Below are 107,530 nucleotides of genomic sequence, written 5' to 3' on the forward strand. Positions count from 1 at the left end.
AGCCCATGTGATTGGCCTGTCGATCCTGTCGGGCAGCCACCTGCCGCTGGTTCAAGAAGTGATGACACGCCTTCGAGAAGCAGGTCTGGGTGATATTCCAGTTGTCGTCGGAGGCATCATCCCGGACGAGGATGCGGATCGCCTCAGATCGATGGGTGTTGCCAAAGTCTATACGCCCAAGAATTTCGAGCTGAATGCCATTATGGGGGATATCGTTTTGCTGGCCGATCCAAAAACGCTGGCCGCGGAATAATCGCCCAGAATTAATTCCATTGCCCATTTCGTTTAAAGAATGGCCATTGATTGGGATTCTCCGTAACGTTGCCTGATGAGTAAAAAATGAATCAGGTGGGTACGGAGAACGACAATGGGCATAAATCTGGACAAGCTGTCGCGTAAGGAATTGCTTGAATTGCGCGATCAGGTCGATAAGGCGCTGGAAAACGCTGAGGCCAGAGAGCGTCAGGAAGCATTGATGGCCGCTGAAAAAGCAGCTGCCGCTTATGGGTTTTCCTTGTCCGACTTGGCATCTCAGCCCACTCGGTCCGGCAAGGGATCGAAAGCCAAAGCAAAATATCGCAATCCGGCCGATCCGGCGCAAACCTGGACGGGGCGTGGGCGTAAACCAAAATGGGTCCACGAAGCGCTGAAAGCCGGTGCAGATATTTCCGATCTGGAAATCTGAACGGGAAAAGTATCAAAATGACAATTCACATTGGCGCCGAAAAAGGTGAAATCGCCGAAACCGTGCTTTTGCCGGGTGATCCGTATCGTGCGAAATGGGCCGCCGAAACTTTTCTGAGCAATGTGCGGCAAGTCAACGATGTCCGCGGGATGCTGGGTTTCACCGGCGAATGGAAAGGAAACCCGGTCACCATTCAGGGCAGCGGAATGGGAATGCCGTCGCTGTCCATTTACGTAAATGAACTGATCCGGGACTACGGTGCAAAAACCCTGATCCGCATCGGGTCTTGCGGCGGCATGCAGGAAAACGTGAAGGTCCGGGATGTTATCCTGGCCATGACGTCAACGACGCTCAGCACCCCGTCCCGGGGCATCATGAAAGAGCTCAACTTTGCGCCTTGTGCAGATTGGGGCCTGCTGCAGGCTGCCGCCAAAGCAGCCGAGGCCAAGGGCACGGCAACCCATATCGGCGGCATCTACTCGTCTGACGTTTTCTATGACGAACGCCCTGACCTGAACGAACAGATGGTGCGTCACGGAATCCTGGGTGTCGAAATGGAGGCAGCCGAATTGTATATCCTGGCCGCGCGGCACAAATGCCGGGCCTTGGCGGTTCTGACCGTTTCCGATCACCTTCTGACCGGCGAGGCCCTGCCCTCGTCCGAGCGCCAGAGCAGCTTTGGTGACATGGTGGAAATTGCGCTGCAGGCCGCCTTCCCGAACGCCTGACACAAACCGGCCCGGGTCACCCCCGGGCCTCAGCGCCCATGCGTACGGTCATAGCCATTGGGCGCCGGACTTTGCCAGCCGCTCAGCGTGCCTTCGGCAGGTGCAAAAACCTCGACCAACAGCGGGTGACAGGCGGCCGTATCCGACGAGTGTTCGGACGAGCAATCCCCACCCGGACAGGCACTGAGGTCACCCAGAAGGTCGATTTCCGCGAAAAACTCCAAGTAGTCACCCGGTCGAACCGGTGAAGCCTTCATAAAATACTGCCCCGTATCGCGGGTAAAGCCGGTGCACATGAATACGTTCAACACGTCGTGCACCAAACGCTCGGCTACCGGAATCTCCAGACCAGTATGGTCAGCCAGCGCCCGGGTCAGGTTGGAGTGGCAGCAATGATGGTATTGAGTGCCCGACAGCAGGTTTCCGGTATAGGGATCGCAACGCGTTCCGATCACGTCATGCACCGACCCGCCGTATTGATCGATTCCATACCAGTCCAAGGTGTCCGCAACGATCGTGGCCATCGGGCGCAGAAAGGGAAAGCTGGACCATAGCCGCTTGCCGGTCGTGACATGGGTGCCATGCAATGCACGCGTCTTGCCCGAATAGAAACGTTCGTTCAGGTCGTGCAGGTTCCACAGGTTCAGGTCGCCGACCTGCGGGCCTTCGACCGAGGTGATCCGAAAGAAGTGTCCGGCCGGCGCCTCAAAGCAGCGGGCATCACGTGGCGGCACCAGAACTTCGGCTGTCTTTCGCGCGCTCTTTCGGGCGTCCAGCAGCAGGTCAAGGTCAACGCTGGGCAGGGTGTCATTTGGGTAGCAAATGACCGGAGCGATCCCGCGGCGGGCGGCGGCATCCGAAGGAGGATTTGGCATTCTGCATCTTTCCGCTGTTTTGCGCAGATTGACCCAGAATGACCTTTGGGAAAACCCCGTTTCCCTCAGGCAATAAGGCTTATTTCCGTTCGCACCGCGTGGGCTGCGTCTCGGAGACGGAAACCGCCCCGCAATACGCACAACTCCACGTGCCGGCATGCCTGTGCTGCCGCCACCGGCAGTCGCGGGTCAAAGAAGACGTGCGTGACCGCCAGACGAAATAGGCGAACACGCCGGCGCCGAGCAGAAGCAGAAGAACAGGCATTCCCCTGCTTCGCGCAATATGCGCCGGGACTCAAGACTTGGCGGCAAACTCAGGCCGCGTTGGCGTATTCAAACAGCTCCGGCTCTGCATCCTTTGCAGGCTTGACCGGCTCAGGCTCGTAGTAGGCCCAGGCTTGCTCAAGATATTCCAAGGCTTTGGCTGCGTTTGTTTTTTTGGATTCGTTCTTCATCGGAGTGATCCTGTTTCCAATCCGTCACTCCTCCCCGATACCGAACATAGCCTTGGCCAGGGCGGCCCACATCCAATGATTTCGCATGTGGGCCATGCACTTGCCGCAACGCGGCAAGCGCGTTGGTCGTCATCGGTCAAACTGCGCGTTCGACCATCATCTTCTTGATCTCGGCAATCGCCTTGGCCGGGTTTAGCCCCTTGGGGCAGGTCTTTGCACAGTTCATGATCGTATGGCACCGATACAGCTTGAACGGATCCTCAAGCTGATCCAGACGCTCGCCGGTGGCCTCGTCGCGGCTGTCGATGATCCAGCGATAGGCATGCAGCAGCGCGGCGGGGCCAAGGTACCGGTCGCCGTTCCACCAATAGCTGGGGCACGAGGTCGAGCAGCTGGCGCACATCACGCATTCATATAGGCCGTCCAGCTTTTTGCGGTCCTCGATCGACTGCCGCCACTCTTTAGCCGGCCGGTTGGTCTTGGTTTCCAGCCACGGCATGATCGAAGCGTGCTGCGCATAGAAATGGGTCAGATCCGGGATCAGGTCCTTGACCACCGGCATGTGCGGCAGTGGGTAGATCTTCACGTCGCCCTTGATCTCGTCCATGCCGTAGATGCAAGCCAACGTGTTGATCCCGTCGATGTTCATCGCGCAGGAGCCGCAGATCCCCTCGCGGCACGACCGGCGGAAGGTCAGGGTCGGGTCGACCTTGTTCTTGATGTAGATCAGCGCATCCAGAACCATCGGCCCGCAATCGTCCATGTCGACGAAGTAGGTGTCGACCCGAGGGTTCTGCCCGTCATCCGGATTCCAGCGATAGATCTGGAACTTACGCACGTTGCTCGCGCCTTCCGGCTTCGGCCAGGTCTTGCCCGTCGTAATCCGGGAATTCGTAGGGAGGGTCAGTTGGACCATGTGTTCCTCTCCTCAGAATGTCCGCGCCTTGGGCGCGATCTTTTCAAGGCTGATACCGCCTTCAGCCTCGGTGCTCAGCGGATCGACGATGACCGGGCGATAGCTGAGTTCGACCTTGTTCCCGTCAACCCGGGACACGGTGTGAACACGCCAGTTTTCGTCATCGCGCTCGGTGAAGTCTTCGTGTGCATGAGCGCCGCGGGATTCCTTCCGCGCTTCGGCGCCGACGATAGTGGCAAGCGCGTTGGGCATCAGGTTGGTCAGTTCCAGCGTCTCCATCAAGTCGCTGTTCCAGATCAGACTGCGATCCGTGACCTTGATATCCTCCATCTTGGCCGCGATTGCGGTCATCTTCTCGACCCCTTCGGCCAGGGTCTTGGCTGTCCGGAACACCGCAGCATCCGCCTGCATGGTTTTCTGCATCTCAAGCCGTAGATCGGCCGTCGGGATTGCACCGCTGGCATTGCGCACCGCATCGAACCGATCAAACGCCTTGTCGACCGAGGCCTGGTTCAGGACCGGGTTGGGCGTTTCGGGGTCGACGACCTTGCCCGCCCGGATCGCCGCGGCGCGGCCAAAGACCACGAGGTCGATCAACGAGTTCGACCCCAACCGGTTCGCTCCGTGAACCGACGCGCAACCAGCTTCGCCCACGGCCATCAGGCCGGGCACGACAGCGTTCGGATCGTCGGCGGTCGGGTTCAACACCTCGCCCCAATAGTTGGTCGGAATACCGCCCATGTTGTAGTGCACCGTCGGAAGAACCGGGATCGGTTCCTTGGTGACATCCACGCCGGCGAAGATCTTTGCGCTTTCCGAGATGCCCGGCAAACGCTCGTGCAGGGCTTCGGCCGGAAGATGGCTCAGGTTCAGGTGAATATGGTCGCCTTCGGGACCGACGCCGCGCCCTTCGCGGATTTCCATGGTCATCGAACGCGAGACATAGTCGCGCGGTGCGAGGTCCTTGTATTGGGGCGCGTAGCGCTCCATGAACCGTTCACCTTCCGAGTTGGTCAGATATCCGCCTTCGCCGCGGGCACCTTCGGTGATCAGGCAGCCCGAGCCGTAGATGCCGGTCGGGTGAAACTGCACGAACTCCATGTCCTGCAAGGCCAGGCCGGCACGGGCCACCATGCCGCCGCCGTCGCCGGTGCAGGTGTGGGCCGAGGTCGCGCTGAAATAGGCGCGGCCGTAACCACCAGTGGCCAACACCACCATCTTGGCATTAAAGACGTGCATGGTGCCGTCGTCCAGCTTCCAGCAGACAACGCCTTGGCACTGCCCGTCTTCGGACATGATCAGGTCGATGGCGAAATACTCGATGTAAAATTCCGCGTTGTTCTTCAGTGACTGCCCGTACAACGTGTGCAGGATCGCGTGACCGGTCCGGTCGGCAGCGGCACAGGTGCGCTGAACTGCGGGGCCCTCACCGAATTCGGTCGTGTGGCCACCAAAGGGACGTTGGTAGATCTTGCCTTCTTCGGTACGCGAAAACGGCACACCGTAATGCTCCAGCTCATAAACGGCCTTGGGTGCTTCGCGCGCAAGGTACTCCATCGCGTCTGTGTCACCCAGCCAGTCCGAGCCCTTGACGGTGTCATACATGTGCCACTGCCAATGGTCGGGGCCCATGTTCGACAGCGACGCCGCAATGCCACCCTGCGCCGCAACGGTGTGCGAGCGGGTCGGAAAAACCTTGGTTACGCAAGCGGTGCGCAGACCTTGTTCGGCCATGCCCAGCGTGGCACGCAGACCGGCCCCACCGGCGCCGACCACGACCACATCATATTCGTGCGTTTCGTATTCGTAAGCAGCCATTTCATTCAGCTCCGGGGTGTTAGAGGGCAATGCGGGCGACGGCGAAGATACCTGCCGCCGCGGCGCCATATGAGAGACACTTCACGAGAATGATCAGAACCTTTTCCATTGTGCCGTGCACATAGTCCTCGATCATCACCTGGGCACCATCAGCGAAATGCTTGAACCCGACGGCCAGCGTCAGAGCCGCCACGATCGCCGGGAATGGCCGCGAGTAATAGTCCAGCACCACGTCAAAGGGCTGTCCCAGCGTGGGGCCGAATGTGAAGACAAAAAGCGGGACAAGGATCAGCAGCGCAACCGAGCTGACCTTCATCGCCCAAAAGTGTTCGGTACCCGACTTGGCCGATCCCAGGCCTACGGCGCGTTTGCGGTCGGTAAGATAACGCATGTCAGCCTCCCTCAGGCAACGATCAACAGTGTCAGAAAAGTCAGCACGAAAGAGCCGATCACAACCGCCCAGCCCAGCTTGTAGGCTGTCGGGATATCCAGTCCGATCGCGTTGTCCCAGATTAGGTGCCGGATACCGGCCAGCGTGTGGTACCAAAGACCCCAAAGCGACAGTGCCATGACCAAGTCCCCGAGGAGCGACGTGATCACACCATTGGCGCGATCAAAGGCTTCGGGCGACGTGGCTGCGGCCAGGAACCACCAGACGATCAACAGCGCGGCCACCAACATGGCGTTGCCGGTGATCCGGGTCAGGATGGAAGTGACAGAGGTCAACTGCGGACGATAGATCGACAGATGCGGCGATAGCGGGCGGTTCCCCCGATTGACATCGGCCATGGCGGCTCCTTTTGAGGTTGGCTACCGAAGTTTTTACTCCATTTTGCGACCCTGTCACGCGCTGCGCGTGCAAAAAAGATCAAATCGCCCGCAATTCGGCCGATAATTCGGAAACGTGATCACACAAAATATTCTCGTGATCACAAAATGCATTCCAACCCTCCAATGTTAGCGTTTTCAAGGGTCAAGCAATGTGATCACGAATCTTTCTGCGTTCAGCGCAGATCGGCAGTCTGCCGCGTGACTTCACGCAGAAGTTTTTTCCGGATCCGTTCGGGATAGTCCTTGAAACCGGCAGCCGATACGACGAAGGCCCCTTCGCCGACTATGACGTTTTCAAAGAAATAGGCCGTCAGGTCTGGTTCGCTCTCCTCGATAGCAATTGCGTTCACCGTAATCCCCTGACGGCGCAAAAGGTCCCGGATCTCGGTGGGTTCAACCCCTTCGTTCGAGACGCCGTCTCCCGAGATGTCGATCAGATGACGCTTGCACTCGGGCACCTCGAGAAAGCTGTTCACGGTCATTTCCAGCGCCTCACCGATCGCGGTCGAGAAATTGCGCCAGACACGCGGATCGGCCGACACTTTTGCTGCAAACGCATCCAGTGCGTCGAACCCGTCAATTTTGGTCCAGGGGATGGTGATCCGCTGCCGCGAGGTCCCGGTCCATTGCACCAGCATCAACCGGGCCTGGCCGCGCACCAGCGCCTCGGACACGACCGGATCGCGCAGTCCGGCCGCCAGGCCATCCATCTGGATGCGGTATTCCGAACTGTCGACCGAGCCGGACACATCTACGGCCAGCGCCAGCGCCAGTTCGCAGGCCGACGCCGGGCGGGCAAGGCAGAGCGCGGCAGCAAGGATACGCAGACAAGACATGAGCCGAACCTAGCACGGTTCGGCCCGGTCGGGATCACAAGACTGTGGGGGCCAGCCCGCTCAGATCGGCATCAGCGCCCAATAGTCCAGATCCAGCAAGACGTCGGGGCTGTATTTTCCATCCGGGCCGCGCAGCGCAAAGGCCTCGCCGCCCTTGGTCGCCACCAGTCGCAACCGGATCGCACCCACGCCGGGCACGCCGGTTTCGGCCTTGTCCAGCACCTCGGACCACGCCTTGACGGTGTCTCCGGCGAAACAGGGGTTGGCATGGGCCCCGCCGTTCAAACCGGCGATCATCTGCGCATTGGCCAGCCCGTTGAACGACAGCGCGCGCGCCATCGAGATCACATGGCCGCCATAGATCAACCGCCCATCGGGGCGGAAGGTCAGGTCGAAATGCACCTTGGCAGTGTTCTGCCACAAGCGGGTGGCCAGCATGTGCTCGGCCTCTTCCACGGTCACGCCGTCGACATGGTCGATGGTCTCGCCGATCTGGTAGTCTCCCCAGCGGTGCGGTTCACCGGCCAGAGCAAAGTCGTATTTGCTCAAATCCAGCCCGCTCGGCACCACGAGGTCGCCGGGTTCCAGCGCTTTTTTCAGGTCCGGCAGCACGGTTTCGGGCGCCGGCACATCAAGGTTCGATTTCCGCACCATCACCCAGCGCACGTATTCGATGACCACCTCGTCGCGCTGGTTCAGCCCGCGCGTGCGCACCCAGACCACCCCGGTCTTGCCGTTCGAATTCTGCTTGAGGCCGATGACCTCGGATTCCGACCGCAAGGTGTCACCGGGATAGACCGGTTTCAGCCAGCGCCCCTCGGCATAGCCCAGGTTCGCAACCGCGTTCAGCGAGATGTCCGGCACCGTCTTGCCGAACACCACATGGAACGCCGCCAGATCGTCGATCGGGCTTTGCGGCAGGCCGCAGTTCCGGGCAAACTCGTCCGAGGAATAGAGCGCGTGGCGCGCGGGATAGAGCGCATGATAGAGCGCGCGCTCGCCCTCCGTCACGGTGCGGGGCACCGCGTGGTGCAGCACCTGCCCGATGGAGTAATCCTCGAAAAAGCGGCCCGGATTGGTTTTTGCCATTATTGCTGTCCCAGTTTCATGTCGGGGGAATAGTCGGCCGCGACCTCCTTGGTCACGGCCTGCGCACAGCGCATCTTGCTGGTGGACGGATCGAACGCATAGGCCGGAGAGCCGTGCAGCTCCCACCCTTTGGCCAGCGCCTCGGACACCTTGTGGCAGAAGTCCGAGGTGTCCTCTTCAGTCAGCAGTCGATAAAGTTTTGCCATCACATCACCTGCCTAGCCCGGGAACGGAGACGGGCCGACCAGCCCATGAATGTAGCCGATGATGCCCAGCAGCACGATCGAGGCCACGAAGAACATCGCATCCTTGCCCAGCGTTCCGGGCTCGCCCGGGGTCCAATCGGGCTCGGACTTGTTGATGACGATCACTTCGACCACGGCCCAGGCCAACAGGCCGCCGAACAGGATGATCGACGCCAGATCACCATTGACCAGCAGATGCGCAAAGGCCCAGAGCTTGAACCCGCCCAGCATCGGGTGACGCACCTTGTTCAGCAATCTGCCCTTGGTTCCGGCAGGGCTCATCATCCAGATCGCGATCAGCACCAGCAGGTTGTTGATGTGGATCATGAAGCTGGGCGGTGCCCAGACATGGATGAAATCGGTCATGCGATAGCCGAAGATCATCAGCAGGATCGACACGACCAGCGCACCCGCGACCGCGCCCTTTCCGGCGTCACCCATGGCCGCGCGGCGGGCGGGCATCAGACGTTTGAACAGATGTGCGGCCCACCAAAGCGCCACGCCGAGAATGAGAAGAACGAAGCCCATGCTGGCTTACCCCGCTTGCAAAGCTGATATCGCCTCTGCTTTTGCCAGAATTTCACGGGCAGTTACAACGTGCAGGTTTTCCACGATCTTGCCGTCGACCACGGCAACGCCCTGTCCTTTGGCCTCGACCTCTTCGAAAGCGACGATCTGGCGGCGGGCCAGGTCGATCTCGGCCTCGGAGGGGGCGAAGGCGGTATTGGCGGTCTCGACCTGCGCGGGGTGGATCAGGGTCTTGCCGTCAAAGCCCATGTCGCGGCCCTGCGCACATTCGACGGCCAGCCCCTCGGTATCCTTGAACGCGTTGTAGACGCCATCGACGATCACCAGCCCCTCGGCCTTGGCGGCCAGCAGGCACAGGCCCAGCGAGGTCATCAGCGGCAGGCGGTCGGGGCGGAAGCGGGTCTGCAGTTCTTTCGTTAGATCGTTGGTGCCCATGACAAAGCCCGCCATCAGCGGATGGGCCGCGATCGCGGCCGCGTTCAGCATGCCGCGCGGGGTTTCCATCATCGCCCAGATCGGCAGGTCGCCGGTGATCGCGGCCAGCGCATCCACGTCGGTGGCCGAATTCACCTTGGGCAGCAGCACCACGTCGGCATCCATCTCGCGCACGGCCTCGGCATCGGCGCGGCCCCACGGGGTGTCGAGGCCGTTGATTCGAACGATCTTGACGCGCGGGCCGTATCCGCCCGTCGTCAGCGCGGCCTTGAGCGTTTCGCGCGCATTGTCCTTTTCATCAGCGGCAACCGCGTCTTCCAGATCGAAGATAATGGCATCGACCGGCAGCGAGCGCGCCTTGTCGAGCGCCCGCTCCTTGGAGCCGGGGATATACAGAACAGAGCGGTAGGGGCGCTGGCGGGGGTCCATGGGAACCTCTCGTTGAAATAAAGTTGCGCAGAATGGGGCATTTTTTGCCGGAAACTTCAAGGCTAAAATCGCCGCATTGCAGCATGCGACGCAACGCGCGGTGGTTTTACCGCAATTGCAGAGGGTTCCGGCAGCTTTGGTCCAGTCAACAGGCGAAGGGGGCCGGAGATGAATCAGTGGTTGTTTCAGATGACGATGGGGCTGGGCATCATGGTGCTGGCGGCGCAGCAGGTGCAGGCGCAGTCGCCGAACTGTGCGCCCCGGCCGGACGTGCTGCAGCGGTTGGCCGAGACCTATGGCGAGACCCGGCGCGGCATCGGCATGGCGCGGCAGGGGGCGGTGATGGAAGTCTTTGCCTCGGACGAAACCGGCACATGGACCATCACCGTGACCTTGCCGGATGGCATGACCTGCCTGATCGCGGCAGGCGAGGCCTATGAGGTGATCGCCGAGGCGCTGCCGCCCGATGCCTGAGGGTCAGGTCAACGCGTCCCAGATCAGTTTCGTGCCGGTCAGGGTCAGCAGAACGTAGGCGATGCCGAAGAACAGGCGCTCGGACATCATCCAGTGGGCGCGCACGCCCAGCCAGGCACCGAGGATGGCAAAGGGGGTCAGCAGCAGGTCGGCCCAGGCGGTCTGCAGGGTGAACATGCCCAGATAGGCATAGGGGACAAACTTGGCGATGTTGATGACCCAAAAGACCAGCACGGTGGTGGCCTGGAACTCGGTTTTCGTCAGGCGCTGCGACAGCAGATAGACGGCAGCGGGCGGGCCGCCGGCGTGGCTCACGAAGCTGGTGAACCCGGCGACCATCCCCGCGAACAGCCCGGCCGGGGGCGGCAGGCGGTTGGCGAAGCCACGCACCCAGCCGCGGGTTTGGGCGACGTGCCAGATCACGAAGCCCACCGAAATGCCCCCGATCAGCAGGCGCAGCAGGTCTTCGTCGGTCGCCCGGTACAGCAGCGCGCCCAGCACCACGCCCGGCACCGCGCCCAGCATCAGCAAGCGGGCGTCGGGCCAGCTCCAGCGTTTCCAGTAGGGGCGCAGCGTTGCCAGATCAATCACCATCAGGATCGGCAACATCAGCGCCAGCGCCTGCCCCGGGTCAAGGATCAGCGCCAGAATCGATGAGGACGCAAAGGCCACGCCCGAGCCGAAGCCACCCTTGGAGATGCCCGCAAAGATCACGGCCGGGATCGCCACGGCAAAAAACATCAGGTTCAATTCGACCATGCGGCGGCCCCGAAACGGCTTGTCCTGCGGGTGGTTTAGCGCAACCGGCGGGGGGCAGGCAAACGGTATGCGGTCGCATGCCGCGCTGCAGAACCCTTGCGCAACGGCGTTTTAACGACTAGCAAACCGTCGATTTCAAAACCGACCGGAGATATTCCAAATGGCCAGACCCAAGATCGCGCTGATCGGCGCAGGTCAGATCGGGGGCACGCTTGCCCACCTCGCAGCAATGAAGGAACTGGGGGATGTCGTTCTGTTCGACATCGCCGAGGGCATCCCGGAAGGCAAGGCGCTGGACATCGCCGAATCCGGCCCGTCCGAGGGCTTTGACGCCAAGCTGAAGGGCACCCAGTCCTACGAGGACATCGCCGGTGCCGATGTCTGCATCGTGACCGCCGGTGTGCCGCGCAAACCGGGCATGAGCCGCGATGACCTGCTGGGCATCAACCTGAAGGTCATGAAGTCGGTCGGTGAAGGCATCGCCGCCAATGCACCCGACGCTTTCGTCATCTGCATCACCAACCCGCTGGACGCGATGGTCTGGGCGCTGCGCGAATTCTCGGGCCTGCCCCACAACAAGGTCTGCGGCATGGCCGGCGTGCTGGACTCGGCCCGTTTCCGCCACTTCCTGGCCGAAGAGTTCGACGTATCGATGAAAGACGTCACCGCCTTTGTTCTGGGCGGCCATGGCGACACGATGGTACCGTCGGTGCGTTATTCGACCGTTGCGGGCATCCCGCTGCCCGACCTGGTCAAGATGGGCTGGACCACGCAAGAGAAGCTGGACGCAATCGTGCAGCGCACCCGTGACGGCGGCGCCGAGATCGTCGGCCTGCTGAAGACCGGATCGGCCTACTACGCGCCTGCAACCTCGGCGATCGAGATGGCCGAAGCCTATCTGAAGGATCAGAAGCGCGTTCTGCCCTGCGCCGCCTATTGCGATGGCGAGTTGGGCGTTAAGGGCATGTATGTGGGCGTCCCGACCGTGATCGGCGCCGGCGGCATCGAAAAGGTCGTCAACATCCAGCTCAATGAAGAAGAGCAGGCCGGTTTCGACAATTCGGTCAACGCCGTGAAAGGTCTGATCGAGGCCTGCAAGGGCATCGACAGCTCATTGGCCTGATACATTGATCGGATCTTTGGACCCCACCAAAGATCCGGCCAAAGGCATGACACCCTGCCCCGCTGGCTCCAACCGGCGGGGCATTTCTTTTTTGGCCCTCGAGTTCTATCGGAACATCCCAAGCCACCTGGCTACTCCCAGAAGCATCCCGCCAAGTGCGACCAGCAAGGCGCAAACGACCCAGAACGCATTCGGACTTTCGGCGCCGGGAATGCCACCGACATTGATCCCCAGAACACCCGCCACCAGGCCCAGCGGCAGAAAGACCGCGCTGACCACTGACAGAACGAGCATACGGTTGTTCATACGTTCGGCCCGTTCATCCATCAGCTGATCGTGTATGATCTGAACCCGTTCCCGTACAGCCGCCAAATCCTCGCCGATCCGGTAGATGCGCTCCGAGGCTTCGCGCAACCGCGACCGGTCGTGAGCCTGCAGCCACGGCACGTCTTCAATCTCGAGCGTCGTCAGCGCGTCGCGCTGGGGTACCAGATACCGGCGCAGAACGATGGAGGACCTGCGGATCGCCGCCAGCTCGGCCCGAGAAATCTCGGCATTCGCCTCGAGAAGCGCCTCCTCGAGGTCATCCACACGTTCGTTCAGATCAGTGATCGAAGGTTCGGCCCTATCTGCCAGCCGCAAGGCCAAGCGCGCGACGAAGTCACCCGGCGATTTCGGTGCCTGCCCGCGGTCGATTGCCGCCAGCATGTCCGCAACCGCATCCAAGGGGCGGCGCCAGACACCGATGATCTTGTTCTCCGTCAACCACAGCCTGACCGAGATCATGTCTTCGGGCGGTTGCCCTTCTTGCAGGTTCACTCCGCGCAGGTTCAGGATTACGCCATCGCCATGGACGGTACAGCGGGGCCGGGTCTCGTCCGCCGTCAGAGCGTCGATCACGAACTCATCAAGCCCGCCGGCGCGCAGAAGCGGAACCGTGCCTGGTGCTTCCAGCCTCAGGTGTTGCCAAGCGAACTGCCCCTCCGGTCCGGCCGGTATCCAGCTGGCAAATTCATCGGCGTCCAGTGACACAGCTTTGCCGGATCCGTCGAAGATCCAGGTCATGACATCGGGGAAATCTGGGTTCGGCACTGTCATCTGCTCGGAGCTTGTTCATGTTTGACCTGCCCGACCCAACCGGACCCACACAGGCCCGGTCAGATTAGCCAGCCTGCGAGAATGCGCCAAGCCCCGAAAGCCTGACAGGTCCGGTCCCGCCACTTCGAACGCTATCGGAAATGTTGGCGCAAACGGGTTGCGAACACGGTCTTCGAATATGTTTTCAAAGCCTATTCTGACTCGCTCGAATCATTTTTTGGCACCGGTTTGTTTGTGATCACACCCCGAAAATGTGTGATCACAAATGCTGAAAATCTTCGGTAAATAACCCGATCCAGACAGAAAACCCTTTAATTTTTACCGCTAGACACCCCTATAACGATCTAATCGCAGTCAGACGGGACAGTTTCGATGAACATTCACGAATATCAGGCCAAGGCTCTTCTTCGCAGCTATGGCGCTCCGGTCTCCGACGGACGTGCAGTTCTGCGCGCCGAGGAAGCCAAAACAGCCGCCGGTGAACTGGACGGCCCCCTTTGGGTGGTCAAGGCACAGATCCACGCGGGCGGCCGCGGCAAAGGTCACTTCAAAGAGGCCGATGCCGGTGAAAAAGGCGGTGTCCGTCTGACCAAATCGGTGGAAGAAGCCGCCGAAGAAGCCAAGAAGATGCTGGGCCGCACGCTGGTCACCCACCAGACCGGCCCCGTAGGCAAGCAGGTCAACCGCGTTTACATCGAGGCCGGCTCGGGCATCGAGCGCGAGCTGTACCTGGCCCTGCTGGTGGACCGCCAGACCAGCCGCATCTCGTTCGTGTGCTCGACCGAAGGCGGTATGGACATCGAAGAAGTAGCCGCGGCGACACCCGAGAAAATCCTGTCCTTCTCGGTTGACCCGGCCACTGGGTACCAGCCGTATCACGGCCGGCGCATCGCCTTCTCGCTGGGTCTGGAAGGCGCGCAGGTCAAGCAATGCGTGCGTCTGATGGGCATCCTGTACAAGGCCTTCGTCGAGAAGGACATGGAGATGCTGGAGATCAACCCGCTGATCGTGGCCGAAGGCGGCGACCTCAAGGTGCTGGACGCCAAGCTGAGCTTTGACGGCAACGCGGTCTACCGCCACCCCGACATCGCCGAACTGCGCGACACCACCGAGGAAGACCCCAAGGAACTGGAAGCCAGCAAATACGACCTGAACTACATCGCGCTGGACGGCGAGATCGGCTGCATGGTCAACGGTGCGGGTCTGGCGATGGCGACGATGGACATCATCAAGCTGTACGGTGCGGAGCCTGCCAACTTCCTCGACGTCGGCGGCGGCGCCACCAAAGAGAAAGTGACCGAGGCGTTCAAGATCATCACGTCTGATCCCAACGTCAAAGGCATCCTCGTCAACATCTTCGGCGGCATCATGCGCTGTGACGTCATCGCCGAGGGCGTGGTCGCCGCGGTGAAAGAGGTCGGCCTGCAGGTTCCGCTGGTCGTGCGTCTGGAAGGCACGAATGTCGAAAAAGGCAAAGAGATCATCAACACCTCTGGCCTGGACGTGATCGCGGCGGACAACCTGAAAGACGGTGCCGAGAAGATCGTGAAGGCAGTCAAAGGCTGAACCCGATAAATCAGGGCGGGTCGCGGCCCGCCATTCCGATGAATGCTGGCGGGTCAGATCCCGCCGAAAACAGGAGAACGCCAAATGGCAGTCCTCATCGACGAAAATACCAAAGTGATCTGTCAGGGCTTTACCGGCTCGCAGGGCACATTCCACTCTGAACAGGCCATCGCCTATGGCACCAAGATGGTCGGCGGTGTGACCCCGGGCAAAGGCGGGATGGAGCATCTGGGCCTGCCCGTGTTCAACTCGGTCCACGAAGCCAAGCACGTGACCGAAGCCAACGCCACCGTGATCTATGTGCCGCCTCCGTTTGCCGCGGATTCGATCCTCGAAGCCATCGACGCCGAGATGGAAGTGATCGTCTGCATCACCGAAGGCATCCCGGTTCTGGACATGATGAAGGTGAAGCGCGCGCTGGAAGGCAGCAAATCGCGCCTGATCGGCCCGAACTGTCCCGGCGTCATCACGCCCGACGCCTGCAAAATCGGCATCATGCCCGGCCACATCCACAAGCGCGGTTCGGTCGGCGTCGTGTCGCGTTCCGGTACCCTGACCTATGAGGCGGTCAAGCAGACCACCGATGTGGGTCTGGGCCAGTCCACCTGCGTGGGCATCGGCGGCGACCCGATCAAAGGCACCGAGCATATCGACGTGCTGGAATGGTTCCTGGCCGATGACGAGACCGAGTCGATCATCATGATCGGCGAGATCGGCGGCTCGGCCGAGGAAGAAGCCGCGCAGTTCCTGGCGGATGAGGCCAAGAAGGGCCGCAAGAAGCCGGTTGCCGGTTTCATCGCCGGCCGCACGGCACCTCCGGGCCGCCGCATGGGCCACGCGGGCGCGATTGTTGCCGGCGGCAAAGGTGGTGCCGAGGACAAGATCGAAGCCATGCGCAGCGCCGGCATCGTCGTGGCCGAAAGCCCGGCGCAGCTGGGCGAGGCTGTGCTGGAAGCAATCGGCAAGTAAACCGCCGGCCCCTTGAGCGGGCTGGCCTCAGCGGAGCGAAACACATGACCTTCAACGAAGCCGTCAAAACGTGTTTCTCCAAATACTTCACATTCTCGGGGCGGGCCTCTCGCCCCGAGTATTGGTATTTTTTCCTATTCATTCTGGTCTGGAGCGCAATCGCCACGGTGATCGACTGGCATTTCTTCGGGCAGGTCACGACTGTGCAATCCGAAGGCTCGGTCGAGGTGACCGCCACATCCAGCCAGCCGGTGCAGAGCATCGTGTCCCTGATCGTGTTCTTTCCGCATCTGGCCGTGGCGTGGCGGCGCATGCATGACACCGGGCGCAACGGTCTCTATGCGCTGCTGCCGATCCTTTTGATCCTTGGGGCTTTTGCCGTTCTGGTCTTCGGCATCGGCCTCGCCTCAAGCTTCCAGCATGGCGGAAGCCTCGACATCCTGTTCACGCGCGCCACGCTGCTGATCGTCATTCCGACACTGCTTGTTCTTCTCGTGTCGCCCCTCCTGGTTCTGTGGTGGCTGTCCCGCCCCAGCCAGCCAGGCACCAACAAATACGGTCCCAACCCATATGAGGTAACCCAATGACCGAACACTCGCCCAATTCTGCCTTCCATGCCTCGAGCTTCATGCAGGGGCACAATGCCGAGTACCTGGAGCAGCTATACGCCCAGTACACAAAGGATCCCGGCGCGATCGATGCGGCCTGGGCCGAGTTTTTCCGGCAGATGGGAGACGCGGCACCGGACGTCCAGAAAGAGGCCGAAGGGCCTTCGTGGGCGCGCTCCGACTGGCCGCCGATGCCGAATGATGACCTGACCGGCGCCCTGACCGGTGAGTGGATTGAGGTCGACGCCAAGGCAGCGGGCAACAAGATCAAGGAAAAGGCCGCCAAGGCTGGGGTTGATGTCAGCGACGAACAGATCAAGCGCGCCGTTCTGGATTCGATCCGCGCGCTGATGCTGATCCGGGCCTATCGGATCCGGGGTCACCTGGCCGCTGATCTGGACCCGCTGGGCATGCGCGCCGCGACCAACCATCCCGAGTTGGACCCCAAGACCTATGGCTTTACCGATGCCGACATGGACCGGCCGATCTTCATCGACAACGTGCTGGGTCTGCAGATGGCCAGCATGCGCCAGATCGTCGAAATCGTGAAACGCACCTATTGCGGCACTTTCGCGCTGCAGTACATGCACATCTCGAACCCCGAGGAGGCCGCCTGGCTGAAAGAGCGGATCGAAGGTTATGGCAAGGAAATCTCGTTCACGCGGGAAGGCCGCAAGGCGATCCTGAACAAGATGGTCGAGGCCGAGGGCTTTGAGAAGTTCCTGCATGTGAAATACATGGGCACCAAGCGGTTCGGTCTGGACGGAGGCGAGGCGCTGATCCCGGCGATGGAGCAGATCATCAAGCGTGGCGGCGCCCTGGGCCTGAGCGATATCGTGATCGGCATGCCGCACCGCGGACGTCTGAACATCCTGGCCAACGTGATGGGCAAACCCTACCGCGCCATCTTCAACGAATTCCAGGGCGGCAGTTTCAAGCCCGAGGACGTGGATGGGTCGGGCGACGTGAAATATCACCTCGGTGCGTCCAGCGACCGTGAGTTTGACGGCAACACCGTGCACCTGTCGCTGACGGCGAACCCGTCCCACCTCGAAGCCGTGAACCCGGTCGTTCTTGGCAAGGTTCGGGCCAAGCAGGACCAGCTTGGTGACACCGACCGCAGCAAGGTCATGGGCATTCTTCTCCACGGCGACGCCGCCTTTGCCGGCCAGGGTGTCGTGGCCGAAGGCTTTGGCCTGTCCGGTCTGCGCGGTCACAAGACCGGCGGCACCATGCATATCGTCGTGAACAACCAGATCGGCTTTACCACCGCGCCGCATTTCTCGCGCTCCAGCCCGTATCCGACCGATATCGCGCTGATGGTCGAGGCGCCAATCTTCCACGTGAACGGCGACGACCCCGAGGCGGTGGTGCACGCGGCCAAGGTCGCGACCGAATTCCGCCAGAAGTTCCACAAGGACGTGGTCATCGACATCTTCTGCTATCGCCGGTTCGGTCACAACGAGGGCGATGAGCCCATGTTCACCAACCCGATCATGTACAAGAAGATCAAGACCCACAAAACCACGCTGTCGCTGTACACCGAGCGGCTGGTCAAGGACGGTCTGATCCCAGAGGGCGAGATCGAGGACATGAAGGCCGCCTTCCAGGCGCATCTGAACGACGAGTTCGAGGCCGGCAAGGACTACAAGCCCAACAAGGCCGACTGGCTGGATGGCCGGTGGTCGCATCTGGACAAGAACAAGGAAGAATATGTCCGCGGCGACACCGCAATCACGCCGGACACTCTGGCCGAGGTCGGCAAGGCGCTGGTGACGGTGCCCGAAGGCTTTGCCCTGCACAAGACGGTAGGTCGCCTTCTTGAACACAAGAAACAGATGTTCGAAACCGGTCAGGGCTTTGACTGGGCCACCGGCGAGGCGCTGGCCTTCGGGTCGCTGCTGACCGAGGGCTATCCGGTACGCCTGTCGGGGCAGGACGCCACCCGCGGCACATTCAGCCAACGCCATTCGGGTTTCATCAACCAGGAGACCGAGGAGCGCTACTATCCCCTGAACCACATCCGCGCCGGGCAGTCGCAGTACGAAGTGATCGACTCGATGCTGTCGGAATACGCGGTGCTGGGCTTCGAATACGGCTATTCGCTGGCCGAGCCCAACGCGCTGGTTCTGTGGGAGGCCCAGTTCGGCGATTTCGCCAACGGCGCGCAGATCATGTTCGACCAGTTCATCAGCTCGGGCGAAAGCAAGTGGCTGCGCATGTCCGGTCTGGTCTGCCTGCTGCCGCACGGGTTCGAGGGGCAGGGCCCCGAGCACTCATCGGCGCGACTGGAGCGGTTCCTGCAGATGTGCGGCCAGGACAACTGGATCGTGGCCAACTGCACCACGCCTGCGAACTATTTCCACATCTTGCGCCGTCAGTTGCACCGCACCTTCCGCAAGCCGCTGATCCTGATGACGCCCAAATCGTTGCTGCGCCACAAGCTGGCAATCAGCAATGCCGAGGACTTCACCACCGGGTCCAGTTTCCACCGGGTGCTGTGGGACGACGCGCAAAAAGGCAACTCGGACACCCAGCTGGTGCCCGACGACAAGATCAAGCGCGTAGTGATGTGTTCGGGCAAGGTGTACTACGACCTGCTTGAGGAGCGCGACGCGCGCGGGATCGACGACGTCTACCTGCTGCGGATCGAGCAATACTATCCGTTCCCGGCCCATTCGCTGATCAACGAGCTTGAGCGGTTCAAACAGGCCGAGATGGTCTGGTGCCAGGAAGAGCCCAAGAACCAGGGCGCCTGGGGATTCATCGAACCCAACATCGAATGGGTCCTGTCCCGCATCGGTGCCAAGCACACCCGGCCAATCTATGCCGGCCGCGCCACTTCGGCCTCGCCCGCAACGGGTCTGGCCAGCCAACACAAAGCCCAACAAGAAGCGCTGGTGAACGAAGCGCTGACCATTGAAGGATAATTAACGATGACGATTGAAGTTCGTGTTCCCACGCTGGGCGAGTCCGTCACCGAAGCCACGGTCGCAACCTGGTTCAAGAAACCCGGCGATGCCGTCGCCGTGGATGAGATGCTGTGCGAGCTTGAGACGGACAAGGTCACCGTCGAGGTTCCGTCGCCTGCAGCCGGCGTGATGGGCGAGATCGTAGCCGCCGAAGGTGAGACGGTCGGCGTTGATGCTCTGTTGGCAACGATCCAGGCCGGCGAAGGTGCGGCCCCCGCTCCAAAAGCTGAAGCCGCGCCGGCAGCGGCTCCTGCGGCCTCGGGTGGCAGCGTCGACGTGATGGTTCCGACACTGGGTGAGTCCGTCACCGAAGCGACCGTATCGACCTGGTTCAAGAAGGTCGGCGATACCGTCGCACAGGACGAAATGCTGTGCGAATTGGAGACCGACAAGGTCTCGGTTGAGGTCCCAGCTCCGGCTGCGGGTGTACTCGCGGAGATCGTGGCCCCCGAGGGCGCGACGGTCGACGCGACCGCCAAGCTTGCCGTGATTTCGGGCGCTGAAGCAGGCGCCGCACCGGCTGCGCCGGCCGCGGCAGCCCCTGCCCCCGCAGCAGCCGCCACCGGCAAGGACGTGGCCAATGCGCCATCGGCCGAAAAGGCCATGGCCGAGGCCGGCCTGTCGGCCGATCAGGTCACCGGCACCGGCCGCGATGGTCGCATCATGAAGGAAGACGTGGCCCGCGCCGTTGCAACCGCCGCTGCCCCTACCGCGGTCGCTCCGGCACCGGCAGCAGCCCCGCGCGCTCCCGTAGCCGCCGAGGACGCCGCCCGCGAGGAACGCGTGCGCATGACGCGCCTGCGCCAGACCATCGCCAAGCGTCTGAAGGACGCGCAGAACACTGCCGCGATCCTGACCACCTACAACGAGGTGGACATGACCGAGGTGATGGCCCTCCGCAATCAGTACAAGGACCAGTTCGAGAAGAAGCATGGCGTCCGCCTGGGCTTTATGTCCTTCTTCACCAAGGCCTGCTGCCACGCGCTGAAAGAGGTGCCCGAGGTCAATGCCGAGATCGACGGCAATGACATCGTGTACAAGAACTACGTCCACATGGGCGTCGCCGCCGGCACTCCGCAGGGCCTGGTGGTTCCGGTGATCCGCGATGCGGACCGCATGTCGTTCGCCGAGATCGAGAAAGCCATCGCCGAGAAGGGCAAACGCGCCCGTGACGGCAAGCTGAGCATGGCCGAAATGCAGGGCGGTACCTTCACCATCTCGAATGGAGGCGTCTATGGCTCGCTGATGTCCTCGCCGATCCTGAACCCCCCGCAGTCGGGCATTCTGGGCATGCACAAGATTCAGGAACGTCCGATGGTCATCAATGGCGAGATCAAGATCCGTCCGATGATGTATCTGGCGCTGTCCTATGACCACCGCATCGTCGACGGCAAGGGCGCGGTGACCTTCCTTGTGCGCGTGAAAGAGGCGCTGGAAGACCCGCGCCGTCTGCTGATGGATCTGTGATCATGGCGACGCACGTACTCTGGCAGGCCGACGTGGCCGATTTCGACGCCTGGCTGAAGGTGTTCCGCGAGGACAAGCCGATGCGCAAGGCGGCCGGGATTGTCGATCTGCACGTTTGGAAAGACCCCGAACAGCGCGATCATGCGGTTGCCCTGTTCGAGATTACCGATCTGGACCGGGCCCAGAGCTTCATCGAATCGGAAGAGCTGGCCATGCACCATGAACGTGGCGGCGTCGCGCATATTCAGGTGAAGGTTCTGACACCCGTCTGAACAGGCACCCAGGCGATCCACCCCGTGGGTCGCCTTTTCAAAAAAGAACACTCCGCGGATTTGGGAGAACAAAATGGCTAACTATGACGTCATCGTAATCGGCGCCGGTCCCGGCGGCTATGTCTGCGCCATCCGCTGCGCGCAGCTGGGCCTAAAAACCGCTGTCGTCGAAGGGCGCGAGACGCTGGGCGGCACCTGTCTGAACGTGGGCTGCATTCCGTCCAAGGCGCTGCTGCATGCCAGCCATCAGCTGCACGAGGCCGAGCACAACTTTGCCAAGATGGGCCTCAAGGGCAAAAGCCCCTCGGTCGACTGGAAGCAGATGCAGGCCTACAAGCAGGACGTGATCGACACCAACACCAAGGGCGTCGAGTTCCTGTTCAAGAAGAACAAGATCGACTGGCTCAAGGGCTGGGGCTCGATCCCGGCGGCGGGCAAGGTCAAGGTCGGTGACGAGGTGCACGAGGCCAAGAACATAATCATCGCCTCCGGCTCCGAGGCGGCCTCGCTGCCCGGCGTCGAGGTCGACGAGAAGGTCGTCGTGACCTCGACCGGCGCACTGGAGCTGAACAAGGTCCCGAAAAAGTTGGTGGTGATCGGCGCAGGCGTGATCGGGCTGGAACTGGGCTCGGTCTATCAGCGTCTGGGCGCCGAGGTAACGGTTATCGAATATCTCGACGTCATCACCCCGGGCATGGACCCCGAGGTGCAGAAGACCTTCCAGCGCATCCTGAAAAAACGGGGCATGAACTTCGTCATGGGCGCCGCCGTGCAAAAGACCGAGGCCACCAAGACCAAGGCCAAGGTGACCTACAAGCTGCGCAAGGATGACAGCGAGCACGTGATCGAGGCCGATACCGTTCTGGTCGCCACCGGGCGCAAGCCGTTCCATGACGGGCTGGGTCTGGATGCGCTGGGGGTCGAGCTGACTCCGCGCGGCCAGATCAAGGTCGGCAAGGACTGGCAGACCAACGTGCCGGGGATCTACGCCATCGGTGACGTGATCGAAGGCCCCATGTTGGCGCACAAGGCCGAGGACGAAGGCATGGCCGCCGCCGAAGTGGTCGCGGGCAAGCATGGGCACGTGAACTATGGCGTCATTCCGGGCGTGATCTACACCTGGCCCGAGGTTGCCAATGTCGGCGAGACCGAGGCCACGCTCAAAGAGCAGGGCCGCGCCTACAAGGTCGGCAAGTTCAGCTTTATGGGCAATGGCCGCGCCAAGGCGAACTTTGCCGCCGACGGGTTCGTCAAGATCCTGGCCGACAAGGAAACCGACCGCATCCTGGGCTGCCACATCATCGGTCCTGGCGCGGGCGACCTGATCCACGAGGTCTGCGTGGCGATGGAATTCGGCGCCTCGGCCGAGGATTTGGCTTTGACCTGCCACGCGCACCCGACCTATTCCGAGGCCGTGCGCGAGGCCGCGCTGGCCTGCGGCGATGGTCCGATCCACGCCTGATGAGTTCGTCTCCGGCGGTCAGGCCGCCGGAGACAGCCACGCCCGCAGATAGGTTTCCAGCCGGTCGGTGAATGTCGTCGCCGAATGCAGGGCGCAGAATTTCAGTGACATCGCCTGGATGGCAAAGGCCTGCACGCCCTCGGCCAGCAGTTCTGACGGCACGTCCTGCCGGACCTCGGCCTGATCCAGCCACATCATCACGATCCGGAAGTATTTCTCGAAGCAATAGGCGATCGGCCCGATTTCAGAGATCGCGGCGGCGCCGGAATAGCGGATCAGCAGGTCGAACACATAGCGTTCGGACATCATGAAATCATGCACCGGGGCCAGGGCCTCGATGACCTGGGGCACGGTTTTCGGCGGTTCCGCCGCCTGCGCCTGATCCAGACAAGCGTCCAGTTTTTCGCCGATCAGGATCTCCATCAGCGCGTCCTTGTCGTGGAAATGGGCAAAGAAGGTGCCCTTGGCCACGCCGGCAGCCTGCACCACCTCTTCCACGCGCAACGCCTGGTATCCGTTCCTCCGCACCACGTCCGCCGCCGCCTGCAGCAGCGTGGCGCGGGTTTTCAGGGTTCGTTTCTGAATCGTCTTCCGCATGAGGCTTGTTCGCATGTTTTTTGACCGTGGTCAAATTTAATATTGACCGTGGTCATTTTTTGATTCTATAAACTGACCGTGGTCAATTTTAGGAGAATCCCGATGCACCCTAAGAAAATTCTCATCCTCGACGGTCACCCCGCCGAAAGCAGCCTGTCGCGCACCTTTGCCGACACCTATGCCCAAGCCGCCCGTGCCAAGGGCCATGACGTGAAAACCGTTCACCTCAGCGAGCTGGAGTTCGATTTCGATTTCGGGCAGGGCAACTATCATGATTTCAAACCGCTGGAGCCGGTTCTGGAACAGGTTCTGCAGGACTTCGAGTGGAGCGATCACCTGGTTCTGACGACGCCCATGTGGTGGGGCGGCCTGCCCGCCAAGCTCAAGGGGCTGATCGACCGGATGTTCATCCCCGGCCGTACGTTCGACACCCGCAATCCCAACAAACTGGGATTCCCGGCGCCGATGCTCGACGGCCGATCGGCGCGCGTCATCATCACCTCGGACACGCCGGGCTGGTTCATGCGGCTGGTTTACCGCCGGGCATTGATTCACCAGATGCGCGGTCAGGTTCTGGGATTTGTCGGGTTCAAGCCGACGCGGTTCACCTGGTTTTCCGGTGCCAGCTACCCCAAGCAGGACAGCGTCCAGAAATGGATCGCACGGGTCACCCGGCTGGGCGCGACGGCAGCGTGATCACCACATCGTCTTTGCGGCGCGCGCGCCCCATTCGCGATCATAGCGTGCGCCGCCTTCCTCGCCCTGAGACACCTCGGCCAGAATCTCGCCCACCGTCGGCAACCCGGCGCTGTGATCGCCGCCGGTCCAGGTTTCAGCCCGCATCAGCGCGCGGGCGCATTGCGAGTAGATTTCCCAGATTTCGATAACGATCACCGTGGCCGGTTGCTTGCCCTTTTTCTCGAACCGGGCGCGCAGGTCGGCATCGGCCGTCAACCGGGCGGTACCGTTCACCCGCACCACGTTGTTCGAGCCGGGCACCATGAACATCAGCGCCACACGCGGATCGCGCACGATGTTGAGCAAGCTGTCCAGGCGGTTGTTGCCGCGCCAGTCGGGCAAGGCCAGGGTGCCGGGGTCCAGTTCCGTGACCACCGGGCCGTCATCGCCCCGGGGGCTGCCATCCACCCCTTCGGGCCCTACCGTGGACAGCACGCACAGCCGCGACGCCATGATCCATTTGCGGTAGAGCGGCGTCAGTTGCCGCGCAACCTTCCGCATCGAGGCCGCGCCGGGGGTGCCGTACAGCGCCTCGAGCGCGGTGATGTCATTGATGTACTGCATCCGGATCAAACCCCACTTCGCGCATCAGCGCGTTCGAACGCGTCTCGATCACCTCTTCCAGCCGGGCCAGGAACGAGTCGCGATCAACGCCCGGTTCGATCGGGTCGAGGAACTCGACGATCGCATGGCCGGGTTTGCGCAGAATCCCCGACCGAGGCCAGAAGACACCGACATTGGTGGCCGCCGGCACGCAGGGGAAGCCCAGCCCCTCGTACAGTACGGCGGTGCCGACCTTGTAGGGCTTGTAGACCCCCGGCGCCACGCGGGTGCCCTGCGGATAGATCACCAGTTGCCCGGGCTCGGTAAACTCTTTGGAAACGTCCTTGACCATCTTGGCCACTGCCGCGCCTCGCTTGCCGCGATTGACCGGGATACAGCCCAGACGACGGGCATACATGCCGATGATCGGGGTCCACAGCAGTTCGCGCTTCATGATGAACTTGCCATGGGGGATCGCGTCGAAGATCAGGATGATGTCGAAGAAAGATTGATGCTTGGCCGCGATCACCACCTCGCCCGTGGGCCCGTTGCCGCGCACCTCGCCGCGAATGCCCACCATCCAGCGCGCCAGCCATATGGTCGTGCGCGCATAGGTCTTGCAGGCGCGCAGGGCCCCGCGCTTGGAGAACAGCGCATAGGGCGCGAAGACCAGGCCCAGAACCGCCATCCATGCGTAGATCGTGACCATGAAGATCAGCGAGCGCACCCATTGGACCGCCATTGCCATCACGAAAGCTCCTTCAATTTGCGACGGGCCGCCGACCATGTCGCGGCAAAGGCCACGGCCGCGCCCAGAATGGGGATTACGGCGGGCAGCAGCCAGTCTGCACCCTGGAACCCAAGGCCGGTCAGGAAACCGCCCGCATCCGAGGCCTCGGGCAGCAGCAGCACCCCGGTCAGGCCCAGAACCGTCCCCACCACGGCACCGAAAAACGCGCGCCAGGTGAAGCGCCGCACGAAGGCACCGGCGATGAAACGGTCGCGTGCACCGACCTGACGCAGCACCTCGATGATCTGGGCGTTGGCCGCAAGCGAAGCATTGGCCGCAAGCGTGATCATCGCCGCCGTGGCCCCGCCGATCAGCAGGATCGAGATCCAGCCCAACCGCCGCAGCGAGGTGGCCGCATCGACCAGCGGCTCGCGCCAGCGGGAATGGTCATCCAGAACCGCACCTGGCACCTCGGCCGCCAGCCGCAGGCGCAGGCCCATCGTGTCCAACCCCGGCTCGCCCTCGATGATTTCGATGAGCTGCGGCACCGGCAGCGTGTCCAGCGGCAGGTCAGGTCCAAACCAGGGGGCCAGCAGCGCGGCCTGTTCTTCGGCGCTGAGCGCGCGGGCCGAGGCCACGCCCGAGGTCTGTTTCAGAACCTCCAGAGCGGCCTCCGTCTGCGCGGCACGCTGTTCAGCAGGCGCATTGATCCGCAGAGTGGCTGCTCCGGCCAGCTCCGAGGCCCAGCGATCGGCCAACCGGCCCGAGGCCAGCGACAGCGCAAGCGCGAATACTGTCAGAAAGGCCATCGCACCTGACACGAAAAGGGTCAGGTGCGCCGTAAATCCGGTTGGCGGCACGACGCGGTCAGCCCGGGCGTCCCGGCGCAGCAGGGCACGAATGTCATCGGCAATCATAGATCCGCCCCCGCCAGTTGCAGCCGCCGCTGCGAGATCCGAAGAACCCGGGCCTGCACCTGGCTTTTGGCCGCCCGGATCAAGCTCAGATCATGGGTGGCGATCACCACGGTCTTTCCCATGTGGTTCAGCTCGATCAGCAGACGCAGCAGACGCTGGGACATCTCCCAGTCGACGTTGCCGGTGGGTTCGTCGGCCAACACCACGTCCGGTGACAGGATGACCGCCCGCGCCAGTGCAGCCCGTTGCCGCTCGCCGCCCGAAAGCTCCGGCGGAAGTGCGTCCAGGCGGCCACCAAGACCGACCCAGGACAGGAGTTCGGTCAGATCTTCCTGCTCGGACTCGACAGAGCGTCCCGACACCATCAGTGGCAGGGCGACATTCTCAGCCAGAGTCATGTGGTCCAGAAACCGGCAGTCCTGATGAACGACACCGATGCGGCGGCGCAGCAGGGCCATCTGGTCCCGGTCCAGTCGGGCAATGTCCTGGTCAAAGGCGCTGATCCGCCCCGAACTGGCCAGCAACGCGCCATAGCAGAGTTTCAACAGGGTCGTTTTGCCCGCTCCGGACGGGCCGGTCAGAAAATGGAACGACCCCGGCTGCAACTGGACCGAGACATTGCTCAGCAGTTCACCGCCGCCATAGCTGTAGCTGACATTTTCAAGCTCGATCACGCCTGCCCTCAATATTGCTTGCGCCCTTCTTGCCCGAGCACGACCACGGTTTCAATGCCTGCACCGAGTCCATTTGGCGACACTTGATCCACCGGGCCGAAAACGCGCTTTGCTGTTTCGCCTTAACGGATTATCATTCTTGGAAAAACGACGACAGGCCGCCAGCGGCCGGGGAGGCAGTATGCGACTAACATGCCCGAACTGTAGTGCCCAGTACGAGGTTCCGGATGAGGTCATTCCGGAAGAAGGCCGAGACGTGCAATGCTCGAGCTGCGAGCAGACCTGGTTCCAACCCAAACACCCGGAGGCCGAGCCTGTCGCGGCCGAAACCGATGATGGTCCGGCCGAAAGCGCGCCTTCGGATGCGTCTGAGCAGCCAGCCGCCGAAGCTGCTGCGCCGGAACCAGAGCAGGCACAAGACGAACAGGTCGAAGCCGAACAGCCCGATCCCGAGGACGAAGCCCGGCCAGCCGCTCCGACCGGCAACGTCGATCCGGCCGTTGCGACAATCCTGCGAGAGGAAGCCGCGCGTGAGGCCGAACTGCGCGCCAAGGAAGGGTCCGGCCTGGAAAGTCAGCCGGATCTGGGCCTGGATCAGCAGCCGGAACCGGCCCCCAAGCCGACACCTCCTGCGGCGACCGAAACCGCCGCGGGAACCGGTCAGAAAGAGGCGCTGCCGGATGTGGACAGCATCAATTCGACTTTGCGCAGCGACGACGCACCCGCCGAGGCAGAGTCCGCCGAGGCCCCGCCGCGGAAATCGGGCGGGTTCCTGCGCGGCTTTGCGCTGATCCTGATCATCGGGGTCATCCTGTTCCTGATCTACGGCAACGCCCGCCAGATCAGCGAGGCGGTTCCCCAAGCCGAGCCCGTGTTGCAGTCGTATGTCTCGATGGTCGATCAGGCCCGGGTCTGGCTGGAATCGCAGGCTGGCTCCGCGACCGAGTAACTCTGCCGGTCAGAACCGCTCGAGCAACCTTTTGAGGTATTCCAGTTCGATCCTGGGCCTGTCGGTTTCGCCGGTACGGCGACGGATTTCATCCAGCAACTCGCGGGCACGGCGATACACATCATCCCCCTGCAGCAGGTTCTCCTCGGTCGAGATCGAGCCCGCAGCGCCCGGATTCCGACCCAGCGGATCGCGGTTGTTGGCCTGCATGTCGCCTTCCTGCGTACCCTGACCGGGCTGGTTCTGCTGGTTCTGGGCCATGGCCTCACCCAGCTCGCGCATCCCTTCGCGCAACGCTTCCATTGCTTCGGACTGGCGGTCGATCGCTTCGGCAAGGTCGTCGCTCCGCAGGGCATCTTCGGCCTCATCCATGGCACGACCTGCACGCCCCAGCGACTCGCGTGCGGCGTCGCCTTCGGGTGTTCCGGCGCCCGGCAGGTTCTGCTGCTGGCGATTCAGTTCATCGCGCAGCGCCTGTTGGCGGTCAGCCAGAGTCCCTTGCCCTTGCTGGCCTTCGCCCGCCTGATCCGATCCTTGGCCCTGGCCGCCCTGACCCTCATGGCTCTGGCCGCGCCCCTGACCGCCCGAGCGGCCTTCATTGCCCTGGCTTTCACCGGCCTGCGCGCCGGGATTGAATTGCTCCTGCAAGTCACGGAAGGCCTCGTCGCTCAGGCCCTGCTGCTCACGCAGGGTTTCGGCCAAACCTTCCATGGCCTGCTGGCCTTCGGATTGTTGCCCCTGTCCCTGGCCCTGGGTCACGCGCATGTTTTCCATCATCTGCTGGAACTCCTCCAGCGCCTGCTGGGCCTCGGCCATGCGGCCTTGCTCCATCAGTTCTTGGATCCGATCCATCATCCGCTGAAGGTCATCCTGCGTCATCTGCATGGATTCACCGGATTGGTTCTGCTGGCCCTGCTGGCCGTCCGGGTTCTCTTGCGCCAGTCGCTGCAGCTGACGAAGATACTCGTCGGTCGCTTCACGCAGTTCCTGCATCAACTCGGCGATTTCCTCGTCGCTGGCACCGTTCTGCATCGCTTCGGTCAGACGCTCCTGAGCGCGGCGCATCCGCTCCAGCGCATCGGCGAGCGTGCCTTCTTCGATCAGGATGGCCAAATCCCACAGGGCTTGCGCGATCTCGGTCTGCTGTTCGGAGTCCAGGCCGAATTCCGTAAAGGTTTCCAACCGGCGCAGAATGTAGCGCAGTCGCAGATATGCGGTTTCCGAACGGAAGACATCTTCGGGCCGGTGCGAAACCGCCCGCAACAGCTGAGCCACCCGTTTGGCGTTGTCGCGCGACCACAGCAGATCGCGACGCTGTTCAATCACCGCCGCAGCCAGCGGATCAAAGAACCGGCGGGCGGGAAGGTCGGTTCGGTAGACATCCGACTCGGAAACCTGATCAGCGGCATCGACGGCCGAAAGGGTGATCTTGACCGGCAGGTGCGCCCAAGGGTGTTCCGAAAAGTCCTCGATCAAGTCTTCCGTGAAATCGCTCCGGTCACCAGCGATCGGCATGGGCAGGTCGACGGTGACCGCATCGCGTGGTTCGGGTGCAACGGCCAGACCATGGCGACGATCGACCGCGGCCAGGTCCAGTTCGATCAACGCGGTGCCTGACAGGATCCCATAATCGTCACGTGCCGAGAACGGCAGTTTCATCTGGCCACCAGCCTCGGCCGTGGCAGGTTCAGCCACGGCGATTACCGGCGGCGCGTCCGCAATGACCTCGACACCCCAGTCACGCCCTGCAGGGCCTTCGATCGACAATCGGCCCGAACGCTCGACGACAAACTCCTGATCCGGATCGGTTGCTGTCGTGGTGGAAGCTAAGGAACTGGTTTCGGTCAAACTGTGCGCGCCGACCTCGCCATAGAAGCGCAAAGTGACGCGGCTGCCTTGTGGCACTGTCAGCGTCGGACCGGATTGATCGGCCAGATACAGCGTCGGCAGGCCGGTATAGCGAGGCGGCTCGACCCAGCCTTCCCAGCTGGGGCCCTGGCCGGCCACGGCCGTACCGGGTGTCATCTGCGCGACCGATCCAACTTTCCAGAACGATCCGAACAGCAATCCGACCACCAGCGCCAAAAGCGCCGCATAGCGCAGCGCGTAGGGGTCACGAGCGGCAAGGTTCAGGTCAGGCTTGACCGGTCCTGCCTGCGCGGCGCGGGCGGCCATGCGCGCCTGATGGGCCTGCCACAAAGCGCGCGAATCTTCGTCCATCGCCCCGATGGCCTGATCGTCCAGCAACGCCTGAATGGGACGGCCCGGCAGTGTCTCGTCCAGTCGGACAAGCGCCTGCGTGCGGGTGGGGAACCGAAACCTCCGCGTGCCCCAAATCAGTGCAGCCGCCAACGCCACAATGGCTGCGGCCCCGATGATCCAGACGGTTTCAACGCCGACCAGGTCGTGGAGACCCAGCAGCAAGGCCGCCATGATCAGGGCCGCAATCGACAGGAACGGCCAAAAGGCGCGCATCACCTGCTCGGCCAGCATCCCCGTGCGCGTCAGCAACAGGGACAGTCTGGGGATCGGCAGGTTGCGAGTGTCGGTCACGTCAGGCCTCCGGGTCGGGCCCGCGCGGTTATCGCGTCACAGCCACTCAGGTATGGTATCGCGGTTTATGATTTCGTCAAAGGTTGGCCGTTCACGAATAACCGCGAATTGATCGCCATGAACCAGAACTTCAGGGATCAGAGGCCGGGTGTTGTATTCACTGGACATAACCGCGCCATAGGCGCCGGCGCTGCGAAATGCGACCAGATCCCCCGGGTTCAGCGGTGGCATCGCCCTTTGTTTCGCAAAGGTATCCCCGGTCTCGCAAACCGGCCCGACAATGTCATAGCGGCGTTGTTCGACCCCCGGGGCGGGCTCGATGACGGGAACGATGTCGTGATAGGCGTCGTACATGGCCGGGCGGATCAGATCGTTCATCGCCCCGTCGAGGATCAGGAAATCGCGCCCTTCGCCCGACTTCACATAGATCACCTTCGACACCATCAGCCCCGCGTTGCCCGCGATCAGACGGCCCGGCTCGATCTCAATCTCGCACCCCAGATGGCCCAGTGTTTCCTTGATCATCGCACCGTATTCCAACGGCAGCGGCGGTGCTTCGTTCGAACGGGCATAGGGAATGCCCAGCCCGCCACCCAAGTCCAGACGGTGAATGTCGTGACCCTGTGCGCGCAGCTGTTCGGTCAGCTCGGCGACTTTGGAGTAGGCCAGGCGGAACGGCTCAAGATCGGTCAATTGCGAGCCGATATGCACGTCGATGCCCACCACCTTCAGGCCGGGCAGGCTGGCCGCATGGGCATAGACCTCGGGCGCACGGGCGATCGGGATGCCGAACTTGTTTTCGGATTTTCCCGTGGCGATCTTGGCGTGTGTCTTGGCGTCGACGTCCGGGTTCACCCGAACAGTGATCGGCGCGATCACGCCCAGTTCCTGCGCGACGGCGTTGATCACCTCCATCTCAGGCTCGGATTCGACGTTGAACTGGCGAATCCCGCCGGTCAGCGCGATGCGGATTTCCTCAGCCGTTTTGCCGACGCCCGAGAACACGATCTTTTCGCCCGGCACGCCCGCTGCCTTGGCCCGCAGGTACTCGCCGCCCGAAACCACGTCCATCCCCGCGCCCGCCTGCGCCAGCGTTTTCAGAATGGCCTGGTTGCTGGCGGCCTTCATCGCATAACAGACCACGTGGTCGGTACCTGCCAACGCCTCGTCGAACAGGTTGTAATGCCGCAGCAGCGTCGCCGTGGAATAGACATAGAACGGCGTGCCAACCGCAGCCGCGATCTCGGCAACCGGGACGTCCTCGGCGCACAACACGCCATCGCGGTAAAGAAAGTGATCCATATCTGCGCGCTTAGACCAAAACAGGCCTGTGGATCAACGGGATTTGCATCGCGGGCACGCAATCCGGTGCGAACCGCACAGAAGTCGGGCGCTACGGCTTATCCGCGCAGGCCGGCCTCAAGCAACGAAAGGGTCGCGTCGCGCCGCGCTTCAAAGTCGCTTTCATCGCCCCCGAAGATCGCCAGATGGATCACCAGCCCATCCAGCATCGCCGTCACCGCCTGCGCTGCGGCCTGCGCACTGAGATCGCCGCGGATTTCACCCGCGCGGATAAAGGGAGCGAACTGAGCCGCATAATGATCGGCGAGCCAGGCGAAGAATCCGCCAATGATCTCGGCCGCGCGCGGGTCCTGAAATCCGGGGCCCAGCACGTCAAAGAACAGCTGCGTTGCAGCTAGACGGTCGGCGGGCATGGACAGACGCAGCCCGGTCATGAACTGGTCCAGCGTCTGCGGGGCCGGGATGTCGCTGATGCGGGCGCGGATATCCTCGAAATACCGCTGCAGCAACGCCAGAAGCAAAGCCTCCTTGCTTTGGAAATACAGATACAACGTGCCCTTGGCCATCCCGGCCTGATGGGCCACGTCCTGCATCTTGGTAGCGTGATAGCCCTGATCCAGAAAGCAGGCCATGGCGGCATCCAATATCCGCCCCTGCATCTCTTCGCGATCGACGATCTTCGGCATCTTGCCCCTCGATTTTCTTCCGGCGCGCCTTTCTTGACGCAGATTGGACGCGGCGTCACGCAAATTCAATCTTTTAATGACTTGACGGTCAGTAACACCATCTCCATTTATGACCCGCCAGTCATTAAAAGGATTCTGTCATGGCGCATTCGTCACAAATCAAAGCCGGTCCAACGCGTCCTATGGCCTCCCAACTCACGGCAACAGCCGCCAAACTGATGCTTGTCCTCGTCGCCAGCTTTGTCACGCTCGTCCCCGGCGGACCGATCGAGACCCGGGACTTTTCCGGGCTGGGTGGAACGGTGTTCTGGGGTTTCAACGCCTTTCTGATCGCGCTTGCCCTGCTGGCCGTGGGGTCGGCGGTGGCTTTGCTGCGCGGCTCGGCAACGGCAAGCTGGGGCGCCATCGTGGCGGCCTGGGGGTACATCTTCGTGGTCCTGCTGGACCTGGGTCATGTCTTCCCCACATCACCCGACCCGATTCCGCTGATGCTGGGACTGGTCGAGATTCTGGATTTCATCCTGGCTTTCTACATCCTGGCATTGGCTCATCGTGGCTTGGGCCACCTCTGAACCCGCCCGGCGCGCACTCGTGTACGGCCCGAAGCCACAGCAACAGGAGGTGGCGCCGGGTCCCGCCGGAATACCTACAAAGAAAGACAACTCATGCTGTTCAAGGAACGTTTCACATTGACCGTCTTGCCGCTGGCCCTGGTCACAGCCGCATGCAGCGGCACCGGTGCCCAACACCAACCCGTCCTGTCTGCCGAGCCGGGCCCGGCTTACGCCGCTGATCTGGACCAGTGCCGCGCATTGGCCAAGTCTCAGGACCTGTGGAGCCCGGAAACCCGGACACAGGCCTTGATAGGCGCCGGGGTCGGCGCAATGGCAGGTATTTCGGACGACACGGTTGGAAACACAGAAGGCGCCATAGCCGGCGCAGCGGTGGGATCAGCGGCAGGTGCCGTCGCCGGAGCCGCCGAGATGCGCAACACCCGGCGTGACATTCTGATCGAGTGTCTGCGGCAGCGCGGGCACCCTGTGGCCGGCTGAGCGCATCAAGCGCTCATTCAGAAATTCGTCGACACCCCGGCCCGCGCATATCCGGATACGGACACTCCAGCCCCCGAGCGCGCGGGCTCTTCTACTGGCTGAGAGCGCGGCGGATTCGTGGTTTCGCAGGCCGCCAGCACGGCAAGCGACAGGACAAGGCCGAGTGGTTTCATTTCGCTGCCTTCATTAGTTGGATCACTTGCTAAATGGCGACTGGCACGTCGCTTTCAACCTCAAAGCGTTCAGATCCCCAGAAACACGCTGAGGGGGCCTCGGTGCAGGCCGACGCCCCCGCTCACATAAGTGCCACTGGTCGAAACGCCCACATTGGCGTTCAGGGTCGGCTGGACGGGCTCTCCGTCGGCGCCGCAGGCCGCCAAAGCAAAGGCGGCCCCGATCAGGGCAATCACACGCAAGGTTGTCATTCCAGCATCTCCTTCCAGCGGGCGATCTGCGCCCGGACCTGGTCCGGGGCCGTACCGCCATAGGACTGGCGCGAGTTTACCGAATTATCAACGCCAAGGACAGAATAGACATCCTGCGTGATGCCCGCGTGAACCAACTGCATGTCCTCGAGCGTCAGATCGGGCAGGTCGCAGCCCTTCTTCTCGGCCATGGCGACCAGCGATCCGGTGACGTGGTGCGCATCACGGAAGGGCAGGCCCAGCACCCGCACCAGCCAGTCGGCCAGATCGGTCGCGGTGGAAAAGCCCGAGCCGGCGGCAGCGGCCAGGCTGTCGCGATTGGCGGTCATGTCCTTGACCATGCCCTCCATCGCGGCCAGCGCCAGCATCCAGTTGTCGGCGGCGTCAAAGACCTGCTCCTTGTCTTCCTGCATGTCCTTGGAATAGGCCAGCGGCAGCCCTTTCATAACCATCATCAGCGCCGTGTTGGCACCAAAGATCCGGCCCACCTTGGCGCGGATCAGCTCGGCGGCGTCGGGGTTCTTTTTCTGCGGCATGATCGACGAGCCGGTCGAGAACCGGTCTGACAGGGTGACAAAGCGGAACTGGGCCGAAGACCAGATCACCAGTTCCTCGGCAAAGCGCGACAGGTGCACCGCGCATATCGAGGCCACCGACAGGAATTCCAGCGCGAAATCGCGATCGCTGACCGCATCCAGCGAGTTGGCGGCAGGCCGGTCAAAGCCCAGCGCCTGCGCCGTCATGTGCCGGTCGATCGGGAACGAGGTGCCGGCCAGCGCCGCCGCGCCCAGCGGGCATTCATTCATCCGCGCCCGCGCGTCGCGCACGCGGGAAAGGTCGCGGCCAAACATCTCGACATAGGCCATCATGTGGTGGCCCCAGGTCACCGGCTGCGCTGTCTGCAGGTGGGTGAAACCGGGCATGACCCAATCGGCCCCGGCCTCGGCCTGCGCCAATAGCGCGCGGATCAAGGCCAGCAGGCCGGATTCGGCGGCGTCCAGCTGATCGCGGACCCACAGTTTGAAATCGGTCGCCACCTGGTCATTGCGGCTGCGACCCGTGTGCAGGCGGCCTGCGGGCTCTCCGATGATCTCTTTCAGGCGCGCCTCGACATTCATGTGGATGTCTTCCAGCGCGGTCGAGAACTGGAACTCACCACCTTCTATCTCTGACAAAACGGTGAGCAGCCCTTCCCGAATGGCCTCGGCATCACTATCAGTTATGACGCCCGTGGCGGCCAGCATGGCGGCATGGGCACGCGAGCCCGCGATGTCCTGGGCCGCCATCCGTCGGTCGAACCCGATCGAGGCATTGATCGCCTCCATGATCGCGTCTGGTCCGGCGGCAAAGCGGCCGCCCCACATCTGGTTCGAGGATTGTTCGGTCATGCTGGAAAACCCGGAGTTGATATGCGCCTGTTTCGTCTGATCCCCCTTTATATGGCCCTTGCGCTGGGTGCAAATGCCGCTTTGGCCGCCGACACACAGGCCCTGGCCGACCTGCGCGACGGCAGCCTGAAACGCCTGATCCTGCATTCCGAGCCGAAACCGGTCTCGGACGCGGAATTCCAGCTGGAAGATGACGGCGGCACCGCCACGCTGGCGGACTATCGCGGCAAATACGTTCTGCTGAACTTCTGGGCCACCTGGTGCGCACCCTGCCGCAAGGAGATGCCCCAGATCGCCGAGCTGCAGGAGGAATTCGGCGGAGACCAGTTCGAGGTTCTGACGCTGGCCACCGGGCGCAACTCGCCCGCGGGGATCAAGAAGTTCTTTGATGAAAACGGCATCACCAACCTGCCCCGCCATCAAGACCCGAAACAGGCCGTCGCCCGCGAGATGGGTATCGTCGGCCTGCCGATCACCGTGATCATCGACCCTGACGGCCGGGAAATCGCACGGCTGATCGGCGATGCCGAATGGAACTCGGACAGCGCCAAGGCGATCATCGCGGCCCTGCTGAACCCCGAAAGCTGACCACCTGACGGGCCTTTTGTGCTAGACTGGAACCGGCCTGAACAGGGCCGGTTTTTCATTGGCAACAGACAGGAGGCTGAGATGAAACCGGTGGTTTTACTGATCGGCCGGCTGCCCAACGTGATCGGCGACGTGGCGCGGCAACTGGAGCATCTTCCGATCCGGTGGCTGGGCGCGCATGATCCCGACGAGGTGCGGCGGCAACTGGACGCCGAACCGCGCATCGCCTGCGCGATTATGGGCGCGGGCCTCGATGACAAGGTGCGCGGCGAACTGGTGGGCATCATCGCGGCGCGGCGGCCGGATATCTGCATTCACCTCAAGGATCGCGCCTCGGGACCCGAAGGGCTGGTGCCCTTCGTCGAGCGCGTTGTCCGGCACGAAGTGCTTGAGCCGCACAACACCCCCTGACGCAACGCCACCTTTGACAGGGCCTGACCCCGCTTGCACTCTGTCCGCGGGAGGACATCATGCCGCTGGAAATCCTGCTGGTTCTGGTGGTCGGTGGCATTGCCGGCATCACCGCACTGCTGCATCTGACGGGCAAATCGCGCCAGCGCGTGCTGAGCGCCGATGTCGCGCGCGCCGAATGGCTGCGCCATTTCCCCGACGACACCATCATCGACGTCACCCTGGCCCATGACGGACACGCCGCATTGCTGCGCACCGAGACCGGGCCGGGCCTGTTGTGGTCCTTTGGCGCCGATACAGTGGCCCGCCACCTGCGCGATTTCGACTGGATCGACCACCCCGAGGGCATCGAGGTCCAGTTCCACGACTTCGCCACCCCCGGCGTCACCGTCCGCCTTGATGAAACCGAGCGCCGCCACTGGCGCCACCTGCTGGAGCCCGCATGACCGACCAGATCAGCTTTCCCGATGTCGTCCAATGGGCCGTGCCGTTCTTTATCGCCGCAATCCTGGCCGAATTTCTGTGGATCGCCATGAAGGGCCGTGGCGGGCGGTATGAAACCCGCGACGCCGTGACCTCGCTGATCATGGGAGCGGGCAACATCGCGTCCGGATTCCTGCTGGGCTTCATCGCCTATGGGTTCTTCATGTGGCTGTGGAAGATTACGCCATTGGATCTGGGCACATCGATCCCGGTGATCATCCTGTGCTTTGTGCTGGATGACCTGCGATACTACTGGGTGCACCGGTTCGGGCACCGCATCCGCTGGGTCTGGGCCAGCCATGTAAACCACCACAGCTCGCAGCACTACAACCTGACGACCGCCCTGCGGCAGACCTGGACCTATACCTTCACCTTCATGATGGTCGTGCGCGCGCCGCTGATCCTGCTGGGGTTCCACCCGGCGATGGTGCTGTTCTGCGGCGGCCTGAACCTGATCTACCAGTTCTGGATCCACACCGAAGCCATCGGCAAGATGCCCCGCTGGTTCGAGGCGGTCATGAACACCCCCAGCCACCACCGTGCCCACCACGGCCGCAACGCGCGCTATCTGGATTGCAACTATGCCGGGGTGTTCATCATCTGGGACAAGCTGTTCGGCACCTTCGTCCCCGAGCAGGAGCACGACCGGGTCGACTATGGCCTGGTGCACAATATCGGCACCTTCAACCCGCTGCGGGTGGCCTTTCACGAATGGGTGGCCATCTGGCGCGACGCGACCCAGCCGGGCCTGACCCTGAAACAGCGGCTGGCCTATTGCTTTGCCCCGCCGGGCTACAGCCATGACGGCAGCCGCGACAGCTCCGAGCAGATCAAGTCCAAGCACCTGGCCCGCCACCCCGAAGATCGCGGAACGCCCGGTTTCGAGCAATTTGACGAAAACCTGCCCAACCAACAGGCAAAACAGGCCTGAGACTGGCGGCGTCTGCCGGGCGGGCGCTTGAAATCCCGCGCGCGTGCTCCATATCCGGACAAGTGACAAGTTTGATCGGTCGGAGTTCCACAATGTCTCGCGTTACTGCCATCTTCACCGCAACCGGCCTGTTGGGCCTGGTAATCGCGATGCTCAGCGCCCTTGGCCAGCAGCCTGCCCCGGCGGTGATGATGCTTGGAGTGGCTATGGTGGGCACAGGCTTCCTGGGCGCTGTCATTGGCGCCGTGGTCGAATTGCGCCACGCAGCCCAGACGACCCGCTGATCCCACCCACTGATTCCCGACGCGCATTAACCGCAAATTCACCGGTACGATCCGAAACTACGTGCTGACCGGTTTCGGAAACGTACGGGGATTCGGCGTCGATGCGGAAAAAGGACTTTGCAGATCTGCCAGAAGGTGGGGACAGCCCGTTGAATTCGGCCGTCGCCGCGCGGGACAATTCGACCGTTCAAATGGCGACCGAGGCCGTCAAGCATCAGCAATGCCGCCTCGCGTTCCAACCCGTCATGCAAGCACGCGACCCGCACGGCGTCGCATTCTACGAGGCATTCATCCGCGTGCTGGACGAAACCGGCCGCGTGATCCCCGCGCGGGAGTTCATGCCGCAGGTGGAAAACACACCAATCGGCCGGGAACTGGATTGCATAGCATTGGAAAAAGGGTTGCGCGCCCTGTCGAGAAATCCGGAAATCCGGCTTTCTATCAACATGTCCGCACGCTCGATCGGATACGCGCGCTGGTCACGGATATTGGACCGGTTTCTCAAACGGGACAAAACCCTGGGCGAGCGGCTTATCCTCGAAATCTCCGAAAGCTCGGCAATGCAGGTTCCCGAACTGGTGGTCGATTTCATGGACCGGCTTCAGGATCGCGGGATCGCTTTTGCGCTGGATGACTTCGGCGCCAGCAACTTCAGCTTCAGGTATTTTCGCGAGTTCTTCTTTGACGCGGCGAAGATCGACGGGCAGTTCGTACGGGGTGTCAGCACCAACCCGGACAATCAGGCGCTGGTGCGCGCGCTGATCGCCGTCGCCCGTGAGTTTGAGATTCTGGTCATCGCCGAATCGGTCGAAACTCGTGAAGATGCCGAGTTTCTGGTAGCCAGCGGTGTGGACTGCCTGCAGGGCTATCTATTCGGCGCTCCGACGGTGAAAGCCCCGTGGCAGCCCGAAAAAGAAGCCAAAACAGGAAGTTGAACCCAATTCCCTTGGGCGCAATTCGGCCGAGGCTTTCCCATGAGACAAGCTGTCCGTTGCTGCACGTGCAGCATTGCGCTATGGCAGAAAGTGCTGGAGCGGGGGATCACGAGGCGCTCTTGCATCGCCAGAGAGGCTCTGTGCGACCTGCGCCGTCAGATTTCCCACAGGACCTTGACGGTAAAGGATTGACTGTATGACCAACGTAGTAATCGCATCCGCCGCACGCACAGGCGTCGGCAGCTTTGGCGGTTCCTTTGCGAACACCCCCGCACATGATCTGGGCGCTGCCGTCCTCGAAGCCGTCGTGGAACGCGCCGGGATCGACAAGTCCGAGGTGAGCGAAACCATCATGGGTCAGGTTCTGACGGCCGCCCAAGGCCAGAACCCCGCACGCCAGGCGCACATCAACGCCGGCCTGCCGCAGGAAAGCGCGGCCTGGGGCATCAACCAGGTCTGTGGTTCAGGCTTGCGTGCCGTTGCCCTCGGCGCTCAGCATATCCAGTTGGGCGATGCCGAGATCGTATGCGCAGGCGGTCAGGAAAACATGACCCTGTCCCCCCACGCCGCATCGCTGCGCGCGGGCCACAAGATGGGCGACATGAAATACATCGACACCATGATCCGCGACGGCCTGTGGGATGCGTTCAACGGCTACCACATGGGCCAGACGGCCGAGAACGTGGCCGAGAAGTGGCAGATCAGCCGCGATATGCAGGATGAGTTTGCGGTGGCCAGCCAAAACAAGGCTGAGGCCGCGCAGAAGGCCGGCAAGTTCAAGGACGAGATCGTCCCCTTCACCATCAAGACCCGCAAGGGCGACATCGTGATGGATAGTGACGAGTACATCCGTCACGGCGCAACCATGGAGGCGATGTCCAAGCTGCGTCCGGCCTTCACCAAGGATGGCTCGGTGACTGCGGCCAACGCCTCGGGTCTTAATGACGGCGCGGCGGCAACCCTGCTGATGTCTGCCGACAACGCCGAAAAGCGCGGGATCGAACCGCTGGCCCGCATCGCGTCTTATGCGACCGCCGGGCTGGACCCGTCGATCATGGGTGTCGGACCGATCTATGCCTCGCGCAAGGCGTTGGAAAAGGCCGGCTGGTCGGTTGACGATCTGGATCTGGTCGAAGCCAACGAAGCCTTCGCGGCACAGGCCTGCGCCGTGAACAAGGACATGGGTTGGGATCCCTCGATCGTGAACGTGAACGGCGGCGCCATCGCCATTGGCCACCCGATCGGAGCATCCGGCTGCCGGGTTCTGAACACGCTGCTGTTCGAAATGAAGCGCCGGAACGCGAAAAAGGGTCTGGCAACCCTCTGCATCGGAGGCGGCATGGGCGTCGCCCTGTGCGTGGAGCGCGTCTAAGTGCTTTGACAAGTCACGAATAAGGGCGTCCAATGGGCGCCCTTTTTTGTTACTCTCGAGGAATATCCCCAGGATGCGACAATATCACCAAACGGAAAGAGCCAGCTCGCGGCGAAACGATATTGCGCTACACAATCTCTCAGAGTAACAGAATTACCAACACGATTAAATTTGGAGGAGTCCTAAATGGCACGTACAGCACTCGTAACCGGCGGCACCCGCGGCATCGGCGCAGCAATTTCCAAAGCGCTCAAGGCTGAAGGATACAATGTAGCCGCCTCGTATGCGGGGAATGACGAAGCCGCGGCCAAGTTCACCGAGGAAACCGGCATTGCGACCTACAAATGGAACGTGGCCGACTATGACGAGTCCAAGGCGGGCATCGAAAAGGTCGAAGCCGAGCTCGGCCCGATCGACATCGTTGTCGCCAATGCAGGCATCACCCGCGACGCGCCGTTCCACAAGATGACACCGGAACAATGGCACCAGGTGATCGACACCAACCTGACCGGGGTGTTCAACACCGTACACCCCGTCTGGCCCGGCATGCGCGAGCGCAAGTTCGGTCGGGTGATCGTGATCAGCTCGATCAACGGGCAAAAGGGCCAGTTCGCTCAGGTGAACTATGCCGCTACCAAAGCCGGTGATCTGGGCATCGTCAAATCCCTGGCGCAGGAAGGCGCGCGCGCCGGCATCACCGCAAACGCCATCTGCCCCGGATACATCGCGACCGAGATGGTCATGGCCGTTCCGGAAAAGGTGCGTGAAGCCATCATCGGTCAGATCCCTGCAGGCCGTTTGGGCGAACCCGAGGAAATTGCCCGCTGCGTCGCATTCCTGGCCTCGGAAGATTCGCAGTTCATCAACGGGTCGACGATTTCGGCCAACGGCGCGCAGTTTTTCGTCTGATCGCGGCTTAAATGAAAACGGGCCGACCCAACGGGTCGGCCCTTCTTTGATCCCGTAAGAACGCGCGCGCAGCGTTCAGCGGGAACCCAGAACCCACTTCCAGAAACTCCGGATCGCCTTGCCGCGCTCTTGATGAGCGCGCAGAATTGCCTTTTGTGCGGCAGGATTGGTCGTCATCTCGATCATGGCTTTTCCCTTCTACTAAAGGTGAACTTGACTTGCACTCAACATGCCTGTTGTTTTCAATGGGTACAAACGAGAGTTTTTCCACATTCAGTTTAGAAAATTTTATGTGAAGATGAGCGACCGACTTCCCCCACTCACCGCCCTCAGGGCCTTTGATGCCGCCGCCCGCCATATGTCCTTCGCCAAGGCCGCGGACGAGTTGAACGTGACACCGGCCGCGCTGTCGTTTCAGATCAAGTCTCTGGAAGAGCATTTGGGCCAGCCGTTGTTCCGCCGATTGAACCGTGCGGTCGAGTTGACCGAGGCCGGACGAACCTTGGCCCCAGGCACGGAAAAAGGGTTTGCTGCGCTGCAGGCGGCTTGGTCGGCCACCCGCCGCCTGCAGGACAACACGACATTGACGGTGACCGCTGGGCCGGCCCTGACAGCCAAATGGCTGGCCCCCCGCCTGTACGAGTTCGCCCGCGCCCATCCCGAGATCGACCTGAGATTTTCAGCCACGCTGCGCAATCTCGATTTCGAGCGCGACGACGTGGATGTCGCGATCCGTTTCGGGTACGGGCAGGATGACGGGCTGTATTCAGTTCCCGTGCGGCAAGAGTGGCTGACACCGGTCATGACGCCCGAGCTTGCGGCCCGGTTTCCGACGCCGCAGGATCTGACCAAAGCGCCGCTGATCCACGATGACTCGATCAACTTCCTGAACCCGCCCTGTGACTGGCCCGCCTGGTTTCGTGCGGTGGGGGTGGACTTCACGCCGACTCATGGCGCGCATTTCTCGAACGCGGATCACGCCATTGATGCCGCGGTGGCGGGTGTCGGCGTCGCGTTGGGACGGCGCCCGATGATCATCAAGGATGTGATCGAAGGCCGACTGGTGATGCCCTTCAAAACCGCCGTCGAAACCAAGGCCCGGTTCCGGTTCCTGTGCCGTTCGGGCGAAGAGACGCGCCCTCAGATTGCCGCCTTCCGGGATTGGTTCCTTGCAGAGATCGAAAAAACCGCGCACATATCCGACGGTCTGGAAATCATACCCGTCGAGGATATCCCCCCCGCATGACAAAGAACCGCGCCACCGCCATCGGTTTTGTCGCCGTCCTTTTGTGGGCACTGTTGGCGCTGTTCACGGTTGGCTCGGCGCCGACCCCGCCACTTTTGCTGAACGCCATCTGCTTTACGATCGGCGGAACCCTTGGCTTGATCTGGACGTGGCGCAGCGGTGGGCTTGCGCAACTGAAACGGGTCAGTTGGAAGGTATTCGCCTTCGGCACGGTTGGCTTGTTCGGATACCACGCCCTGTATTTTTCGGCCCTGCGCATGGCACCTGCGGCCGAGGCCGGATTGATTGCCTACCTCTGGCCTTTGCTGATCGTTCTTTTTTCAGGGTTGCTTCCCGGCGAAACGCTACGTCTGGGCCATCTGCTCGGGGCATGTCTGGGCTTCTCCGGGGCCGCGCTGATCATCACTGGCGGCGGAACCGCAGGGTTTCAGGCCGAACATCTGCCGGGCTATGCGCTGGCGCTTTTGTGCGCCCTTACGTGGTCGGGGTATTCCGTATTGTCGCGCAGGCTGGGTCAAACGCCGACCAGCTCGGTAGCAGTGTTCTGCGTGCTGACCGCCATCGCCTCGTGGATCCTGCATTTCAGCCTTGAGCAGACAGTCTGGCCACCCGATGCACTGGCCTGGATGTCGACCGTTGCCCTGGGGTTGGGGCCTGTTGGGCTGGCGTTCTATGTCTGGGATATCGGGGTCAAGCACGGTGACATCCAGATGCTGGGCACCAGCTCGTACGCGGCACCCCTGTTGTCAACTTTGGTGCTTGTGGTCGCCGGGATCGCCACGCCATCCTGGACGCTGGCGATCGCGGCATTGCTTGTTACCGGCGGCGCTGCAATCGCGGCACGCGCCAGCCTACGACATTAAGCCGACAGGCGTTCAATCTCTTCCTTCAGCTTCAGCTTCTTCTTTTTGAGTTGAGCGATGTGGAGATCGTCGATACCGGGCGAGCGCTGGGCTTGTTCCACTTCGAGACTGAGGATTTCGTGCTTCTTCTTCAGTTCCGTCAGATGTGCGCTTACGCTCATGGCGATCCTCCTTCTCAGTTTCTGAATATCACATGGGAAGTTGATCACATCATTTCCAGCCTGTCACGCTGCAGACGCTCGGATTCTTGTTCAAATCCGACAATTTCGGCTGGTCATTGCCTATCGGGCGTCCGGCCAAGGCATTGGTCGGCCCTCGCGCAGGATGCCAGATACCATGTCGGTATAGCTCTCGCCGTCCCTTTCATGGCGGTCACCGCTGTGGAGAATCAGCGGCGCATGCAATCGAAAATCCGCGCGCCCGCCCTTGCGCGCCCGCAGGATCAGCAACTCGGCCCCGCGCCCCATACGCGGCGCGATGGGCAGAACCTCTACCGAGCCCAACCGACCCACGCAGGCCGTCAGCATGTCGGGCAAGCGTTCCGCGCGCTGGATCATGTGCAAGTACCCGCGCGGTGCCAGCCTGCGCGCTGCCGCATCAAACCAGTCGGACAGCGGCGTCTGCTCGCTCAGCGCCGTTCGCCGACCAGCATCGACGGCCGCGCTATGTGCACCGGGCCGATAATAGGGCGGGTTTGCGATCACGTGGTCGAAGTGCTGCTGACGCAGATCAGTCGGCATATTGGACAGGTCGGCCACGTGAACGGACAGATCAATCTCGTTGCATTGCGCGTTTCTTGCGGCCAGATCGGCATAGTCGGCCTGAAGCTCGATCCCGGCCGAGCGCAGACCGGGTACGCGGGTCGCGAGACAAAGAACCGCAGCACCCGCCCCGCAGCCCAGCTCCAGCACCGACTGCCCGGCTTTGGCCGGAACTGCGGCAACAAGCAGCACCGGATCGACACCGGCGCGATAACCGTCTCGCGGCTGCCACAGCTTTAGGCGGCCACCCAGAAAGTCGTTGCAAGTCAGCGCGCTGTCAGGAAACCCGGTCATCTTCCCAGCGGTATGTCATTGTCACGCATCACCCGCTCTGCCCGCTCGAGGTCATCGGTCCGAACCATGAGGCGGCGCGGAAAGATTCCGATGCCTCCCTCGAGGACGCTCATATTTACGTCCATCTCAAAGCAGTCTATATCCTCGCCCTCAAGAAGAGCGGATGCAAAGGCAATGATGGTCGGATCGGTGCTGCGCAGAAGTTCTTTCATGGGGATGGATGTAAGGGCAAGGCAGGACGAAAGTCGAGCCTTGTATCAGGAGTGTGATGACGATCAGCACGATCTCGAAACCGCATGAGCGACTGGCCGAGATTTTGGCCGGTGAAATGGAGGCGGTAAACACTCTGATCCGCACCCGCATGGCCTCGGAACACGCGCCCCGCATCCCCGAAGTCACCGCGCATCTGGTCGAAGCGGGCGGCAAGCGCCTGCGCCCGATGCTGACACTGGCCGCCGCGCGGCTGTTCGGCTATGGCGGCGATCATCACATCCGTTTGGCCGCCACGGTCGAATTCATCCACACCGCCACGCTTTTGCATGACGACGTCGTGGACGAAAGCGCGCAGCGGCGGGGCCGGCCTACTGCCAACCTCCTGTGGGACAACAAGTCCAGCGTGCTGGTCGGCGACTATCTGTTTTCGCGCAGTTTCCAGCTGATGGTGGAAACCGGATCGCTGCGGGTTCTGGACATCCTGGCCAATGCCTCGGCCACCATTGCCGAAGGCGAGGTGCTGCAGATGACCGCGGCCACCGACCTGCGCACCGACGAGAACGTGTATCTGCAGGTCGTGCGCGGAAAGACCGCGGCGCTGTTCTCCGCGGCGACCGAAGTGGGCGGCGTGATCGCCGGTGCGTCCGAGGAGCAGGTCCGAGCGCTGTTCGCTTATGGCGACGCGCTGGGCGTCGCCTTCCAGATCGCCGACGACCTGCTGGACTATCAGGGCGACAGCAAGACCACCGGCAAGAATGTGGGCGACGACTTCCGCGAGCGCAAGCTGACCCTCCCGGTGATCAAAGCCGTGGCCCAGGCCACACCCGACGAGCGTGCGTTCTGGGAGCGCACGATCGATAAGGGTCGGCAACAGGATGGAGACCTGGACCTGGCCCTGAACCTCATGCGGAAATACGGCACCCTGGAGGAGACCCGGACAGACGCTCTGGCCTGGGCAGCCAAGGCCAAAACCGCTCTGACCGCGCTGCCCGATCACGAATTGCGCGACCTGCTCGGCGATCTGGCCGATTACGTCGTGTCCCGCCTCAGCTGAGTACGCTGGCGCGACACCACCAGTCCGGCTGGGAAACACCAATCTCGTAGGCTGCAAAATGTGCGGCCTTCATGGACGGGTACAGCGCAAAGCAGGTCGAACCCGACCCCGACATGCGGACCAGCAGAACGTCCCGCGTTTCACCCAGCGCCTGCAACACGTCTGAAATTTGGGGCGCCAAGCCAATTGCCGCTTCCTGCAAATCATTGCGTTGCCCGGCCAGCCAGTCAGCGCAGGCCTCTTGCGTTTCGAATGCCGGGATCTCATCCGGTATCCCCGGATTGTCGCGCGAAGCCAGCGTGTTGAACACCGGCCCCGTCGGAACCGGAACACCCGGATTGACCAGCAATGCGGGCAAAGCGGGCAATGCAACCGGGGCGACACGGTCACCAATGCCCCGCATCCGTGCGGCTCTGCCCAGTACACAAACAGGAACATCCGCGCCCAGTGCCAAAGCCGTTTCCAGCGGAACTTCCGCGTCTTCCCCTGCGATGGCCCGCAAAGTCGCTGCCGCATCCGATGAGCCGCCGCCGATTCCCCCGCCATGCGGCAGAACCTTGTCCAACTGGATTTGCCCGCTCCATCCCATCGCCCGAGCGGCCCGCCAGACGAGGTTGCGGTCGTCGGTCGGCACCCCGGCAGAATGGGGCCCGGTCACGGTCAGGCGAATCTCGGGCCCGGGTGACAGGATCAACGTGTCTCCCACATCGGCAAAGGCGACCAGCGAGTCCAGCAGATGGTATCCGTCGGCCCGCCGACCGGTCACATGCAGGGAAAGGTTGATCTTCGCGGGCGCAAAGGCCTCAGTCGCCATTGGCGACCTTCAGGGGGGCCGCGCCTTCCTCGGCCAGTACCGCGTCCAGCCCGACCTCGAGTTTGCGACGGATCCGATCGGGGTCAGCCTCGCCATCGGTGTCTTCGGGATCGATGAAGGACAACGCGCGGCGCCATTGGAAATCGGCCTCACGGGTGCGCCCGACGGCCCAGTAGACGTCGCCCAAGTGGTCGTTGACCACCGGGTCCACGGCCATCAGTTCGACGGCGCGCTCCATATGCTCGACCGCCTCGTCGTACCGGCCCAAGCGAAACAGGACCCAACCCAAGCTGTCGACGATATAGCCGCTGTCAGGCTGGATCGCGACGGCGCGCTCGATCATGTCCAGCGCCTCTTCAAGTTTTTCCTGCCGCTCGACCAGCGAGTACCCGAGATAGTTCAAAACCTGCGGCTGATCCGGATTCAACTCCAGGGCACGCCTGAAATCTGCCTCGGCCCTGTCCCAGGCCTTGAGACGTTCGTGGCAGATGCCGCGGGCGTAATGCAGGAACCAGTTGCCACCTGAACCGGTTTCGGTCAGTTCGATGGCCCGGTCATACGAGGTTACAGCTGCGGCGTAGTTTTCCTGGCGCCGCTGCAGATCGGCCAAGGCGACATGGACACTGGGCAGGTTGGGCTGCCGGGCCGCCAGATTTTCCAGCACTTCGATCGCCGCATCCGGTTTCCCCGACTGAGCCAGAATTTCGGCACGCCCCAGCTCGGCTGCGTGGAAATCGCTGCTATCCGTGGGAACCTTTCGATAGGCTTCGGCGGCCAGGTCGTACTGGCTCAACTGCTCAAGCAGTTCCGCGCTCAGCAGAATCGCATCGATGTGATCGGGCCGGAGGTAAGTCGCGATCCGCGCGTAAAGCAGCACATAGTCATGTGCGGCCTCCGTGTTCAACGCCGCCCCGACCGAGAAAAAGACCTCGGCTACGCCTTCGGTGGCCGATCCGACATGGGTGAAAGGCAAGGTGCCACCGGCGCTGAGCGTGTCCACGTAGGTCTCGATCGACGGATCGCTGCCCGCCGCAAACACGTTTTCAAGGAATTGCAGAGCTTCGTCGTTGCGGTTGAGCTGCGACAACACTTCGACCCGCGCCAGCGCTGCACGTCGCGAGAATCGCGCAACGATACTGTCGTCGGCCGCAAAGATCGCCTCGGCCCCTTCGAAATCGCCAACCGACGCCAGCGCCAGCGCCTTGTGATACAGCGCGAATTCCCGCAGACCGTCCTGCTGGGCGACCTCATCGAACTGCGCCATCGCCTTGGTCATTTCGCCCTTGCCCAGATGCGCCCAGGCCGTCATCAACCCATCGACCAGCGGGCCAACGCCCTGGTTTTCCGGGTCACGGGCCAGCAATTCGTCGAACTTTCCGTCAGATACCAGTTTGGCGGAAACAACCATGCGCGCGGCCTGGTTGGGTTGCTCGTTTGCCTCCATGTCCTCGGCGATGGGCAGTGCGCGTTCCACATCGCCAAGAGCCACGCGCGCAAGTAGCACGCTTTCCTTGAGCTTGGTGTTGCCCGGATCGAAAATCAGGGCCTTGGAGTAGTACTCCTCGGCAGCCTTGTAGTCGCTTTCATAGATGGCTTGGCGTCCAGCCAGATAGGATCCCGCGCCGGAATCCGCGTGAACCGGAACGACAGCTGCTGTCGCAAGAAACACGGCCAGCGCCGTGCGACGAACCAGTGAAACCACCTAATACCTGCCTTGTCTGCCTACGATTGCAGGATAAGCTAGGGCCTTGGCCCGCCAGAGGCAATGGCCGAGCGTTCACGGCCCCGCCATTGCCCGGGTTTTTGCCTACATGTTGGGGTAGTTCGGTCCGTCCCCACCCTGCGGCGTGGTCCACGTGATGTTCTGGCTGGGATCCTTGATGTCACAGGTCTTGCAGTGGACGCAGTTCTGGAAGTTGATCACGAATCGAGGCTCGGCCTCGTCCTTCACCACTTCGTACACGCCCGCCGGGCAATACCGCTGCGCCGGTTCATCAAACTTGGGCAGGTTGACCTTAACCGGAATCTCGGGGTCGGTCAGCTTCAGGTGACAGGGCTGGCTTTCTTCATGGTTGGTGAACGAGAACGCCACGTTGGTCAGACGATCGAAAGACAGCGTGCCATCGGGCTTCGGATAGTCGATAGGGGTGTGCTGGCTGGCATCCTCGGTCGCCTCGGCGTCGTTCTTGCCATGGCCCAGCGTCCCCAGCAGCGAGAAGCCCAGCGTGTTGGTCCACATGTCCATACCGCCCAGCACCAGCGAAGCGGTCAGGCCGTATTTCGACCACAGCGGCTTGACGTTGCGAACCTTCTTGAGGTCGCGGCCGATCGCACCGTTGCGCACCTCGTCTTCATAGGCGGACAGTTCGTCGCCCGACCGGTCGGCCTTGATGGCCTCGAACGCGGCCTCGGCCGCTGCCTTGCCCGACAGCATCGCGTTGTGGTTGCCCTTGATGCGCGGCACGTTGACCATGCCCGCCGAACAGCCCAGCAGCGCCACGCCCGGCGCCACCAGCTTCGGCATCGACTGATATCCGCCCTCGGTGATCGCGCGGGCGCCATAGGCCACACGCTTGCCGCCTTTCAGCAGGTCGGCCACCACCGGGTGGTGCTTGAACCGCTGGAATTCCATGTAGGGGAACAGGTGCGGGTTCTTGTAGTTCAGGTGCACCACGAATCCCACATAGACCTGGTTGTTTTCCAGGTGATAGATGAACGACCCGCCCCCGGCGTTTCCGCCCAGCGGCCAGCCCATCGTGTGGGTGACGCTGCCTTCCTTGTGCTTGGCGGGGTCGATCTCCCAGATTTCCTTCATGCCGATGCCGTATTTCTGCGGCTCTTTCCCGGCGGACAGGTCGTATTTCGCGATCACTTCCTTGGACAACGACCCGCGCACCCCTTCCGACAGGAAGACGTATTTGCCGTGCAGTTCCATGCCCGGCTCGGTGTTGGGGCCATAGGACCCGTCGGGTTCCAGCCCGAAGACACCTGCCACGACACCCTTGACCTCGCCATTGTCGCCATAGACCAGTTCGGAACAGGCCATGCCGGGGAAGATTTCCACGCCCAGCTCCTCGGCCTGTTCGGCCATCCAGCGGCAGACATTGCCCATCGAGACGATGTAGTTGCCGTGGTTGTTCATCAGCGGCGGCATCGGCCAGTTTGGGATGCGCAGCTTGCCGGCCTCGCCCAGCATATAGAAGTTGTCTTCGCGCACCGGCACGTTCAGCGGCGCGCCCTTTTCCTTCCAGTCGGGGATCAGCGCATCCAGACCGCACGGGTCCAGCACCGCGCCCGACAGGATATGCGCGCCCACTTCCGAGCCCTTTTCCAGCACGACCACGTTCAGGTCGGCGTCCAGCTGTTTCAGACGAATGGCCGCCGACAGGCCCGCCGGGCCTGCGCCCACGATCACCACGTCGTATTCCATCGCTTCGCGTTCAATTTCGGCCATCGTGGGCTCCTCCGCTAACTATCCGAATTGGCGCCTGGGGCGCGGGCTCGGCGAAATTTTGTTTCCCGGCTGATTACCTGCTGGAAAAGACCTTGGTCAATCAAAACACGGCGTAACATTGCTGCAATGCGGCAGATCAGCCCTCGGGCGCGTCACCCATCAGGTACCTGGGACCGCTACCATGCGCCTTGGCCCGGTCGTCGGGGTTGTAGAGCGCGCATTTCGGAAGGCTCAGACAGCCACAGCCGATGCAGCCGTCCAGATTGTCGCGCAGACGCAGCAGAGTATCGATTCGCTGGTCCAGATGCGCGCGCAGGCCGACGCTGATCTTTTTCCAATCCGCCGGCGTGGGCGTGCGGTTGTCGGGCAGCCCGGCCAGAACCTCGCGGATTTCGGGCAGGGTCAGACCGAACTGCTGGGCGATCATCACGAAACTCAGCCGACGGATGTCGGCGCGCTGATACCGCCGCTGACCGCCCGGATTGCGCCAGGGGGAAATCAGCCCCTGCGCCTCGTAATAGCGGATGGCGGATACCGCCAACCCCGTGCGGCGTGCCAATGCGCCGATGGAAAGGCCTTCGGATGCGGGCATGATCTCCTCCTGGAAAAATCTCTTGAGCTAAAGTTAGGTTTAGGAATTACGGTGAGTCGAAACAAGCCTGTACATGAAAAGGAGACCCCATGATGGCGACGCTGGAACACACGAACTTCACCGTCCGCAACCCGCAGGCGACCGCCGCCTGGATGCAGGACGTATTCGGATGGAAGACACGCTGGGAAGGCCCGGCCATCGCGGGCGGCTATACCGTGCATGTGGGCAGCGCGCATACCTATCTGGCGCTTTACGCCCCGGCCGACCCGAAACCGTCGGGTGAAAGCAGCTATGACATCGTCGGCGGGCTGAACCATGTGGGCGTGCTGGTCGAGGACATCGACGCGACCGAAGCCAAGGTCCGCGCCGCCGGGTTCGAGCCGCACAACCACGCCGACTATGAACCCGGCCGCCGGTTCTATTTCGACGATGACAACGGCATCGAATTCGAGGTGGTTCAATATGATTGAGATGCTCTGGTTCGGCGCCGAGGCGCATCGCTGGAAACGCGGGGATCTGCTGGGGCATCGGCACAATCGGAAACCCCCACCGCCCCGACGGCGTTAAGTTGCGGATTGCAGGGGCCAAACCCCTTGGCCTCTTGCATTTCACGCCATATTTGGGTCAGGTAATTGCCAACCCATCTTTCGCCCCGACGCTGGTCTCATGCGGCGGGGCGACTCAATTTGTGCGTGGAAAAAAGAAGATATGGAAAAGATCCCCATGACGCCCGCGGGCTTTGCCGCGCTCGAGGCAGAGCTCAAGCAACTCAAGTCCGTTGAACGCCCCGCCATCATCGAGGCCATCGCCTCGGCGCGCGAACTGGGCGACTTGAAGGAAAACGCCGAATATCACTCGGCCCGCGAAAAGCAGGGCTTCATCGAAGGCCGCATCAAGGAACTGGAAGGCGTTCTGTCGCTGGCCGAGGTGATCGACCCGACCAAACTGTCCGGCGCGATCAAGTTCGGCGCCAAGGTCACCTTGGTGGACGAGGACACCGACGAGGAAAAGACCTGGCAGATCGTGGGCGAGCATGAGGCCAATATCGAAAAGGGCCTGCTGAACATCAAATCGCCCATCGCCCGCGCCCTGATCGGCAAGGAAGAAGGCGACAGCGTCGAGGTGCGCACCCCCGGCGGCGTGCGCTCGTACGAAGTGCTGAGCATCCACTACGCCTGATCGGAGCGCGCCATGTCGGGCCAAGACCCTGATCCGGACAGCAAACGCCCCACCTGGCTGGGCATCTATGACCGTCCGGGCCGCCCCAGCGTCACCGGGATCGAGATTGCGGCCGCGGCCCTCAGCCTGATCTGGCTGGTGGTGGCCGTAGCCTTTCTTGTGCTGCCCGAGCAGACGCAGGCCGGCAGTTTCATCGTGATGCTGCTGGCGGTGTTCATGCCGGTCGCGATGATCTGGGTCGCGGCGCTGGCCATGCGCGCCAGCCGCATCATGCGCGAAGAAAGCGCCCGGCTGCAGACCGCGATCGACGCGATCCGGCAGGCCTATGTATCGCAGCAACAGCGGTCGGCCAGCACCTACGAACCCGCGGTGGCCCGGAAACTGGATGAAATCGCCGCGGCCGCCCGGCACGCCCAAAGCACGCTGGCCACGTTCTCCAGCAAGCGGCGGGATCTTGCGCCGCTGGCAAGACCTGCGGCACCCTCGGGCCAGACCTCATTGGAACTGGGCACTCCGGCCGAAGAGATCACGACTCCTCTGCCCACCGACATTTTCATCCGCGCGCTGAACTTTCCCGAAACCGCCGAGGATACCGAAGGCTTCAACGCCCTGCGCCGCGCGATGAAGGACCGCAAGACCGCGCAACTGGTGCAGGCCGCCGAGGACGTGCTGACTCTGCTCAGCCAGGAAGGCATCTACATGGACGACCTGCGTCCGGACATGGCCCGCCCCGAGGTCTGGCGCCAGTTCGCCAAGGGCGAACGCGGGCGTGCGGTCGCTGCTTTGGGCGGCATCCGCGACCGGTCGTGCCTGGCGCTGACCTCGGCGCGGATGAAGCAAGACCCGATCTTTCGCGATGCGGTGCATCACTTCCTGCGCCGTTTCGACACCATGATCGTCGAGTTCGAACCTGTGGCCAGCGACGCCGACCTGACCGCCTTGGGCGACACGCGCACGGCGCGCGCCTTCATGCTGCTGGGCCGGGTGGCCGGGACCTTCGACTAGCCACCGTCCGGCACGACCCACCGCATTTTCGTAGCCGAACTGAATCCGAACAGATGCTTGAACGGGCCGGTATAATCCTGCCCGATCGCCTGAAACCCTTCGCGCTCGTACAGGGTCCGCGCGCGCGGGTTGGTGTTGATCACGTCCAGTTGCACCTCGTGCATGCCCAGCCTCTGCGCTTCCTCCTTGATCGCCCGCAGCAATAGGGTCCCGACACCCTGGCCGCGCGCCTCGGCTGCCACGCATATGCCATCCATCTGGAACACGCCCGGCTTCAGGTCGCGCTCCAGAACGCTCAGGATCAGGCCCCGCCATAGGGCGCCGAACCAGCCATAGACCCGGGCCAGATCCGCCAGCCCGCCCTGCGTCAGCCCACCGTCGCAGGTCTTGTACCCGGCCAGCCCCAGCATCCGCCCATCCGCATCCCGAGCCACCAGGGCGAATTCTGGGTTCAGCACCCGTTCGAAAAAGGCCAGCCCGCGCGCGTCCGGACCCATGACGCGCGATAGTTTGCCCGAGAACGCCTGCCAGAACAGCTCTGCTGCCCGCGCGCGCTCATCGGGGGAAAACCCGCGCGAGACCGAAACCGTCACAGGCCGAAACTGCCATAGGGTATGAAGCGAACCGGGTCTCCCGGCTGGATGTCCAGTGGACCGTCCGGCAGTTCGACCAGCCCTTCGGCCCAGCTGAGCCCGCTGATGCGACCCGACCCTTCCGAGTGGAACACCTCGACCCGGCTGTCGCGGACCCGGGCGCGCAGGTATTCGCGGCGGCCCGATTTCTTGCGCTTGGCGAACCCGGCGGGCAGGTCAAAGCCCTGTGGCTGCTGCCACCCCTCGCCCGCCATCAACCCCAGCGCGGGCCGGGCAAAGATCAGAGTGCAGACCATCGCCGCCACCGGATTGCCCGGCAGGCCGAACACCGGCGTGCCCTGCCACAGGCCCAGCGCCAGCGGGCGGCCCGGTTTCAGCGCTATGCGCCATTCCTGCAAGGCCCCCGTCGCGCGAAGCAGGGCCGAGACATGATCCTCGTCCCCCGCCGAAGCGCCGCCGCTGGTCAGGATCGCGTCGGTCTGTTGCGCGGCCTGGTCCAGCCGGTCCCGCAGCACGGCCCGGTCGTCGCCCACGCGGCCCAGATCGACCGGCACAAAGCCCATCCGTTGCAGCATCGACAGCAGCATCGGGCGGTTTGCATCATAGATCTGACCCGGCCCCGCGGCCTGACCCGGATCACGCAATTCATCGCCGGTGGACAGAACCCCCACACGCAAGGGGCTGCGGACCGGGACCTCGGCCACGCCCACCGCCGACAGCAGCGCCAGATCGGCGGGTGTCAGGCGTCGCCCGGCAGGCAAAGCCAAGGCGCCGGCCTGCACGTCTTCGCCCGCCTTGCGCGTATTGGCGCCGGCCTTCAAAGGCCCGTTGAAGGCGATGTGGCCGTCTTGCACGGTCACGTCCTCTTCCAGAATGACGGTATCCACGCCCTCGGGCAGCGGCGCGCCGGTCAGAACGCGCAGCGCCTGCCCCTCCGGCACGGCCCCCGCAAAGGGTACACCCGCCGCCGCGCGCCCCTCGGCCAGCGGCAGGACATGCGGGCCCTCGGGCCGACCACCGGCAAAACCGTACCCGTCCACCGCCGTGTTGGGCAGCGGCGGATTCGACCGTTGCGCGATCACGTCCTGCGCCAGAACGCACCCGCAGGCTTGACCAACGGGCAAGGTCTCGACGCCGGCCACCGGGTGCAATTGGTCGCGCAACAGGGCCAGCGCGTCATCGACCGGGGTCCATTCGACCCCCGGCGGCAATGCGAAACAGTCGTTTTTCAGCGGTGGAGGCGCAATATTCGGCATGGTCCGGTCCTCGGGCATGGTCAGGGGCTGGGCCGCGGCCCCAAGCCGACCTCGGCCAGGATGAAATCGGCAATGGAAGGCGTGTCGTTCAAGTCAAAAACCGGACGGTCCAGATCCAGCGGCGTGTCGCTGGCCACCGCGCGGACCGTCGGATCGTCAACGGCAATCAGCGGGTTTCCGGGCTGGGCGCGAAAGGCCTCGACCTTGGGGTGGCGCGCGCGCTTGTACCCTTCGACCAACACCAGATCGACCGGGGACAGACGCGCCAGAAGGTCGGTCAACGGCGGCTCGGGCGCGCCGCGCAGCTCTTGCATCACGGCGATGCGGCGGCTGGACGCCAGCAGAACCTCGGACGCCCCTGCGGTTCGGTGGCGGTGGCTGTCGGTGCCCGGTTGGTCCACGTCAACCGCGTGGTGGGCGTGTTTGACGGTCGAGACACTGAACCCGCGCCAGGTGATCTCGGCCACCAGCCGTTCGACCAACCCGGTCTTGCCCGTATTTTTCCAGCCGGTAACGCCGTAGACCTTCATGCCTGCTCCAACAGTTTCTGCGCCCGGATCAGATCTTCGGGCGTGTTGACGTTGAAGAACGGATCGAACGGGTCGGCCGGAAACAGCGCCTCGCGCCCTCCATGGCGGTCGGTCCACAGAACCACCTTGCGCAACCCGTCCGTCAAGGCCGCGCGCAGATCGTCGCGCAGCGCCACGGGCCACAGGCCAAAGGTCGGGTGCCGATTGACCCGGCGGCCACCGCCCGATTTCAGCGCCTCTTCACCGGTGCGCGGCGTGGTGGCCAGAACCAGCGGATGAGCCTGCCCCTGCGCCGCCTGCAGCAGCCGATCGACCAGATCGCGCGGGAAGAACGGCGTGTCGGCAGCAGCGGTGACGATGCAATCAGCACCCTGCCCCGCCGCCCAATCCAACCCGGCCAGAACGCCCGCCAACGGCCCGGCGTAACCCGCAATAGTGTCCGGCAGGACCGGCAGGCCAAGATCGGCAAACCGCGCCGGATCGCCGTTGGCGTTCAGCGCCAGCCAGGCCACCTGCGGCGCCAGCCGGTCGATCACATGCGCCAACAGGCTTTGCCCGCCCAGGTGCAGCAACCCCTTGTCGCCGCCGCCCATCCGCGTGGCCAGACCTCCGGCCAGTATGACGCCCAGTGGTTTGGTCATGTGGTCAATCCTTTCGGCTTGGGCCAGTTCGGTGTTCGTACAAAAAGGACGACAACAAACAAAGCCAGAAGACCAACCAACCAGAAAGACCAAGTGCCAGCGATCAAACATACCGAGAGGAATATGCCCGCGGTGTTAAGCCGGTATCGCCGCGCTGCGGTCAGGCTCGGCCTATCCAGCCCTTTCAACGCGGGAAGTCCCCAAAACAAGACACGCAGACGCGTGGACTTCCGCCGCGACGAGCTACACAGAGTACGCGAAGCTGCTATCAAATCGGCCAAAGCGCCCCATTCGAGCTGATCCAGTACGTCGTCGGGATAGGTCGCCAGCGCCATATCCATCGCCAGCTCATCCGCATGTTGGAACTTTATGGAATAGAGGGTTGCGACGCACAAAACCGGGAGGACCAGCAACTCTTCAAGCCTTGCGAGCATTTCAATCATCCCGCACTTTTCCTTCGGTGCTTCCGGTCCTCGACCGGCACGGTGGCCGGGTCCACGTCGCGCAGCAGCCGGTCCTCGCCAGACAGGCAGACGAAACGTTGGCCGCGCATCCGGCCGATCAGGGTCAGGCCGACCTCGCGCGCGATTTCGACGCCCCACGCGGTGAAGCCCGACCGCGAGGCCAGAACCGGGATGCCCATCATCGCCGTCTTGATCACCATTTCCGAGGTCAGCCGCCCGGTGGTGTACAGGATCTTGTCGCCGGCCGTCTCGCCTTCGGACAGCATCCAGCCGGCGATCTTGTCCACCGCGTTGTGGCGGCCCACGTCCTCCATATAGACCAGCGGGCGGCTCTGATGGCACAGAACCGTGCCGTGGATCGCCCCGGCCTGCAGGTACAGCGACGGCGTGCGGTTGATCTTGGCCGCCAGATCATACAGCCACGAGGTGCGCACCTGAACCTGTGGCAGGCGCACGCCCTCCAGCCCCTCCATCATGTCGCCGAACACCGTGCCCACCGCGCAGCCGCTGGTGCGGGTCTTTTTCTTCAGCTTGTCCTCGTACGAGGTCTCGCGCGCCGTGCGCACCACCACGGTTTCCAGATCGTCATCGTAATCGACACGCGTGATCTGGTCATCGGGGCGCAACATGCCCTGGTTGCGCAAAAAGCCCAGAGCCAGATATTCGGGGTAGTCGCCGATGGTCATGGCCGTCACGATCTCTTGCGAATTGAGGAAGATCGTCAGCGGGCGCTCCTCGACCACCGAGATGCGGCTGACCTCGCCGTTCTGGTCCACCCCCTCGACCGCGCGGGTCAACCGCGCCGCGCCGGGATCGGGGGCGATGATGTATTCCGACAGATCGACTTCGGTGGCCAATTGCAACCCTCTCTCTGACCCGCTACTGCTGCACAGACCACCATAGGATCTAGCCATGGCAACCTCCACATCCAAGTCATACTATTGGCGGGGTTTTCGCGACGGGACCCCGTTCATCTTCGTGGCGGTGCCCTTCGGCACCCTGTTCGGCGTCTTCGCGACCGAGGCGGGCCTGAGCATTCTGCAGACCATGGTGTTCACCGCAGCCGTCTTTGCGGGGGCCGCGCAGTTTGCATCGCTGCAACTGCTGCAGGACGGCACACCCACGGCCATCATTCTGGTTTCGGCACTGGCCGTGAACCTGCGGATGGCCATGTATTCGGCGTCGTTGACGCCTTATCTGGGCGCGGCGCCCCTGTGGCAACGGGCCTTTGCCGCCTATCTTACGGTCGACCAATCCTATGCCTGCTCGATCGTCCAGTTCGAAAAGGAACCGGACATGTCGGTTCCGCAGCGTATGACCTATTTCATGGGGTCGGTTTCGCCTCTGGTGCCCATGTGGGTACTGGCCACCTTTATTGGGGCCTACCTGGGAACGCAGATCCCGGATAGCTGGGCACTGGATTTCGCGCTGCCGATCACCTTTCTGGCCATGATCGGCCCGATGATGCGCACTCCGGCCCATGTGGTCGCGGCTCTGGTCGCTATCGTCGTATCGCTGCTATGCGTAGCAATCCCCTACAATCTTGGCCTGCTGATCGCGGGCTGCGCGGGCATGATGGCCGGTGCGCAGGCCGAAGTGATGCTGGAACGCAGAAAGGTAGCGTCATGACCACCCCCGATCAGACAACGGTCTGGACGATCATCGTCGGGCTGGCGATCGGAAGCTATGCCCTGCGCTTCGTGTTCATCGGCTTTGTCGGAGACCGTCCGTTGCCGCCATGGTTGCTGCGGCATCTGCGCTATACGGCGGTGGCCATCCTGCCGGCCCTGATTGCCCCTCTGGTCATGTGGCCCACGGCCACCGAGGGCCAGCCGGACCTACCGCGCATGGCCTCGGCCGTGGTTGCCCTGAGCGTCGGGTTGATCACCAAGAACGTGCTGGCCGCCATCTTTGCCGGGGCCGGCACGCTGTATGGTCTGCTGTACCTAGTTGGTTGAAGCCGCTTCCAGCTGGTTGAGCGCGGCGTTGTTGGCCGCCAGCCCCGCCTGCAGATCGGCGCTGTCGTTTTCACGATATTCGGTCGTGACGACCCCCGGAATCTGCCCGAACTGATCGGACAACTTGACCGGGTAGAAGGTGGTCTGGATCTGCTCGAACCCGGGAACCTGCTGCAGCAGCCGAGCAGTCGAGTTGGCGCAGTAGGCGCCCGGAACCGGTCCGGACTGCTTGGCCAGCTGATAGGCGATCTCGGCCTGCTGGGGGGTCACCTGGATGGTCTGGATGCGCGCATAATGCGTTTCGCGTGCGTGCGAGCTGCGATAGGCACGCTCGACCGCCGGGGTGATGCCATACAGCACGTCATCCTTGATCGGCACCACGTCGGCGCGGAACGACCCGGCGGGGTCGAAAATTACCCGCTCACCGGCGCTGATCATCAGCGAGGTATGCGCGCCAGACCCCGTACGCGTGTTGATCATCGTGTACAGGGTCAGCGTTGAGGGGCCCGGGTCACGGTAGGATCGCGCAACGATCTCGGACTGGTCGGCCTGAGGGCGCTGCGACGTGGCACAGCCTGCGACGGTTACTGCCAGCAGGCAGGCAATCAAGATGCGAAACATGACCCGTCAGTCCGGCTTATGCCCCAAAGATCGCAAGAAACAGGGCAATGAAGCAGATCACCACGACGCTGTAGGTGGTGAATTTGATGAACCCGTTGAAGGTTTTGGTCTGGACGGTGATGTCCATCTCGCCGTGCTTGTGTTCAGCCATTTCGAAAGATTCCCAATTCGCGTGTTTGCCGGTTTGGATAAATCATATTTTCCGGCCTGTCACGACGTCAATCGCGCGCAGGTGCCCGAGTTCAGTCGGCCGCAGCCTCATCGGTGGCAAAAACCGAGCAGCCGGGATACCCGAAGCCCCACCGCCACGGCAGGCCGGTGCAGGGACCACCTCCGAATCGGACGGCCATGAACATCGCCTCGGCGGTGATCGACATGGCCGACGTCACCTGCTCGGGCGTCATATCGTATTGCGTGGCATAGTCCTGCGCATGCACGGCCCCGAATTCCTTGACGCAGGCGCGCAGGGCGCGGTCAGCCTCCAGCCGGGCGTCGAAACTGGCGTCGGCGGACGTGGCGCCCCCGGCGGTGTGATACGCGCGATCATGAGTCACGCAGCAGGATTCCCACGGCGGATGGCTTTCGTAAACCGCGCGAAATCTGGGAAAGGTCTCTGCCACCAGCCGCCAGCTGGACGACATGCCGCCCGAGCAGCCATCGGTTTCAAACGCGCTCAATGGTTGCCCAACCGATTGCGCGATCAAAGCCCGATGCGCGGGCATCTCGACGCCGCGCATCAGATCCTGCGCCGAACCCGACCCGGCAAGGCAGGCAAGCAAAAGACCGAAGCTAGGGGCTTGCATCGCGCATCGCCTCGGTATCGACCGACAGGCCGAAGGTCGTGGCCAACCACAGCAGCAGCCGCTCGCCCGGCTCCATCTCGGCGCGGACACGTAGCACTTCACGCGCCATTGCGGGGCGGTCGGTGATCAGACCGTCGACACCCATCGAGGCCATCGACGACATCTGCAGCGGGTCATTCACCGTCCAGACATAGATATCCTTGCCCGCGTCATGGACCGAGCGGATCAACCCGGGCGTGACCAGCCCGGCATTCACCGCGACGAAATCGCCCTCCAGCCCGGTCAGATCGCCCACCGCCGTGGCAGCCAGAACGCCGGCGCGCCAGTCCGGGCGCAACGCTTTCATCTTCTGCACCGCCGGGTATTTGAGCGACATCGTGGCGATGTCCTGCTCCATCCCAAACTCTTCGACGATGGCGGCCACGCGGTTTTCCAGATCCACGTCATGACCATAGTATTTAAGTTCGATAATGACCTTGGATTTGCCCTTCGCGGCCTCCAGAACCTCGCGCAGGGTCGGGGTACGCTGATCGGCATATTCGGGGTCGAACCAGCTGCCGATGTCGATCTGCGCCACATCCTCCATCGTGGCATCCCAGACCTTCATATTGACCCCGCCCAGCTTCATGAAGTCGCTGTCATGGGCCACGATCACCTCGCCGTCGGCGCTTTCCTGAACGTCGATCTCGACCCAGTCGGCACCGTCCTCAATGGCTTTCAACACCGCAGCCATCGTGTTTTCCGGCCGCAGCGCCGCAGCGCCCCGGTGGCCGATTACGTCAGCATGATCGGGTGCCGAAATCTGGTCCAGCACGTCCTGGCTGAACCAGATCCCGGCCAACAGGGCCACAACGGCCGCGGCGACGGTCACCAGAACCGGGGCGCGCAGGTTTCCGGCCTCGGGGTGAGGAAGCTCTGCCGCCCGGGGCTCAAAAAATGCATCCAGCAGAACCGCCAGCGCGCCCGACGCCACCGCCGCCAGCACCAATCCGGCCAGAGACCACAGCCCGGCCACCAGCAGGCTGAGCGTCAGGGCAACCCGCAGGTTCGTGCCCTGTTCGAGAGGTACAAGGTGGAACAACAGGCTGGCCACGGCAGCAATCAGCGCAGCAATCGCCAGACGTACGACCAGCCACAGCGCCAGGTCGATCTTCAACCGGCCGCGTTTGCCTTCCATTCGCCGGGCGCTTTCGGCAAAGGCGTCCGAGGGCGCAATCTCCTCGAACAGCACCAGATGCAGGGCCAGAGCCCAGGCCGACAGGCGGCGGATCAGCACCCAGGCCAAGGCCAGCACCACGAACCCGATCAGCGCGACGGCCACCTGGAACGCGGGCGGATGGAAGGTCAGATAGTAGTTGATGTCGTATTCGGTCAGCGTCCACCACGCGATCAGGCCCGCGACCGCCACGAAAGGCACCGCCAGGACAAGAACCCGCAAAATGAAGCGCACCGCGAAGGAAAACAGCGTCGGCATGCGCGATAGGATCAACCGCAGCGCCGACCCGCCGGCCCGCCACGGGTCGCCCTCGCCCATCCTGAGCGATCCGGCCATGACCGAAAAGACGAACACCTCGGCCAACAGGAACAGGCCCAGAATGACCACCGCCGCCACGAAGCCAACCGGCGACAGGATGAACATGGCGATGTCCTGATCGGTCAGCGCAGTTTGATCGGACAGCATCACCGCCAGGTTCACGGTGAAGGCCACGCCGGGGGCGATCAGCGCGATGAGCAGCAGACGCACCGCCAGATAGATGGGAACAAAGGTCCGGCGTCGGACCCAGGCCCCGCGATAGGCATCTGTTACGGTTGAGAAATGTGACACGCCGGCCCCCTTTGAATGCTGAATTCATTCAAGGCCGCGCAGATGTGAATTGCAAGCGTGACGCTCAGCTTTCCTCAAGCTTGGCGGCCAGGCGAAAGCCGATCCGGTTGGCGGGCTTGTCCTCGACCGTTTTGGGCAGGGCGCGCAACATGACGTTCAGCTGGCTGACATGCTGCACCAGCTGGGTGCGTGCGCCCGAACCGTCCGAGCCGTAGAAGGTGATCACGTCGGGGTCAAAATATCCCATCCCCTCGATCCGCATCACCCCGGCGTCACCGCCGGTAAAGCCCATGGCGACCTCGTGATCGGCATCGAGGGTCTGCTCGAAGTTCTGGATGTACAGGATCAGCCGCTCATACGCCCATTGGGCGGGGCTTTTGCTGTCGACCGGCTGGCGCAGGGGTTCGGGCAGATCCTTGGTGCCCGACGTGCTGTCCGGGTCAGCATGAACCTCATAGCACCGGGGCAGAGCCGCCGCTTCGGCGGCCTCGGCCGAGGTTTCGATCTTGTCCTGCATCGTTTCAACCTTTGCGCTGATACACCCATGCGCCGTCCTCACGGCGCGCCCGGGTCACGGCTCCAGTGTGATAAAGATGGTTCAGATGCGCAACCGCCTCGACCAGCGCAAGCCCGTATTCGCCGTCGCGGATGGGGCGTTTGAACAGGGTCACGAAACAATCCGACGCCGCCTTGGGCGCGTCCAGATCGTCCAGCAGGCGTGCAAGAGCGCCGTGATGGTTCTCGATCAGTTGCTTCATGCGGATCGGCAGGCCGATGAAGGGCAGTTTGTGCCCTGGCAACACCACCTGATCGGGCCGTGCCAGCTGTTGCAGGCGCTCGCAGGCCTCCAGCCAGTCGGACACCGGGTCAGCCATCGGCTCGGTGGCATAGACGCCCAGGTTCGGGCTGATCGAACTGAGGATCTGGTCGCCCGAGATCACTAGGTTGTCGTCGCGGCTCCAGAACGTGGCGTGTTCGGGGGCATGGCCATTGCCCATATGCACGTCCCAGTCCCGCCCGCCCATGCGGATCACGTCGCCCTGCTTGATGCGGACAAAGCCCAGAGGCATCGGATAGACCGTGTCGGCAAAATTGAAGGGCCTCTCGGACATGCGCTTGGCCAGGATCTCGGGGGCCATGCCGGCACTGCGGTAGAACTCCAGCGTCTCCTCCGGCCAGCTCTCCTGCACGTCCAGCGTCAGCATTCGCGCAAATAGCCATGCGGTACGGCTCGAAACCAGATCGGCGCCGTGCTCCGACTGGAACCACCCGGCATTTCCGACGTGGTCGGGGTGGTGATGCGTAACCACCACCCGGGTCACCGGCTTGCCCGCAAGCGGCCCGGCCATCAGGTCGGACCACAGGCCGCGCGTCTTTTTCGATGAAATCCCGGTGTCGATCACCGTCCAGCCATCGCCGTCATCCAGCGCGTAGACATTGACGTGGTCCAGCGCCATCGGCAGCGGCAGGCGCATCCAAAGCACGCCCTCGGCGATCTCGGTGGCTTGTCCGGGCGCGGGCGGCTCGGGCCAGGGATGGCGAAACGCCGGAGGCCGCGCGCCGTCCATCACGCGGCCAGTTCGTCGGCGCTGAGCGCGAACAGGTCTTTGGCCCCGATCTGCGCCTGATCCAGCAGGCCCGCGTATTCCGGCAGGCGCGCGGTGATGTAGTACCGCGCCAGCTTGGCGCGCGGACCATCCGGATCGGCCAAAGCGGCGATCAGGTGGTAATGCGCACCCAGCACGCGGGCAAAGGCGTTCAGATAGGCCACGGCCCCGGCAAAGCGGTTGTTCATGTCCTCTTGCGCCACCAGCCACTCGGTCGCCTCGCGCAGGGATTCGGTCGCCTCCCATACCGGGCCGGCCAGCTCGGGCACGGTGGCGCGGGCGTGCTCGGCATGATCTTCGATCTCGTCCAGCAGGCGGGCGGCGGCTTCGCCCCCGTCCATCATCTTGCGGCCGACAAGGTCCATGGCCTGAATGCCGTTGGTCCCCTCGTAGATCGCGGTGACGCGAACATCGCGGTAATACTGCGCGGCGCCGGTTTCCTCGACATACCCCATGCCGCCATGCACCTGCAGGCCGGTCTCGGCCACGCGCATGCCGGTCTGGGTGCCGAAAGCCTTGCAGATCGGGGTCAGCAGGGCCGCCCGCGCGGCCCAGTCGGCGTTGTCGGTGGCCTTGGCCATGTCGATGGCCGCGGCATTGGCCAGCATGATCGCACGGGCGGCGAACAGGTCGGCCCGCATGTCCATCAGCATCCGGCGCACATCGGCATGATCGATGATCGTGCCCGAGGGCGTCTTGCCCTGCTTGCGTTCCAGAGCATAGGCCAACGCGTGCTGATAGGCGCCCTCGGCCGCGCCCACGCCCTGCCCGCCGACGCCGAGGCGCGCGTTGTTCATCATCGTGAACATGGCGGCCATGCCCTTGTGTTCCTGGCCCACCAGCCAGCCCTTGGCGCCGTCATACTGCATCACGCAGGTGGGCGAGCCATGCAAGCCCATCTTGTGTTCCAGCGACACCACCTTCAGGTCATTCGCCACGCCCGGATTGCCGTTTTCATCGGGGATGAACTTGGGCACCAAGAACAGGGAAATCCCCTTGGTCCCCGGCGCACCATCGGGCAGACGGGCCAGAACCAGGTGGCAGACATTCTCGCAGAAGTCATTGTCGCCCCACGAGATGTAGATCTTCTGCCCGGTCACCGAATAGGTGCCATCGCCGTTGGGTTCGGCCTTGGACGTCAGCGCGCCGACGTCAGACCCGGCCTGCGGTTCGGTCAGGTTCATCGTGCCCGACCATTCGCCCGACATCAGTTTGGGCAGGTACAGCGCCTTGAGCTCTTCGCTGGCGTGGTGTTCCAGCGCCTCGATCTGACCCTGGCTCATCAACGGGGCCAGCTGCAGCGACAGACAGGCGGCGCTCATCATCTCGTTGACGGCGGTGGTCACGGTCATGGGCAGGCCCATGCCGCCGTATTCGGGGTCACCGCTCATGCCGATCCAGCCACCCTCGGCGATCGCCTTCCAGCCATCGGCATAGCCGGGCGAGGTCCGCAAAACCCCGTTTTCCAGTCGCGCCGGCTCAAGATCGCCGGGGCGCTGCAGGGGGGCCATTACCTCTTCGCACATCTTGCCGGCCTCGGTCAGGATGGCGCTGACCACGTCCGGGGTGGCCTCGGCGAATTTCTCGGTCGCGGCGACGTCCTTGAACCCCACCACCTTGTCCATCAGGAACTCGTAATCAGTGACAGGAGCGCGATATGGCATGGTTTCCCCCGGAAATCGTGTGTCGGTCGCAATGGCGGGCTTGGAATCCATGGCCCGCGCCGGTATTCATCTAAGCTTGTTCGATTACCTATCCGTCCCCCTGTTGCAAGCAACCAAAACGCCGCGTCACCACCCATGATCCCCAACAGCACGCAATATCTGGATGCTGATCCCGCCGGGATTGCAGCCGCGGCCGACCTGCTGCGTCAGGGACTGTTGGTCGCCTTCCCGACCGAAACCGTCTACGGGCTGGGCGGCGACGCCCGCAACGGCGAAGCCGTCGCCGCGATCTACGCCGCCAAAGGGCGACCCAGTTTCAACCCGCTTATCGCGCATGTCGCCTCGGTCGAGGCCGCCAAACGCTATGTCGAGTGGTCGGACAATGCCGAACAACTGGCATCTGCGTTCTGGCCAGGTCCGCTGACGCTGGTGCTGCCGCTGCGCGCGGGGCATGGCGTGTCCTCACTGGTGACGGCGGGGCTGGAGACGCTGGCCGTGCGGGTCCCGGCACACCCAACCGCGCGCGCATTGCTGAGCGCAGTTGACGGACCCGTCGCTGCCCCATCGGCAAACCCCTCCGGTCGGATCAGCCCGACCACTGCGGCGCATGTGCGCGCAGGTCTGGACGGTCGGATCGCCGCCGTACTGGATGACGGACCCTGTTCTGTCGGGTTGGAATCGACCATCGTGGGCTTGGCCGGCACCCCCGCTTTGCTGCGGCCCGGCGGTGTGGCACTGGAACAGATCGAAACGGTTCTGGGCACGCGCCTGACCCGCCACAAGCCCGGAGATCTGCTGACCGCTCCGGGGCAGTTGCTGTCGCACTACGCGCCGGACGCACCGGTCCGGCTGAACGCCACCGAGCGGCGCGGGGACGAGTTGCTGCTGGGATTTGGCAGTGTCGATTGCGACCGCAACCTATCCGCCAGGGGCGACCTGATCGAGGCGGCGGCAAACCTGTTTGCGTATCTGCACGAACTGGACGGTACGGGGCGGCCAATTGCCGTCAGCCCGATCCCTTCCGAGGGCGTGGGGGCGGCCATCAACGACCGCCTGCGCCGGGCCGCGGCGCCACGCAATTCCTGATCAGGCCCGACCGGCGCTGGCCGACAGCGTCAGCGGATCGACACCCAGCGTGGCCAAGGCGGCCTCCCACTTTTCGTCGTCGGCAACGTCAAAGACCAGTTTCGATGTGGCATCGGTCGTCAACCAGCCATTGGCCGCGATCTCATCTTCCAGCTGTCCCGGCCCCCATCCCGAATAGCCCAGCATCAGCATCGAGTTCAGCGGCCCCTTGCCAGAGGCGATATCTTCGAGCACGTCCAGCGTCGCCGTCATGCTAAAATCGCCGGCCACGTGCAGCGAATGCAGATTTGCATCGTAGTCCGCGCTGTGCAGCACAAACCCCCGGGACAATTCGACCGGCCCACCAAAATGCACGAGGCGTTCTCCGACAACCGGGATGCGGCACGCGATGTTCAACTGTTCAAGCAGCGTCTTGATTCGCAAATCCGACGGTTTGTTCACGATCAGACCCATCGCGCCGTCATCGCCGTGGCTACACAGGTACACCACTGAATGATCAAAGCGCGGATCGCCCATGCCGGGCATCGCAATCAACAGTTTTCCAGTCAGATCCATCAAAAAAACTCGTGAGGCTTATTCCCTTACAATGACCTTGCGGAACCCGGATTGGCAAGGGATCACGCCGGAAATCCCGCGATTTCTGCCGGTGACCAGAACGTGACTTGGCAAACCTGCCCGCAAGTCGCATGTATGGATCATGAGATCGCTGTTCAAACCCGTTCTGACCGTTGTTTCGGCTTGCCTGGCCCTGTCCGCACCTGCGCAGGGGCAATCGATCGACTCGATCGTCAGGCTGGACGTGATCGATGGCGGCCAATCCGAGGATGGCACCTATCTCACCGCGATCCGGCTGGATCTGGAACCCGGATGGAAGACCTATTGGCGGGCCCCTGGTGACGCCGGCATACCGCCGGAATTCGACTGGCGCCGGTCCGGCAATGTCGGCGCGGTTGCGATCACCTGGCCCACCCCGCATGTCTTTGACCAGAACGGTCTGAAGTCCATCGGCTACGAAACCCAGCTGGTGCTGCCGGTTCGGATTACGCCCAAGGACGCATCCAAACCGGTCCGGTTGCGGGGCGAAGTCGACTTGGGGGTGTGCAAGGATGTCTGCATTCCCGCATCGTTGAAATTCGACCACGAACTGGATGCGGGCGCGGCAAGGAATCCAGCGATTGCGGCTGCGCTGGCGCAACGGCCCTTCTCTGCACGCGAGGCTGGCGTTACTGGCGCGGCCTGTCGCCTGAGCCCGACCGCGGACGGTTTGCAGGTTCAGGTCCAGATCGACATGCCCTCGGCCGGTGGTGCCGAACTTGCGGTGATCGAGCCGGGGAACCCGGGCCTGTGGGCGTCGCAGACTGAAACCAAGCGGCAAGGCAACAGGCTGACCGCTACGTCCGAGGTGATCAGCCCCGACGGTCAGCCCTTTGCGCTGGACCGGTCCGCCGTGCGGATCACGGTTCTGGGGACCAAACACGCGGTCGACATTCTGGGCTGCAGCGCGGGCTGACCGGATGCAGCGGGTTCCCCGGATCGGCGCACTGGCGGTTGTCGTAGATCAGGGCCATGTCCTGCTGGTGCAACGCAGCAAGGCCCCCGATGCCGGTCTCTGGGGATTTCCGGGCGGCCATGTGGAGTGGGGCGAAACCGTCTTGCAGGCCGCCGCGCGCGAGTTGATGGAGGAAACCGGTATCGAAGCAACCCCGCAGGCATATCTGGGCAACCTTGATCTGCTGGTCCGGGATTCGGCCGGACAGATCACCGCCCACTATTTGCTGGTCGGCGTGTCCTGCCGCTTCGGATCCGGCACTCCGATCGCAGCGGACGATGCGCAGGACGCGCGTTGGTTCCCAATCCGGCAGGTGCTGGACCGCGACCTTGCGATGAGCGCCCGGGTGCCCGACCTTCTGTCTCAGGCACTGGCCCGGGATGAAAGCCTGACATAAAGCGCCGCGGACACGATCAGGCTGACGGCCAGAATGGCAACCGCACCGGCCGCGAACGCTCCCAGCCCCATTCTCAGCAACGCCAGACCGTCCTCGCCGCCGTACAGCCCGGACAGCACACCCAGCGGCGCGCCGGCCAGAACCGGCCAGACCATGGTGACCAGCAGCCAGAGCATCATCGCCCCGCCCGTCCCCGCGGCCGCGACCCGAACCACCTTGTCTGGCGCCCGCAAGGCGCGGCGCATCGCCGTCATCGGGCGAGAAATATCACTCAGGATCGCCAGCAACGCGGGGACCAGGAGCAGCACCAGCACCATGCCGAACCCGAGCCCGTAGACCAGCGTGATCACCGTGGGTTTAAGGAATTGCGCCTGCTGCGACCCTTCGTACAGCAACGGGGCCAGCCCCATCACCGTCGTCAGCGTGGTCAGCATCACCGGCCGCAACCGGTCAGCAGTGCCTTCTATAATCGAAGGCACCAGCCCGCGATCCTGCTGATAGCCATCGATGGTCGTTATCAAAACGATCGAGTCATTGATGATGATCCCGGTCATGCCCAACAAGCCGACGACCGTGAACATGCTAAGGGGAACGCCCCAGATGTAATGCCCCCAGATGGTGCCGACCAGACCAAAGGGAATGATCGCCATCACCACCAGCGGCCTTGTCCAACTGGCGAAGATCCACGCCAGAACAAGGTAGATTCCGGTCAGACACAGGATCAGACCGGTACGCGCCTCGGTCAGGAACTCGTCCTCCTGTTCGCTCAGACCGGCCATGCGCCACTCGACCTGATACTCGGCGGCGATATCAGGCAGGATTTCCTCGCGCATGGCGCGGGTGATTTCCGCCGCCTGGGCCGGGTCATCCTCGGAAATGTCCCCGTTCACTGCGATCACCCGCAGGCCATTTTCCCGGCGCACCGTCGAGAACCCCGACTCGCGCTTGACCGAGACGATGTCAGCCAGCGGGACATAGACCCCGTCCGGTGAACGCATCAGCGTGTGTTCGAGGAAATCGGCGGTCAGCTCGCTTTCGGGCAGTTCGACCCGGATCTCGGCGCTGCGAGGACCGTCGGGGAATGTCGCCGCCTCGATCCCGTTCAGCCGGTGACGCAGAACCCGGCCCAATGTCTCGATGCGGAAGCCCAGCGCCTCGCCCTGTGCCGTCAGATCCAGAATGTACTCTTCCTTGTCATAGGCCAGATTGTCTTCCAGCGCTGAAACCTCGGGGTATTTCGACAGTTCCGCCTGCAGGGCCTCGGACGCGGATTTCAGGGTGTTCACGTCCGCGCCGAAAAGCTGCACGTCGATGGCATCACCACCCGGACCCGAGCGCCAGCCGCGGAACGTCAGCAATTCGACCTTGGGATGGCGCGGCACGAATTCCTGCAGCTCGCCCACGAATTCAAAGCTGGTATAAGGTCGCAGGTCGGCATCGATCAGCTCGATAGAGATACCGCCCAGCAAATCGCCATCCTTGCCATCGGCGGCGGACAGACCATAACCGGCGCTCCCCCCGATCTCGGCCAGAACATAGTCGATCGGGTTGCGACCGTGGCGTTCTTCGTAGATCCGACCCAGCTCTTCCGTGGCGCGCTGCAGAATGTGCATCATTTCGATCGTGTCGGCGCGGGTAGCGCCTTCGGCCATGATGAAATTGCCGGTGACCGAGCCTCGCTCGGGCGCGTTGAAAAACCGCCAATTGACGTCGCCCTTGATGAACAGCGCTATCTGACTGGCCAGAATGGCGATCATCAAGGCCACGACCACGTATCGCGCCCAGATTGCCCACGCCACCAAAGGTCGGAAAAGAGTGTCGCGCACCCAGCGAAAACCCCGGTTCACAACCCGGTTGGGCCAGTCATACCAATGTTCCTTGGCCGAATGTGCGATAGCATGCGCCATGTGGTTCGGCAGGATCAGAAAACACTCGATCAACGATGCGATCAGTACAGCGATCACCGTAAAGGGAATGTCCCGGATCAGCTCTCCGAACCGTCCGCCAATGGCGGTCAGACCGAAAAAGGCGATCACGGTCGTGACCGTGGCCGCAAAAACCGGCATCGCCATGCGCCGGGCGGCGCGCTCGGCGGCAACGACCGGTGGCTCGCCCAGACGGCGGGCCCGGAAATCGGCGTGTTCCCCCACCACGATCGCATCATCCACTACGATACCCAGCGTGATGATAAGGCCGAACAACGAGACCATGTTGATTGACAGCCCGCCGATATACATGAAGGCGATGGCCGCCGACATCGCAACCGGGATACCGGCCGCGACCCAGAATGCGATGCGCGCATTCAAGAACAGGAACAGAAGGCACACCACCAAGCCCAGCCCGACCAGCCCGTTGTCGATCAGAATGTCCAACCGGTCGGTAATGGCCTGCGCCCGGGTACGGATCAGCTCGACCGAGATACCATCCGGCAGGCTCGCCTGCATCTCGGCCACCACATCCTCGACCGTGTGCTGAATGTCGATCGCATCACCCAGGTTCGACCGGTCCACCCGGACGGACATGGCCGGATTTTCGCCCACGAAATAGCTGCGATTGCGGGTAACGCCCTCGACCCGGATCTGCGCGACATCGCCGACCACCAGCTTGGACCCGTCCGGATAGGTGCGCAAAGCGATGCGCTCGATCTCTTCCGGGGTGCGCTTTTCGACACCGGTGCGGATCCGGGCGTTTGCGCCGGTCACGTCCCCGGCCGGATTGGCCGTGACCTCGGCCGCAACCGCCGAGGCGATCTCGGACAGGGTGATGTCGTTGGCGATCAACTGCGCGGTGGGAACCTCGACCACGATGCGTGGGGCCGCAAGGCCGCGGATCGTGGTCCGCGTCACACCGGCAGCGAACAGCCGATTGATCAACTCATCTGTGAATTTGGCCAGCTGCCCGGTCTCGATCGGGCCGGTGAGGACAACATCCGTTACCCGGTCTCGCCAAGCGGCACGCCGGATGGACGGTTCTTCGGCATCCTCCGGCAGGTTGGTCACGCTGTCGACCGCGGTGCGCACTTCTTCGACGGCGCGGCTCATGTCCCAGTTGGGTTCAAATTCCAGCGCGATGCGGGCCGATCCTTCACGGGAGGTCGACTCGGTGCTGGCAACGCCTTCGACCGCCAGCAATGCAGGTTCAAGGATCTGGACAATCCCGTTGTCCACATCCTCGGGCCCCGCACCATCCCATTCGACGTTGACATTGACCCGTTCCAGGATCACGTCCGGAAAGAACTGCGCCCGCATGTTCGGCGCCGAAGCCGCGCCAAGGACCAGCATGACCACCAGCAGAAGGTTGGCAATGGTCCGGTGACGCGTGAAATAGCTGAGGATGCCGCTGGCCGCGCCCGGGATCTCGCGCATCATGGCGCCTATCCCCCGGCCCGGTTTTCAAGCCGCCGCAACAGAGACGACGGCACCTTCGCCTCGCTCAACTGAGCAAGAACACGGGTCTTGGCGTCCTGGGACATGCGGTCGCTGGCCTCGACCTGCGCCACCAACCGCGCGCGGTGCTCGTCCGTCAGCTCGACCATGTCCGGCTCGACCGCGGCGCTGTCTTCGATGCGAACCGGGCGCACGCGGACCCCCGACCCCAGCAGCGGGGTCCGACCGACCACGACTTCGCGCCCTTCCAGCCCGGCGCCGCGCAGCAGAACTTCGTCCCCTTGCCGGCGCACCAGCTCGACCGGGAGCGTTTCCAGCCGGTCGTCGTCGCCCAGCACCAGCACGGTGCCTTGCGCATCCAGAACCGAAGACGGGAGACGCACGACATTATCCAGCGGCTGTTCCTCGACCGAAACGGTCACGAAATCGCCGGGCTTGAACCCCGGCGCGGCATCAAGCCGGGCATAGATCAACCGGCCGGTCTGGCCCTCGCCGGCCGACCCGCTGTCGCGGCTGATCCGACCGGTGGCGCTCAGGTCCGTGCCCGTCACCTCAAGCGAGATGGTCACCGGTGCCGGGATCAGCTTGCCCTGATCGTCCAGCAACCGCACGTATTGCGCGGTCGAAACGCGGAACGCGACCTCCAGCGCAAACGGGTCGACCAGTTCGGCCAGCTTTTCATTGGCCGTGACCAGGCGCCCTTCAACCAGCGTGACACCAGTCAGCGTCCCGTCGAACCGGGCGCGGATGGTCATGTCCTCCAGATCGCGTTCGGCCGATTCCAAAGCGATACGTGCCCGCGCCAGCAACGTTGTCGCCTGATCGACGCGGGACTCGGCCTGCGCCAAAGCGATACGGCGCGACAACACGGTTTGCCGGGCCGAGGCCGCGGCCAATTCGGCCTCTTCAACGCTGGCGGTCGCGCCCACACCACGGTCCAGCAAATCCTTCTGGCGCTGCAGGGCCCGTTCCCGCAGATCCGATTGGGATTCGGCGGCCTTCAACTCATCCTGCGCCAAAAGCAGAGCGCGTTCAGCATCGCGTTCCTCGAACTGGGCATCCAGCAGGTCCGACCGCGCACGGTCCAGCGCCGCCTGCGCATCGGCCGGGTCCAGCTCGACCAGAACTTCGCCTGTGCGCACAACCCCACCATCCTCGAAATTTTCCGCCAGCCCGATGACACGGCCACCCAGCGCCGCCCGCAATTCCAGACGCCTGCGGCTTTGAACTTCGCCGAATGCCTCCAGGTAGGGGGTGGCGGTTTGTGGCTCGGCCTTCTGAACCGTGACGGCGAACACGCGTTCGCGCGCCTGCGGGGGTTTGTTGTCGCGGGTCATGACCTCTTGCACTGCGCCGGTGATCATCTGCGCCGCGACAATCAACAGCGCAAGCATCAGGGATGCCAGAAAGACACCGATGAGGCTCTGCCGCAGAAATCGCATAGATCTTTCACTCCGGTTGCAACGGGACGCCGTCTATAAATAGGTAGCCGGGCCGGAAAAAATACCAACCCACAAGGCGGTTATGAGCCGTTAAACGTACGACCAGTCTACTTCCGTCGCAGATGTTCGTCCAATCTGGGCATGATTTCCACGAAATTGCAGGGCCGGTGGCGATAATCCAGCTGTTTTTCCAAAATGCCGTCCCAGGCATCCTTGCAGGCCCCCGGGCTGCCCGGCAGCGCAAACAGATAGGTTCCGCCAGCGACGCCACCTGTGGCCCGCGACTGTACTGCCGAGGTTCCGATCTTCTCCATCGAAATCAGGGTGAAGACGGTGCCAAAAGCCTCGATTTCCTTTTCGTAGACATCGCGATGCGCCTCGACGGTGACATCACGCCCGGTCAAGCCGGTACCGCCGGTCGAGATCACCACGTCAATCGCGGGGTCGGCGACCCACGCCCGCAACTGCTCGGCGATCTGGGCACGCTCGTCCTGAATGATCTTGCGGTCGGCCACGGTGTGCCCCGCACGCTCGATCCGGTCGACCAATGTTTGGCCCGAACGATCTTCGGCCAGTGACCGCGTGTCCGATACGGTCAGAACAGCGATGCGGATGGGGATGAATTCCATGGTTTCATCAATTCGGGACATATCGTGTCAGGCTCTTTCCATGATGGCCAGCCGGGCCGCCAGCGCGACGAACACGCCGCCACTGACCCAGCCGAGAATTCGCGACGCCCGCGGGCTTGAAATCAGCGCTCGCCCGGCGCCGCCGGCAAATGACCCCACCAGGGCATTCACGACGAACCCGCCCAGAGCGATGATCGCGCCCAGCAGCAGAAACTGGGCCAGAACCGATCCGTTGGCCGGCGAGACGAATTGCGGGATGAAGGCCAGAACAAACAGAATGATCTTGGGATTCGTCATGTTGACCAGCATCCCCTCGCGAAAGGCATGGCCCGACGGCTTCATTGGAGCGTCAGTCCGGACCGCACCGTTCCGGATGGTGCCCCAGGCCAGATACAGCAGGTAGGCCACACCCAGCCAGCGAATGACGTCGAACAGCCAAGGCATAGCCGCGACCGCCGCGCCAAGTCCCAGCCCAGCCAGCAGAACATGAACCATCAGACCCGTCGAAACGCCGGCGCTGGCCACGATGGCGGATCGAGCACCGGACCGCAGTCCAAGCCCGAAACAGAACATCATGTCAGCCCCCGGCGTCATGTTCAGCGCGATGGCGGCTGGGATGAAGGTCAACAGAGTTGCGTATTCGATCATGGATCGACCTCGAACCAATTCACTTTGGGCCCCAGATTTGCGATCCGGGTGCGACCGATCTCGCCGCGATAGCCCCAGCTGTCGTGGATATGACCGCACAGAGCAAAGTCTGGTTGAACCCGTTCCACCGCGTCGCGCACCGCAGTCGATCCTATCGATTGCCCCTGCGAGGTCCGATCGCCTTTGCCCTTGGGCGGGGCATGCGTGATCAGGATGTCCGCCGACGCGCAGCGATTGAGCAGCTCTGCGGCCTCGGCTTCGGTCAGGTCGCAGGACCAGTCACCAAATGGCGTGACCGGTACGCCATAGCCAAGTCCGAACAGGCGCAGCCCGTCCACGGTCATGCCTGTTCCGTGCAGCACATGCACGCCGTCCGGCACGGCCGCCGCCAGTTCCTCCGCGCTTTCGGCGTTGCCGGGAACCAGAACCATCGGCGCGGATATGCCGGAAAGCATATCCATCGCCTCGTCCAGCCCCTGACGCATGTTGCAGTAATCACCCGCGCCGATCACGAGGTCAGCTTCGACGCTGGCTGCCACCAGTTCAGCAGCCCGATTGCGAGCCATGTGCAGGTCGGAAAAAGCCAGAACCTTCATCCCTTGCTCTCCAGATATACGCGCAGATCCAATAGATCGGCCCAGGCCTGGCGCTTGGCATGGGGCTGGCGCAGCAGATAGGCGGGGTGCAGCATAGGCAGAACCGGCAGATTCAGCGCCTGATCCCACTGCCCGCGCAGACGTGTGATGCCGCGCTTGTTCAGAACCGCCTGGCAGCTGATGTTGCCCATTACCACCAGGACCTTTGGCTTGGACAGGGCCACGTGCCGTTCCAAAAACGGCTGCATCATCGCGATCTCGTCCGGCCGCGGGTCCCTGTTCTGCGGCGGACGCCACGGCAGAACATTGGTGATGTAGACGTTCTGGGCGCGGTCCAAGTCTATCGCGGCCAGCATCCGATCCAGAAGCTGCCCGGCGCGGCCGACGAACGGCTTGCCCACGCGGTCCTCATCACGGCCCGGAGCCTCGCCGACGATCATGACAGGCGCGCCGGCGGTGCCATCGGCAAAGACCAGGTGCCGCGCGCCGCGCTTCAGGTCGCAATGAGCGAACGCCTCCATCGCCGCGCGCAGCTGATCCAGAGACGATGCGGCCGCGGCCGCCTTTTTCGCCTCGGCCACCGGGTCCAGCGCAACCGGCTTCTGCGGCGCGGCTTGAGGCGCGGCAGGTTTCCGCGCCTTGGGCGCCGTGTCCGGCAGGGCATAGCGATCGACCGGGGTGTCGACGATCGCGTCGGCTACGCCCAGCTCAACCTGCCATTCCAGCAGGGCACGCGCGGTGTAGGGGTCAAGGGCCGATTCCATGCCCATCAATCTACTCAGCTTTGCGGGAAGGGAAAGCAAATTGGCCTTGCCTTGGCGCATTGCCGGGCCGACGATGGTCCCCGTCATGACGCGAACCCTGGGCCTTCTGCTGATCACTCTGTTCGCCCTGCTGCCCGGCGGGTCGGAGGCACAGTCGTTTCTCAACAATCAAGGACAATGCCGTGGGGGCCAGTTTCAGTGCGGTCTGAAATGCTGCTCGGTCGGCCAACGCTGCAGCTATGACGGGTTCTGCATTCAGGCCGGGGGCACCTATTGCGGCGGCGGGAGGTCCTGCGGGCCGTTCGAGAAATGCGTGGCCGGAGGCACCAGATGCGCGCCCGCGGGCGCGAACAAATGCGCCTCGCGGCTGGATTGCCCCAGCGGGTCCTTCTGCAACGCGCGCGGCGAATGCGAGCGCAGTTCGCCCGACTTCGACCCCTCTCCACAACCGGCAACGCCCTGCGACGACGGGCGGACCTGCGCACCCGGTTCGACCTGCCTGCCGGGCGGCGGCTGCACGCGCCCGGGCTGGTACCTGTGCGAAGAGACCGGATCGCAGTGCCGCACCGGGTTCAAATGCTCGGCCAATCAGGGCTGCGTGCCCAGAAAGGCCGTCGATTGCGGATACGGCAAGTGGTGCAGACCCGGCGAGCATTGCCTGCCCGAAGGCGGATGCGAGAAACTGCCCGATGAGAACTGACTCCAGTTGCCCCGAGGCGCTGCGCTTTCTATAAGCGGCGCGACTGTCAGACAGGAGCCCGGCCCATGCGTTTCGCCCATCGTCACCTTCTTGGCATCGAGCATCTGTCCCAATCCGACATCACCGCCATTCTGGACCTGGCCGAAAAATACGTCGATCTGAATCGGCAATCGGCCAAGCACTCGGACGTTTTGGCGGGGCTGACCCAGATCAACATGTTCTTCGAAAACTCGACCCGCACGCAGGCCAGTTTCGAACTGGCGGGCAAGCGTCTGGGCGCAGATGTGATGAACATGGCGATGCAGGCCAGCTCGATCAAAAAGGGCGAGACCCTGATCGACACGGCGATGACGCTGAACGCGATGCATCCCGACCTTCTGGTGGTGCGGCATCCGCATTCGGGCGCGGTCGACCTGCTGGCGCAGAAGGTCAACTGCGCGGTGCTGAACGCCGGCGACGGGCGGCACGAACACCCAACGCAGGCGCTGCTGGATGCGCTGACCATCCGCCGGGCCAAGGGGCGGCTGCACCGGTTGAACGTGGCGATCTGCGGGGATGTCGCCCATTCCCGCGTGGCGCGGTCGAACCTGATCCTGCTGGGCAAGATGGAAAACCGCATCCGTCTGATCGGCCCGCCGACGCTGGTGCCCGCGCAATTCGCCGAATTCGGGGCCGAGATCTATGACGACATGACCGAGGGCCTGCGCGACGTGGACGTTGTAATGATGCTGCGCCTTCAGAAAGAGCGGATGGACGGCGGGTTCATCCCGTCGGAACGGGAATACTACCACCGCTATGGCCTGGACGCCGCCAAGCTGGCGCTGGCCAAGCCGGACGCCATCGTGATGCATCCCGGCCCGATGAACCGCGGCGTCGAGATCGACGGCACGCTGGCCGACGACATCAACCGCTCGGTCATCCAGGAACAGGTCGAGATGGGCGTCGCCGTGCGCATGGCCGCGATGGAGTTGCTGGCCCGCAACCTGAAGGAGGCGACATGAGCGATCTGACCCTATCCGCTGGCGAGCGCGGCGTGATCCGCCTGTTCGCGCTGGACATGCGCCCCGAAGAGGCGAAGTTCCTGCGCGAACCCGGCGCGGCGGATCAGGTTCTGGGCGTCTCAGGGCTGGACCCCGAGCAGATCGACGTGTTTCCGGCGTCCGACCTCGAGGATCTGGGCCTCTACGGCTATCTCAGCGAGGGCTGCGGCGTGTCCGAGGACCAGTTGGACCGGGCCAAGCTGGAGTCGGTCGATGGCTGGGTTCTGGTGCTGCGCAGCGCGGCCCTGGGCGGGCGCGCGGCCAAATTGAACCCCGATCCGCGTCTGCGCCTGATCGGCCTTTACACCGAAGAGGCCACGAATTGGAGCGGCGGCACCATCGAGACCGAAAGCGCGCGGCCATACTCGGCCGCGCCGAACCCGGTTTCGAGCGAGCAACCCCGCCGGACGGGATCGGCCTTGCTTGCCTTGATCATCCTGCTGGTCATCGGAGGTGCTCTGTGGCTGATCCTGTGATCTTTGCGCCGAACAAGGGCGCTTATGTCCGCACCAACGCGTGGCTGGCCGCGGGCGCGATGGCGGGGGCGATGCTCGTGCTGTGGCTGATCGGAAATCCCTATGTCTGGACCGGCGCCCCGGCCGGTCTGGCGGCGGTGGGCGTCCGAGCGTGGTACCTTGCCTCGGAGGAACTGGTGGCCAACTGGCAGATGACCGACACCACCCTGACCGGACCCGGCGGACGCAGCGTGCCGCTGAACCAGATCGCGGCCGTGAATATCATGGGCAGCTTCGTGCAGATCGTCACCAAAGGCGGCGACAAGCACCTGATCAAGTACCAGGCCGACCCGGCCGCCATCAAAGCCGCGATTGAAAGGGCAATGGCATGACCAAGCTGATCTTCACCAACGCCCGCCTGATCGACCCCGAAGCCGGAACCGACGCGCTGGGTTGGCTGCACGTGGCCGACGGGCGCATCTTGGCCAGCGGCGACGGTCCAGCTCCCGAGTCGGACGCGCAGGTGATCGATTGCGGTGGTCAGTGTCTGGCCCCCGGCATCGTCGATATCGGCGTCAAGGTCTGCGAGCCGGGCGAGCGGCACAAGGAAAGCTACAAATCCGCGGGCCTTGCCGCTGCGGCCGGGGGCGTGACCACAATGGTCACCCGCCCCGACACCCTGCCTGCGATCGACACGCCGGAAACGCTCGAGTTCGTCACCCGCCGCGCCCAGGCCGACACGCCCGTCAACGTGCTGACCATGGCCGCCCTGACCAAGGGCCGCGACGGGCGCGAGATGACCGAAATCGGGTTTCTGATGGATGCGGGCGCGGTGGCTTTCACCGACTGCGACCATGTGGTGACGGACACCAAGGTGTTCTCGCGCGCGCTGACCTATGCCCGGGCCTGCGGCGCGCTTGTCATCGCCCACCCGCAGGACCCGGGCCTGAGCCACGGTGCTGCCGCCACAAGCGGCAAGTTCGCCGCCCTGCGTGGTCTGCCCGCCGTTTCGCCCATGGCCGAGCGTATGGGGCTGGACCGCGACATCGCGCTGCTGGAAATGACCGGGGCCGCGTATCACGCCGACCAGATCACCACCGCCCGCGCCCTTCCCGCGCTGGAGCGCGCCAAGCGCAACGGGTTGGACATCACCGCCGGAACCTCGATCCACCATCTGACATTGAACGAACTGGACGTGGCCGATTATCGCACCTTCTTCAAGGTCAAGCCGCCGCTGCGATCCGAGGATGACCGGCAGGCGGTGATCGAGGCCGTGCGCTCCGGCCTGATCGACACGATCAGCTCGATGCACACGCCGCAGGACGAGGAAAGCAAACGCCTCCCGTTCGAAGAGGCGGCCTCGGGCGCAGTTGCGTTGGAAACCCTGCTGCCGGCCGCACTGCGCCTGTATCATGCCGATCAACTGGACCTGCCGACGCTGTTCCGCGCCATGACCCTGAATCCGGCGAAACGACTGGGGCTGGACTGCGGCCGCCTCAGCGCAGGCGCCCCGGCCGATCTGGTTCTGTTCGACCCGAATGTGCCCTTCGTGCTGGACCGGTTCACGCTGAAATCGAAATCGCAGAACACCCCGTTTGACGGACAGCGGATGCAGGGTAAGGTCACCGCAACCTACGTTGCAGGCAAAGAAATTTTCCGGAGACCCTGATGCCCGTTTTCGACAGCACGACGACCCAACTGATTATCTGGGCCGCGATCGGATACCTGATGGGGTCGGTGCCCTATGGCATGATCGTTGCGCGGGTGATGGGGCTGGGCAACCTGCGCCAGATCGGATCCGGCAATATCGGTGCCACCAACGTGTTGCGCACCGGCAGCAAGGCGGCGGCGGCGCTGACCCTTCTGTTCGACGCCGGCAAAGGCGCGGTCGCGGTCCTGCTGGCCCGGGCACTGGCCGGCGACGATGCCGCCCAGGTCGCGGCGCTGGCGGCTTTTGTCGGCCATTGCTACCCGGTCTGGCTGAGCTTCAAGGGCGGCAAGGGCGTGGCAACTTTCCTGGGCCTGTGGCTGGCGCTGGACTGGCGGGTGGGCGTTGCGTGCTGTCTGACATGGCTGGTCGCTGCTGCGATCTGGCGGATCTCATCCCTCGGCGCGCTGGCCGCGGCAGCCCTGTCGACAACATGGGTGATGATCCTGACGGACGGGTCGACCTTTTTGTTGGGCGTCGTTCTGACGCTGCTGATTTACTGGCGCCACCGCGAGAATCTGGCCCGCATCAAGGCGGGAACAGAGCCCAAGATCGGGAAATCGTGACCGCGCCGACCGACTTTTTGGACGCATTCTTTGCCTTGCCGGCGGGTTCCTTCACCGGAACCGCAAACGGTCGAAGCTACTCGGTCACGCGGCTGGCGATGGCGGGCGGCAAATCGCACAAGCTGGTCGCCCATGAACGGGGTGGCGCAGACTACATCAGTATGAACCTGTACCTGACGGATCAGAGCGGCGCTTTGCTGCGCCCCTGCGAGATGCCTGCCGCCAAGGTCGTACGCTTTGTTCTTGCCCTGGTACCCGACAGCTGAACCGCGGACCGACCTGCGCAGGCGAACAGACCGCTTGGCATTTCCGCACATTCACGTTTGATTGCTTTGAACGTGATCGCGGCCTTTCCCACCTCAGTTTCCGTGACGCTCAATTACCGGGTGCACGAAACGCAATTTCGGTGCTGGAACGCCCGCGCTTGGACATGCCGGGCAGCCCCGATCACGAAAGGTGGAACCATGAACAAGATCAAATCCCTGTTGGGCGGCGTGGCGCTGTCCGTGGCAATCGCAAGCTCGGCCCTGGCGGCCGGCGTGGAAATCAACGCCTCGTCGACCGGCCTGGCGATGCAGGGTTACGACCCTGTTGCCTATTTCACCGAAGGCGAGCCGACCAAAGGCAGCTACAAGATCACGGCGTTGCACAACGATGCGCTGTACCGTTTTGCCACCGAAGAGAACAAGGCCGCGTTCGAAGCCAATCCCGAGGCCTACCTGCCCGCCTACGGCGGCTACTGTGCCTTCGGAGCGGCCATGGGGTTCAAGTTTGACGGCGATCCGACCTACTGGAAAATCGTGGACAACAAATTGTACCTCAACCTGTCGGAAGACATCCAGCAGCGTTGGGAAGGCGACATCCCCGGCTTCATCGAAAAAGCCAGCGTCAACTGGGAAACGATCGCCGACAAGGATCCGGCCGAACTGCAGCAATAATCTGCTGAACTGGCGGCAAGGATCGGCGGCAGAATGCCTCTGCCGCCGATCGTGATTTGAAGCCCCACGACCCCGAACCTATCTGATCAGAACAACACTCCAAAAGGGCGGCAAGCCGCAGACCTTGCGGAAATCCGGGTCGGAATAACAGCGAAAAACCAATGATCCGGTCCACCGACCGGAACATAATGATCAATACAAACCTTCAGGCCAACGAAAGGCCGAGGCAGATAACTTCCAACGAAAGGATAGCAAGATGACGAGCAAACTGGCACTTTTGACCACCGTTGCAACTTTTGCAGCCGGCACCGCCATGGCGCAGTCCTCGGGCGATTGGACCGGATTCTATGCAGGTGCGCAGGTCGGCTACGCGGATATCGGCACCAGCCTGTCCGGTGTGGACGGAGACGGCGCCATCGGCGGTCTCATCCTTGGTTACGACTATGATCTGGGCGACTGGGTTGTAGGCGGCGGCTTTGACTATGACTGGTCTGATGTCGACCTTTCGGGTGCGGCAACGGTCGAAGACGTCTGGCGGCTGAAAGCCCGCGCCGGCTACAAGGTCAACCCGCAGGGGCTGCTGTACGGTGTCGCCGGTTACGCCGATGCGGGAACCGACACGCTGGGCAGCGACGATGGTTGGTTCATCGGCGCCGGCTATGAACAGATCGTCGCGCCGAACGTCAGCATCGCGGGCGAGCTGCTGTACCACGAGTTCGACAATTTCAACTCGACCGGTGTCGACGTGGATGCAACCACGTTCCAGATCCGGGCGGCATACCGCTTCTGATCCCTCGCGCAGAATCGAACGGGCCCGGCACGGCGTGCCGGGCCTTTTTCATGGCACCAGGATTGTGCTTCCGGTTGTCTGCCGCGCCTCCAGTGCGCGGTGCGCCTCGGCGACCTGATCCAGTTCAAAGCGTTGATCGATGTGAATCTTGACCTCGGCGCCGGCCACCTTGCCGAACAGCCGCCGGGCCATGGCCTGACACGCGGAATGGTCCGCAATATGGGTGAACAGCGTCGGCCGGGTGATCTTCAACGACCCTTTCTGCCCAAGAATGCCGATGTTGAACGGTGGCACCGGTCCCGACGCATTGCCGAAGGAAATCATCATCCCCAATGGCTTGAGGCAGTCCAGCGACCCTTCGAACGTATCGGCACCGACAGAGTCCATAACCGCATCGACCCCTTTGCCGCCGGTAATCTCGGCCACGCGGGACGCAAAATCCTCGGTCCGGTAGTTGATGCAGTGTGTGGCGCCGTTGAACTGGGCCAAACGGCACTTGTCGTCGGTCCCGGCCGTGCCGATCAGCTTGATGCCTTCGGATTTGGCCCACTGGCACGCGATCAGGCCGACACCCCCGGCGGCGGCATGGAACAGAACCGTATCACCACGTTTCAGCGGCGTGGTGCGGTGAAACAAGTATTCAACCGTCAAGCCCTTGAGCATCATGGCCGCCGCGGTCTCGAATGAGATGCCGCCAGGCAAAGGGCACACCTGTGACGCGGGCATCACCCGCGCTTCGCAATAAGCACCGGCCGGCACCGCGGCATAGGCCGCCCGCTGGCCCGGTTTCAGATGGGTCACGCCCTCACCGACTGCCTCGATCACCCCAGCAGCTTCCATTCCCAGCGCGTGCGGCAGTTCCATCGGATACAGACCGGTCCTCTGGTAGACATCAATAAAATTCAGACCGCAGGCGTGATGGCGGATCCGAACTTCGCCCGGTCCCGGGTCACCCAACGGTCTATCCTCGATCTTCAGCACCTCGGGGCCGCCGGTTTCGTGAATGACTACGGTACGCGCCGTTTTCTGCATGCTGACCTCCTTTTGCCTGGATCCAAGCTATCACTTCGGCGCCGCAGGGCAATCGGGCGATCTCACAAGGGTGAACCAGGATTGGAAAAAACTGTGGTACACTAGGGTCAGGCGTTGCCGGGTCATCCGGCCACGGGCAACTTTTCGCCGGATGCATCCTGCGGCGCACCTGTGCCAAGGAAAGGGATGACAATGGCAAAGACAATCGGAAACCCGATCAGTTGGACCGCGCAACAACTCGGCGCGACCAGCGATCACATCGCTGAAAACGTAACCGGCATCGGCAGCGCTGACACCCAGCATCTGCCGACGGTTCAAACGCTGACGCTGCAAGACTTGCGAGAGTGCCTGCGCGCCGGATACCAAGACTTTCTGGCGATACGGGCCGATGCCATTTTCATCGTTCTGATCTACCCGATCGCGGGGCTTTTGATGTTCGGATTCGCCATGCAGGCCAACATGGTGCCGCTTCTGGCTCCTCTGGTGGCCGGGTTTGCGCTTATCGGTCCAGTGGCTGCTTTGGGCTTGTATGAGATCAGCCGCAGGCGGGAACAGGGGCAGGAGGTTCACTGGCTGGACGCGCTGGGTATTTTCCGATCCCCCTCGTTCGGCGCCATACTGGCACTGGCCTTTTACCTTGTCATGCTTTTGCTGGTCTGGCTGATGGTGGCACACGGCATCTATGTCGAAACACTGGGTCCGCAGCCGCCAGAGACGCTGGGCCAATTTCTGACACAGGCTCTGACCACCGGCCCCGGCTGGACCATGATCATCATCGGATCGGCGGTTGGGTTCCTGTTTGCTCTGGTGGCCTTGGCCGTCAGCGTTGTCAGCTTCCCGTTGCTTCTTGACCGCAAGATCGGCCTGCCTGTGGCCGTGGTCACCTCGGTCCAGGTCCTGCGGCACAATCCGACCGTGATCCTGACCTGGGGCTTCATCGTCGCCGCGCTGTTGGTTCTTGGCGCGATCCCGCTGCTTTTGGGGCTGATCGTCGTAATGCCTGTCTTGGGGCACGCAACATGGCACCTGTACAGACGCGCCATCGCCTGAGCAGAGCGCGGAACAACCCCCGCGCCGACGTGCCTAGCCTGATACTTTCAAGACGATCTTGCCAATGTGGCCGGAGCTTTCCATGCGGGCATGCGCAGCGGCGGCATCGGCCAGATCAAATTCGCTGTCCATGACCGGGGCAACTTTTCCAGCCTCAAGCAGCGGCCAGACCGCCTCATGCAGATCCTGCGCGATGCGCGCTTTCGCCTGATCGCTCTGTGGCCGCAGCGTGCTGCCGGTCAGGGTCAGGCGTTTGACCATCATCAGCGCAAAGTTCAACTCGACGACGGGTCCTTGCAGAAACGCGATCTGAACCAGCCTGCCGTCCTCGGCCAGCGCCTTGACGTTGCGAGGGATGTAATCGCCGCCAACCATGTCGAGAATCAGATCCGCCCCACCTTCGGCCCGCATGGCAGCAACAAAATCCTCGGTCTTGTAGTTGATTGCCCTCTCGGCCCCCAGGTCCAGACAGGCCTGGCATTTCTCATCCGAACCGGCCGTCACGAAGACCCGGGCTCCGAAAGCGTTGGCCAGCTGAATGGCCGTGGTACCGATCCCGCTCGATCCCCCATGTACAAGGAACCGTTCGCCAGCCTTCAGCCCGCCACGAGTGAACACGTTGGACCAGACAGTAAAGAAGGTTTCGGGCAGGCAGGCGGCCTGTTTCAGGCTCAGGTCCGAGGGCACAGGCAGGCAGTGCACCGCCGGTGTCGCCACGTATTCTGCATACCCGCCGCCAGGCAACAACGCACAGACCTGATCCCCCAGTGCCAACCCAGAGACCCCGGACCCGATGGCCACCACCTCGCCCGAAGCCTCGAGCCCGGGAAGGTCGCTGGCCCCCGGCGGCGGATCATAGGCCCCGGCCCGCTGCAGAGCGTCGGGGCGGTTGACGCCGGCATAGGCCACTTTCAAGACAACCTGACCGTGACCCGGCTCGGGCATGGGGCGTTCCGTCAACTTGAGAACGTCCGGACCTCCGGGCGTGGTGATCTCAATGGCGCGCATCATCTGGGGCATTGGCAAAACTCCTTTGCGCAATGGGTATCAGGCGAATCGGGAAAGGCCCAGCAACAAGAGGCGGTTACTTGCGCGGGTTCAGAAGACCCGGCAGATCGGCCCGCATCCTGACTGGCGCCCGAACCTGACTTGCCAGCCAGTTGGGAACCGCAAGAAAAGGTTTGAACAGCGGGTTGTTGTTGACCTGCGCCTTGAGCTTCTCGAACTGCATCACATCCGCAATGCGGCGATCCAGGAATTCCCATGTCCGCTGGTGGTCCGGGCTGTCATCGCCCAACCAGAACAACAGGGTCGAGGAATACACACCCGACAGTGTCGCGCGTTTGGTGTACCAGTTGACATCATCCGAAGTGTCGCCCAGCGCATCCCAGATCAGGTCACAGGTGCCCCAGACCGCCTTGGCCCCATCTGCTGCATATGACGGCAATGAAAACAAAGTCACGCCTCGGCGCACCGCCTCCCTGTCGGGGACAGCCTGCAGGCGGAAGCGCACTGCAGCGGCAATCCTGTCGCGGAACTTCAGATCGCTCAGGTCCTCGGACTTCAGCCGTTCAAGCATCTCGGCGTCCCCGCGGGCGTGAAACGCGAGCGCCAGATCCACGGCACCCCGCGGGCAGATGACCCGGGCCAGCCCTTCGTCCAGATCGCAGTCGGCAATGGCCGCGCGAAAGCTCTCTTCGGACCAACCATCAAAAGGAACATGGGTCAGAATTGCGTCCAGCAATTGCTGTTTTGCATCTTCATAGGTCACGGTCATGGCGGTCCTCCGACTGTTGGGCCCAGTACTAGACAAGTTAGGTCCGCTTTGCTATACGGCCAACTCCTGCAATTTCCTTGCAACTCTATCTAGAAAGGTGGTGACAACCACATGCAGGTTAGTGTTCGCGACAACAATGTCGATCAGGCGCTTCGTGCCCTGAAGAAAAAGCTGCAGCGCGAAGGCGTGTTCCGTGAAATGAAGCTGAAGCAACATTTCGAGAAACCCTCCGAGAAAAAAGCGCGCGAGAAAGCTGAAGCGATCCGCCGTGCCCGTAAATTGGCACGCAAGAAAGCCCAGCGCGAAGGTCTGCTCTAAGATCTTCCTCGTCCAGCTTTGGATGACACTATTTGACGACCCCCGTGGCATCGCCCGGGGGTTTGTCGTTTCAGTAGATCTTGGGCACGTACAATTCGTCCGGCAGAACCCGCCGTTCATACTCGGGATTGTATTTCCGATCCGGCAGAGTGACCTTTTCGTGGGGCACCTCTTCGTACGGAATCTTGGTCAGAATGTGCTCCATGCAGTTCAACCTTTCCCGCTTTTTGTCGTTGCCTTCGACAATGTACCAAGGGGCCTCGGGAATGTTGGTTCGGAACAGCATGTCTTCCTTGGCCTTGGTATAGTCTTCCCAGCGGATGCGCGATTCCAGGTCCATCGGTGACAGTTTCCACTGCTTCATCGGATCATGGATTCGCATCAGAAAGCGCAGCTGTTGTTCTTCGTCCGTGATCGAGAACCAGTATTTCAACAAAATGATTCCCGACCGAACCAACATGCGCTCGAATTCGGGAACGTCCTGAAAGAACTGCTCGACCTGGGCTTCGGTGGCGAAGCCCATCACCCGTTCAACGCCCGCCCGGTTGTACCACGACCGGTCGAACAGAACGATCTCACCCGCCGCCGGCAGATGCGGCACATAGCGTTGAAAATACCACTGGCTCTGCTCGCGCCGGCTGGGGGCGGGCAAAGCGACGACGCGTGCAACCCGCGGGTCCAGCCGCTGGGTGATCCGCTTGATTACCCCGCCCTTTCCAGCGCTGTCGCGCCCTTCGAACAGGATGCAAACCTTGGCGCCGGTATGCTGCACCCAGTCCTGAACCTTGATCAGCTCGGCCTGCAGGCGCAACAGGTTGCGGAAATAGACCTTGCGATCCAGCATTTCAGGATGCTGTTCGCGATAGATCTTGCGGACCTCCATCGACAGCATGGGTTCGCTGAACTCAATCTCAAAATCCTCGTCCAGTGTGTCCTGCAACTCGGCTTCCAGCCAATCGTCGACTGTGTTCTCATATTCTTCAGCCAAGGGCCTGCTCCTTATCTCTCAACAGTCTCGGACCATATCGGGTACGTGTAACCGGCCAATGTCATGCCGACCTGTTTCCCGCCCCGAAAGCCAATATTGAACCGGCTCAACGGCAGATACAACCGCATCGGCAAGACTGCCGCACCAGGGTCAGACAGGCAGTGCTGTCGTCTTGAAAACGGTCCGCAGGGCGAACGAGCTTTGCATTTGCGCAACTCCGGGCAGGCGCGACAGATACTGGCGGTGGATGCGCGCAAAATCCTCGGTGTTTTCGGCAACCACCTTCAGGACATAATCGGCCGACCCGGCCATCAGGTGGCACTCCAGAACGTCCGGAATGCGCCGGACCGCCCGCTCGAAGGCCTCCAGCACCTCCTCGGCCTGACCCTGCAAGGTGATCTCGACGAATACGGTTGTCGGCACCCCCAGTTTGCGCGCATTCAACAGCGCGACATAGTCCCGGATATAGCCTTCCGCCTCAAGCCGCTGGACCCGGCGATGGCAGGCAGAGGGCGACAGGTTGACCTGCTCTGACAGTTCCGCGTTCGACATACGCCCCTTGCGCTGAAGGGCCGCCAGAATCTTTCGGTCAGTCGCATCAAGTGACATTCACGCACATCCGTTGCAAGATTTTCTCATTTCATCGAAAAATTTCCCACATATTAGCGCATTTGCGCACCGAGTTTCACAGAAATTGCGCGGTTTTCTGCACATAATTTGTGCAGTTTATGAATGGAGAGCCCCATGAAAATCGGTTGCCCAAAAGAAATCAAACCGCAGGAATTCCGCGTCGGCATGACCCCGAACGCCGCGCAGGAAGCGGTTGCCCGTGGTCACGAGGTCATCATCGAAACCGGCGCCGGGTTGGGTTCAGGCTTTGACAACGACGCCTATGTCGCCGCAGGCGCGCGCATTGTGGACACCGCTGAAGAGGTGTTCGCGACCGCCGACATGATCGTCAAGGTCAAGGAACCGCAAGCGGTCGAGCGCAAGATGCTGCGCGAAGGCCAGCTGCTGTTCACCTACCTGCACCTGGCGCCCGACCCGGAGCAAACCCACGATCTGCTGGCTTCGGGCTGCACGGCGATCGCCTATGAAACGGTGACGGATTCCAACGGTGGTCTGCCGCTGCTTGCCCCGATGTCCGAAGTCGCGGGGCGTCTGGCCCCGCAAGTCGGTTCGTGGACCCTGCAAAAGGCCAATGGCGGGCGCGGCGTTCTGATGGGCGGCGTCCCTGGTGTGGGCCCGGCAAAGGTTGTCGTGATCGGTGGCGGCGTCGTTGGCACGCATGCGGCTCAGGTGGCGGCTGGCATGGGCGCTGATGTGACCGTTCTGGACCGTTCGCTGCCGCGCCTTCGCTATCTGGATGACGTCTTCGGTGGCCGGTTCAAGAACCAGTACTCGACCGCGGGTGCCACGGCCGAGCTGATCCAGTCGGCTGATATGGTGATCGGGGCCGTTCTGATCCCAGGCGCGGCCGCCCCGAAACTGATCACCCGCGAGCAATTGTCGACCATGAAGCCGGGCGCTGTGCTTGTCGACGTAGCAATCGACCAGGGCGGCTGTTTCGAAACCTCCAAGGCAACGACGCACGCCGATCCGATCTATGAGGTTGATGGCATTATGCACTACTGCGTGGCCAATATGCCGGGCGCGGTGGCACGGACCTCGACCATCGCGCTGGGGAACGCAACGATGCCGTTCATGCTGGCGCTGGCCGACAAGGGCTGGAAGCAGGCGTGCCAGGACGATCCCCACCTTCTGGCGGGCCTCAACGTGCACGCCGGCCAGCTGACCTACTATGCCGTAGGCAAGGCACTGGGGATCGACGTGGTCTCGCCCGCAATGGTCGTCAAGGCCTGATCGAAACGCAACAGCGCCGCGCGTCTGCGCGGCCCTTGGCCCAACCGGAGAAGGGCATTTCCAATGCCCGACGGACGGACGGGAGCATTCAGCCTTCTTTGTGGATTTCCACCGAGTGCGGGTAGGGGATCGAAATGCCCTTGCTGTCAAACGCTTCCTTGACGGCCTTGGTCAGATCGAACTTGACGTCCCAATAGTCGGCGGCGGCACACCACAACCGCGCGGTCAGATCCACCGAGCTGTCTCCCAAGTTGGTCACATGCACCCAGGGCTCCGGGTCCGAGTGTATGCGCTTGTCCGACTTGGCCACATCCAGAATGATCTTCATGGCCGCATCCGCACTGTCGCCATAGTCGATCCCGAATACCAGATCGACACGCCGCGTGTCGTGGGCCGAGTAGTTGGTGATGATCGACCCCCAGGCCTGACCGTTGGGAACGATGATCTGCACATTGTCGGGCGTGACCAGTTCGGTCGTGAACAGGTTCAGGTCCTTCACCGTGCCGGCTGTTCCACCGATATCCACGAACTGACCCAGCCTGTATGGCCGGAAAACCACCAGCATCACACCTGCGGCAAGATCGCTGAGCGTGCCCTGCAGCGCAAGGCCGATGGCCAGCGAAGCGGCACCCAGAATGGCAACGATACTCGTCGCTTCGATCCCGAAGATGCCAAGCACAGCAACCAGAACAATGGCCAGGATCACCCATTTGACGGTGCTGGCAACGAAATTCCCCAAAGTCGGATCGATTTGCGGGGTCGAATTAATTCGGCGGCGAACGATCCCTGCGATCATGCCAGCGGCTATCCAGCCGATAACAAGAACGATCAGGGCTTTGACCGCGCTCATGATCAATGGGGCAAATGCCCCTACCTGCGTCACGACCTCATCCACGGGCGTCTCCTTTCCAACAGCAACAAACCCGCGACTTTTGCGCGGGGTTTCCGCAACATTGGGCGATAAAACCGCACAGGTCTAGGTTTGAAATGTCCCGGATTTCCCCGCTGTGCTTCAGCAAACAGTCGCTGCCCGGGGTTGCACAGACCGCCATCTAACAATCCGCCCCTGAATGCCTAGCTTGCAATAGTACCCGAACAAGGAGATTGCCATGCTGGACACCGCCACCTTCCCGATCATGACCAAATGGCCCCCGCATTCGCCGGAGCGGATCCAACTCTATTCCTTCCCGACGCCGAACGGCGTGAAGGTGTCCATCATGCTCGAAGAAACAGGCCTGCCCTACGAGGCGCACAAGGTCACCCTGTCAGACGCCGACGTCAAAAGCCCCGAGTTTCTGTCGCTGAACCCAAACAACAAGATTCCGGCGATCATCGATCCTGACGGCCCGGACGGACAGCCCCTGGCGCTGTTCGAAAGTGGTGCGATCCTGCTGTACCTGGCCGAGAAAACCGGCAAGTTCCTCGGCCAGAACACGGCCGACAAGTATCGGATCACGCAATGGCTGATGTTCCAGATGGGCGGCGTGGGTCCGATGTTCGGGCAGCTGGGTTACTTCCACAAGTTCGCCGGCAGCGCGATCGAAGACCCGCGTCCGCGCGAGCGGTATGTCAACGAGGCCAAACGGCTGCTGAATGTCGTCGAGACCCAGTTGCACGGGCAGGACTGGATCGCCGGTGAGTACTCAATTGCCGATATCGCTTTGGCCCCGTGGCTGCGCGGCCTTGATTTCTACGGCGCCAAAGAGTTGGTCGGCTGGGACGATCATCGCAACACCATCGCCTATCTGAACCGGTTCCTGGACCGGCCCGCGGTTCAAAAGGGTCTGGTCACGCCTCCGCGCGGGTAAGGGATCACGCCGTCGCCGCCTTACAAGCGGCGTCGGCATTCCGTGCCATCAACCGGGCAGTTTCCCGGTCAGCACATAGCGTAGAATCTCGACCACCTGACGGGGCTCCTCGGCCACCGCCAACGCGGCGGCATCGACCTCTTTCAGCGCATGCTGATGGTCGGGGCCGTGCAACACGATGATCGACTTGCCCAGGGCCGCGGCATAGCCCGCGTCGAAGGCCGCATTCCACTGCTTGTACTTGTCGCCGAACCGCACCACGACGACGTCGGCATCGGCGATCCCCTTGCGGGTACGGATCGCGTTGACCATCGCGCCTTTGTGGTCGTGCCAGTACTTGTTCGGCTCGGCCCCCAGAATGGCGACACCGCAATCGTCGCTGGCCGCATGATCGGTGACGGGGCTGTTGAACGTGACATCCAACCCCTGCGCGCCTTCGATGATCTGTTCGCGCCAATCCGTGTGGATCTCGCCCGACAGGTAGACATTCAAACCCATTGCAGCCTCCGCCTTTTGCTTCTGGCCCTGTTTACTGCCCAATCACGCGAAGCCCAATGCGGAAGTTGCCTGCCGATGCGGCGCTGGCGTTACAGCTTGCGAGCCACCAGATAGCGCGAAGGCGGTTTTGCCGGAAAATTCCCGCTTTCTATGATCTCGAACCCGGCCTTTTCAATGGTCGTTTCCAGTGTCTTGATGTCGAATTGGCTGACGAATGGCGCTTTGCCCAAAAGCTGCATGACCGGTAAGAGCAACTTCAGCAAGCCGAACTTGAACCCCAATCCACCCTGGGCAAGACAGGGCGTTTTTGAAATGAACAGACCGCCGGGTTTCAACACCTCATGAACCGCGGCCAGCGTCGCCTCCAGATCGCGGATCAGGTGCAGCAGATTGAACGCCATCACCACATCATAGGCCCAATTCGGGGGGTGGGTCGCGTCGGCCTCAACAAAGACAACGTTTTCGATCTGCTCCTCTTGCGCCAACCTGCGGCCCACGGCCAACATGCCCGGAGAGACATCACTCGCCGTGATCGTATCCGCATGGCCGGACAGCCGCAGCGCGGTGCGCCCGGTTCCGCAGCCCAGTTCCAGCACCTGATCGGTCGGCTTCAGGTAGGACACCGTGCGTTGCAACGTGTGCTCGTAGGACTCCATGTCCCGGATCGGGGATTTCGCGTATTTCTCGGCGATTCCGTCCCAGAATTTGGCTGTGGCGGTCATGTCGGCTCTCCTTTGAGCGCAAGGTAGTGATACGCGTTTCAAAGGTGAATTGCCGAATTTCGCAGAATCCTTATACATTCATGCATGGATGATCCGCGCAAATTCGACTGGAACCATATCCGCGCCTTTCTGGCCACGGCCGAGACGGGCTCGCTTTCGGCCGCGGCACGACGATTGGACCATACACAACCGACCCTCAGCCGCCAGATCGCCGCGCTTGAATCCGACCTGGGCGTGATGCTGTTCGAACGGGTCGGCCGATCACTTCAGATCACCACCGCCGGGATCGAGTTGTTGGAGCACACGAGAGAGATGGGCGCAGCTGCAGATCGCATTGCGTTGGCCGCGTCCGGTCAGGCGCAATCGATCGAGGGGCAGGTGCGGATCACCGCAAGCGACGTGATGTCGGCCTATATCCTGCCGGATCTGCTGCGCGAGATCCGCGTGCAGGCTCCGAAACTGCGGATCGATGTGGTCGCCGCGAACGACATTCGCGATCTGATGCGGCGCGAGGCGGATATCGCCATCCGCCATGTCCGCCCCGATCAGCCCGACCTGATCGCAAAACTGGTGCAGGAGGCTGAGGGGCATTTCTATGCCGCCACCGCCTACCTGAACCGCGCTGGACGCCCCAAGTCCCTGTCGGACCTGTCCCGGCACGCGTTCATCAGTTTCGGCGACACCGCGCAGATGATCGCCTATTTCGAACCGATCGGCCTGCATCTGACCGAAGAAAACTTCCGCCTGGGGTCGCAGAACGGCATCGTCTCGTGGGAGTTTGCCCGGCAGGGCTTTGGCATCGCGCCCATGTCCGAGCCGGTTGGCGATGCCACACCCGGTATGGAGCGCGTCCTTCCCGACATGGAGCCGCTGCGGTTCCCGATCTGGCTGACCACCCATCGCGAGCTGCATACCAGCCGGCGCATCCGGCTGGTCTTTGACCTGCTGGCGGATTTCTTCGCAAAATGAAACACGCGCGCCATGGGCGCGCGTGCCACTTCGGGTTCAAGCCACCTCAGCCGCGCAGAACGCCGCCGGTGGCCTTGGTGACCTTGGCGATGATCTTTTCCGCCACCGCCTCGATGTCTTTTTCCTTCAGCGTGCTGTCGGTCGGCTGAAGCCGGACGGTAATGGCCAGAGATTTCTTGCCCTCGCCCAGGCTGCCGCCGATGAACTCATCGAACACGCGCACCTCTTCGATCAGCGCCTTGTCGGCGCCGGCGGCGGCATTCACCAGCGTCAGCGCCTCGACATCGGCATCGACGACAAAGGCAAAGTCACGCTCGACCGCCTGCAGGTCACGCAGTTCCAGCGCCGAGCGGGTGGTGCCGGATTTGCGCGGCAGCGGAACCTCGTCCGGCCAGATGGTGAAGGCCACGGCCGGGCCCTTGATGTCCAACTGCTGCAGCACGCGCGGATGCAGTTCGCCGAACACGCCCAGCATTTTTTTGGGGCCCAGGCAGATCTTGCCGTGACGGCCCGGATGCCACCAGGCATCGCCGTCGCGCAGGATCTGCACCTTGGCGGGGGCCCCGATGGCGGTCAGCACGGCCTCGGCATCGGCCTTGGCGTCAAACACGTCGACCGCGCGGGCGGCGCCATGCACATCCTTGGGTCCGGTCCGCCCGACCAGAAGACCTGCGATCTGGGTGCGTTGCTCGCCGGGTTCCCCGTCATGAAATACCGGGCCGACCTCGAACAGGGCCAGATCGGCAAAGCCGCGCGCCTGGTTGCGGGCCGCGGCCTGCAGCAGGCCGGGCAGCAGGTCCGGGCGCATGTGGCTCATCTCGGACGAGATCGGGTTTTCCAGCATCGTCGCGTCATCGCCGCCACCGAACAGCGCGGCCGAGGCCTGATCGATGAAGGTATAGCTGACGCATTCATTGTAGCCCAGCGCCGCGCAGGTGCGCCGCGCCATCGACTGACGCCGCTGGGCCGGAGTCATGACCGGCTTGGGAATACCATCCGTGACACGCGGCAGCGGCTTGCCCTGCAGCTTGGTCAGCGAGGCGATACGGGCGACCTCTTCGACCAGATCGGCCTCGCCCTGGATGTCGGGGCGCCAGCTGGGCACATGGGCCATGTCGCCCTCCAGCCGGAAGCCCAGCCGGGTCAGGGTCTGGCGCTGCTCGCTTTCGGGGATGTCCATGCCCACCAGCGACTGCACCCGCGCCGCATCCAGCCGGTAGGCGCGCGAATGGTCCGGCGCCTTGCCGGCCTCAACCGCCTTCGAAACCTCGCCGCCGCAGATATCCAAGATCATCTGGGTCGCGTGCTCCAGCCCTTCCAGCGTGTATGCCGGATCGACCCCGCGTTCGAACCGGTAGCGCGCGTCCGAGTTGATCTTGAGCGCGCGGCCCGCCAGCGCGATCTGAACGTGGTCCCAGAAGGCGCTTTCCAGGAACACGTTCACCGTGTCTTCGGTACAGCCGGTCTCTTGCCCGCCCATGATGCCGGCGATCGATTCCGGGCCGTTGTCGTCGGAAATCACCATCATGCCGGGCTGCAGAGTGTATTCCTTTTCATCCAGCGCCACCAGCTTCTCGCCGCCCTTGGCGCGGTGTACCCGCAGGTTGCCCTTGACCTTGTCGGCGTCAAAGACGTGCAGCGGGCGGTTGCTGTCGAAGGTCATATAGTTGGTGATATCCACCAGGGCCGAAATCGGACGCAGACCGATCGCCTTCAGCTGATCCTGCAGCCATTGCGGGCTGGGGCCGTTCTTGACGCCGCGGATCAGGCGGCCGGTGAAATGCGGACAGCCATCCAGCGTGTCGTCGTCGATCGTCACCTTGATCGGGCTTTCGAAATCCCCCGGCACCGGGGCATAGTCACGCTGCTTCAGCGTGCCCAGACCCCGCGCCGCCAGATCGCGCGCGATCCCTGCAACGCCCAGCGCATCGGGACGGTTGGGGGTGATGGCGATCTCGATCACCGGGTCGATCTTGGCGGGGTCATTCTCGGCCAGCCAGTCGACGAACCGCTGGCCCACCTCGCCCGAGGGCAGCTCGATGATGCCGTCATGCTCGTCCGACAGTTCCAACTCGCGCTCGGACGCCATCATGCCAAAGCTTTCGACGCCGCGGATCTTGCCGACGCTGATCGTCAGGTCGAGACCGGGAATATACATGCCCGGCTTGCAGACCACGACGGTGATGCCCTCGCGCGCGTTGGGGGCGCCGCAGATGATCTGCAACTCGCCCTCGTCGGTGTCCACCTTGCAGACGCGCAGCTTGTCGGCATCGGGGTGTTTCTCGGCATGTTTCACATAGCCCAAGGTAAAATCCTTGAGCTTGTCGGCCGGGTTGATGACCTCTTCGACCTCGAGCCCGAGATCGGTCAGCGCCTCGACGATCTCATCAACCGAGGCGTCGGTGTCCAAGTGGTCTTTCAGCCAGGAGAGGGTGAATTTCATTTCTGTTTTCCTGTCCGGTAAGGCGGGCCAACCCGCCGAATTCTCTTGGGCAGCAGGGCAAGCCCCATGCTACTTCATCGTGACAAGCCACCATGCAGGTTGGGCATATCCAGCGCCGCAAACCCGTAGTGGCGCAGCCAGCGCAGGTCGCTATCAAAGAACGCCCGCAGATCCGGGATGCCGTATTTCAGCATCGCCAGACGGTCGATGCCGATGCCAAAGGCAAAGCCCTGATAGACCTCGGGGTCGATCCCGCCGGCGGCGATCACCTTGGGGTGGACCATGCCGCTGCCCAGAATCTCCATCCAGTCATCGCCCTCGCCGATCTTCAGCTGGCCGCCTTCCCAGGAACAGCGGATATCGACCTCGGCCGAGGGTTCGGTGAACGGGAAATGCGAGGCGCGGAAGCGCAGTTCGACGTCGTCGACCTCGAAGAACGCTTTGACGAATTCCTCCAGAACCCATTTCAGGTTTGCCATCGAGATATCCTTGTCGATGGCAAGGCCCTCGACCTGGTGGAACATCGGCGTGTGGGTCTGGTCATAATCGGCGCGATAGACGCCGCCCGGGCAGATCACGCGGATCGGCGCGCCCTGCTTCTCCATCGAGCGGATCTGCACCGGCGAGGTATGGGTGCGCAGCACATGCGGCGGGCGATTGTCGCCCGGCGCGCGGTGCATGTAGAATGTGTCCATCTCGGCCCGCGCCGGGTGATGGCCGGGGATGTTCAGCGCGTCGAAATTGTACCAGTCGGTCTCGATCCGGGGGCCTTCGGCGACGGAGAAGCCCAGCTCGGCAAAGATCGCGGTCAGTTCCTCGGTCGCCTGGCTGACCGGGTGGATCGAGCCCTGGCGGCGCGGGCGCGCGGGCAGCGTCACGTCCAACCACTCGGTCCGCAGACGTTCATCCAACGCGGCATCGGCCAATGCGGCCTTCTTGGCGGCCAGCGCCGAATTGATCTCGTCCTTCAGCGCGTTCAGCGCGGGGCCGGCGACCTGGCGTTCCTCGGGCGTCATTTTGCCCAGTTCGCGCATCTTCAGCGCCACTTCGCCCTTTTTGCCCACCGCGGCCACGCGGATCGCTTCCAGCGTGCTTTCGTCGCCTGCGTCAGCGATCTGACCCAGGTATTTTGCCTTAAGATCGTCCATGACGGTCCCCTGAATTCTGTTGCTGTCCTGCTATCACAGCAGCGCGCGAAAGCAAGAGGGCCGGGCCGCGCGATCAGGTCGCGCGCAGAACCGCTGCCTGTCGATCACACCGGACCGGGCGGATCGTGGGGCCATAGCCCTGCGGATGGGTCCGCAGGTCGGGGAACAGCGCAAACAGTTCGCGTGCGGCCTCCTGTTCCAGCCCCGAGAGCGCCTCCTGCCCCGGAAAGAAGCTCTCGGACACAAGACCCGAAGTGGTGACCAGCTGGTGCCGGTCGAAGAACAGGTGGACATAGCGGACGATGTCGCAGGGCTGCACGGTGACGGTGTCGCCGTTGACCAGCGACTTGGCCGGAACCAGAACCTCATCCTCGCCGAACAGAAGCTGGGCTTGCCAGCCGCCGACAAGAATGCGGTGCTGGGGCGAGACCAGAATGTCTGCCGTGGCGCCCAGAACACCCGCGCGGATGCGCACCGGCGCTAACCGGCCCACGCCGCGCACCGTGCGGCCGCCGATCCAGCGAACCCGGCAAGGGCCGTAATCGACGGTCAGGACAGTGTCGCCGGGCTGCAACGTCTCGATCCGGCGCGGCCCCTCGGGGGTATCCACCAGGGTTCCTGCCGTGAAACAGGCGGCCCCGGTATCCCCGGGCGACAAGGGACCATATGTCAGCGTGTCAGGATCGGGTTGGTTGAACTGCAGGGTCGTCGTGGTCTGGTTCGGCCCGACCAGCACCGGCAGGTTGACCGAGGTTTCCCCGGCCGCCAAGCCGTCAACCGCGACGATGTTCTGCGTGCCGCCACCGATGTCGTAGAAATCTATCACCTCACCCGTGGCGGTGTTGGTCAGCGCATAGGCTTCGTAGTTGGTCGGGCCGCCGCCGTCCGGATCGGTCAGGAAGATCGGGAAATCATCGGCCGAGATGACATAGACGATCTCGTTATTGTCGGGGTCGACGGTGACCTGAACGGAAGGATCGTTCAGCGGGATCTCGATCCCGACCTGCCCGTTCGCCTGATAGAAGGACACGGTGAAATCCGCCGGGTCTTCGTCCGGGCGAAGGGACACCTCCAGGAATTCGGACACGCCCGAATTCGCGGCATAGGCATTGGAATAATGCAACTCACTGATACGCGCCATGAAAGCACCACGACCGGAAAATCTGACCCGAATGTATCGCGCAAACGCCGCCGCCGAACAAGGCGCGATCCGGGAATGTGGCTAACAGGCCCCTAATTGCAACAGGTCGCGGTCAGTAGCTGTATTCGGGGTAGATCCGCGTCAGATCGCCCTGCCAGTCGCCGTGGTAATGCTCGAGCAGTTCGTCGGCCGGCACCTTGCCGGACTGGATGCTTTCCTTCAGCGCGTTCAGGAAATGGGTCTCGTCCGGGACGAGCCCGCCGGCACCCGGCCGCGCCCGGGCCTTCAGGCCGGAGTCGGCGATGGCCACCACCTCGCGCGCCAGATCGTGCATGTTGATGCCGCCGACCTGCGCCTGCAGCCCGTCCCGGGCCGCTGCGACGCGCAGCCCCTCGCGGGTTTCGGCGTCCCAGCCCTTGACCAGATCCCATGCGGCATCCAGCGCGGACTGGTCATAGGTCAGCCCCACCCAGAAAGCGGGCAGCGCGCACAGGCGGCGCCACGGGCCGCCGTCAGCCCCGCGCATTTCCATGAATTTCTTGATCCGCGCCTCGGGGAAGGCGGTGGTCAGGTGATCGGCCCAATCCGAAAGCGTTGGCGTCTCGCCCGGCAGCGCGGGCAACTTGCCCTGCAGGAAATCGCGGAACGACATGCCCAGCGCGTCTATATACTTGCCGTCGCGATAGACGAAATACATCGGCACATCCAAGGCATATTCCACGTAGCGCTCGAACCCGAAGCCGTCCTCGAACACGAAGGGCAGCATGCCGGTGCGCGCGTCATCCAGATGCCGCCAGATGTAGCTGCGCCAGCTTTTGTGGCCGTTGGGCTTGCCCTCGAAGAAGGGCGAGTTGGCAAACAGCGCGGTCGCCACCGGCTGCAGGGCCAGCGCCACGCGTAGCTTCTGCACCATGTCCGCCTCGGACCCGAAGTCGATGTTGACCTGAACCGTGCAGGTCCGGCGCATCATGGCGCGGCCCATGTCGCCGACCTTTTCCATGTAGTCGTTCATCAGGACATACCGGCCCTTGGGCATCAGCGGCATGTCCTCATGCTTCCAGATCGGTGCGGCGCCCAGCCCGATGAAGCCTACGCCGATCTTGTCGGCGATGTCCTTCACGTCGCGCAGATGCGCGTTCACTTCGTCGCAGGTCTCGTGGATGGTCTCCAGTGGCGCGCCCGACAGCTCCAGCTGCCCCCCCGGTTCCAGCGAGACGTTTGCTCCGTCCTTTTCCAGCCCGATCAGCTTGCCCGCCTCTTCCACGGGGGTCCAGCCATGCCCGTCGCGCAGCCCCTGCAGCACCGCCAGGATCGAGCGTTCGCCCTCATAGGGCAGCGGTTTCAGCGTGTCCTTGCAGTAGCCGAATTTCTCGTGCTCGGTCCCGATGCGCCATTCGCTTTTGGGTTTGCAGCCATCGGCCAGGTATTCGGCCAGTTGTTCGTGGCGTTCGATCGGCCCGCCGCCGGACTGAGGAATGGACATGAACCGTGCTCCGATCCTGATGTGTCGAGTCGTGGGGGTCAGTGGTGGTCGCAATCTCCCCCGGTGTCAATGCACCGTCAGTTCAACCGGATGTGCGCCGGGCGCGAGGGGTGGCGTTCCCAGATCACCACCGGATGCGACGCCCCGCCCTTGAGTTCCGACAGCATCCGCTCGGTCCGCAGCCCCGGCAGGGCCGAGAAAACGTCGAACAGTGCCTCGGCACCTTCGGCATTCACGGGAATGTGAAGCGGCGGCTGGCCGGGCTGCTGCAGCACCCAATGCGCGGGGCTGGCGGTGGGGTCCAGCGTCAGGCTCTCGATTTCGCGGGTGGCGACGATGCCGCCTTCCAGCGGCCCCAGATAGGCGATCTGCCCTTCATCCACAGACACCACGCCCGGCCCGCCCGCGCCCAGCCGAAAGCGGGCCCGCTGTACCCCGATCACGGCCAGCGCGATCGAGACCACCACAAGTACCCAGCCCAGCCAGCCCAGCAACCCGCCCGGACCGCCGATCCAGCTGAGGCCAAGGATCAGAACGAACCCGGCGGCCAGCACCTCGCGCCAGCGCCACAGGGCCAGTTTGGCTTCGGGACGGATGAAACTCATGACGCGGCCTCCATCTGATCGCTGAACAGGACCAGTGAAAAGGTCCCGGCAGGGGCAAACCCAATAGCAACATAAGCACGCACGGCGGCGTTTGAAGCCGCAAACAGAACGGCCTTGCGAACGCCGGTGGCCCGCGCCTCGGCCAGATGCAGGGCGACGGCGGTGCGGGCATAACCCCGACCGCGCAGCGCGGGCGGGGTGAACACGCCGCCGATCTGGACGATCTCGGGCAGCGTGGCATTGAAGCCTGTCATGCTGACGGGCAGGTCGTCGACCTTCAGCAGCCGGTGCGAGTCGCGCTGAATATATCCGTCGATGTCCTTCTGCGCAGCCTTGCGGGCCATGCCCGGGTCGGTGCCCAAAGATTCCAGATGATAGGCCTCGCGCCAGCGGATCAACAGGCTTCGGTCGCCATCCGACAGCGGCACCAGCCGTGCGTTTTCCGTTGGCGGAACGATCAGGTCGCGCAGATCCAGCGCAAAGGACGGTTCGTCCCGGTCCAGATGCGCGGCGCGGTCCTGCCATCCGGCCTGTCGCAGAAACCGGCGGGCTTGCGAAGCCTCGCCCGCCAGCCCCATGACCGTGCGGCCCCGGATCAGGTCCGCTGCCGCGGTCAGGTCGGCCTCGGGCAGATCAGGGCATTGCGGCAGGATCATGCCTTCGTTGGTGATGCCGAACACGCCGCGCAGCGGGTCGCCCAGCATCCACATGCTCATCGCGCGCGGCGCGGGTGCGTTCAGGCCGAACTCTCGCAGGTTGGCCAGCGCGAACATCGAGCTTTGCACATGATCCAGAAGAAACCGTTCGATCGCCGGAATGTCCTGTTGCTGCGCCGGACGCCACATCAGGACCAATCCCCCAGCGCCTGTTGCCACAGGGTCATCGCGGCCACCGCCGCCGTATCGGCCCGCAGGATGCGCGGCCCCAGGCTAACCACATGCGTGAACGGCAGATCCTTCAGCCGCTGGCGCTCGGTATTGGAGAACCCGCCCTCGGGGCCGATCAGGATGGCCCAGGGCCGGCCCTTGTCCTGCGCGGCGAGGCGCAGGGTCGACCCGGCCTCGGCCTCGTCGCAGAACATCAGTTGGCGGCCGTCGGGCCAGTTGTCCAACAGCTTATCCAGCCGTTGCAGGTCGCAGACTTCGGGCACGAAGGTGCCGCCGCATTGCTCGGCCGCCTCGACCGCATGGGCCTGCAGCCGGTCCTGCCGGATGCGTTCGGAATTGGTGAAGGCAGTCTGCACCGGCATGATCTTCGCGGCTCCCATCTCGGCCGCCTTTTCGACGATGAAATCGGTCCGGGCCTTCTTAATCGGGGCAAACAGCAGCCACAGGTCCGGCGGCAGTTGCAGTGGCCGGGTCTGTTCAAGACAGCTCAGAACACCGCCCCGCTTGCCCGCTTCGACCACCTGCGCCAGCCACTCGCCATCGCGGCCGTTGAACAGGGCCACCTGCCCGCCCACGGCCAGACGCATCACGCCGAACAGGTAATGGGCCTGCTCGCGCGTCAAAGGAACCGATTGCCCCGCACCCAAAGGGTGATCTACATACAGCCTGATCTTCGCACTCATGAGACCCTACATATGCAAGGCAATGCCCCAACACCAGACGGTCAGGTCGCCGACGCCGTTACCGGCAACTGGGTCGATACCCGCGCCCCGGCCTTTGCCCGCCCCTATCTGCGGCTGTCGCGCGCGGACCGGCCGATCGGGACGTGGCTGCTGCTGATTCCGTGCTGGTGGGGCCTGGCGCTGGCGATCCTTCATGACGGTCAGCCGCGGTGGGGCGACCTGTGGATTGCCGTTGGGTGCGCGGCCGGGGCCTTTCTGATGCGCGGCGCGGGCTGCACCTGGAATGACATCACCGACCGCAAGTTCGACGCGAAGGTTGAACGCACGCGCTCGCGGCCCATCCCCTCGGGTCAGGTCAGCGTGCGGCAGGCGGTGATCTGGATGGGCATCCAGTGCCTTCTGGCGCTGGCGATCCTGCTGACCTTCAACCAGGCGGCCATCGCGATGGGCGTCCTGTCGCTGCTGCCGGTGACGATCTACCCTTATGCCAAGCGCTTCACCTGGTGGCCGCAGGTGTTTCTGGGGCTGGCCTTCAACTGGGGCGCCCTGCTGGCCTGGGCGGCGCATCGCGGCACGGTCGAATGGCCCGCGATCCTGCTATACCTGTCAGGCATCGCCTGGACGCTGTTCTACGACACGATCTATGCCCACCAGGACGCCGAGGATGACGAGCTGATCGGCATCAAGTCCACCGCGCGCCTGTTCGGGACCGACACCGCGAAATGGCTGAAGTATTTCCTTGTGGCGACCGTGGCGCTAATGGGTCTGGCCATCGTCGAGGCCGCGCTGCCCAATTCCAGCGTGTTGGCGCTGGTCGTGGCCATTGGTGGACCTTGGGCAATGGGGTGGCACATGGCGTGGCAACTGCGCGGGCTGGACATCGAAGACAACGCGAAACTGCTGCAGCTGTTTCGCGCCAACCGGGACACCGGCCTTATTCCGCTCATCTTCCTTTGCGTCGCATTGCTCCTCTGATTGCACCTCGGTACCGGTGCCTGTAAGAGTCCCGCCCAATGGCCCGAGGAGATAAGAAACCGCTCATGCGCTTGCCGTATTTCCTGACATCAGCCCTGATCTTTGTCGTGTCGGCGGGGGTCTGTCTGCTGGCCGCCGGATTCGCGGTGACCAAGATCGAAGAAACCTCGGAAACTGCCGTTCGAAATGCACTGAGCATGCAGGGCCATGAGTGGGCCGAAGTGCAGGCGGATGGGCTGCGCGTTGTGCTGACCGGTACTGCCCCGGACGAGGCCACCCGATTCAACGCGCTGACAGCGGCCGGTACACAGGTCGACACCTCTCGGGTGATCGATGAGATGGACATTGCCCCGACGGCTGACCTGACTCCGCCCAAATTCTCGGCTGAAATTCTCCGGAACGACAGCGGCATTTCCGTGATCGGGTTGGTTCCGGCCAGCGTGGATCGCGACGCTCTGATGGACCGGCTGCAGAAGCTGGACCCGCAGGCGCGGGTGTCGGACCTGCTGGAAACTGCAGATTACAAGAAACCCAAAGGTTGGGACGACGCGATTTCCTATGCCATCCTTGCCCTGTCCAAGCTGCCGCGAGCCAAGATTTCCGCCAGCCCCGACCTGGTCAAGATCACTGCCATCGCCGACAGCCAGCAGGAAAAAGAACGGCTGGAACAGGAACTGACACGCGCCGCGCCGCCCAGCTTGCGCATCGGTCTGGCGATTTCGGCACCGCGCCCGGTGATCACTCCGTTCACCCTGCGCTATCTGATTTCGGAGGATGGCGGCCAGTTCGACGCCTGTTCGGCGCAGGATGAAAAGGCGCGCGACACCATTGTTGCCGCCGCGCAGGATGCCGGGCTGTCAGGGCCCTATACCTGCACAATCGGCCTGGGTGTGCCATCGCCCCGATGGGCGCAGGCCGCTGAACTGAGTATCCGGGCTCTGTCCGAGATCGGGCGAGGATCGGTCACGATGTCGGATGCCGACATCACGCTGATTGCTGAACCGAACACCAGCCCGGCCACCTTCGACAAGGTCGTGGGCGAGTTGGAAAACGCCCTGCCCGAAGTGTTTGCCCTGCACGCGGTTCTGCCTGAACCCGAAAACAACGAACAGGCCGGACCTGTGGAATTCACCGCCACCCGCAGCCCGGAAGGTCTGGTACAACTGCGCGGCCGTCTGGGCGATGATTTACAGCGCGACATGATCGACAGCTATGCCCGGGCTGCCTTTGGATCCGATCAGGTTCACAGTGCCGCCCGCGTGGTCGACCAGATGCCGCAGGACTGGCCCGTGCGCGTTCTGGCGGGGCTGGAATCCCTGTCCTGGCTGAACAACGGCGTGCTGACCGTAACGCCTGACAAGGTCGAGTTGACTGGCGTCAGCCACGATGAGGACGCCAAGGCACAGATCGCGGGCCTGCTGTCCGACAAGTTGGGCGATGCGCAGGACTTTGACCTTTCGATCACCTATCAGCCCCCGCCCGAACCCGAAGACGCGCTGCCAGACCCCGAGCAGTGTGAAAGTCGCATCGCCGAGGTTCAGGAAACCCGCAAGATCACGTTCGAGCCCGGGTCGGCTACGGTCTCGTCTGAATCCCGCGACAGTCTGAATCAGATTGCCGAAATCCTGCGCGAATGCGGACCGATCCGGATCGAAATCCAGGGTCATACCGACAGCCAGGGCCGTGAAGAGATGAACCAGCAGCTGAGCCAGTCACGCGCCCAGTCTATCCTGAACGAATTGCGCGCCCGTCGGGTGCCGACCAAAAGCTACTCGGCCGCAGGATATGGTGAGACGCAGCCGATTGCAGACAATGACACCGAAGACGGGCGCGAGAAAAACCGGCGCATCGAATTCCGCCTGATCCGGCCCGAGCCGGTCGCCAATCAGGAAACCGGTCTGGAAGCGTTGGAGACCCAGACAAGCGCAACCGAACCTGCGCCAACAGAAGAAGAAGCATCCGAAACGGATGCAGGGGACCAGTAAGTTGAACAGAACCGAATTCATCATCGCCACCGCCGTCATCCTGTTCGCCGCTTTCTGCATGGGCTGGTTCGCCAACTGGCTGGTGCACCGCCTGTCGCGCGTGCGCCAATCCGACGTGGCCGATCTGGACCGCATGAGCCAGGAGTTGCACGAGGCCGAGGAAACCCGCGATCAGGCGATCACCTATTTGCAGCAGCGTGAGGCCGAGCTGACCAACCAGCTGACCCAGACCGAGGCCGAGCTGGCCGCGGCTATGGACGGGCTGCGCGCTGCCCGCCAGGAAGCCGAGGAATTGCGCGGCCGGATCAACAACGCCGATTGAGGCTTACCAGCGCGACAGCGCGTCCTCGTCTTCGTCCTTGGCGGCAACCCAATCGGCCCCGGACGCGGTGATTTCCTTTTTCCAAAACGGGGCGCGGGATTTTAAGTAGTCCATCAGGTATTCGGCAGCCTCGAACGCATCCTTGCGGTGCGGGGCTGCCGTTGCGACCATCATGATCCGGTCACCCGGGGCCAGCCGCCCATGGCGATGGATCACCAGCACATCGCCCAGCGACCACCGGTTTTTGGCTTCCTCGGCAATCTTGGCGATGGCGCGTTCGGTCATGCCGGGATAATGCTCGATCTCCATGCAGGCCAGATCGGTCTGGGCCAGATCGCGCACGACGCCGGTAAAGGTGACGATAGCGCCATTGGCCGTGTCACCCGCGGCAAAGGCATTTGCCTCGGCCCCCAGATCGAACGGCTCTTGCTGCACCGAAATCCGCATCGCCCTAGCCGCCGGTCATGGGCGGGAAAAATGCCACTTCGCGGACGCCGGCCAGCGGCGCGTCGAAATCCGACAGTTCCTGATCCAGCGCGACCCGCAGGGCGGAGACGTCGGCAAAGGCCGCGGCATAGCGGTCTTCACGGGCGCTGAGTTCAGCCACCAGATCGGAGACCGTGGCCGCGGTGGTTTCGACCTTTTCCTTCGGCACGCCGATCCGCTCGCGGACCCAGGCGAAATACAAGACATCCATGCGTCAGCCCTCCTTCAGATGGGGCATGGCTTTACGTAGGTAGTCGTAGCCGGTGATCAATGTCAGCGTCGCCGCGATCCACAGCAACCACAACCCGATGCGGCCCGACCAGAACATGCCATCCAGCTTCCATTGCAGGCCCGAGATGTCCTCGACCTGGCCCGACAGGATCTGGTCGATCAGCGCGGCATCCATGCCGAAGGTGGACATGACGAAATAGTGCTCGAATATGCCCTGCGAAAACAGCACGGCGATCGCCACCATCTGCGCGGTCGTCTTCCATTTGGCCAGCTTGGTGACCTTGAGCGTTCCAGCCACGTCGCCCAGATACTCGCGCAGGCCCGAGACGAAGACCTCGCGGAACAGGATCACGGTGGCGGGCAGCACCAGCCAGGGCGTCCAGTGCTCGGTCGAATAGCCGACCAAGATCATCAGCGCGATCACCACCATCGCCTTGTCGGCGATCGGGTCCAGCATCGCGCCCATCTTGGTTTCCTGCTTCCACGCGCGCGCCAGATAGCCGTCGAACCAATCGGTTATGGCCGCCGACAGGAACAGGATCAGCGCGAACCAATCCGCGTAGGGCCGTGTGAAATACAGAAACATCACCGCCAGGCCGGGCGCGGCCAGTAGGCGCAGCAAAGTCAGAATATTCGGCAGGTTCCACTTCATGCGCTGGACCCTACAACCATGGCCGGGAACAGAAAAGACGGCACGACAAAAAACTGCCAAGAACACAGGTGTTTGGACCACGACAGGTCAGACCGTCGCAGGCGGAGGATCGACGACCGTTTCCCCCTTGGCGCGGCGCGAAGAACGGGTCAGGTTGCGCGGGTATCGGCACATCAGGAAAGATCCGCCCCGTGACCTCACATATCAGAACCGATGCGCGCGCCAATCTGATCGGCGGCGCCTGGATGATCGCGGCCATGGCCGGGTTCGCCCTGGAGGACGCGCTGTTGAAAAGTGCCGCCAAGGTGCTGCCCATCTGGCAGGTTCTGGTTCTGTTCGGACTGGGCGGGGCGTTGATTTTCGCCGGGGTCGCGTTGATTCAGGGGCGGCGGTTGCTGCACCCCGATGTCCTATCCAAGCCGATGAAGATCCGAGTGCTGTTCGAAGTCTTCGGCCGCCTGTTCTATGTGCTGGCCATCGCCCTGACGCCGCTGTCCTCGGCCACAGTGATCCTGCAGGCCACGCCGCTGGTCGTGGTGGCGGGTGCCGCGCTGTTTTTCGGGGAAACCGTCGGCTGGCGGCGCTGGAGTGCCATTCTGGTCGGACTGATCGGAGTGGTGATCATCATCCAGCCGACCGGAGACAGTTTCTCGGCCCTGTCCATTCTTGCGGTACTGGGAATGCTGGGCTTTGCCGGCCGCGATCTGGCCAGCCGCGCCGCCCCCGCCACGTTGGGCACCACCGTTCTTGGGTTTTATGGCTTTCTGTCAATTGTCGTCGCCGGTGGACTGTACCGGGCTTTCGAAGGCGCCGCCGCGGTGCCGGTGGACGCCCGAGCCGCCCTGCACCTGACTGGAGCCGTGGTGATGGGCGCGGTGGCCTATTCTTCGCTGATGCTGGCCATGCGGACGGGTGAAGTGTCGGCCGTAACTCCGTTTCGCTATACCCGCCTTCTGTTCGGCATCGGGCTGGGCGTGCTGATATTCGACGAGCATCTGGACCAGACCATGAGGCTGGGCAGCGCGCTGATCGTGGCCTCGGGGCTTTACATCCTGTGGCGCGGGCGCCAGCGGCCTCAGCCCTTTTCGTGAAAGAAATCATAGACCTTCTGCGCCAGACCGGCCGAGATCCCGTCCACCGCCTTCAGGTCAGCCAGATTGGCGCGGCTGACCGCCTTGGCGCTGCCGAAATGCGCCAGCAGGGCACGTTTGCGGGCCGCGCCCACGCCGGGGATTTCATCGAGCGGCGTCGCGCCCATCGCCTTGGCCCGTTTGGCGCGGTGGGTGCCGATGGCAAAGCGGTGCGCCTCGTCCCGTAGCCGCTGAATGAAATACAGAACCGGGTCGTTGCGTTTCAGGGCAAAGGGGCGCTGGCCGATGCGGTGGAACTCTTCCTTGCCGTGGTCGCGATCGACGCCCTTGGCGACACCGACCATGGGGATGTCCTCGACCCCGTGCGCCTGCATGATCTCGTGCACGGCACTCACCTGCCCTGCACCCCCATCGATCAGCAACAGATCGGGCCACAGGCCCTTGTCGCGGTCGGGGTCCTCTTTCAACAAGCGGCTGAAGCGGCGGGTCAGCACCTCTTTCATCATGCCGAAATCGTCGCCCGGCGTCAGGTCGTCGCCGCGAATGTTGAATTTGCGATAGGCGTTCTTCATGAACCCCTCGGGACTGGCCACGATCATCGCGCCCACCGCGTTAGTGCCCTGGATATGCGAGTTGTCGTAGACCTCGATCCGCTTGGGTGGCGCGTCCAGATCGAAGGCCTCGGCCAGACCGCGCAGCAGCTTGGCCTGCGTCGCGCTTTCCGACATGCGGCGGGCCAGCGCCTCGCGCGCGTTGCGCAGCGCGCCCGAGACCAGTTCCAGCTTTTCGCCCCGCTGCGGCACTAGGATCTCGACCTTGCGGCCGGCCTTTTCCGACAGGGCCTGCTGCATCAGATCCGCGTTTTCGATTCCGTCCGACAGGATCAGCTGCCGCGGCGGTTCCTTGTTGTCGTAGAACTGGCCCAGAAAGGCCTCCATCACCTCGGCCGGGGAGACGTCGGGGCCGACCCGCGGATAGAAATCGCGGTTGCCCCAGTTCTGATTGGCGCGGATGAAGAACACCTGAACACAGGCCTGACCGCTGTCCATATAAAGGCCGATCACATCCGCCTCGGCCACACCGCGCGGGTTGATGCCCTGCGCCGTCTGCACCTGCGTCAACGCGCGAATCCGGT

At 62.9% G+C, this 107,530-nt stretch carries 123 protein-coding genes (2 of these 123 running past the window's edge); 53 read left to right on the plus strand and 70 right to left on the minus strand.

The window, feature by feature from the left end:
• The 3 genes from ACR3EL_RS15540 to deoD all read left to right on the plus strand — a co-directional run.
• Positions 1-253, plus strand: the 3' end of a protein-coding gene (locus ACR3EL_RS15540; protein ID WP_170342176.1) for a protein meaA. Its footprint begins 1,715 nt before the window's first position; 253 of the gene's 1,968 nt are visible here — the last part of the coding sequence; its start codon lies beyond the left edge, outside the window; it ends in the stop codon at positions 251-253.
• 114 nt (positions 254-367) lie between these two features.
• Positions 368-685, plus strand: a complete 318-nt coding sequence (locus ACR3EL_RS15545) for an H-NS histone family protein (RefSeq protein WP_170342178.1) — start codon at positions 368-370, stop codon at positions 683-685.
• 17 nt (positions 686-702) lie between these two features.
• Entirely contained in the window at positions 703-1,413 is a 711-nt protein-coding gene (deoD, locus tag ACR3EL_RS15550) for a purine-nucleoside phosphorylase (RefSeq protein ID WP_170342180.1), read from the plus strand.
• A gap of 29 nt (positions 1,414-1,442) precedes the next feature.
• Here the strand turns inward: deoD and ACR3EL_RS15555 are convergent, their stop codons facing one another.
• The 11 genes from ACR3EL_RS15555 to ACR3EL_RS15605 all read right to left on the minus strand — a co-directional run bounded on the left by ACR3EL_RS15555 (position 1,443) and on the right by ACR3EL_RS15605 (position 9,870).
• Positions 1,443-2,288 carry an urea carboxylase-associated family protein gene (locus tag ACR3EL_RS15555; protein ID WP_480722213.1) on the minus strand — a complete coding sequence of 282 codons (846 nt, stop codon included), beginning with the start codon at positions 2,286-2,288 and terminating at the stop codon, positions 1,443-1,445.
• A gap of 314 nt (positions 2,289-2,602) precedes the next feature.
• Positions 2,603-2,743 (minus strand): hypothetical protein, encoded by a 141-nt coding sequence (locus ACR3EL_RS15560; protein ID WP_170342184.1) that lies wholly within the window; start codon positions 2,741-2,743, stop codon positions 2,603-2,605.
• 136 nt (positions 2,744-2,879) lie between these two features.
• Entirely contained in the window at positions 2,880-3,659 is a 780-nt protein-coding gene (locus tag ACR3EL_RS15565) for a succinate dehydrogenase iron-sulfur subunit (RefSeq protein ID WP_093963473.1), read from the minus strand.
• A gap of 12 nt (positions 3,660-3,671) precedes the next feature.
• Entirely contained in the window at positions 3,672-5,477 is a 1,806-nt protein-coding gene (sdhA, locus tag ACR3EL_RS15570) for a succinate dehydrogenase flavoprotein subunit (RefSeq protein ID WP_093963474.1), read from the minus strand.
• Between the two features lie 19 nt (positions 5,478-5,496).
• Positions 5,497-5,868, minus strand: a complete 372-nt coding sequence (gene sdhD, locus ACR3EL_RS15575) for a succinate dehydrogenase, hydrophobic membrane anchor protein (protein WP_093963475.1) — start codon at positions 5,866-5,868, stop codon at positions 5,497-5,499.
• 11 nt (positions 5,869-5,879) lie between these two features.
• Positions 5,880-6,266: a succinate dehydrogenase, cytochrome b556 subunit gene (gene sdhC / locus ACR3EL_RS15580; protein ID WP_170343324.1), complete on the minus strand. Its 387-nt coding sequence runs from the start codon at positions 6,264-6,266 to the stop codon at positions 5,880-5,882.
• Between the two features lie 215 nt (positions 6,267-6,481).
• Entirely contained in the window at positions 6,482-7,144 is a 663-nt protein-coding gene (locus ACR3EL_RS15585) for a DUF1194 domain-containing protein (RefSeq protein ID WP_170406742.1), read from the minus strand.
• 60 nt (positions 7,145-7,204) lie between these two features.
• Positions 7,205-8,233 carry a MaoC family dehydratase gene (locus ACR3EL_RS15590; RefSeq protein WP_480722214.1) on the minus strand — a complete coding sequence of 343 codons (1,029 nt, stop codon included), beginning with the start codon at positions 8,231-8,233 and terminating at the stop codon, positions 7,205-7,207.
• Positions 8,233-8,439 carry a DUF1737 domain-containing protein gene (locus ACR3EL_RS15595; protein ID WP_170343327.1) on the minus strand — a complete coding sequence of 69 codons (207 nt, stop codon included), beginning with the start codon at positions 8,437-8,439 and terminating at the stop codon, positions 8,233-8,235. The genes ACR3EL_RS15590 and ACR3EL_RS15595 overlap by 1 nt, the downstream gene beginning before the upstream one ends.
• 12 nt (positions 8,440-8,451) lie before the next feature.
• Entirely contained in the window at positions 8,452-9,006 is a 555-nt protein-coding gene (locus tag ACR3EL_RS15600) for an NnrU family protein (protein WP_170343328.1), read from the minus strand.
• A 6-nt stretch (positions 9,007-9,012) separates the two neighbouring features.
• Entirely contained in the window at positions 9,013-9,870 is an 858-nt protein-coding gene (locus tag ACR3EL_RS15605; protein WP_480722215.1) for an HpcH/HpaI aldolase/citrate lyase family protein, read from the minus strand.
• Positions 9,871-10,038: 168 nt separating this feature from the next.
• On the opposite strand from ACR3EL_RS15605, the gene ACR3EL_RS15610 reads away from it, so the two are divergent.
• Positions 10,039-10,344, plus strand: a complete 306-nt coding sequence (locus tag ACR3EL_RS15610) for a hypothetical protein (RefSeq protein WP_170456480.1) — start codon at positions 10,039-10,041, stop codon at positions 10,342-10,344.
• A gap of 3 nt (positions 10,345-10,347) precedes the next feature.
• Here ACR3EL_RS15610 and ACR3EL_RS15615 read toward each other — a convergent pair whose 3' ends face one another.
• Positions 10,348-11,103 (minus strand): sulfite exporter TauE/SafE family protein, encoded by a 756-nt coding sequence (locus ACR3EL_RS15615; protein WP_093963483.1) that lies wholly within the window; start codon positions 11,101-11,103, stop codon positions 10,348-10,350.
• Positions 11,104-11,263: 160 nt separating this feature from the next.
• On the opposite strand from ACR3EL_RS15615, the gene mdh reads away from it, so the two are divergent.
• Entirely contained in the window at positions 11,264-12,226 is a 963-nt protein-coding gene (gene mdh / locus ACR3EL_RS15620) for a malate dehydrogenase (RefSeq protein ID WP_170342201.1), read from the plus strand.
• A gap of 105 nt (positions 12,227-12,331) precedes the next feature.
• Here mdh and ACR3EL_RS15625 read toward each other — a convergent pair whose 3' ends face one another.
• On the minus strand, positions 12,332-13,324 hold the full coding sequence (locus tag ACR3EL_RS15625) for a zinc transporter ZntB (RefSeq protein ID WP_170342203.1): 993 nt from the start codon (positions 13,322-13,324) through the stop codon (positions 12,332-12,334).
• Positions 13,325-13,696: 372 nt separating this feature from the next.
• Here ACR3EL_RS15625 and sucC point away from each other — a divergent pair, with 372 nt between their 5' ends.
• The 7 genes from sucC to lpdA all read left to right on the plus strand — a co-directional run bounded on the left by sucC (position 13,697) and on the right by lpdA (position 22,640).
• A complete protein-coding gene (gene sucC / locus ACR3EL_RS15630; RefSeq protein WP_093963486.1) occupies positions 13,697-14,890 on the plus strand; it encodes an ADP-forming succinate--CoA ligase subunit beta in 1,194 nt (397 codons plus the stop codon).
• 84 nt (positions 14,891-14,974) lie between these two features.
• Positions 14,975-15,859, plus strand: coding sequence for a succinate--CoA ligase subunit alpha (gene sucD / locus ACR3EL_RS15635; RefSeq protein ID WP_170342204.1), 885 nt, complete (start codon positions 14,975-14,977; stop codon positions 15,857-15,859).
• 44 nt (positions 15,860-15,903) lie between these two features.
• Positions 15,904-16,446 carry a DUF805 domain-containing protein gene (locus ACR3EL_RS15640; protein ID WP_170360119.1) on the plus strand — a complete coding sequence of 181 codons (543 nt, stop codon included), beginning with the start codon at positions 15,904-15,906 and terminating at the stop codon, positions 16,444-16,446.
• Positions 16,443-19,397 carry a 2-oxoglutarate dehydrogenase E1 component gene (locus tag ACR3EL_RS15645; protein WP_480722216.1) on the plus strand — a complete coding sequence of 985 codons (2,955 nt, stop codon included), beginning with the start codon at positions 16,443-16,445 and terminating at the stop codon, positions 19,395-19,397. The genes ACR3EL_RS15640 and ACR3EL_RS15645 overlap by 4 nt, the downstream gene beginning before the upstream one ends.
• 6 nt (positions 19,398-19,403) lie before the next feature.
• Positions 19,404-20,906: a 2-oxoglutarate dehydrogenase complex dihydrolipoyllysine-residue succinyltransferase gene (gene odhB / locus ACR3EL_RS15650; RefSeq protein ID WP_170342210.1), complete on the plus strand. Its 1,503-nt coding sequence runs from the start codon at positions 19,404-19,406 to the stop codon at positions 20,904-20,906.
• Between the two features lie 2 nt (positions 20,907-20,908).
• Entirely contained in the window at positions 20,909-21,178 is a 270-nt protein-coding gene (locus tag ACR3EL_RS15655; RefSeq protein ID WP_170342212.1) for a hypothetical protein, read from the plus strand.
• Between the two features lie 73 nt (positions 21,179-21,251).
• Complete coding sequence (gene lpdA, locus ACR3EL_RS15660) at positions 21,252-22,640, plus strand: dihydrolipoyl dehydrogenase (RefSeq protein WP_480722217.1); 1,389 nt, start codon at positions 21,252-21,254, stop codon at positions 22,638-22,640.
• Between the two features lie 18 nt (positions 22,641-22,658).
• Here the strand turns inward: lpdA and ACR3EL_RS15665 are convergent, their stop codons facing one another.
• Entirely contained in the window at positions 22,659-23,237 is a 579-nt protein-coding gene (locus tag ACR3EL_RS15665; RefSeq protein WP_480722219.1) for a TetR/AcrR family transcriptional regulator, read from the minus strand.
• 102 nt (positions 23,238-23,339) lie between these two features.
• Here ACR3EL_RS15665 and ACR3EL_RS15670 point away from each other — a divergent pair, with 102 nt between their 5' ends.
• Entirely contained in the window at positions 23,340-23,933 is a 594-nt protein-coding gene (locus tag ACR3EL_RS15670; protein ID WP_480722221.1) for an NAD(P)H-dependent oxidoreductase, read from the plus strand.
• Here ACR3EL_RS15670 and ACR3EL_RS15675 read toward each other — a convergent pair whose 3' ends face one another.
• Genes ACR3EL_RS15675 through ACR3EL_RS15690 form a run of 4 tightly spaced genes read right to left on the minus strand, consistent with a single transcriptional unit; the run spans position 23,934 to position 26,839 of the window.
• Entirely contained in the window at positions 23,934-24,539 is a 606-nt protein-coding gene (locus ACR3EL_RS15675; protein ID WP_170369787.1) for a pyridoxamine 5'-phosphate oxidase family protein, read from the minus strand. It lies immediately after the preceding gene.
• Complete coding sequence (locus ACR3EL_RS15680; RefSeq protein WP_170369789.1) at positions 24,523-25,266, minus strand: lysophospholipid acyltransferase family protein; 744 nt, start codon at positions 25,264-25,266, stop codon at positions 24,523-24,525. Before ACR3EL_RS15680 ends, ACR3EL_RS15675 begins: the two co-directional genes overlap by 17 nt.
• Positions 25,266-26,165, minus strand: a complete 900-nt coding sequence (locus tag ACR3EL_RS15685) for a cell division protein FtsX (RefSeq protein ID WP_170369791.1) — start codon at positions 26,163-26,165, stop codon at positions 25,266-25,268. The genes ACR3EL_RS15680 and ACR3EL_RS15685 overlap by 1 nt, the downstream gene beginning before the upstream one ends.
• Positions 26,162-26,839, minus strand: coding sequence for a cell division ATP-binding protein FtsE (locus ACR3EL_RS15690; protein ID WP_170342228.1), 678 nt, complete (start codon positions 26,837-26,839; stop codon positions 26,162-26,164). The genes ACR3EL_RS15685 and ACR3EL_RS15690 overlap by 4 nt, the downstream gene beginning before the upstream one ends.
• A 181-nt stretch (positions 26,840-27,020) precedes the next feature.
• On the opposite strand from ACR3EL_RS15690, the gene ACR3EL_RS15695 reads away from it, so the two are divergent.
• On the plus strand, positions 27,021-27,788 hold the full coding sequence (locus ACR3EL_RS15695) for a zinc-ribbon domain-containing protein (RefSeq protein WP_480722226.1): 768 nt from the start codon (positions 27,021-27,023) through the stop codon (positions 27,786-27,788).
• A 9-nt stretch (positions 27,789-27,797) separates the two neighbouring features.
• Here ACR3EL_RS15695 and ACR3EL_RS15700 read toward each other — a convergent pair whose 3' ends face one another.
• The 3 genes from ACR3EL_RS15700 to ACR3EL_RS15710 all read right to left on the minus strand — a co-directional run bounded on the left by ACR3EL_RS15700 (position 27,798) and on the right by ACR3EL_RS15710 (position 32,329).
• The gene (locus ACR3EL_RS15700; protein ID WP_480722228.1) at positions 27,798-30,341 is read right to left on the minus strand and encodes a TIGR02302 family protein; all 2,544 of its coding nucleotides are present in this window, start codon (positions 30,339-30,341) and stop codon (positions 27,798-27,800) included.
• Between the two features lie 36 nt (positions 30,342-30,377).
• A complete protein-coding gene (lysA, locus tag ACR3EL_RS15705) occupies positions 30,378-31,643 on the minus strand; it encodes a diaminopimelate decarboxylase (RefSeq protein WP_170342232.1) in 1,266 nt (421 codons plus the stop codon).
• 98 nt (positions 31,644-31,741) lie between these two features.
• Complete coding sequence (locus ACR3EL_RS15710) at positions 31,742-32,329, minus strand: TetR/AcrR family transcriptional regulator (RefSeq protein WP_170342234.1); 588 nt, start codon at positions 32,327-32,329, stop codon at positions 31,742-31,744.
• Between the two features lie 182 nt (positions 32,330-32,511).
• Between ACR3EL_RS15710 and ACR3EL_RS15715 the strand changes: the two genes are divergently transcribed.
• Together ACR3EL_RS15715 and ACR3EL_RS15720 are read left to right on the plus strand one after the other, a co-directional pair.
• Positions 32,512-32,901, plus strand: coding sequence for a DUF8051 family protein (locus ACR3EL_RS15715; protein ID WP_480722232.1), 390 nt, complete (start codon positions 32,512-32,514; stop codon positions 32,899-32,901).
• Between the two features lie 93 nt (positions 32,902-32,994).
• Positions 32,995-33,381 carry a glycine zipper family protein gene (locus ACR3EL_RS15720; RefSeq protein ID WP_170342237.1) on the plus strand — a complete coding sequence of 129 codons (387 nt, stop codon included), beginning with the start codon at positions 32,995-32,997 and terminating at the stop codon, positions 33,379-33,381.
• A gap of 17 nt (positions 33,382-33,398) precedes the next feature.
• On the opposite strand, the gene ACR3EL_RS15725 is transcribed toward ACR3EL_RS15720, so the two are convergent.
• The 3 genes from ACR3EL_RS15725 to argH form a co-directional block, all read right to left on the minus strand.
• Positions 33,399-33,554 carry a hypothetical protein gene (locus ACR3EL_RS15725; protein WP_170342239.1) on the minus strand — a complete coding sequence of 52 codons (156 nt, stop codon included), beginning with the start codon at positions 33,552-33,554 and terminating at the stop codon, positions 33,399-33,401.
• Positions 33,555-33,623: 69 nt separating this feature from the next.
• Complete coding sequence (locus ACR3EL_RS15730) at positions 33,624-33,806, minus strand: hypothetical protein (RefSeq protein ID WP_170342240.1); 183 nt, start codon at positions 33,804-33,806, stop codon at positions 33,624-33,626.
• A complete protein-coding gene (gene argH, locus ACR3EL_RS15735) occupies positions 33,803-35,194 on the minus strand; it encodes an argininosuccinate lyase (RefSeq protein ID WP_170342241.1) in 1,392 nt (463 codons plus the stop codon). The genes ACR3EL_RS15730 and argH overlap by 4 nt, the downstream gene beginning before the upstream one ends.
• A gap of 21 nt (positions 35,195-35,215) precedes the next feature.
• On the opposite strand from argH, the gene ACR3EL_RS15740 reads away from it, so the two are divergent.
• From ACR3EL_RS15740 to yddG, 10 genes are all read left to right on the plus strand, one after another.
• Positions 35,216-35,782: a TlpA disulfide reductase family protein gene (locus tag ACR3EL_RS15740; RefSeq protein WP_170369799.1), complete on the plus strand. Its 567-nt coding sequence runs from the start codon at positions 35,216-35,218 to the stop codon at positions 35,780-35,782.
• An 81-nt stretch (positions 35,783-35,863) separates the two neighbouring features.
• Positions 35,864-36,193, plus strand: a complete 330-nt coding sequence (locus tag ACR3EL_RS15745) for a hypothetical protein (protein WP_170360091.1) — start codon at positions 35,864-35,866, stop codon at positions 36,191-36,193.
• A gap of 59 nt (positions 36,194-36,252) precedes the next feature.
• Positions 36,253-36,639, plus strand: a complete 387-nt coding sequence (locus ACR3EL_RS15750; RefSeq protein ID WP_170391838.1) for a hypothetical protein — start codon at positions 36,253-36,255, stop codon at positions 36,637-36,639.
• Positions 36,636-37,607, plus strand: a complete 972-nt coding sequence (locus ACR3EL_RS15755; protein WP_170360087.1) for a sterol desaturase family protein — start codon at positions 36,636-36,638, stop codon at positions 37,605-37,607. The genes ACR3EL_RS15750 and ACR3EL_RS15755 overlap by 4 nt, the downstream gene beginning before the upstream one ends.
• Positions 37,608-37,699: 92 nt before the next feature.
• Entirely contained in the window at positions 37,700-37,891 is a 192-nt protein-coding gene (locus ACR3EL_RS15760) for a hypothetical protein (protein ID WP_093963509.1), read from the plus strand.
• Between the two features lie 101 nt (positions 37,892-37,992).
• Positions 37,993-38,826 (plus strand): EAL domain-containing protein, encoded by an 834-nt coding sequence (locus ACR3EL_RS15765; protein ID WP_170342246.1) that lies wholly within the window; start codon positions 37,993-37,995, stop codon positions 38,824-38,826.
• 196 nt (positions 38,827-39,022) lie between these two features.
• On the plus strand, positions 39,023-40,198 hold the full coding sequence (locus tag ACR3EL_RS15770; protein WP_170342247.1) for an acetyl-CoA C-acetyltransferase: 1,176 nt from the start codon (positions 39,023-39,025) through the stop codon (positions 40,196-40,198).
• A 186-nt stretch (positions 40,199-40,384) separates the two neighbouring features.
• Entirely contained in the window at positions 40,385-41,107 is a 723-nt protein-coding gene (gene phbB / locus ACR3EL_RS15775; RefSeq protein ID WP_093963512.1) for an acetoacetyl-CoA reductase, read from the plus strand.
• A gap of 298 nt (positions 41,108-41,405) precedes the next feature.
• Positions 41,406-42,353 (plus strand): transcriptional regulator GcvA, encoded by a 948-nt coding sequence (locus tag ACR3EL_RS15780; RefSeq protein WP_170342248.1) that lies wholly within the window; start codon positions 41,406-41,408, stop codon positions 42,351-42,353.
• Entirely contained in the window at positions 42,350-43,216 is an 867-nt protein-coding gene (gene yddG / locus ACR3EL_RS15785) for an aromatic amino acid exporter YddG (protein ID WP_170342250.1), read from the plus strand. The genes ACR3EL_RS15780 and yddG overlap by 4 nt, the downstream gene beginning before the upstream one ends.
• Here the strand turns inward: yddG and ACR3EL_RS15790 are convergent.
• The 3 genes from ACR3EL_RS15790 to ACR3EL_RS15800 form a co-directional block, all read right to left on the minus strand.
• Positions 43,213-43,377, minus strand: coding sequence for a YdcH family protein (locus ACR3EL_RS15790; RefSeq protein WP_170342251.1), 165 nt, complete (start codon positions 43,375-43,377; stop codon positions 43,213-43,215). The genes yddG and ACR3EL_RS15790 overlap by 4 nt on opposite strands.
• A gap of 120 nt (positions 43,378-43,497) precedes the next feature.
• Positions 43,498-44,271 (minus strand): tRNA1(Val) (adenine(37)-N6)-methyltransferase, encoded by a 774-nt coding sequence (locus tag ACR3EL_RS15795; RefSeq protein WP_480722241.1) that lies wholly within the window; start codon positions 44,269-44,271, stop codon positions 43,498-43,500.
• Positions 44,268-44,483 (minus strand): putative signal transducing protein, encoded by a 216-nt coding sequence (locus tag ACR3EL_RS15800; RefSeq protein WP_093963516.1) that lies wholly within the window; start codon positions 44,481-44,483, stop codon positions 44,268-44,270. The genes ACR3EL_RS15795 and ACR3EL_RS15800 overlap by 4 nt, the downstream gene beginning before the upstream one ends.
• Positions 44,484-44,539: 56 nt before the next feature.
• On the opposite strand from ACR3EL_RS15800, the gene ACR3EL_RS15805 reads away from it, so the two are divergent.
• Positions 44,540-45,538, plus strand: a complete 999-nt coding sequence (locus tag ACR3EL_RS15805; protein WP_480722243.1) for a polyprenyl synthetase family protein — start codon at positions 44,540-44,542, stop codon at positions 45,536-45,538.
• On the opposite strand, the gene ACR3EL_RS15810 is transcribed toward ACR3EL_RS15805, so the two are convergent.
• The 4 genes from ACR3EL_RS15810 to soxR form a co-directional block, all read right to left on the minus strand.
• Positions 45,531-46,352 carry a 4-(cytidine 5'-diphospho)-2-C-methyl-D-erythritol kinase gene (locus ACR3EL_RS15810; protein WP_480722246.1) on the minus strand — a complete coding sequence of 274 codons (822 nt, stop codon included), beginning with the start codon at positions 46,350-46,352 and terminating at the stop codon, positions 45,531-45,533. The two genes, ACR3EL_RS15805 and ACR3EL_RS15810, sit on opposite strands and share 8 nt — an antisense overlap.
• Positions 46,342-48,054: a tetratricopeptide repeat protein gene (locus tag ACR3EL_RS15815; protein WP_480722248.1), complete on the minus strand. Its 1,713-nt coding sequence runs from the start codon at positions 48,052-48,054 to the stop codon at positions 46,342-46,344. Before ACR3EL_RS15815 ends, ACR3EL_RS15810 begins: the two co-directional genes overlap by 11 nt.
• Before the next feature lie 105 nt (positions 48,055-48,159).
• Positions 48,160-49,806, minus strand: coding sequence for an electron transfer flavoprotein-ubiquinone oxidoreductase (locus ACR3EL_RS15820; RefSeq protein WP_170342260.1), 1,647 nt, complete (start codon positions 49,804-49,806; stop codon positions 48,160-48,162).
• Positions 49,807-49,942: 136 nt separating this feature from the next.
• On the minus strand, positions 49,943-50,398 hold the full coding sequence (gene soxR / locus ACR3EL_RS15825; RefSeq protein WP_170342262.1) for a redox-sensitive transcriptional activator SoxR: 456 nt from the start codon (positions 50,396-50,398) through the stop codon (positions 49,943-49,945).
• An 89-nt stretch (positions 50,399-50,487) separates the two neighbouring features.
• On the opposite strand from soxR, the gene ACR3EL_RS15830 reads away from it, so the two are divergent.
• The 3 genes from ACR3EL_RS15830 (at position 50,488) to ACR3EL_RS15840 (ending at position 52,582) form a co-directional block, all read left to right on the plus strand.
• Positions 50,488-50,868 carry a VOC family protein gene (locus ACR3EL_RS15830; protein WP_005978983.1) on the plus strand — a complete coding sequence of 127 codons (381 nt, stop codon included), beginning with the start codon at positions 50,488-50,490 and terminating at the stop codon, positions 50,866-50,868.
• A 238-nt stretch (positions 50,869-51,106) separates the two neighbouring features.
• Positions 51,107-51,577, plus strand: coding sequence for a transcription elongation factor GreA (greA, locus tag ACR3EL_RS15835; protein ID WP_005978981.1), 471 nt, complete (start codon positions 51,107-51,109; stop codon positions 51,575-51,577).
• A gap of 12 nt (positions 51,578-51,589) precedes the next feature.
• Positions 51,590-52,582 carry a hypothetical protein gene (locus tag ACR3EL_RS15840; RefSeq protein WP_170342263.1) on the plus strand — a complete coding sequence of 331 codons (993 nt, stop codon included), beginning with the start codon at positions 51,590-51,592 and terminating at the stop codon, positions 52,580-52,582.
• Here ACR3EL_RS15840 and ACR3EL_RS15845 read toward each other — a convergent pair.
• From ACR3EL_RS15845 to ACR3EL_RS15870, 6 genes are read right to left on the minus strand one after another with little or no spacing between them, the layout of a single operon-like run.
• Positions 52,579-53,175, minus strand: coding sequence for a GNAT family N-acetyltransferase (locus ACR3EL_RS15845; protein WP_367646367.1), 597 nt, complete (start codon positions 53,173-53,175; stop codon positions 52,579-52,581). The two genes, ACR3EL_RS15840 and ACR3EL_RS15845, sit on opposite strands and share 4 nt — an antisense overlap.
• Positions 53,172-54,431, minus strand: a complete 1,260-nt coding sequence (locus tag ACR3EL_RS15850) for a molybdopterin-binding protein (protein ID WP_170342264.1) — start codon at positions 54,429-54,431, stop codon at positions 53,172-53,174. The genes ACR3EL_RS15845 and ACR3EL_RS15850 overlap by 4 nt, the downstream gene beginning before the upstream one ends.
• A gap of 20 nt (positions 54,432-54,451) precedes the next feature.
• The gene (mobB, locus tag ACR3EL_RS15855; protein ID WP_170342265.1) at positions 54,452-54,961 is read right to left on the minus strand and encodes a molybdopterin-guanine dinucleotide biosynthesis protein B; all 510 of its coding nucleotides are present in this window, start codon (positions 54,959-54,961) and stop codon (positions 54,452-54,454) included.
• Positions 54,958-55,602, minus strand: a complete 645-nt coding sequence (mobA, locus tag ACR3EL_RS15860) for a molybdenum cofactor guanylyltransferase MobA (RefSeq protein WP_170369814.1) — start codon at positions 55,600-55,602, stop codon at positions 54,958-54,960. The genes mobB and mobA overlap by 4 nt, the downstream gene beginning before the upstream one ends.
• The gene (locus ACR3EL_RS15865) at positions 55,599-56,045 is read right to left on the minus strand and encodes a hypothetical protein (RefSeq protein ID WP_170369816.1); all 447 of its coding nucleotides are present in this window, start codon (positions 56,043-56,045) and stop codon (positions 55,599-55,601) included. Before ACR3EL_RS15865 ends, mobA begins: the two co-directional genes overlap by 4 nt.
• A complete protein-coding gene (locus tag ACR3EL_RS15870; RefSeq protein WP_254432979.1) occupies positions 56,042-56,980 on the minus strand; it encodes a formate dehydrogenase accessory sulfurtransferase FdhD in 939 nt (312 codons plus the stop codon). Before ACR3EL_RS15870 ends, ACR3EL_RS15865 begins: the two co-directional genes overlap by 4 nt.
• Here ACR3EL_RS15870 and ACR3EL_RS15875 point away from each other — a divergent pair.
• Together ACR3EL_RS15875 and ACR3EL_RS15880 are read left to right on the plus strand one after the other, a co-directional pair.
• On the plus strand, positions 56,979-57,695 hold the full coding sequence (locus ACR3EL_RS15875; RefSeq protein WP_170589445.1) for an AzlC family ABC transporter permease: 717 nt from the start codon (positions 56,979-56,981) through the stop codon (positions 57,693-57,695). The genes ACR3EL_RS15870 and ACR3EL_RS15875 overlap by 2 nt on opposite strands.
• Positions 57,692-58,024: an AzlD domain-containing protein gene (locus tag ACR3EL_RS15880; protein ID WP_170342269.1), complete on the plus strand. Its 333-nt coding sequence runs from the start codon at positions 57,692-57,694 to the stop codon at positions 58,022-58,024. Before ACR3EL_RS15875 ends, ACR3EL_RS15880 begins: the two co-directional genes overlap by 4 nt.
• On the opposite strand, the gene ACR3EL_RS15885 is transcribed toward ACR3EL_RS15880, so the two are convergent.
• The 7 genes from ACR3EL_RS15885 to ACR3EL_RS15915 all read right to left on the minus strand — a co-directional run bounded on the left by ACR3EL_RS15885 (position 58,013) and on the right by ACR3EL_RS15915 (position 64,544).
• On the minus strand, positions 58,013-58,645 hold the full coding sequence (locus ACR3EL_RS15885; RefSeq protein ID WP_170342271.1) for a hypothetical protein: 633 nt from the start codon (positions 58,643-58,645) through the stop codon (positions 58,013-58,015). The two genes, ACR3EL_RS15880 and ACR3EL_RS15885, sit on opposite strands and share 12 nt — an antisense overlap.
• 16 nt (positions 58,646-58,661) lie before the next feature.
• Positions 58,662-58,796 carry an aa3-type cytochrome c oxidase subunit IV gene (locus tag ACR3EL_RS15890; protein ID WP_093963530.1) on the minus strand — a complete coding sequence of 45 codons (135 nt, stop codon included), beginning with the start codon at positions 58,794-58,796 and terminating at the stop codon, positions 58,662-58,664.
• A gap of 91 nt (positions 58,797-58,887) precedes the next feature.
• The gene (locus ACR3EL_RS15895; RefSeq protein ID WP_170342272.1) at positions 58,888-59,448 is read right to left on the minus strand and encodes a hypothetical protein; all 561 of its coding nucleotides are present in this window, start codon (positions 59,446-59,448) and stop codon (positions 58,888-58,890) included.
• Positions 59,435-61,273: a glycerophosphodiester phosphodiesterase gene (locus tag ACR3EL_RS15900; RefSeq protein ID WP_480722262.1), complete on the minus strand. Its 1,839-nt coding sequence runs from the start codon at positions 61,271-61,273 to the stop codon at positions 59,435-59,437. The genes ACR3EL_RS15895 and ACR3EL_RS15900 overlap by 14 nt, the downstream gene beginning before the upstream one ends.
• A gap of 64 nt (positions 61,274-61,337) precedes the next feature.
• Positions 61,338-61,790: a DUF6173 family protein gene (locus ACR3EL_RS15905; protein ID WP_170342276.1), complete on the minus strand. Its 453-nt coding sequence runs from the start codon at positions 61,788-61,790 to the stop codon at positions 61,338-61,340.
• Positions 61,791-61,794: 4 nt separating this feature from the next.
• Positions 61,795-62,841: an MBL fold metallo-hydrolase gene (locus tag ACR3EL_RS15910; RefSeq protein ID WP_170391800.1), complete on the minus strand. Its 1,047-nt coding sequence runs from the start codon at positions 62,839-62,841 to the stop codon at positions 61,795-61,797.
• Positions 62,841-64,544 carry an acyl-CoA dehydrogenase gene (locus ACR3EL_RS15915; protein ID WP_480722268.1) on the minus strand — a complete coding sequence of 568 codons (1,704 nt, stop codon included), beginning with the start codon at positions 64,542-64,544 and terminating at the stop codon, positions 62,841-62,843. Before ACR3EL_RS15915 ends, ACR3EL_RS15910 begins: the two co-directional genes overlap by 1 nt.
• Before the next feature lie 135 nt (positions 64,545-64,679).
• On the opposite strand from ACR3EL_RS15915, the gene ACR3EL_RS15920 reads away from it, so the two are divergent.
• Entirely contained in the window at positions 64,680-65,630 is a 951-nt protein-coding gene (locus ACR3EL_RS15920; RefSeq protein WP_480722272.1) for an L-threonylcarbamoyladenylate synthase, read from the plus strand.
• On the opposite strand, the gene ACR3EL_RS15925 is transcribed toward ACR3EL_RS15920, so the two are convergent.
• Positions 65,631-66,185 (minus strand): YqgE/AlgH family protein, encoded by a 555-nt coding sequence (locus ACR3EL_RS15925; RefSeq protein WP_093963536.1) that lies wholly within the window; start codon positions 66,183-66,185, stop codon positions 65,631-65,633. It lies immediately after the preceding gene.
• Between the two features lie 142 nt (positions 66,186-66,327).
• On the opposite strand from ACR3EL_RS15925, the gene ACR3EL_RS15930 reads away from it, so the two are divergent.
• Together ACR3EL_RS15930 and ACR3EL_RS15935 are read left to right on the plus strand one after the other, a co-directional pair.
• Positions 66,328-67,140, plus strand: coding sequence for a protein-disulfide reductase DsbD domain-containing protein (locus tag ACR3EL_RS15930; RefSeq protein ID WP_170342284.1), 813 nt, complete (start codon positions 66,328-66,330; stop codon positions 67,138-67,140).
• Positions 67,141-67,144: 4 nt separating this feature from the next.
• On the plus strand, positions 67,145-67,576 hold the full coding sequence (locus tag ACR3EL_RS15935) for an NUDIX hydrolase (protein ID WP_170342285.1): 432 nt from the start codon (positions 67,145-67,147) through the stop codon (positions 67,574-67,576).
• On the opposite strand, the gene ACR3EL_RS15940 is transcribed toward ACR3EL_RS15935, so the two are convergent.
• The 6 genes from ACR3EL_RS15940 to ACR3EL_RS15965 form a co-directional block, all read right to left on the minus strand.
• Positions 67,543-70,944 (minus strand): efflux RND transporter permease subunit, encoded by a 3,402-nt coding sequence (locus ACR3EL_RS15940; protein WP_480722276.1) that lies wholly within the window; start codon positions 70,942-70,944, stop codon positions 67,543-67,545. The two genes, ACR3EL_RS15935 and ACR3EL_RS15940, sit on opposite strands and share 34 nt — an antisense overlap.
• A 5-nt stretch (positions 70,945-70,949) precedes the next feature.
• Positions 70,950-72,404 carry an efflux RND transporter periplasmic adaptor subunit gene (locus ACR3EL_RS15945; protein ID WP_170342289.1) on the minus strand — a complete coding sequence of 485 codons (1,455 nt, stop codon included), beginning with the start codon at positions 72,402-72,404 and terminating at the stop codon, positions 70,950-70,952.
• 107 nt (positions 72,405-72,511) lie between these two features.
• Positions 72,512-73,054 carry a molybdenum cofactor biosynthesis protein B gene (moaB, locus tag ACR3EL_RS15950; protein WP_170342290.1) on the minus strand — a complete coding sequence of 181 codons (543 nt, stop codon included), beginning with the start codon at positions 73,052-73,054 and terminating at the stop codon, positions 72,512-72,514.
• Positions 73,055-73,060: 6 nt separating this feature from the next.
• Positions 73,061-73,681 (minus strand): LysE family translocator, encoded by a 621-nt coding sequence (locus ACR3EL_RS15955; RefSeq protein ID WP_170342292.1) that lies wholly within the window; start codon positions 73,679-73,681, stop codon positions 73,061-73,063.
• A complete protein-coding gene (locus ACR3EL_RS15960) occupies positions 73,678-74,277 on the minus strand; it encodes a metallophosphoesterase family protein (RefSeq protein ID WP_170342294.1) in 600 nt (199 codons plus the stop codon). The genes ACR3EL_RS15955 and ACR3EL_RS15960 overlap by 4 nt, the downstream gene beginning before the upstream one ends.
• The gene (locus tag ACR3EL_RS15965) at positions 74,274-75,041 is read right to left on the minus strand and encodes a uracil-DNA glycosylase (protein WP_170342296.1); all 768 of its coding nucleotides are present in this window, start codon (positions 75,039-75,041) and stop codon (positions 74,274-74,276) included. The genes ACR3EL_RS15960 and ACR3EL_RS15965 overlap by 4 nt, the downstream gene beginning before the upstream one ends.
• Between ACR3EL_RS15965 and ACR3EL_RS15970 the strand changes: the two genes are divergently transcribed.
• From ACR3EL_RS15970 to ACR3EL_RS16010, 9 genes are all read left to right on the plus strand, one after another.
• Entirely contained in the window at positions 75,040-75,741 is a 702-nt protein-coding gene (locus tag ACR3EL_RS15970; protein ID WP_254432980.1) for a scavenger receptor class F, member 2, read from the plus strand. The genes ACR3EL_RS15965 and ACR3EL_RS15970 overlap by 2 nt on opposite strands.
• A 65-nt stretch (positions 75,742-75,806) precedes the next feature.
• Positions 75,807-76,742: an aspartate carbamoyltransferase catalytic subunit gene (locus ACR3EL_RS15975; RefSeq protein ID WP_170342298.1), complete on the plus strand. Its 936-nt coding sequence runs from the start codon at positions 75,807-75,809 to the stop codon at positions 76,740-76,742.
• Positions 76,739-77,257: a hypothetical protein gene (locus ACR3EL_RS15980; protein WP_170342299.1), complete on the plus strand. Its 519-nt coding sequence runs from the start codon at positions 76,739-76,741 to the stop codon at positions 77,255-77,257. Before ACR3EL_RS15975 ends, ACR3EL_RS15980 begins: the two co-directional genes overlap by 4 nt.
• A complete protein-coding gene (locus ACR3EL_RS15985) occupies positions 77,242-77,628 on the plus strand; it encodes a hypothetical protein (protein WP_367646368.1) in 387 nt (128 codons plus the stop codon). Before ACR3EL_RS15980 ends, ACR3EL_RS15985 begins: the two co-directional genes overlap by 16 nt.
• Positions 77,625-78,905, plus strand: coding sequence for a dihydroorotase (gene pyrC / locus ACR3EL_RS15990; protein WP_170342301.1), 1,281 nt, complete (start codon positions 77,625-77,627; stop codon positions 78,903-78,905). The genes ACR3EL_RS15985 and pyrC overlap by 4 nt, the downstream gene beginning before the upstream one ends.
• Positions 78,905-79,510, plus strand: a complete 606-nt coding sequence (gene plsY / locus ACR3EL_RS15995) for a glycerol-3-phosphate 1-O-acyltransferase PlsY (protein WP_093963548.1) — start codon at positions 78,905-78,907, stop codon at positions 79,508-79,510. Before pyrC ends, plsY begins: the two co-directional genes overlap by 1 nt.
• Positions 79,507-79,776, plus strand: a complete 270-nt coding sequence (locus ACR3EL_RS16000; RefSeq protein ID WP_170342303.1) for a hypothetical protein — start codon at positions 79,507-79,509, stop codon at positions 79,774-79,776. Before plsY ends, ACR3EL_RS16000 begins: the two co-directional genes overlap by 4 nt.
• A 198-nt stretch (positions 79,777-79,974) precedes the next feature.
• Positions 79,975-80,448, plus strand: coding sequence for a YHS domain-containing (seleno)protein (locus ACR3EL_RS16005; RefSeq protein WP_093963550.1), 474 nt, complete (start codon positions 79,975-79,977; stop codon positions 80,446-80,448).
• A gap of 256 nt (positions 80,449-80,704) precedes the next feature.
• Positions 80,705-81,238, plus strand: coding sequence for an outer membrane protein (locus ACR3EL_RS16010; RefSeq protein ID WP_093963551.1), 534 nt, complete (start codon positions 80,705-80,707; stop codon positions 81,236-81,238).
• 48 nt (positions 81,239-81,286) lie between these two features.
• Here ACR3EL_RS16010 and ACR3EL_RS16015 read toward each other — a convergent pair whose 3' ends face one another.
• Positions 81,287-82,270: a quinone oxidoreductase family protein gene (locus tag ACR3EL_RS16015; protein ID WP_170342305.1), complete on the minus strand. Its 984-nt coding sequence runs from the start codon at positions 82,268-82,270 to the stop codon at positions 81,287-81,289.
• Between the two features lie 192 nt (positions 82,271-82,462).
• Here ACR3EL_RS16015 and ACR3EL_RS16020 point away from each other — a divergent pair, with 192 nt between their 5' ends.
• The gene (locus ACR3EL_RS16020; protein WP_170342307.1) at positions 82,463-83,320 is read left to right on the plus strand and encodes a DUF2189 domain-containing protein; all 858 of its coding nucleotides are present in this window, start codon (positions 82,463-82,465) and stop codon (positions 83,318-83,320) included.
• A 33-nt stretch (positions 83,321-83,353) separates the two neighbouring features.
• Here the strand turns inward: ACR3EL_RS16020 and ACR3EL_RS16025 are convergent, their stop codons facing one another.
• Both ACR3EL_RS16025 and ACR3EL_RS16030 read right to left on the minus strand, forming a co-directional pair.
• Positions 83,354-84,340, minus strand: coding sequence for an NAD(P)H-quinone oxidoreductase (locus ACR3EL_RS16025; protein WP_170342309.1), 987 nt, complete (start codon positions 84,338-84,340; stop codon positions 83,354-83,356).
• Between the two features lie 64 nt (positions 84,341-84,404).
• On the minus strand, positions 84,405-85,097 hold the full coding sequence (locus ACR3EL_RS16030) for a COQ9 family protein (protein WP_170342311.1): 693 nt from the start codon (positions 85,095-85,097) through the stop codon (positions 84,405-84,407).
• 111 nt (positions 85,098-85,208) lie between these two features.
• On the opposite strand from ACR3EL_RS16030, the gene rpsU reads away from it, so the two are divergent.
• Entirely contained in the window at positions 85,209-85,415 is a 207-nt protein-coding gene (rpsU, locus tag ACR3EL_RS16035; RefSeq protein WP_005614280.1) for a 30S ribosomal protein S21, read from the plus strand.
• 70 nt (positions 85,416-85,485) lie between these two features.
• Here rpsU and ppk2 read toward each other — a convergent pair whose 3' ends face one another.
• Both ppk2 and ACR3EL_RS16045 read right to left on the minus strand, forming a co-directional pair.
• On the minus strand, positions 85,486-86,403 hold the full coding sequence (ppk2, locus tag ACR3EL_RS16040) for a polyphosphate kinase 2 (RefSeq protein ID WP_093963555.1): 918 nt from the start codon (positions 86,401-86,403) through the stop codon (positions 85,486-85,488).
• Positions 86,404-86,553: 150 nt separating this feature from the next.
• Entirely contained in the window at positions 86,554-87,012 is a 459-nt protein-coding gene (locus ACR3EL_RS16045; protein ID WP_093963556.1) for an Lrp/AsnC family transcriptional regulator, read from the minus strand.
• A gap of 135 nt (positions 87,013-87,147) precedes the next feature.
• Here ACR3EL_RS16045 and ald point away from each other — a divergent pair, with 135 nt between their 5' ends.
• Positions 87,148-88,266: an alanine dehydrogenase gene (gene ald, locus ACR3EL_RS16050; RefSeq protein ID WP_170342313.1), complete on the plus strand. Its 1,119-nt coding sequence runs from the start codon at positions 87,148-87,150 to the stop codon at positions 88,264-88,266.
• A gap of 88 nt (positions 88,267-88,354) precedes the next feature.
• Here ald and ACR3EL_RS16055 read toward each other — a convergent pair whose 3' ends face one another.
• On the minus strand, positions 88,355-89,161 hold the full coding sequence (locus ACR3EL_RS16055; protein ID WP_480722286.1) for a mechanosensitive ion channel family protein: 807 nt from the start codon (positions 89,159-89,161) through the stop codon (positions 88,355-88,357).
• 214 nt (positions 89,162-89,375) lie between these two features.
• Here ACR3EL_RS16055 and ACR3EL_RS16060 point away from each other — a divergent pair, with 214 nt between their 5' ends.
• On the plus strand, positions 89,376-90,074 hold the full coding sequence (locus ACR3EL_RS16060; RefSeq protein WP_480722288.1) for a glutathione S-transferase family protein: 699 nt from the start codon (positions 89,376-89,378) through the stop codon (positions 90,072-90,074).
• Between the two features lie 48 nt (positions 90,075-90,122).
• Here the strand turns inward: ACR3EL_RS16060 and ACR3EL_RS16065 are convergent, their stop codons facing one another.
• Both ACR3EL_RS16065 and ACR3EL_RS16070 read right to left on the minus strand, forming a co-directional pair.
• Positions 90,123-90,572, minus strand: coding sequence for a YtoQ family protein (locus ACR3EL_RS16065; RefSeq protein ID WP_170342319.1), 450 nt, complete (start codon positions 90,570-90,572; stop codon positions 90,123-90,125).
• Positions 90,573-90,661: 89 nt separating this feature from the next.
• Entirely contained in the window at positions 90,662-91,294 is a 633-nt protein-coding gene (locus ACR3EL_RS16070) for a class I SAM-dependent methyltransferase (RefSeq protein WP_170342321.1), read from the minus strand.
• 84 nt (positions 91,295-91,378) lie between these two features.
• On the opposite strand from ACR3EL_RS16070, the gene ACR3EL_RS16075 reads away from it, so the two are divergent.
• Complete coding sequence (locus ACR3EL_RS16075) at positions 91,379-92,263, plus strand: LysR family transcriptional regulator (RefSeq protein WP_170342323.1); 885 nt, start codon at positions 91,379-91,381, stop codon at positions 92,261-92,263.
• 46 nt (positions 92,264-92,309) lie between these two features.
• On the opposite strand, the gene pheT is transcribed toward ACR3EL_RS16075, so the two are convergent.
• The 7 genes from pheT to ACR3EL_RS16110 form a co-directional block, all read right to left on the minus strand.
• The gene (gene pheT / locus ACR3EL_RS16080) at positions 92,310-94,706 is read right to left on the minus strand and encodes a phenylalanine--tRNA ligase subunit beta (protein ID WP_480722293.1); all 2,397 of its coding nucleotides are present in this window, start codon (positions 94,704-94,706) and stop codon (positions 92,310-92,312) included.
• A gap of 74 nt (positions 94,707-94,780) precedes the next feature.
• Positions 94,781-95,854 carry a phenylalanine--tRNA ligase subunit alpha gene (gene pheS, locus ACR3EL_RS16085; protein ID WP_093963563.1) on the minus strand — a complete coding sequence of 358 codons (1,074 nt, stop codon included), beginning with the start codon at positions 95,852-95,854 and terminating at the stop codon, positions 94,781-94,783.
• A 73-nt stretch (positions 95,855-95,927) separates the two neighbouring features.
• Positions 95,928-96,995, minus strand: coding sequence for a Hint domain-containing protein (locus ACR3EL_RS16090; RefSeq protein WP_170342327.1), 1,068 nt, complete (start codon positions 96,993-96,995; stop codon positions 95,928-95,930).
• A 112-nt stretch (positions 96,996-97,107) separates the two neighbouring features.
• Positions 97,108-98,478 (minus strand): glutamate--cysteine ligase, encoded by a 1,371-nt coding sequence (locus tag ACR3EL_RS16095; RefSeq protein ID WP_170343046.1) that lies wholly within the window; start codon positions 98,476-98,478, stop codon positions 97,108-97,110.
• 77 nt (positions 98,479-98,555) lie between these two features.
• A complete protein-coding gene (locus ACR3EL_RS16100; protein ID WP_170342331.1) occupies positions 98,556-99,083 on the minus strand; it encodes a hypothetical protein in 528 nt (175 codons plus the stop codon).
• On the minus strand, positions 99,080-99,928 hold the full coding sequence (locus ACR3EL_RS16105; protein WP_170342333.1) for a GNAT family N-acetyltransferase: 849 nt from the start codon (positions 99,926-99,928) through the stop codon (positions 99,080-99,082). Before ACR3EL_RS16105 ends, ACR3EL_RS16100 begins: the two co-directional genes overlap by 4 nt.
• On the minus strand, positions 99,928-100,653 hold the full coding sequence (locus tag ACR3EL_RS16110; protein ID WP_170342335.1) for a 16S rRNA (uracil(1498)-N(3))-methyltransferase: 726 nt from the start codon (positions 100,651-100,653) through the stop codon (positions 99,928-99,930). Before ACR3EL_RS16110 ends, ACR3EL_RS16105 begins: the two co-directional genes overlap by 1 nt.
• 12 nt (positions 100,654-100,665) lie before the next feature.
• On the opposite strand from ACR3EL_RS16110, the gene ubiA reads away from it, so the two are divergent.
• The 3 genes from ubiA to ACR3EL_RS16125 all read left to right on the plus strand — a co-directional run bounded on the left by ubiA (position 100,666) and on the right by ACR3EL_RS16125 (position 103,935).
• Entirely contained in the window at positions 100,666-101,628 is a 963-nt protein-coding gene (gene ubiA / locus ACR3EL_RS16115; protein WP_170342336.1) for a 4-hydroxybenzoate octaprenyltransferase, read from the plus strand.
• Between the two features lie 65 nt (positions 101,629-101,693).
• Entirely contained in the window at positions 101,694-103,613 is a 1,920-nt protein-coding gene (locus ACR3EL_RS16120; RefSeq protein ID WP_170342338.1) for an OmpA family protein, read from the plus strand.
• Position 103,614: 1 nt separating this feature from the next.
• Positions 103,615-103,935, plus strand: a complete 321-nt coding sequence (locus ACR3EL_RS16125) for a hypothetical protein (protein ID WP_093963571.1) — start codon at positions 103,615-103,617, stop codon at positions 103,933-103,935.
• A gap of 3 nt (positions 103,936-103,938) precedes the next feature.
• Here ACR3EL_RS16125 and ACR3EL_RS16130 read toward each other — a convergent pair whose 3' ends face one another.
• From ACR3EL_RS16130 to pgsA, 3 genes are read right to left on the minus strand one after another with little or no spacing between them, the layout of a single operon-like run.
• Positions 103,939-104,382, minus strand: a complete 444-nt coding sequence (locus ACR3EL_RS16130) for a molybdenum cofactor biosynthesis protein MoaE (RefSeq protein ID WP_170342340.1) — start codon at positions 104,380-104,382, stop codon at positions 103,939-103,941.
• A 4-nt stretch (positions 104,383-104,386) separates the two neighbouring features.
• The gene (moaD, locus tag ACR3EL_RS16135) at positions 104,387-104,632 is read right to left on the minus strand and encodes a molybdopterin converting factor subunit 1 (protein WP_093963573.1); all 246 of its coding nucleotides are present in this window, start codon (positions 104,630-104,632) and stop codon (positions 104,387-104,389) included.
• Between the two features lie 3 nt (positions 104,633-104,635).
• On the minus strand, positions 104,636-105,304 hold the full coding sequence (gene pgsA / locus ACR3EL_RS16140) for a CDP-diacylglycerol--glycerol-3-phosphate 3-phosphatidyltransferase (protein ID WP_170342342.1): 669 nt from the start codon (positions 105,302-105,304) through the stop codon (positions 104,636-104,638).
• Positions 105,305-105,495: 191 nt separating this feature from the next.
• On the opposite strand from pgsA, the gene ACR3EL_RS16145 reads away from it, so the two are divergent.
• Positions 105,496-106,395 carry a DMT family transporter gene (locus ACR3EL_RS16145; protein ID WP_170342344.1) on the plus strand — a complete coding sequence of 300 codons (900 nt, stop codon included), beginning with the start codon at positions 105,496-105,498 and terminating at the stop codon, positions 106,393-106,395.
• On the opposite strand, the gene uvrC is transcribed toward ACR3EL_RS16145, so the two are convergent.
• On the minus strand, positions 106,380-107,530 hold the 3' portion of the coding sequence (gene uvrC / locus ACR3EL_RS16150; RefSeq protein ID WP_170342346.1) for an excinuclease ABC subunit UvrC. Its footprint extends 724 nt past the window's final position; the window shows 1,151 of its 1,875 coding nt (coding positions 725-1,875); the start codon falls outside the window, past its right edge; the stop codon is at positions 106,380-106,382. The two genes, ACR3EL_RS16145 and uvrC, sit on opposite strands and share 16 nt — an antisense overlap.

This window comes from Ruegeria sp. BJ3, from assembly GCF_056535665.1.

What these genes read in the sequence shown, in the direction of transcription:
- ACR3EL_RS15730 (WP_170342240.1), bottom strand. Translation starts at nt 33,806, where the DNA reads ATGACAACCTTGCGTGTGATTGCCCTGATCGGGGCCGCCTTTGCTTTG.
- ACR3EL_RS15645 (WP_480722216.1), top strand. Translation starts at nt 16,443, where the DNA reads ATGACCGAACACTCGCCCAATTCTGCCTTCCATGCCTCGAGCTTCATG.
- sdhD (WP_093963475.1), bottom strand. Translation starts at nt 5,868, where the DNA reads ATGCGTTATCTTACCGACCGCAAACGCGCCGTAGGCCTGGGATCGGCC.
- ACR3EL_RS16090 (WP_170342327.1), bottom strand. Translation starts at nt 96,995, where the DNA reads ATGGCGCGTATCAGTGAGTTGCATTATTCCAATGCCTATGCCGCGAAT.
- ACR3EL_RS15910 (WP_170391800.1), bottom strand. Translation starts at nt 62,841, where the DNA reads ATGGACGGCGCGCGGCCTCCGGCGTTTCGCCATCCCTGGCCCGAGCCG.
- ACR3EL_RS16010 (WP_093963551.1), top strand. Translation starts at nt 80,705, where the DNA reads ATGACGAGCAAACTGGCACTTTTGACCACCGTTGCAACTTTTGCAGCC.
- ACR3EL_RS15800 (WP_093963516.1), bottom strand. Translation starts at nt 44,483, where the DNA reads ATGAAAGAACTTCTGCGCAGCACCGATCCGACCATCATTGCCTTTGCA.
- ACR3EL_RS15695 (WP_480722226.1), top strand. Translation starts at nt 27,021, where the DNA reads ATGCGACTAACATGCCCGAACTGTAGTGCCCAGTACGAGGTTCCGGAT.
- ACR3EL_RS16045 (WP_093963556.1), bottom strand. Translation starts at nt 87,012, where the DNA reads ATGTCACTTGATGCGACTGACCGAAAGATTCTGGCGGCCCTTCAGCGC.
- ACR3EL_RS15760 (WP_093963509.1), top strand. Translation starts at nt 37,700, where the DNA reads ATGTCTCGCGTTACTGCCATCTTCACCGCAACCGGCCTGTTGGGCCTG.
- lpdA (WP_480722217.1), top strand. Translation starts at nt 21,252, where the DNA reads ATGGCTAACTATGACGTCATCGTAATCGGCGCCGGTCCCGGCGGCTAT.
- sdhA (WP_093963474.1), bottom strand. Translation starts at nt 5,477, where the DNA reads ATGGCTGCTTACGAATACGAAACGCACGAATATGATGTGGTCGTGGTC.
- ACR3EL_RS15875 (WP_170589445.1), top strand. Translation starts at nt 56,979, where the DNA reads ATGGCAACCTCCACATCCAAGTCATACTATTGGCGGGGTTTTCGCGAC.
- ACR3EL_RS15745 (WP_170360091.1), top strand. Translation starts at nt 35,864, where the DNA reads ATGAAACCGGTGGTTTTACTGATCGGCCGGCTGCCCAACGTGATCGGC.
- ACR3EL_RS15820 (WP_170342260.1), bottom strand. Translation starts at nt 49,806, where the DNA reads ATGGCCGAAATTGAACGCGAAGCGATGGAATACGACGTGGTGATCGTG.
- ACR3EL_RS15975 (WP_170342298.1), top strand. Translation starts at nt 75,807, where the DNA reads ATGCGTTTCGCCCATCGTCACCTTCTTGGCATCGAGCATCTGTCCCAA.
- ACR3EL_RS15615 (WP_093963483.1), bottom strand. Translation starts at nt 11,103, where the DNA reads ATGGTCGAATTGAACCTGATGTTTTTTGCCGTGGCGATCCCGGCCGTG.
- ACR3EL_RS15605 (WP_480722215.1), bottom strand. Translation starts at nt 9,870, where the DNA reads ATGGACCCCCGCCAGCGCCCCTACCGCTCTGTTCTGTATATCCCCGGC.
- ACR3EL_RS15805 (WP_480722243.1), top strand. Translation starts at nt 44,540, where the DNA reads ATGACGATCAGCACGATCTCGAAACCGCATGAGCGACTGGCCGAGATT.
- ACR3EL_RS15795 (WP_480722241.1), bottom strand. Translation starts at nt 44,271, where the DNA reads ATGACCGGGTTTCCTGACAGCGCGCTGACTTGCAACGACTTTCTGGGT.
- pheS (WP_093963563.1), bottom strand. Translation starts at nt 95,854, where the DNA reads ATGGACGATCTTAAGGCAAAATACCTGGGTCAGATCGCTGACGCAGGC.
- ACR3EL_RS16130 (WP_170342340.1), bottom strand. Translation starts at nt 104,382, where the DNA reads ATGCGGATTTCGGTGCAGCAAGAGCCGTTCGATCTGGGGGCCGAGGCA.
- pheT (WP_480722293.1), bottom strand. Translation starts at nt 94,706, where the DNA reads ATGAAATTCACCCTCTCCTGGCTGAAAGACCACTTGGACACCGACGCC.
- ubiA (WP_170342336.1), top strand. Translation starts at nt 100,666, where the DNA reads ATGCAAGGCAATGCCCCAACACCAGACGGTCAGGTCGCCGACGCCGTT.
- mdh (WP_170342201.1), top strand. Translation starts at nt 11,264, where the DNA reads ATGGCCAGACCCAAGATCGCGCTGATCGGCGCAGGTCAGATCGGGGGC.
- sdhC (WP_170343324.1), bottom strand. Translation starts at nt 6,266, where the DNA reads ATGGCCGATGTCAATCGGGGGAACCGCCCGCTATCGCCGCATCTGTCG.
- ACR3EL_RS15710 (WP_170342234.1), bottom strand. Translation starts at nt 32,329, where the DNA reads ATGCCGAAGATCGTCGATCGCGAAGAGATGCAGGGGCGGATATTGGAT.
- ACR3EL_RS15870 (WP_254432979.1), bottom strand. Translation starts at nt 56,980, where the DNA reads ATGGCTAGATCCTATGGTGGTCTGTGCAGCAGTAGCGGGTCAGAGAGA.
- ACR3EL_RS16070 (WP_170342321.1), bottom strand. Translation starts at nt 91,294, where the DNA reads ATGACCGCCACAGCCAAATTCTGGGACGGAATCGCCGAGAAATACGCG.
- ACR3EL_RS15725 (WP_170342239.1), bottom strand. Translation starts at nt 33,554, where the DNA reads ATGAAACCACTCGGCCTTGTCCTGTCGCTTGCCGTGCTGGCGGCCTGC.
- ACR3EL_RS15680 (WP_170369789.1), bottom strand. Translation starts at nt 25,266, where the DNA reads ATGGCAATGGCGGTCCAATGGGTGCGCTCGCTGATCTTCATGGTCACG.
- ACR3EL_RS15670 (WP_480722221.1), top strand. Translation starts at nt 23,340, where the DNA reads ATGCACCCTAAGAAAATTCTCATCCTCGACGGTCACCCCGCCGAAAGC.
- ACR3EL_RS15780 (WP_170342248.1), top strand. Translation starts at nt 41,406, where the DNA reads ATGAGCGACCGACTTCCCCCACTCACCGCCCTCAGGGCCTTTGATGCC.
- ACR3EL_RS16100 (WP_170342331.1), bottom strand. Translation starts at nt 99,083, where the DNA reads ATGAGTTTCATCCGTCCCGAAGCCAAACTGGCCCTGTGGCGCTGGCGC.
- ACR3EL_RS15750 (WP_170391838.1), top strand. Translation starts at nt 36,253, where the DNA reads ATGCCGCTGGAAATCCTGCTGGTTCTGGTGGTCGGTGGCATTGCCGGC.
- ACR3EL_RS15640 (WP_170360119.1), top strand. Translation starts at nt 15,904, where the DNA reads ATGACCTTCAACGAAGCCGTCAAAACGTGTTTCTCCAAATACTTCACA.
- ACR3EL_RS15565 (WP_093963473.1), bottom strand. Translation starts at nt 3,659, where the DNA reads ATGGTCCAACTGACCCTCCCTACGAATTCCCGGATTACGACGGGCAAG.
- moaB (WP_170342290.1), bottom strand. Translation starts at nt 73,054, where the DNA reads ATGTCCCGAATTGATGAAACCATGGAATTCATCCCCATCCGCATCGCT.
- ACR3EL_RS15685 (WP_170369791.1), bottom strand. Translation starts at nt 26,165, where the DNA reads ATGATTGCCGATGACATTCGTGCCCTGCTGCGCCGGGACGCCCGGGCT.
- ACR3EL_RS15545 (WP_170342178.1), top strand. Translation starts at nt 368, where the DNA reads ATGGGCATAAATCTGGACAAGCTGTCGCGTAAGGAATTGCTTGAATTG.
- ACR3EL_RS15895 (WP_170342272.1), bottom strand. Translation starts at nt 59,448, where the DNA reads ATGCAAGCCCCTAGCTTCGGTCTTTTGCTTGCCTGCCTTGCCGGGTCG.
- ACR3EL_RS16110 (WP_170342335.1), bottom strand. Translation starts at nt 100,653, where the DNA reads ATGAGTGCGAAGATCAGGCTGTATGTAGATCACCCTTTGGGTGCGGGG.
- ACR3EL_RS15955 (WP_170342292.1), bottom strand. Translation starts at nt 73,681, where the DNA reads ATGATCGAATACGCAACTCTGTTGACCTTCATCCCAGCCGCCATCGCG.
- ACR3EL_RS15935 (WP_170342285.1), top strand. Translation starts at nt 67,145, where the DNA reads ATGCAGCGGGTTCCCCGGATCGGCGCACTGGCGGTTGTCGTAGATCAG.
- argH (WP_170342241.1), bottom strand. Translation starts at nt 35,194, where the DNA reads ATGACCGAACAATCCTCGAACCAGATGTGGGGCGGCCGCTTTGCCGCC.
- ACR3EL_RS15830 (WP_005978983.1), top strand. Translation starts at nt 50,488, where the DNA reads ATGATGGCGACGCTGGAACACACGAACTTCACCGTCCGCAACCCGCAG.
- ACR3EL_RS15865 (WP_170369816.1), bottom strand. Translation starts at nt 56,045, where the DNA reads ATGATTGAAATGCTCGCAAGGCTTGAAGAGTTGCTGGTCCTCCCGGTT.
- ACR3EL_RS15965 (WP_170342296.1), bottom strand. Translation starts at nt 75,041, where the DNA reads ATGGAATCGGCCCTTGACCCCTACACCGCGCGTGCCCTGCTGGAATGG.
- ACR3EL_RS16075 (WP_170342323.1), top strand. Translation starts at nt 91,379, where the DNA reads ATGGATGATCCGCGCAAATTCGACTGGAACCATATCCGCGCCTTTCTG.
- ACR3EL_RS15560 (WP_170342184.1), bottom strand. Translation starts at nt 2,743, where the DNA reads ATGAAGAACGAATCCAAAAAAACAAACGCAGCCAAAGCCTTGGAATAT.
- ACR3EL_RS15755 (WP_170360087.1), top strand. Translation starts at nt 36,636, where the DNA reads ATGACCGACCAGATCAGCTTTCCCGATGTCGTCCAATGGGCCGTGCCG.
- ACR3EL_RS15600 (WP_170343328.1), bottom strand. Translation starts at nt 9,006, where the DNA reads ATGGGCTTCGTTCTTCTCATTCTCGGCGTGGCGCTTTGGTGGGCCGCA.
- sucD (WP_170342204.1), top strand. Translation starts at nt 14,975, where the DNA reads ATGGCAGTCCTCATCGACGAAAATACCAAAGTGATCTGTCAGGGCTTT.
- lysA (WP_170342232.1), bottom strand. Translation starts at nt 31,643, where the DNA reads ATGGATCACTTTCTTTACCGCGATGGCGTGTTGTGCGCCGAGGACGTC.
- ACR3EL_RS16005 (WP_093963550.1), top strand. Translation starts at nt 79,975, where the DNA reads ATGAACAAGATCAAATCCCTGTTGGGCGGCGTGGCGCTGTCCGTGGCA.
- ACR3EL_RS16105 (WP_170342333.1), bottom strand. Translation starts at nt 99,928, where the DNA reads ATGTGGCGTCCGGCGCAGCAACAGGACATTCCGGCGATCGAACGGTTT.
- ACR3EL_RS15840 (WP_170342263.1), top strand. Translation starts at nt 51,590, where the DNA reads ATGTCGGGCCAAGACCCTGATCCGGACAGCAAACGCCCCACCTGGCTG.
- ald (WP_170342313.1), top strand. Translation starts at nt 87,148, where the DNA reads ATGAAAATCGGTTGCCCAAAAGAAATCAAACCGCAGGAATTCCGCGTC.
- ACR3EL_RS15930 (WP_170342284.1), top strand. Translation starts at nt 66,328, where the DNA reads ATGAGATCGCTGTTCAAACCCGTTCTGACCGTTGTTTCGGCTTGCCTG.
- pyrC (WP_170342301.1), top strand. Translation starts at nt 77,625, where the DNA reads ATGACCAAGCTGATCTTCACCAACGCCCGCCTGATCGACCCCGAAGCC.
- ACR3EL_RS15665 (WP_480722219.1), bottom strand. Translation starts at nt 23,237, where the DNA reads ATGCGGAAGACGATTCAGAAACGAACCCTGAAAACCCGCGCCACGCTG.
- ACR3EL_RS15810 (WP_480722246.1), bottom strand. Translation starts at nt 46,352, where the DNA reads ATGGCGACTGAGGCCTTTGCGCCCGCGAAGATCAACCTTTCCCTGCAT.
- ACR3EL_RS15715 (WP_480722232.1), top strand. Translation starts at nt 32,512, where the DNA reads ATGGCCTCCCAACTCACGGCAACAGCCGCCAAACTGATGCTTGTCCTC.
- ACR3EL_RS15915 (WP_480722268.1), bottom strand. Translation starts at nt 64,544, where the DNA reads ATGCCATATCGCGCTCCTGTCACTGATTACGAGTTCCTGATGGACAAG.
- ACR3EL_RS16120 (WP_170342338.1), top strand. Translation starts at nt 101,694, where the DNA reads ATGCGCTTGCCGTATTTCCTGACATCAGCCCTGATCTTTGTCGTGTCG.
- ACR3EL_RS15940 (WP_480722276.1), bottom strand. Translation starts at nt 70,944, where the DNA reads ATGATGCGCGAGATCCCGGGCGCGGCCAGCGGCATCCTCAGCTATTTC.
- moaD (WP_093963573.1), bottom strand. Translation starts at nt 104,632, where the DNA reads ATGGATGTCTTGTATTTCGCCTGGGTCCGCGAGCGGATCGGCGTGCCG.
- ACR3EL_RS15625 (WP_170342203.1), bottom strand. Translation starts at nt 13,324, where the DNA reads ATGACAGTGCCGAACCCAGATTTCCCCGATGTCATGACCTGGATCTTC.
- ACR3EL_RS15765 (WP_170342246.1), top strand. Translation starts at nt 37,993, where the DNA reads ATGCGGAAAAAGGACTTTGCAGATCTGCCAGAAGGTGGGGACAGCCCG.
- ACR3EL_RS15960 (WP_170342294.1), bottom strand. Translation starts at nt 74,277, where the DNA reads ATGAAGGTTCTGGCTTTTTCCGACCTGCACATGGCTCGCAATCGGGCT.
- mobB (WP_170342265.1), bottom strand. Translation starts at nt 54,961, where the DNA reads ATGAAGGTCTACGGCGTTACCGGCTGGAAAAATACGGGCAAGACCGGG.
- pgsA (WP_170342342.1), bottom strand. Translation starts at nt 105,304, where the DNA reads ATGAAGTGGAACCTGCCGAATATTCTGACTTTGCTGCGCCTACTGGCC.
- ACR3EL_RS15850 (WP_170342264.1), bottom strand. Translation starts at nt 54,431, where the DNA reads ATGCCGAATATTGCGCCTCCACCGCTGAAAAACGACTGTTTCGCATTG.
- ACR3EL_RS15740 (WP_170369799.1), top strand. Translation starts at nt 35,216, where the DNA reads ATGCGCCTGTTTCGTCTGATCCCCCTTTATATGGCCCTTGCGCTGGGT.
- ACR3EL_RS15675 (WP_170369787.1), bottom strand. Translation starts at nt 24,539, where the DNA reads ATGCAGTACATCAATGACATCACCGCGCTCGAGGCGCTGTACGGCACC.
- ACR3EL_RS16060 (WP_480722288.1), top strand. Translation starts at nt 89,376, where the DNA reads ATGCTGGACACCGCCACCTTCCCGATCATGACCAAATGGCCCCCGCAT.
- ACR3EL_RS15590 (WP_480722214.1), bottom strand. Translation starts at nt 8,233, where the DNA reads ATGGCAAAAACCAATCCGGGCCGCTTTTTCGAGGATTACTCCATCGGG.
- ACR3EL_RS16015 (WP_170342305.1), bottom strand. Translation starts at nt 82,270, where the DNA reads ATGCAGAAAACGGCGCGTACCGTAGTCATTCACGAAACCGGCGGCCCC.
- ACR3EL_RS15905 (WP_170342276.1), bottom strand. Translation starts at nt 61,790, where the DNA reads ATGCAGGACAAGATCGAAACCTCGGCCGAGGCCGCCGAAGCGGCGGCT.
- ACR3EL_RS15585 (WP_170406742.1), bottom strand. Translation starts at nt 7,144, where the DNA reads ATGTCTTGTCTGCGTATCCTTGCTGCCGCGCTCTGCCTTGCCCGCCCG.
- plsY (WP_093963548.1), top strand. Translation starts at nt 78,905, where the DNA reads ATGCCCGTTTTCGACAGCACGACGACCCAACTGATTATCTGGGCCGCG.
- ACR3EL_RS15770 (WP_170342247.1), top strand. Translation starts at nt 39,023, where the DNA reads ATGACCAACGTAGTAATCGCATCCGCCGCACGCACAGGCGTCGGCAGC.
- ACR3EL_RS16025 (WP_170342309.1), bottom strand. Translation starts at nt 84,340, where the DNA reads ATGCCCCAGATGATGCGCGCCATTGAGATCACCACGCCCGGAGGTCCG.
- odhB (WP_170342210.1), top strand. Translation starts at nt 19,404, where the DNA reads ATGACGATTGAAGTTCGTGTTCCCACGCTGGGCGAGTCCGTCACCGAA.
- yddG (WP_170342250.1), top strand. Translation starts at nt 42,350, where the DNA reads ATGACAAAGAACCGCGCCACCGCCATCGGTTTTGTCGCCGTCCTTTTG.
- rpsU (WP_005614280.1), top strand. Translation starts at nt 85,209, where the DNA reads ATGCAGGTTAGTGTTCGCGACAACAATGTCGATCAGGCGCTTCGTGCC.
- phbB (WP_093963512.1), top strand. Translation starts at nt 40,385, where the DNA reads ATGGCACGTACAGCACTCGTAACCGGCGGCACCCGCGGCATCGGCGCA.
- ACR3EL_RS15595 (WP_170343327.1), bottom strand. Translation starts at nt 8,439, where the DNA reads ATGGCAAAACTTTATCGACTGCTGACTGAAGAGGACACCTCGGACTTC.
- ACR3EL_RS15920 (WP_480722272.1), top strand. Translation starts at nt 64,680, where the DNA reads ATGATCCCCAACAGCACGCAATATCTGGATGCTGATCCCGCCGGGATT.
- mobA (WP_170369814.1), bottom strand. Translation starts at nt 55,602, where the DNA reads ATGACCAAACCACTGGGCGTCATACTGGCCGGAGGTCTGGCCACGCGG.
- ACR3EL_RS16020 (WP_170342307.1), top strand. Translation starts at nt 82,463, where the DNA reads ATGGCAAAGACAATCGGAAACCCGATCAGTTGGACCGCGCAACAACTC.
- sucC (WP_093963486.1), top strand. Translation starts at nt 13,697, where the DNA reads ATGAACATTCACGAATATCAGGCCAAGGCTCTTCTTCGCAGCTATGGC.
- ACR3EL_RS16065 (WP_170342319.1), bottom strand. Translation starts at nt 90,572, where the DNA reads ATGGGTTTGAATGTCTACCTGTCGGGCGAGATCCACACGGATTGGCGC.
- ACR3EL_RS15880 (WP_170342269.1), top strand. Translation starts at nt 57,692, where the DNA reads ATGACCACCCCCGATCAGACAACGGTCTGGACGATCATCGTCGGGCTG.
- ACR3EL_RS15945 (WP_170342289.1), bottom strand. Translation starts at nt 72,404, where the DNA reads ATGCGATTTCTGCGGCAGAGCCTCATCGGTGTCTTTCTGGCATCCCTG.
- ACR3EL_RS15610 (WP_170456480.1), top strand. Translation starts at nt 10,039, where the DNA reads ATGAATCAGTGGTTGTTTCAGATGACGATGGGGCTGGGCATCATGGTG.
- soxR (WP_170342262.1), bottom strand. Translation starts at nt 50,398, where the DNA reads ATGCCCGCATCCGAAGGCCTTTCCATCGGCGCATTGGCACGCCGCACG.
- ACR3EL_RS15925 (WP_093963536.1), bottom strand. Translation starts at nt 66,185, where the DNA reads ATGGATCTGACTGGAAAACTGTTGATTGCGATGCCCGGCATGGGCGAT.
- ACR3EL_RS15890 (WP_093963530.1), bottom strand. Translation starts at nt 58,796, where the DNA reads ATGGCTGAACACAAGCACGGCGAGATGGACATCACCGTCCAGACCAAA.
- ACR3EL_RS15970 (WP_254432980.1), top strand. Translation starts at nt 75,040, where the DNA reads ATGCCCATCAATCTACTCAGCTTTGCGGGAAGGGAAAGCAAATTGGCC.
- ACR3EL_RS16095 (WP_170343046.1), bottom strand. Translation starts at nt 98,478, where the DNA reads ATGTCCATTCCTCAGTCCGGCGGCGGGCCGATCGAACGCCACGAACAA.
- ACR3EL_RS15655 (WP_170342212.1), top strand. Translation starts at nt 20,909, where the DNA reads ATGGCGACGCACGTACTCTGGCAGGCCGACGTGGCCGATTTCGACGCC.
- ACR3EL_RS15720 (WP_170342237.1), top strand. Translation starts at nt 32,995, where the DNA reads ATGCTGTTCAAGGAACGTTTCACATTGACCGTCTTGCCGCTGGCCCTG.
- deoD (WP_170342180.1), top strand. Translation starts at nt 703, where the DNA reads ATGACAATTCACATTGGCGCCGAAAAAGGTGAAATCGCCGAAACCGTG.
- ACR3EL_RS15790 (WP_170342251.1), bottom strand. Translation starts at nt 43,377, where the DNA reads ATGAGCGTAAGCGCACATCTGACGGAACTGAAGAAGAAGCACGAAATC.
- ACR3EL_RS16030 (WP_170342311.1), bottom strand. Translation starts at nt 85,097, where the DNA reads ATGACCGTGACCTATGAAGATGCAAAACAGCAATTGCTGGACGCAATT.
- greA (WP_005978981.1), top strand. Translation starts at nt 51,107, where the DNA reads ATGGAAAAGATCCCCATGACGCCCGCGGGCTTTGCCGCGCTCGAGGCA.
- ACR3EL_RS15885 (WP_170342271.1), bottom strand. Translation starts at nt 58,645, where the DNA reads ATGTTTCGCATCTTGATTGCCTGCCTGCTGGCAGTAACCGTCGCAGGC.
- ACR3EL_RS15555 (WP_480722213.1), bottom strand. Translation starts at nt 2,288, where the DNA reads ATGCCAAATCCTCCTTCGGATGCCGCCGCCCGCCGCGGGATCGCTCCG.
- ACR3EL_RS15980 (WP_170342299.1), top strand. Translation starts at nt 76,739, where the DNA reads ATGAGCGATCTGACCCTATCCGCTGGCGAGCGCGGCGTGATCCGCCTG.